We start from the raw sequence: 114,228 nt of genomic DNA on the forward strand, positions 1-114,228 counted from the left end.
CCGGCGCCTCCGCCAGCAGCGGATCCACCCGGTACTGGTCGCGGCACCGCTGCCAGGACAGCGCGATCTCCGGCCGCACGCCGCGGATGTCGTCCTCGCCCCGCACGAAGCGCTCCCACGCCCCGTAGACCGTGTTCGCGCTCGGGATGCGGGAGATCGGGTCGAGCCGGTGCACTTCTGCCATCCAAGACCGCCTCTGGTCTCGCCGAGCCGACCGGACATCACCGGATGCCGCGCTGGCGGATTTGCCGCCGCAACGAAGAAAGCTAAGCCGATCGGTCCTGCGAGTGCCAGCGCCCCGGGACGACCGCGGGCGAAGATCCCACGAGCGGTGCCCTTCCCGTCACGAACGGGAGGGGACCCGGCACCAGCGGTCCGCAGCGCGCACCTTCCGGTCGTCAGCGCCGCGCAGGAAGGGGCCCGCAGCTGGCATCCTCCGCGGTGGCTGACGTGCTCCGGGCACCTCGGCGGGGAATTCGCGAGGTGCTGGAGCTGGGCGCGCCCGCGCCCCGCGAACGGCCGCCGGCCTCCGGCGCTCGTGGCGGGTCGGCCGAACCGGACCAGGCCGGAGTCGGCGGACTTCGGCCCGCGAAAGAGGAGGTCGCGGGCGTGCGGCACACCGAACTGAGCAGAACCGCCCTGCAACTCGTCGCACCGCGCAGGGGGATCCTCGCGGCGGCCGAGAGCGGCGCGCGTCTGAACGAGCGATTGGCGGCCGAGGGGATTCCGGCGGACGAGGAGCGCCGGCGGGTGTTCCGGGAGCTGGTCTTGACCACGCCCGGACTCGGCCGGTGGATCAGCGGCGCGATCCTCCACGAGGAGACCTTCCGCCAAGCCGGGCGGGACGGTGCGGGGCTGGTCGCCGCCGCGGTGCGCAACGGCGTCGTCCCGGGGATCAGGGCCGACACCGGCGCCGAGCCCCTGGCCGGTTCCGACGGCGAGCTGGTCACCGGCGGGTTGGACGGGTTGCGCGACCGGCTCGCCGAGCACGTCGCGCTGGGAGCGCGGTTCGCCGAGTGGCGGGCGGTGTTCCGCATCGGCGCGGGTCGTCCGAGCGCCGGCTGCCTGTCGGCCAACGCGCACGCGCTCGCCCGGTGCGCCGCGCTCTTCCAGGAGGCCGGGGTGGTGCCGCTGGTCGAGGTGGAGGTGCTGCCGGAGGGCGAGCACGGCATCGAGCGCTGCGCGGAGGTCACCTCCGAGTGCCTGCGCGCGGTGTTCGACGCGCTGCGCGATCAGGCGGTGGACCTGCGCGGCATCGTGCTGGCGCCGAACGCGGTGGTGCCCGGTAGCGCGTGCCCGGAGCGGGCGGGGGTCGACGCGATCGCCGACGCGACGCTGGCCTGCTTGCGCGGCGTGGTGCCCGCGGCGGTGCCCGGGATCGCGTTCCTGCCCGGTGCCCAGGGCGACGAGGCGGCCGCCCTGCACCTGGACGCGATGAACCGCAGGCCGGGTGGTGCCTGGCGACTGACGGTCTGCAGCGGCCGGTCGCTGCTCGCGCCGACGCTGTCGGCCTGGGCGGGGGAGGACTGGAACGTCGGGCGGGCCCAGCGCGTTCTGGCCCGCCGCGCCCGCTGCGAGGCCGCGGCCACCACCGGCGAGCGCGCCCGGGAGGTCGCGGGAGCAACCGCTCGGCGGTGACCGGTGGGCGCCGGGCGAGCGGCGTGGTGCTCCGCCGCGAAGGTCCGCGGCGCCGCGAGGCGGTGCGACCGCGCAGGAGGTCTCCGCTGGTTCTGCTGGGGGACGCTCGTCGGAATTCCGCGGCCGAACGGATGGAAGAAGCGCGATGTCCCGGATTCTGGGAAGTTTCGGTGATCGCCGGATTCGCGCGGCGATCACCGGGGAATCGCACCGTTCGTCGATCATCCACCGCCGTTCGCGCGGCTCCGGGAACCGTTCGTGCTCGGGCCGTTGGAAACGGGGAATTCAGGCGGCATGCTGTGGCTCTGCGAAAAGGATCAGAGCATGCTCTTTTCGGCCACAGAGCGGAGAACGTTCGCACCTCCGGCCGGTGAACCCGATCGGCCGCACGAGGCCGCCATGCCTTGAAGCGGCTCACTCCCTAGGGCTACATTGTGACCGCTGTCACTGATTGTTGGCGCCCGAGTTCCGCCCCTCTCGCACACGACAAGGAGGTCGCGATGACTGGGAGAGTGCCGCCGTTGGAGATCGTCTCGTCCGGATCCGGTGACCGCGGCGGGGGCGACTCTCTGGTGGCGACGCGGACCCAGGTCGCGCGCGCGTGGGAGAGCTTCGCGACGGGCGAGGACATCGAGCACGGCGTCCGCCCGGAGATCCTTGCTTCCTGGTACCGGTGCCGAGATCAGTACGAAGTGGACCCGGCGTTGCACGTCGCGCCGGGTGCACCGGGGTGCAACGACCACCGGCTGGACAACGACGTGATCTTCGCCAGGCTCGGCGGCTTGGGCGCGCTGGCCGGGCGCGAGGTGGAGTTCGACGGCGGCGTCGTCGCGGTGACCGACGGAGCGGGACGAGTCCTGGGTTCCTGGGGCGATCCGAGCGCGCGCAAGCGGGCCGAGATGAGCAACCTCGCCCCCTGGTCGTCCTGGTCAGAGCAGTGCACCGGGACCAACGGGATGGGCACCTCCTTCGAGGTCTCCGGCCCGGTGACGGTGACCGGTCCGGAGCACTGGTGCGAGGGCTTCCACCAATGGGCCTGCGCAGGCATCTCGATCCGGGACGTGGTCACCGGTGCGCCGGTGGCGTCGATCAACATCTCGCGGTGGAACGCGCCGATGTCCGAGCGCGTGCCGGAGTGGCTCGCGCAGGCCGCCGCGAGCGTCGAGCAGGAGATCTACCGCCGGGCGCTGTCCGAGGCCAAGAGCGTGCTCGCCGACTTCAACGGCGAGGCGTCCCGGGACGGCGGCGCGGTGATGGCCATCGACCGAGGTGGCAACGTGGTCGCGGCCAACCACGCGGCGGCGACGCTGCTCCGGCTGGCCGAGGACAGCCCCGTGGTCGGCGGCGTGGTCGAACCGGCGAACCGCTGGCAGCCGGACATCCCCGAGTTCGCCGAGGTCGTGCGCTGGGCGACCAACCGGGCGCTGGAGCGGCCGCAGTGGACCGGCCATGCCCGGTTGGCGGTGTGCCCCGGGGAGGACCCGATCCCGGTCACGCTGCGGCCGGTCGTGGCGGCCAACCACGTCGTGGGCATGTTCTGCGCCTTCGGTCAGCAGGAGGGCGAGCCCTACGAGAGCTCGGCGCCGTCCGCGGCGGTCTCGCTGCCGCGCCGGGTGATCGGCATCCGCAACGACCGGCTGGTGCTGCTGGCTCCCTCGGAGATCCGCTACGCCGAGGCCGATCGCAACATCGTGTGGTTGGGCACCGACCGCGGTCGGATCCAGGCCGCCACCCGCGGTCTGGACAACGTCGAGGAGCTGCTGACCCCGCACGGATTCCGCCGGGTGCACCGCCGCTTCGTGGCCAACCTCCGCCGGGTGGCCGAGCTGGAGCGCGGGGTGAAGGGCGAGCTGGTGCTGATCACCGACCCGCGCTCGCACGAGCTCGTGCCGGTCTCCCGCAGGCACGCGCCGGAGATCCGCCGCTTGCTCGGCGTGTGATCCCGCTCGTGGCGGCACGCCCGCCGCTGGTCCTCGCTCGTCGGCCGGTCGTGCGTCGCCGGTGCCGGATGCTCGCCGGCGGCCGGGGCTCGCGCTGACGCGACGCGCTTCCCCGCGACACCGACGAGGTGCCGCGCGACGGCGAGATCGAACCGGTCGGACGGCGAGCCCGCGCGGCGCGAAGGGGGCTCGCCGTTCGTCCGACGCATCCTCCCGTTCGTGCCGGATTGGGCTCCATCAGTGTTCAACTCGTTGTCCCTCCGCGCCCGGGCGGTGGATGGTGCTCGCAGTACGCCGGTTCTGGAAGCGTTTCGTCGGAGGGACTTTCGGATGATCGAGTCGCGTGCCGTGGTGGCACCTGGTCGCGGTAAACCGGTGGAGGTGGTGACGATCAACGTGCCCGAACCCGGGCCCGGGGAGGTCCTGGTGCGGGTGCGCGCGTGCGGCGTCTGCCACACCGACCTGCACTACCGCGAGGGCGGGATCAACGACGAGTTCCCGTTCCTGCTCGGGCACGAGGCCGCCGGGGTCGTGGAGGCGACCGGAGCCGGTGTGACCGAGGTCGGCGAGGGCGACTTCGTGGTGCTCAACTGGCGAGCGGTCTGCGGCGAGTGCCGCGCCTGCCGGCGCGGGCGCCCGTGGTACTGCTTCGACACCAACAACGCCGAGCAGTCCATGCAGCTGTCCGACGGCACGCCGCTGTCGCCCGCGCTGGGGATCGGCGCGTTCACCGAGCGCACGCTGGTGCACGCTGGCCAGTGCACGCGGGTGGACCCCGCGGCGCGGCCCGCCGTGGTCTCGCTGCTGGGATGCGGTGTGATGGCCGGGGTGGGCGCCGCGGTGAACACCGGCGGGGTCTCCCGGGGGGACTCGGTCGCCGTGATCGGCTGCGGCGGTGTCGGCGACGGCGCGATCGCCGGGGCGCGGCTGGCGGGCGCCTCCCGGATCATCGCGGTGGACACCGACCCGAAGAAGCTGGCGTGGGCCGAGCAGTTCGGCGCGACGCACGCGGTCAACGCCGCCGAGGCCGACCCCGTCGCCGAGATCAGGTCGCTGACCGGCGGGAACGGTGCCGATGTCGTGATCGACGCGGTCGGCCGCCCGGAGACCTACCAGCAGGCCTTCTACGCCCGCGACCTCGCCGGGACCGTCGTGCTGGTCGGGGTTCCGACCGCCGAGATGGAGCTCCGGCTGCCGCTGCTCGACGTGTTCGGCCGCGGTGGTGCGCTCAAGTCGTCCTGGTACGGCGACTGCTTGCCCAGCCGGGACTTCCCGATGCTCACCGACCTCCACCAGCAGGGGCGGTTGCCGCTGGAGAAGTTCGTCACCGAGGAGATCGCCCTCGACGACGTGGAGGAGGCCTTCACCAAGATGGAGCGCGGCGAGGTGCTGCGTTCGGTGGTGGTGTTCTGATGGGCATCCGCGTGGACCGCGCGATCACCTCGGGCACCTTCTCGCTGGACGGGCAGACCTTCGAGGTGGACAACAACGCGTGGGTGGTCGGGGACGACGACGAGTGCGCGGTCGTCGACGCGCCGCACGACGTCGCCGCGATCCGGGAGGTGATCGGCGGGCGCCGTGTGGTGGCGGTGCTGGCAACCCACGCGCACGACGACCACGTGCGGGTCGCGCCGGAGCTGACCGAGGCCACCGCCGCGCCGCTGCTGCTGCACCCCGACGACCTGGTGCTGTGGCGGCAGACCCACGGCAGCCGCGAGCCCGACGGGCACCTGGCGGACGGCCAGCGGATCGCGGTCGCCGGTGCGGAGCTGCACGTGCTGCACACGCCGGGGCACGCGCCGGGCGCGGTGTGCTTCGACGTTCCGGAGCTGGACGCGGTCTTCACCGGCGACACGCTGTTCGCCGGCGGCCCCGGAGCGACCGGTCGGTCCTATTCGGACTTCGACGTCATCATCGCCTCGATCCGGGACAAGCTGTTCGCCCTGCCCGGTTCGCGCGTGGTGCACCCCGGTCACGGGGACACGACGACCATCGGAGCCGAGCGGCCGCACCTCGAAGAGTGGATCAGCAGGGGACACTAGGAGCTGCTCGGCGAAGGGCGTGCGCGGCGGTGCGAGCTCCGCGCTCCCGCACCTGGACCAGCGGCTGCCGCCGCATTCCTGAACGAGGCCTAGCCGGGTGGCCCCGAGGGGCGCCGGTGGGAGGGAGCGGGCGATGGTACGGGCCACTCATCGCGTGCGCGTCTGCAGCCTGCAGGAGCTCCCGCCCGGGACCGCGCACGAGCTGCGCACCGCCTCCCCGTCGGTCGTGGTCTTCAACGTCGACGGCACCGTGCACGCCGTCGAGGACGTCCGGGCCGGCGATGCGCGGTGCCCACCGGAGGTCGAGCCGGCGCGCAGCTACGAGGTCGAGGTCATCGCGGGCGAGGTCATCGTGCACATCGAAACATCAGGTGGCGCAGGCGAGTTCGGTTGAGCACCGGTGCGCGCGGGTGCGGTACCGGTCCGGGATCGGTCGGTGCGGGCATGTGGTCGTGCGCGCGAGCTCCGAGGCGATCGGCGAGCCCGGCGGGCAACCCCCGCGCGCGGGCGCGCTCGAAAGCCGCCGCGCGCTCCGGGAAGGACTTCCGGAAGGCGTCGAACTCCGCCCGCCACACCGCGTGCTCGGCGCGACCGATGTGCCTGAGCGCCTCGCAGAGCTCGCGGACCTGCTCGGGCACGCTCGGCAGGTGATGCCGATCGCCGTCCTCGTCGGCAGCGGCGCGCACCGCGACGAAGCTGGGTTGCGGGGCGTCCGCGGCCCGGCTGAGCGCCCGGTCGATCGCGTCGACGTCGGTGCCGTCGGGCACCGCGAGGACGTGCCAGCCGCGGTCGGCGAACCGGGCCAGCTGCTCAGCGCCGTCGAGGCCCGTGCCGTCGTCGGCCCAGAGCACGGTCAACCGCCCCAGGCCGAGCCGCGCGGCGAGCGCGGCCGATCGGCTGCCGGACTCCTCCGGCTGGCAGGCGCCCAGGATCGCGTAGGTGCGGTGGTCGGTGACCTCCGGGCACCTCGCTCGGGTCATCCGCTCGGCCAGCGCCATCCCCACAGCGGTGGCCAGGCCGCGACCCGGCTCCGACGGGTGCCCCCGCTCCCGCGGTGCCGGTGCGCGGTGGGCGGTCGAGCTGAGGTCGTAGCCGAACAGGTGCAGCAGCCCGCGGAGCAGCGCCGGGCCGTGCTCGGCCGAGAGCACGAAGCGGTCGCGGTCGGCCCAGCCCGGATCGGCCGGGTCGTGGCGCAGGTGGCGGCTCCACAGCGCCCACGCCATCGGTGCCGCCCCCAGCGGGCTGCCTGGCGCTCCGCTCGCGCTCGACCGCACCGCGTCGGCGGCCAGGAAGCGCAGCGCCGCGACGGCCAGCTGGTCGGCGTCCACCGACGGCAGGGCTCGCCTCAGGACCTGGGTCATGGATCAACTCCCATCGCACCGCGCGTCGGGCGGCAGTTCGCTCGCACCCATCGGACCGCGCAGCGCGCGCGACGCACTCACCCGCCGGGGTGGGACCGCGGGTGAGGTTCGCGCTCGGTCCCCCGGCCGCGCGGTCCCGGACCTGGAACGGCGGCTCGCGCGGCGTCCTGCGACGACGCCTTAGGCTGGGTGCATGACGGCGCCGGAACCCCAGCGACTCGTGCTCGTCGACGACCACGAGATGGTGCTGCACGGGCTCGACGCGATGCTCGCGCACTTCCCGGACGAGGTCGTGATCGTCGGTCAGGTGACCACCGCTTCGGCGGCGCTGGCCGCGGTGGCCGAGCGCGAACCCGACGTGGTGCTCTGCGACGTGCGCATCGGCAAGGAGAGCGGGTTGGACCTGTGCAGGCAGATCACCGCCCAGCACCCGGGCACCAAGGTGGTCCTGCTGACCGTCTACGACGACGAGCACTACCTCTACCAGGCGCTGCGCGTGGGCGCGGCCGGGTACGTCCTCAAGCGCATCGGCGGCCAGGAGCTGGTCGAGCACCTGCGCCGGGTGCGCGAGGGCGAGACCGTGGTGGATCCGGCGCTGGCCGGGCGCGTGGCGCTGTCGGCCGCGCAGCTGAGCTCCGGGGAGTTCTGGTCCGGCGCGCACCTCGGTCTGACCCAGCGCGAGTCGGAGGTGCTCGAGCTGATCGTGTCCGGCCACTCCAACCGGGCCGTCGCGAGCAAGCTCGTGGTCAGCGAGGACACCGTCAAGACCCACATCCGCGGGCTCTACCGCAAGCTCGGCGTGGCCGACCGCAGCGGCGCGATCGCCGTCGCGCTGCGCGAGGGGCTGTTCCGGTGAGCTCGTTCGCCGGAACGATCCCCAGCGCCGCAGAGCTCGCCGAGGCGCTGCGCGCCGACGGTGCGCTGATCCACGCCGTCGACGGCCAGGACCTGCGCGTCGTCGACATCTGGCCCGAGCACCCCGCGGCGGGCGAGCTGAGGCTGCAGGTCGGCTTCGGCGTCACCGGTCTGGTCGCGCGCACCGGCAAACCCGTTCTGCTGGAATCGGATTCGCCGCGCAACGAGCTGCACCGGCGGCTGCTGGGCCTCGAACCGCGGCAGACGGTGGCCCGCATGTGCGTGCCGCTGCGCGGGCTGGACGACAGCTCGGTGGTCGGCGTCCTGGCGGTGCACCGCGGCACCGAGCGCCCCTTCGGGCGGGACGACCTGCGGGCCGCGGAGTCCTGCGCCACCGCGCTCGGACTCCGGCTGCACGCCGAGGACCTGTGGCGGGCGGTCAACCGGCACCGAACGGAGCGCGACCGGCTGGTGAAGCAGGCGATTTCGGCGCAGGAGGCCGAGCGCCGCCGCATCGCCTTCGACCTGCACGACGGCGTGACCACGGCGCTGGCGTCGATGTCGTTCCACCTCTCGGCGGCCGAGCTGACCGTCGCCGAGCTGGCGAGCGCGGGTGCCGACGCCGAGCCGGAGCTGCAGCGCGCCCGCGCCGAACTGGTCAGCGCCAGGGAGCTGGCCGACGTGGCCTACAACCAGACGAGAGCGGCCATCTCCGGGCTGCACAGCCTGGTGCTCGACGACCTCGGGCTGGTCGCGGCCATCGAGTCGCTGGTCCAGATGGCCGGGCGCGAAGGCGGGCCGAGCACCGAGCTGGTGGTCGATCCCGAAGCGGGGACCGAGGGCGTCCCCGACCACGCGGCCGCCGCGCTCTACCGGATCGCTCAGGAAGCCCTGGCGAACGCGGTCAAGCACGCCGACGCGGGACGCATCGTGCTCTCGCTGCGCCGCGTCGGCGACTCGCTGGTGCTCGGCTGCACCGACGACGGCAAGGGCTTCGCCCCCGCCGAGCGCCGCGCGGACCCCGAGAAGTCCCAGCACCTCGGACTGAGCTCGATGGCCGAGCGCTGCGCCCTGGTCGAAGCCTCCCTCCGGGTCGAATCCGCGCCCGGACGCGGGACGACGATCCTGGTCGAACTCCCGCTGTGACCGAACCTCCCCGGTGACGCCGAGCTCGGCTCGTTCGGCGCGAGATCGGGTCGATGGTCCCTGGTACGCGCCCTCCGCGGTGGCGGATCGTGGTTGGTGAGGGTGGTGGGCGGAGATGTCGGACGTGCGGGTGAGCGCGCAGGAGATGCGCGAGGTGTGCGGTTTGGCCGATCGAGCGCCGTCGTTGTTCAACTCCCAGCCGTGGCAGTGGCGCGGTGGCGGGGACTTCCTGGAGCTGCTGCTGGATCGTTCGCTGGAGCTGCCCGAAACAGACCCGGACAAGCGAGAACTGGTCATCAGCAACGGCGTCGCGCTGCAGCACGCGCTGCTCGCGCTGCGCGCGCGGGGCTGGCTGGTGAACGTCCTGCGACTGCCCGACGCGAGCGAGCCCGAACTGCTGGCGCGCATCGAGGTGCTGGGCCGCGGCGATCCGGCTCCCGGGGACGGGGCGCTCGTGCGCGCGGCGCGCCGGCGCGAGGTCGACCGCCGCGAGTACGCCCCGGTGCCCGTGCCCCCGAGCGTGCTCGCCGAACTGGCCTCGGCAGGTGCTGCGGCTCAGGTCTCGGTGATCACCGGGGACCAGCGGCGCGCCGTGGCGCAGGCCTTCGCCCGAGCGGCGCGAGTCCACGCGGCCTCCGACCGCTACCGCGCCGAGCTGGCCAGCTGGACCGGGATGGCCTCCTGGTCGGCGGACGGTGCTCCGGAGACCGGCGTGCCCTGGCGCGCGCGGGAGCACGACGACCTCGTGGTGCGGGACTTCGGCTGGGCCGAGGCCGCCGGCGTGGACCCGGCGTCGAACGGCGCGGCGGGTTGCCTGCTGCTGATCAGCACCGGTGCCGACGACCGGGATGCGCACCTGCGCGCGGGAGAGGCGCTCGGCGCGCTGCTGTGCCGGGCCGAGCTGGCCGGGCTGGCCAGCTGCCCGCTCAGCGAGGCGCTGGAGGTCCGGGGCACCCGAGCGCTCGTGCGGCGGGAGGCCTTGGCGGACGCGGGCCATCCGCAGATGATGGTGCGCGTGGGCTGGCCGCGGCCGGCCGACGGATCGCCGAGGCACCGGACCTGACGCGCGTTTCGGCCGCGGCACCCACCGGGGGTACCGCGGCCGAAACGCGCGTCAGGTCACGCAGGACCGGCGACGGCGTGATGCCGCGAGGCGATCTCCGGAACCCGTTCGCGGATGAGCAGACCGCTCAGCGCCAGGCCCCACAGCGCGGTCAACCCGAGCGGGACGTAGGCGGTCAGCGCGCTGCCCGGAGCCCAGATGCCGCTGCCGCTGAGCACGGTGATCGCGGCGAGCACGTCCACGGCGGCCACGAGCGCGGAGAGCCATCCGGCCCACTGCGGCAGGACCGAGGTGCGGGCGATCGCGATGGCGCTGGCGGCCAGCGGGAGCGCGACCGCGATGCCGCCGATCGTGGCCATCACGTGCAGCGCGGTGTAGGGAGCCGCGATCATGTCGAGCAACGCCGGGTTGGCGGCCGCGGCGTAGGTCAGCCCTCCGATGATCGAGGCGCCGAGGAACCCGAGCGCACCGGTGATGGTGAAACCGGCGAGCACCACGGCCGGGGCGTCGCTGTTTGGCTGGGCCTGCCGGAACGCGGTGGCCAGCGTGGCGCCGAACCAGACGAACATGGCCAGCGCCGCCGTGCCCAGCAGGGCGGCGGTGATGATCAAGCCGCGCGATTCGACCAGGTACAGCGCGATCGCGTCCGAGGACGCGGTGACCCTCGGGGCGCCGGTCAGCAGGATCCCCGCTGCGATGGCGAGGACGAGCGAGGCGAGACCGGCGAAGCCGCCCCAGCGCATCTCGTGACCTTCGGTCATGACTTCTCCCTGGTGAGCGAATTGCTTCCTGGAATCACCGTGCGCCGCCGGCGGTCGCGCGCACACGGTCGAAAGTCCTCAACACCCGGAACGCTGCCAGGGTCGCCCGATCGGGTGGAGCACAAAGACCTGGTTCCCGGTGGCGCGGGCGGTGCACCGCGCGGGGGCCTGAACTCGAGGCCCGCTGGGTAGCCCGTGCGCGGAGCTGTCGCACGACCCGGCCGAATGGAGCTACCGGATGCCCGACGGACCCGGAACGACCCCGGCGAACCTCATGGCGGGCGAAGGGCCGGACATCGCCCAGAGCCACAGCGCCGTGCTCGTGTTCTTCGGGGAGCGCGCCTACAAGTTCAAGAAGCCGGTCGACCTCGGGTTCCTGGACTTCAGCACCGTGGAGTCGCGCGAGCGGGCGTGCCGGCGCGAGCTGGAGCTGAACCGCAGGCTGGCACCCGACGTCTACCTCGACCTCGCGCAGGTGCTCGACGGCGACGGGCGGGTCTGCGACTGGCTGGTCGTGATGAAGCGGATGCCCGCCGGGCGCAGGTTGTCCGAGCTGGTCCGCCGCGGCGAGGAGGTCACGGCCGACCTCCGGCGGCTGGCGCGCGTGCTCGCGTCCTTCCACAGCGAGGCTCGTCGCGGCCCGGACGTCGACGCCACCGCTGGGCTGAGCGCGCTGCGCAAGCGGTGGTTCGACAACTTCAGCGGCATCGAGCCCTTCGCGGGCAACGTGATCGACCGCGGATCGCTGCGGGAGGTCGCGGAACTGGTGCAGGACTACGTCGACGGGCGGGCGCCGCTGTTCGCCGACCGGATCGATCGCGGCTGCGCCGTGGACGGGCACGGCGATCTGCGGGCCGAGGACATCTTCTGCCTGCCCGACGGTCCTCGGGTGCTCGACTGCCTGGAGTTCGACGACGCGCTGCGCTTCGTGGACGTCCTCGACGACGCGGCGTTCCTGGTGATGGACCTGGAGCGGCTCGGATCGCCGGCTCTGGCCGCGGAGTTCTCGCGCGCCTACCGCGAGTTCTCCGCGACACCGGTGGTGAGGACCCTGGAGCACCACTACATCGCCTACCGCGCCTTCGTGCGCGCGAAGGTCGCCTGCGTGCGGCGCGCCCAGGGAGTGGAGCGCGCCGCGGGCGAAGCCCAACAGCTCCTGGGCATCTCGCTGGAGCACCTGCGCGCCGGCTTGCCGAACCTGGTGCTCGTCGGCGGGCTGCCGGGCACCGGGAAGACGACGATCGCCGGGTCCCTGGCCGATCGCCTCGGTGCGGTCCTGCTGCGCACCGACGTGATCCGCGGGGAGCTGCCGGAGCTGGCCGGACTGCCGGGCGACAGCGGCTACGGCCGCGGCCGCTACGACCCGGAGAAGGTGCACCAGACCTACCGGGTGATGCTCGACCGGGCGCGAACGCTGCTCGGGCTGGGCGAGCACGTGGTGCTCGACGCGAGCTGGAGCAGCGCGGCCGAACGCCGAGCCGCGCGCGACCTCGCCGGCGCCACCTGCTCGCGAACGGTCGAACTGCGCTGCGCGGCGCCGCCGGAGATCACCGAACCCCGCATCACCACCCGCGCCGACGCCTCCGAGGCGACGCCGGAGATCGCCGCCCGGATGCGCGCGGACTTCGCGCCGTGGCCGGAGGCCACCGAGATCGACACCGCGGGGCATCCCGAATCGGCCGAGCAGGCGGCGTGGGAGGCGCTGTCCGGAGCCACCGGCACGCGTTGAACTCCGCTGGGACGCGCGCGGCGACGGCGGTTTCGCACGAACTCCCGCGGACGCGCTCGGCCCGCAACGTCCTCCACGCCCCGACCGCCGTCCCGCCGACGCGGAGGACGTCCCGAACGCCGAGGTCGCCCTCCCGAGCTCGCCCTCCCGCCCGATGCGACTCCCGCAACCGGACTCACAGAGGCACCAGCAACGAACACCCCGATCGGTTGAACCTCAGAAAACCCTCGAATTCCGCCCTCGAAGTTCAAGGGTTTTCAGCCGGCGGAATTCCCTCGAACTTGGTCCGGTCGCAGTCCTCGGGGGTGTCCGGTGCGGAGGTCAGGGGAGTCGTCCTACCGCGCCGTAGCCGTTGGCGGGTTGCTCGGTGTTGGGGGTGGGCCAGTGGTTGATCGGGGTGAGGCCCGGTTCGACCAGGTCGTAGCCGTCGAGGAGAGCGGCGATCTGGGCGTGGTCGCGGATGTTCAGGGGAGTGGGCGTGGTGCTGTAGATCTGCCTGCCGCGCCGGACCTCGTCCTCGGTCATGGTGGTCGTGGCCGCGTGCGACAGGGCCGCGTAGCTGCCCGGTGCGCAGGTCCCGCGGTAGGCGGCGAGGATTCCCGCCGGATCGTCGGAGTCGGGGACGAAGTGCAGGATGGCCACCGCCAGCACCGCCACCGGCCTGGTGAAGTCGAGCAGGTCGGCAACGCCGGGAGCGGTCAGGACCTCCTGCGGGTCGCGGATGTCCGCGCGGGTGACGCTGACCCGGGACTCGTGAACGAGCATCGCGCGGGCGTGCGAGACGGCCACGCTCTCGTTGTCGACGTAGGCGACCTTGGCGCGAGGGTTGTGCCGGTGGGCGATCTCGTGGACGTTGCCGACCGTGGGGATGCCCGACCCCAGGTCGAGGAACTGATCGATGCCCGCTTCGGACAGGTACGTCACGACTCGGCCGAGGAAGGCGCGGTTCGCCCTGGCGAACGCGCCGATCTGCGGGGTGACCGCCAGCGCCCGCTCGGCGGCCTCGCGGTCCACCGCGAAGTTCGCCGCTCCGCCGAGGAAGTAGTCGTACATCCGCGCCACGTTGGGTGCGTCCGTGTCCGCGTCCGGTCCGATCGTGCGCGCGTCGTCCTGTTCCTGGTGCATGCGAACCTCCCGAGCTCGGCCGCGGGAGAGGGTAACCGCAGCGCGCTCGAAAGATCGAGAGCTCGGCGAGGGATTCCGGGTGCCGCGCGCCCTCGCGCTGCGGCGGTCAGGGCGCGGGCAGCGCCAGCATCCGGTCGTCGCCCGGTTCCGGATCGCCGCGGCCGTCGGTGTTGCTGGTCAGGATGCGCAGCTCGCCGTCCGGTGCGATCGCGACGTCGCGCAGGCGGCCGAACCGATCGGTGAGCAGTTCGCGCGAACGCGTCGGGTCGGTCAGCGGCACCACGCGCAGCCGCTCGCCGCGCAGGTTCGCGATGTAGATCGAGGTGCCGTCGATCGCGATGCCGCTAGGGCTCGCCTGCGAGGGAGTCCACTGCTGGACGGGGTCGACGAGCCCGTCTCGCCCGGCGATGCCCTCGGCCATCGGCCAGCCGTAGTTGGCGCCCGGTTCGATGACGTTGAGCTCGTCCCAGGCGTCCGCGCCGAACTCGGAGGAGTACAGCGTTCCGTCGGGAGCCCAGGCGAGCCCTTGCGGGTTCCGGTGCCCGTAGCTGTAGACCAGCGATCCGGGGAACGGGTTGTCCGCGGGGACGCCGCCCTCGGGAGTCATGCGCAGGATCTTGCCCCCGAGGCTGCGCAGGTCCTGCGCGTTGGAGCTGGTCCCGGCATCGCCCGCGGTCGCGTAGAGCATCCCGTCGGGCCCGAAGGCGATGCGCCCGCCGTCGTGGTAGCTGGCCGCCGGAATCCCGTCCAGCACTGTCTCGGCGGCTCCGAGCCGCAACGAGCCCGGTTCGCCGATCAGCGGGTAGCGGTGGATTCGGTTGGTCTCGGCGCCCGTCGAGTAGGCGTAGAGGAACCCGTCGCGCAGCGCCAGCCCGAGCAAGCCGCTCTCCCCGACGGCCTCCACCCCGGCCACCGAACCGATCTCCCGCGCCCGGCCGGCCGCGATCTCCACGATCCGCCCGGTGTCCCGCTCGCTGATGATCGGGGTCGTCCCGGCGAACACCACCGACCACGGCGTCTCCAGCTGGTCGACCACCGTCCGGACCCCGTCGACGTCGGCCGCTCGCGACCCGGATTCCGGGGCGGCGGTGCAGGACAGCAGCATCAACCCGGCGAGCACCCCGGCGATCCGGATCACCGCGCGCGACCGCACCATGCCTCGCCCCCAACCCGGGAACCGCCCCGTTGCCGGCGCCCCGATGCGACGCCCGACCTCACCGTAGAACACCGTCGGGTCCGGTGGGGCCCGCAGAACCGGGCGCGAGTCAGCACCGGTGGAATTCCCAGACCTCGGCGGACGCGCGCAGAGCGGGCAGGAGGCTGCGCCAGGCCGGCGAGAAGTCGAGTTCGACGGCGGCGACGCGCTGGGGCACCGAACACCCCGCGGCGCGGAGCCGGCCGGCGCCCAGGATCGCGGCGGCGGTGCTCCGCACCCGGTCGGCGTTGGCGTGGGCGAGCACGGTGCGGAGGCCGTCCAGGCCGTCGGACCCGCCGCTGTCGTGGAGGTGGAGCTCGGCGGCCGGGACGTCCCCGAGCAGCGCCGACGGGCGCTGGGGAGGGTTGACCGCGAGCAGGTCGGCGCGCGGTTGTCCCGGTTCGGACCAGTCGGCTTCGCGGAGGTCCAGGCGGTCGGCGGCTTCGGCGCCGAGGATCCCGAGCACGTTGCGCCGGGTGTCGGCGAGAGCGGCCGGGTCGTGGTCCTGCGCGATGACCCGCTCGGCACCGGAGCGGAGCGCGGCGATGGTGACCAGGCCCGCTCCGCAGCCCGCATCGAGCACGACCTGGTCGCGGCAGTCGGTCGCGGCGGTGGCCAGGAGCGCCGAGAACGCCGAGGGGCGGTGCACGCCGGGGCTGGTGCGCAGCTCGGCGCCGAGCGCGGTCCAGTCGTCGATCGTTCGCACGCGCCCCATCCTGCCCGGCCGGTGTGCACGAATTGGCGAGCGGTCGTGCGCGGATTGGTGAGGCGCCCAGCGGGCGGCGGGGTTGTACTTGGCCGAACTCGGGCAGTTCCGGAGGTACCAATGCCGATCACCACCCGCACTTCCATCATCCGCAACTCGCCGGGGCGCTACGAGACCGTCGAGGTGGAGCTCGACGATCCGCGCCGGGGCGAGGTGACCGTCAAGCTGGCCGCGTCCGGCCTGTGCCACTCCGACGACCACGTCGCCACCGGTGACGTCCCGGTCGGGGTCTACCCGTACGCCGGCGGGCACGAAGGGGCCGGTGTCGTGACCGCCGTCGGTCCCGACACGCCAGGCTACGAGGTCGGTGACCACGTGGTGTTCTCGTTCCTGCCGGCGTGCGGCAAGTGCGAGTTCTGCGCGCGGGGCCTGTCGAACCTGTGCGACCTGGGCGCTTCGCTGCTCACCGGGGCGCGCGCCGACGACCCGTCGAGCTTCCGGATGCACCTCGACGGTCAGCCGGTCGGCCAGCAGTGCGGCATCTCGACCTTCAGCGAGCACACCACCGCCTCGGTGGATTCCGTGGTGAAGATCGACAAGAGCATCCCGCTGCGCTCGGCAGCGCTCGTGGGCTGCGGTGTGCCCACCGGCTGGGGATCGGCCGTCCGGTCGGCCGACATCCAGCCCGGCGACGTCGCGATCGTGATGGGCATCGGCGGCATCGGGGTGAACGCGCTGCAGGGCGCGGCTCACGCCGGCGCGAAGACGATCATCGCCGTCGACCCCGTCGCGGACAAGGAGACCTGGGCCAAGCAGTTCGGCGCCACGCACTTCTGCACCACCGTCGACGAAGCCGCCGAGCACGCGCGGTCGATCACCAACGGGCAGGGCGCCGACGCCACGATCGTCACCACCGGCGTGCTGCGCGGCGAGCAGATCGGCGAGGCGCTCGCCTCGATCCGCAAGGCCGGAACGGTCGTGGTCATCGGGCTCGGCGACATCACCGCGGTCGGCGCGCCGATCGCGCTCGGCGACCTGACGCTGATGCAGAAGCGCCTGCAGGGCTCGCTGTTCGGCGAGTCCAACCCGCGCCGCGACATCCCGAACCTGCTGCGCATGTACCAGGCGGGCCAGCTCAAGCTGGACGAGCTGGTCACCCGCACCTACACGCTCGACCAGGTCGCCGAGGCCTACGACGACATGCACGCGGGCCGCAACCTGCGCGGCGTCATCGTGTTCGACTGATCGGGAGGATCCCTTCGTGCGCACCGACATGCACATCAACGGCAAGTGGACCGGTGGCAGCGGGAGCACCTTCGCCACCAGGAACCCGGCCACCGGCGAGGTCATCGCCGAGCTCCCCGAGGCGACCCCCGCCGACGTCGAGGCGGCCGTGGAAGCGGCCGCGGCGGCTTTCGAGGCTCCGGAATGGGCCGGGATGCTGCCCGCGCAGCGCGCCAAGGTGCTGCTCCGGGGCGCCGACCTGCTGGAGCAGCGGGCCGACGAGTTCGCCCGCTTGGAGACCACCGACCAGGGGCAGCCGCTGGCGATCAGCGCCGGGTTCTCGGTCCCCAACGCCGTCGAGCACCTGCGCTACTACGCGGGTTGGGCCACCAAGATCACCGGCACCACCGCGCCGCTGTCGGTTCCCGACGTCGACCACCGCACCCGGCGCGAACCGCTGGGCGTCTGCGGGTTGATCACGCCGTGGAACTTCCCGCTGATGATCCTGGTCTGGAAGCTCGCCCCGGCGCTGGCCGCCGGCAACACCGCGGTGATCAAGCCCGCCGAGCAGACGCCGCTGACCACGCTGCTGCTGGCGGAGGTGCTCGACGAGGCCGGCGTCCCGCCGGGCGTGGTCAACGTCGTCACCGGCGGGCCCGAGGCGGGGCAGGCGCTGGTGCGCCACCCGAAGGTCGCCAAGATCTCGTTCACCGGTTCCACCGCCGTCGGTCGCGAGATCGCCGCCGAGGCAGGCCGGGCGCTCAAGAAGGTGTCGCTGGAGCTGGGCGGCAAGGCACCGAGCATCATCGCCGCCGACGCCGACATCGACGCGGTCGTCGAGGGCAACCTGATGAGCGGTCTGCTCAACTCCGGGCAGGTGTGCGCCGCGGCGACCCGGTTCTACGTGGACAGCTCGCGGGCCGACGAGTTCGCCGAGAAGATGGCGGGCGCGGCCGGTTCGATGAAGCTCGGGCCCGGTCTCGACGAATCCACCCAGCTGGGACCGGTGGCCTCGCTGGAGCAGTTGGAGCAGATCGACCGCTACGTCGACATCGGCCGCTCCGAGGGCGCGCATCTGCTCACCGGCGGCGGCCGGGCCGACGGGGAGCTGGCCAACGGCTACTTCTACCGGCCCACGGTCTTCGGCGGGGTCGCGCAGGACATGCGCATCGCCCGCGAGGAGATCTTCGGACCGGTGCTGTCGGTGCTGCCCTACGACGATCCCGAGGAGCTGGCACCGCGCGCCAACGACACCGAGTACGGGTTGGCCGCCTACGTCTGGAGCCGCGACATCGGCACCGCGAACCGGCTCGCGCACCAGGTCAAGGCGGGCACCGTGTGGATCAACATGCCGCCGCTGCTGGACGCGGGTGCGCCGTGGGGCGGGATGAAGGCCTCCGGAGCGGGTCGCGAGATGGGCTGGGAGGCCGTCGAGGCCTTCACCGAGGTGAAGAGCATCTGGACCAGCTTGTCCTGACCCGGGCGGTCGGCCGGAGGTCGCGCGCGGCAGGTGCGCGACCTCCGGCCGAGGACTACCGCGGCCTGCGGATCTCGGCGGCGGTGAGCCCGAACTCCGACTTCAGCGCCCTGCTGAGGTGGGTGGCGTCCAGCACGCCCCAGCGCGCCGCGATGGCGGCGGCGGTGCGGTCGGCCAGCGCGGGGTCGGCCAGGTCGCGCCGGATCCGCTCGAGGCGCTGGCGGCGGATCCACGCCGACAGCGTCATCGAGCGCCCGGCGAAGAGCTTGTGCAGGTAGCGCACGGACACCCCGTGAGCGCGCGCGACCGACTCGACGGTGAGGTCCGGGTCGTCGAGCCGGGCCAGGCAGTGCGCCAGCACGCGATCGCCGAAGTCCTCGCCGTCGTCCGGGCCCAGCTCGGCGAGCTCGGAGATCACCACCGACACCAGGGCGTCGGTGAGGTGCTTGCCCGCGTCCCCGGCGAAGCCGTCGGTGCCCTCGCCGAGCAGGTCGGTCAGCGTGCGGAAGAAACCGCCCACCACCCGCTGCACGCCGCGCGAGGTCGGCACCGCCACGGCGGTGCGCGAGGCGAGGGCGTCGGCGTGCCCGCCCAGCCGCCCCTTGGGCACGCCCACCACCGTCACGTCGTAGGGGTCGGTGAAGGTCAGCTGGTAGGGCCGGTCGGTGTCGTAGTTGACCAGGTCGCCGGGACCGAGCACGCAGCGGCGGTCGTCCTGCTCGACCTCCGCGCGCCCCGAGGTGAGCACGGTGACCTTGACCAGCTCGCGGTCGCCGGAGGTGATCAGCCGCGCGGGTCGCCGCACCTGGCAGGGCGCGCAGCGGATCCGGGTGACCACCACGTCGCCCGCGGTCGCGGCGCGCAGCGAGCTGCGGAACGGGCCCGGTCGCAGCGGGCGCACCCGCAGCGGCGCGAAGACCTCCGAGGCCGACGCCTCGAACGCCTCGATGTCCTCGTCCAAGCCGACCGACGTCATCGTCCGTCCCTCGCACCGACCGATCGTTCGGGAAAGCGACCTTACGTGGCGGTTCGCGCCCGCGGCAAGGCTCCGACCGGGTCGACGGCCGGGTGATCCGGGCGGTGGTCTTCTCCGCGCTCTGCGAGCACTGGGTGCTGTTCGGCGCGGCGATGGTCGCCGTGCTCGTCGTGCTCGCCCTGCAGGGCGCCTTGTGGAAGAAGTCGCAGAGCGAGAACGGCGCCAGCCGAGCGTTCGCCTGTCAACGCGTCGGCGGCCTCCGCTCACGGGGCCGGCTCCGCCCCCATGGACCGCGACAGGCGGGCCGTCGCGTCGGCGACCAGGGCCTTGGCCCGGTCCAGATCCGCGGCCTGGAGGCGGAAGGCCGGGGCCGAGATGTTGACCGCGGCGATGACCTCCCCGCGGAAGTCGCGCACCGGCGCGGCGACCGCGACCAGCCCCGGCTCGGACTCCTCGGCCGCCACCCCGCAGCCCGCCGCCCGCTCGGCGCGCAACCTGCGCAAGGCCTCCGCGGCGGTGCGCGGCGCCAGCTCGGTGCCCTGCCCCGGCTGCGCGGCGAGCAGCGCCTCGGCCTCCTCGTCCGGCATGCCCATCAGCAGCGCGCGCCCGCTGGCGGTGCAGTGCAGCGGTGACGGGCGCCCGATCCACTCGTTGGCCTGCAGCGCCCGGCCGGGGCGCTCGGCCAGCACCGTCACGGCCGCCCCGCCGCTGAGCACGGTCAGGTAGGCGGCCTCGCCCAGCGCGCGCACCAGGTCGCGCAGCACCGGGGAGGCCTGCTGCAGCAACCGGCTGTCGCTGGCGCCCCCGGCCAGCGCGAACAGCTGCCAACCGAGCCGGTACTCCATCGTGTCCGGGTCGCGCTCCACGAAACCGCCTTCGGACAGCACCTTCAACGTGCGGGAGACCTGCGTCTTCTCCTTGCCGAGAGCCTCGGCGACCGACTGCACGCGCAGCGGTCCGGAACCCAGCGCGCGCAGCACGTCCATCGCCCGCTGGACGCTGCTCAGGTTGTCGGCGGTCACATCCACGTCCCTTCCGTGCGTATGGCGCAACTAAGATTGCCACATCCGCACCTGCTTTCTACGGTCGAGTTCCATGTGTGGAATCGCCGCAGTTCACGACCCTTCCGGCCGACTCGATCCGACGCCCGTCGGGATGCTCGACGCGCTGACCCACCGCGGGCCCGACGAGCGCGACCACCGCCGCGTCGGCGCCTGCGCCTGGCTGGGGCACACCCGGCTGTCGATCGTGGACCTCGACGGCGGGGGTCAGCCGCTGGGCGGCCCCGACGGCTGGACGCTGGTGTGCAACGGCGAGATCTACAACCACGCCGAGCTGCGCGCCGAGCTGGGCGAGCACGAGTTCGGCACCCGCTCGGACAGCGAGGCCGCGCTGGTGCTGCTGCGCCGACGCGGCCCGGCGGCGCTGGGCGGGCTGCGCGGGATGTGGGCGCTGTGCGCGGCCGCGCCCGACGGCGGATTCCTGGCCGCCCGCGACCCACTGGGGATCAAGCCGCTCTACTGGGCCGAGGTCGGGGGAGCGCGGTACTTCGCCTCGGAGCTGCGCGCCCTCCCGGTCGCCGTGCAGGCCGCCGCGGAGGCCTTCCCGCCGGGCTGCTGCTGGACGCCGGAGCGCGGGCTGGTCCGCTTCGCCGAGGCGGTCCCGGTGCGCACCGAGAGCCCGGACTGGTCGCAGCTGCCCGGAGAGGTCGCCGAGAAGGCCACCAGGGAGGTGCTGATCGACTCGGTGCGCGGGCACCTGATGTCCGATGTGGAGGTCGGCGTGTTCCTCTCCGGTGGACTGGACTCCAGCATCGTGGCCGCCATCGCCGCGGCCGAGCGCGCCGAGGACGGCGGGCGGCTGCGCACCTTCGCGGTCGGCACGGAGGGCTCGCCGGACCTGATCGCCGCCCGCGCCGCCGCTCGGCACCTGGGCACCGAGCACCACGAGATGGTCTTCGACGCCGAGCAGGCGCTGGCCGCGGTGGACGAGGTCGTGGCCTCGGTGGAGTCCTTCGACGCCAGCCTGATCCGCAGCGCGATCCCGAACTGGTTCCTCGCGCGCCTGGCCTCCGAGCACGTCAAGGTCGTGCTCACCGGCGAGGGCGCCGACGAGCTGTTCGCGGGGTACGGCCACTACCACGGGTCGAGCGCCGGGGACCTGGACGCCGAACTGCGCCGCGCGCTCGGCGACCTGCACGGGCTCAACCTGCAGCGCTGCGACCGGGTGACGATGGCGCACGGCCTGGAGGCGCGCGTGCCCTTCCTCGACGCCGAGGTCATCGCGCACGCGATGAGCCTGCCCGCGGGGTGCAAGGAGCTCGACGACGGGTTCGAGAAGGCGCACCTGCGGCGCGCGTTCGCCGGTTGGTTGCCGGAAGAGCTGCTGTGGCGCCGGAAGCTGCAGTTCGGCACCGGAAGCGGTGCGCAGGAGACGCTCGCGCCGAAGCTGGAATCCCTCGCCACCGCAGCGGAACTGGACGCCGCCGACGCGCCGGTGCGCACCCGCGAGGAGCTGGCCTACTACCGAGCCTTCCGCCGCGCGCTTCCGCGGGTCCGCCCGGAGGCGGTGCTGACCCGCTTCGCCACCGCCTGACGCGGAGCGGTCCCGCGCCCGGCGCGCGGGACCGCTCGTCGGCGCGCGAGCGCTCGTGGCGACACGGCCATCGCGCGTGCCGGTGCGCGGGCCGTTCGCACCGTAGGATTCGGTGCCGTGGAGGCAGGTGGCGAGACCGGGGTAGCCGCGGAGCATCCGCCGCGGTCCTGGGCGAAAGCGGTCGAGGACGTCACCGACGGCCTGGGGCTCCGGCGGTTGTGGGCGCATCTGGGCTGGCAGGACGTCCGGAGGCGCTACCGGCGATCGTTCCTCGGGCCGCTGTGGATCACCATCGGCATGGCCATCACCGCGGCCGGGCTCGGCCTGATGTACTCGACGATCTTCGGCGAGGACCCCGCCGAGTACGTGCCCTACATGGCCGTCGGCTTCATGATCTGGTACTTCGTCCAGGGCTCGGTGCAGTACGGCGCCGAGGTGTTCATCCGCAACGAGGGCATGATCAAGCAGATGCCCGCCCCGGTCACGGTGCACGTGCTGCGCACGGTGTGGCGGGAGTTCCTGCTGTTCCTGCACAACCTGGTCGTCTACCTGGGGCTGCTGGTGATCTTCCGGCCGCCGGTGGACTGGACGGTCTTGCTGGCGCTCCCGGCGATCCTGCTGCTGGTGCTCAACGCGGGCTGGGTCGTGCTGCTGCTGGGGGTGGCCAGCACCCGCTTCCGCGACATCCCGCCGGTGGTCGGCAGCGTCATGCAGCTGCTGTTCTTCCTCTCGCCGATCGTCTGGCCGGTCAGCGTGCTGGAGGAGAACGCCGGCTCGCAGGCGTGGCTCGCCCAGCTCAACCCCGTCTACCACTTCATCGAGATCGCGCGGGCGCCGATGCTCGGGACGACGCAGCACTGGCACCACTGGGTGGTCGTGGGTGCGCTGACCGTCGGTGGCTGGGTGCTCGCGCTGGTGATCCTGCGCAACTACCGCGCCCGCGTGCCGTACTGGGTGTGACGATCCGCGGTTCCGCCGAAGCCGCGTCCGCTCGCCGGGGAGCGGTTCGGGGAAGAACTGCGGAACTCGCAGGCGCGATAGAGGTCATCTATCGGGTCCCTTAAAAATTCATCTAGCCAAATTCCCGCGAATGGTTTGCCCGGGCGGCGCGGAACTGAGAGCCTTCTCGGAAGTACAACGAAAGGCGCCTGACACCCGGACGCGGGATGTGCACATCGCTCGCGGCGCGGACTCGAACACGCCGCGCCGAGCTTGATTCAACGGCGCAGGAAAAACCGTCAAGACGACGCATCGACAGACGCCGACGCCCAGGTGGGCGTTCTGCGAGGAGGTTCATCACGCCTGTCGAAGCCGTCGCTCCCAACGGCGGGAGTGGCGATGCATTTCGCTCAAGCCGAAGTTCTCCGACCTGGTGATTCAGGGTTACAAAATGAAAACATCGCAAAACAAGAGCACGGCGAACCATACCGTTTTCGCGGTATCGATCGCCGTTTCGGCACTGGTCGTCCTGTGGGGGGCGATCGATCCGAACGGTTTCGGATCCGTAACCACGCAGCTGTTCAACGCCGTGGTGTCCGATATGAGCTGGTTCTTCCTGCTCACCGCGAACATCTTCCTCGTGTTCGTGATCTACCTCGGTGCGAGCCGCTACGGCCGCATCAAGCTCGGCAAGGACCGGGACCGACCGGAATTCGGCCGGATGTCCTGGTTCGCCATGATGTTCCAGGCCGGAATGGGGCCGGCGATCATCTTCTGGGGCCTGGCCGAACCGCTGTCGCACTACGTCGACGTGCCCTTCGGCATGGCCCCGCCCGGCACCGACGAGGCCGCCGGTATCTCGATCCAGTACTCCTTCTTCCACTGGGCCCTGCACCCCTGGGCGATCTACGCGGTCGCCGGGCTGGCCGTGGCCTACTTCACCCACCGCAAGAACGAGAAGGGCCTGCTCAGCGCCATCTTCCGGCCGCTGATCGGGGACAAGGTCGACGGCCCGCTGGGCAAGGCGATCGACGTCCTCGCGGTGCTGGCCGTCGTGTTCGGCATCGCCGTCGCGCTCGGGCAGGCGGGCCTGCAGATGACCGCGGGTCTCGGCGAGACCTTCGGGTTGCCCACCGGGATCGTGGTGCAGCTGATCGTGCTCGCGCTGACCACCGCGGCGTTCATGGGCTCGGCGACCACCCGCATCGAGCACGGCATCAAGTGGCTGTCGAACATCAGCATGCTGATCGCCCCGATCCTGCTGATCTTCTACTTCGTCGTCGGACCGAGCATCACGCAGATCAACGCGTTCACCGAGGGGGTGGGCGACTACCTGAGCAACATCCTGCCGATGAGCTTCCGGCTGGACGCCTTCAGCCCGGACAACGGCTGGATGGGCAGCTGGACGGTCTTCTACTGGTCGTGGTGGATCGCCTGGGCCCCGTACGTGGGGCTGTTCATGGCGCGCATCTCGCGCGGCCGCACGATTCGCGAGTTCGTCGCCGCCACCGTGCTGGTGCCCAGCGTGGTCAGCATGATCTGGATCGCGGTCTTCGGCGGTGCCGCGCTGCAGCTGGCCCGCAGCGGGCTGGCCGGGGACATCGCGCAGACGGTCAAGGAGAGCCCCGCTGCCGGGATGTTCGTGTTCATCCAGGAGTACCCGCTGCCGCTGCTGATGTCGGTGATCACGCTGATCGTGCTGTGGGTGTTCTTCGTCGCCGGCGCCGACGCCGGAACGGTCGTGCTCGGCGAGCTGTCCACCGGCGGCCGGCCGAACCCCAAGACCTGGGTGCGGCTGCTGTGGGGCCTGCTGCTGGCCGGCGTCGCGGCCGTGCTGCTGGTCTCCGGCGGCCTCGGCGGGCTGCAGAAGGCCTCGGTGCTGACCGGGACACCGTTCGCGATCATCCTGGTCGGCATCTGCTGGGCCTTCTACAAGACCCTCCGCGAGGAGCACGGCCCGGCCGCCCAGGAGCGGCTCGCCGACTCCTCCGGCACCGCGCCGGACGCGGTGCCGGACGGGGTTCGGCAGGACGTCGCGGTCGCGGCGTCGGAGACCCGCACCGAGGGGGCGTGACGCGCTAGCGGCTCAGCCGCGATCCGCGTTCGGCCCGGGCTCCGCATCGCTGAGCACCGCGACGAGGAAATCGGAGTCCGGGCCGAACGGGCGCAGGTCCCAGGTCCCCAGCGCGTGGTCGACCTCCAGCCCGGCGGCCGCGGCATCGGAGAAGAACTCGTCCGGCGCGTACCCGCGATCGATGCCGAAGCCCACCGCGATCCGGCCGCGCGGAGCCAGGTGCTCGCGGAATCGCCGCAGCACCGCGCCGCGGGTGCTCGGCGCGGCGAAGGGCATCACGTTGCCGGCGCACACGATCACGTCGAACCGCGCGGTGACCCCGCGCGCGGCGAGGTCGAGCTCGGAGAGATCGCCGACCAGCCAGCGCGGGCCCGGGTGGTCCTCCTCGGCCGCGCCGATCAGCACCGGGTCGACGTCCACGCCCACGACCTCGTGGCCGGCGGCGGCGAGCGCCGCACCCACCCGGCCGGGCCCGCAGCCCGCGTCGAGCACGCGCGCGCCGCGCGGCGCCATCGCGTCGACCAACCGCGCCTCACCGGCGAGGTCGTTGCCGTCGCGAGCCAACCCGCGCATCCGCTCGACGTACCAGGTCGAATGCCCGGGATCCGCGGCCACCTTCTGCATCCAGATGCTCTGCTCGCCCATCCCGCCATTGTCCCGGCGCGGTCGACACCTCCCGCCCTCGCCCCGCGCGAGGCGAAACGGCGGTCGGTTCACCGGTTTTGCTGACGGCCGGTGAGGGTTCGCGCACGGTCCGTTCCCAATGGTGGAGGATTCCGGGCGAACCGGACATGCTGGGGAATCGGTAGTGCCGTGGTGCCGAGCGCAGCGCTCTACGGCCGGGACACGGAGCTGGCGTTCAGCCGGGAGATCCTGCCCCGGCCCCGAGATCGACGTTCGCCGCAGAGCGGATCGTTCTCACAGGTCCGCGAGGTGTGCCGGCAAGAGCGCGCTGCTCGACGGTATGACCGAGCGCTCCCGGAGGCCCACGTCTCGCCGAAGCCGAACCCGGACGGCCACCAGCAGTTCCAGGCGGATTCGCGAAGCCGTTCCCGCGGCCGGCCGCGCACGACCTGGCCGACGCCACCGGTCGCCTGCGCAACGGCTGGCCGATCACGCAGTACGACGCGATGATGGCCCTCGCCGCGGGCATCGACAACGCCGCGGGCGGCGACCAGGCCGCGCGCCCCGCAGGCGCTCTGGAGGTCCGGGGTCAGGATCGGGCCGGGGATTCCTGCACCTTCGACGGCGGGACCGGTGATCCCCCGGGATCGGACGATCCGCATCGTCGAGATCAACGATCAGCCCGCTGCGCGGTCGCCGCGCGCGTCCCCGGCGGCACGGCGGTCGCCCGGGGCCGGCGCTGACGGGGGTTCGGGAGGTGGCGGGCCGTCCCGCCACCTCCCGAACCGCTGGTCAGGGCGCCTGGACGAGACCGGCGCCGACGTCGGTGGAGGGCAGCGGCAGTCGGCGGGCCGACTGGGTCAGGCGCGCCCACAGCCCCCACGCGCGCTCGGCGTGCTGCTGGGCGTGCAGCGCGGCGATGCCCGCCACGTGCGGTGTGGCCATGCTGGTGCCGCTGAGCTTGCGGTAGCGCTCGGCGCCCGGCCAGCTGGAGTAGACGTCCACGCCCGGGCCGACCACGTCGACCTGGCCGATCTCGTCGACCGTGCCGGAGGAGAAGTCGGCGATCCGCAGCTGCGGGTCGACGGCCCCGACGGCCATCACCGAAGGGCAGTTCGCCGGGTGGCCCACCGGTGCGATCACGCCGGTCGAGCGCTGGCTCTCGTTGCCCGCCGCGGCGATGATCAGCGTGCCGCGCTGCATCGCGCGCCGGGCGATGCGCTCGAAGGCCTCCGAGTAGGGCTGGCCGGGCTGGGTGGGCGAGCCCAGCGACATCGACACGACCCCGCAGCCGTTGGAGATGGCCCACTCGATGCCGGAGAGGATGCCGCCGTCGGAGCCGGACCCGTCGTCGCCGAGCACCTTGCCCGCGTAGATGCTGGCCTCCGAGGCGACGCCGTAACCCGGGCCGGACTGCGGGTTGCGCGGCCCGCAGGCGGTGCCGATCACGTGCGTGCCGTGACCGTGCCCGTCCTGGACGTCCTGGCCCTCGACGAAGGATCCGGTGACGATGTCGCGCCCGGCGAAGTCCGGGTGCTGCATGTCCAGCCCGGTGTCGAGCACCGCGACCCGCACCCCGCGCCCGGTGGGCTGCGCGTTGCCGGAACGCACCGCCTGGATCCCCCAGGTGAACTCGCCCTCGGCGGGCGGAGCGGGTTCGGTGATGGCGAAAACCCGCCGTTCGGACTCGATCCCGGCGATCGGGCCGGTCTCGCCCGCGGCGCGTTGCAGGTTGGCCACCTGGTCGTCGTCGGCGCTGATCAGCGCGACGCCCAGCTGGTTGAGCACGATGCCACCCGCGCTGCTGAACAGCTCGCCCGGACCCGCACCGGCCGCGTCGGCGGTGTTGGCGCAGCGGATTCCGGTTAAGCGGTTGAGCTCGCGGGTGCCGACGACGGTCGAGTCGTCTTCGAGGAGCACCAGGTAACGCCCGGTGCCGCCAGTTTCGCTCGTGGTCATCTCACTCCTCGTGGGGTTGGGCCCTCGGGAACCGACGTGGCGAAGGCTCGCCTCATCCGTAACCAACGAAGATCCCCGAAGACAACGAACACCGCCCCCCTTAACTCTTTCGTGTGAGTGACGCGGCGACCAATCACCGGAAGACGCCGAGCGTCCGCACGCCGAGAACCGGCCCCTGGGGGCCACCGGGCCGGGTTCGAACGTCGTTGTGGCGGTGGGATTCCACGGAAGCGGACGACGTCGGTGAAGCGGAGCGGGACCGTCGCCGCGCTCGTCGCGGTTGCCGGATTGGCGGGTGGCCCGGCTGCCGGGAGGGAGACGCGGACCGCCGAGCCCTTCCCGCAGCGGCCGGACCTGTCGTCGACGATCCCAGCGGCGGGCCCCGTTCGCCGCGGTGCGCGGCGGGTGAGACGACCGAGCCCAGCCCGAGGTGCTCCCGCGATCCGGTTTCCCTTTCCTGACGGGAGCGCGTCAGCTCTCGCCCGCGGGAGCTCTCGACCTCCGGGGCGGTGCTGCGCGCGCGACGGGTCGGCGAGGTGCTGCTGCAAGCGGACGTGGCGGAACTCGTAGACCGCACCCGCCCGGCGCAGGACCCCGCGCTGGTAGAAGTCGTCGAGGAAGGCCATCACCGCCCACGGCCGTCCGCTCGGCGACAGGCAGGCCCGGTGAGCAGCCACTGGCCCCACGCGGTGAACGTCAGGACGTAGCACCGGCGAGCACGGCCAGCACCGGCCCTCTGCCACGTCGTGACGGACGCAGGCCACCTCGACCCCCGAGGCTCCCGGCGAACCGCTCGGTAACCGCGCCGTCCAGCCGGGACGAGCAACCACTTCCTTGTGGCTGAAGCCAGCCGCGCCCGATCCTCGACCGAGCTGGGTGCGAGGCTCTGACCTGCGAACACGCTGCCCGGAAGGGGGGTGTGATCAGCTTGAAACCGGTGTTGTAAGCTATTCTCACAACGCCCCGCGAGGGGCGGGCCGGGACGTGGCGCAGCTTGGTAGCGCACTTGACTGGGGGTCAAGGGGTCGTGGGTTCGAATCCCGCCGTCCCGACTGGCAAGAGGGTTTCCGCAGGTCAGCACCAGCGGAAGCCCTCTTTTTCTCGGTCCGTTGCCCGGAGTCAAGCACGCCGCTTATGGACACCTTGACTGCGGAGTTTCGGAATGGCCCTTTTTTGACCTTGGCGAGCTCGCCGAGGGCCTGTCGACGGAGTGCGCCGCGTACCTGCGGGACCGGGATCGCAGGCTGCGTTCGGTGAACCATCCCGAGACCACCCGCTACAACTACGTGCTTCGCCGTGGGCCAGCTGGGCCGCTACCTCGCAGAGCACGCCCCGGACCCGGACGTCGACGACGCCGCGTAGGACCTGACGGAGGTCACCCGCGATCACATCGAGCCGTTTCGGGCGCGGATCGCCTCGCGCACCGATGGCAAGGGCGCGGTCACCACCTTCGACTACAACGACCGCGGCGAACTCATCACCACCCACTCGCCGGATCCGCGGGGTGTGGAGCGCTACACCTACGACGAGCTCTCCCGGCAGGTCACGGTCACCGACGGCAACGGCACCACCATCGGCTACGAATACGACTGGCTCGACCGGCTGGTGCAATCACCGACATCACCAGCGGCAACCGCGACATCCGGCAGACCACCACCTACGACCGCAACGGCAACGCCACCGCCACCGACAGCCCCACCGCGCGGGTCGACTACACCTACACCCCGCGCGGGCAGGTCACCTCATCGCGCACCACCACCGGCGACGTGCTCGAGATCGTGGGGTACGGCTACGACCCGGCCGGCAACATCACCCGGATCGAGCAGCCCTGCTCCACCACCCGCTACACCTACGACGCCGCCTACCGGTGCATCACCCTGACCCTGCCCGGTGGGGATGAGGTTTCCTTCGACTACGACGAGGACAACCGCCGCACCGACGCCCACTTCCCCGGCGGATTCCACCAACACTGGCAATATGACGCGGCCGGCCGCGTTACCGCGGTGGAGGCCCGCAACGCCAGCGGGGACCTGCTCGATCGGTCGACCTACCGCTACACCACCAACGACGGCGCCGACACCACCCAGATCCAGGAGATCACCGGCTGGTTCAGCCCCCAGCCGCTCAACGCGTCCGCGACCTGCGACTACGACAGCCTCGGACAACTCACCCGGATCGGGCAATACCACTACACCTTCGACGCCGCGACCAACCTGATCACCAGCCCGGACGGCACCTTCAGGCGTGGATCGAGGTCCATGCGCAGACGCGGGGCTGTTCACCTCGCCGCGATGCCGTGCTCTCGATGCTGATCGGGCAGCGGCAGAGCAAGCGATGCTGATGCTTAGCGTAGTCAGATGGATTTCCCGTGTCCCTGGACACCTTCTGGCTGGGCTGGTGATAGTGAACAACGTCCGGTGATCCCGGCTCACGACACGTACGGCGTCGACCGATCCAACGTTCCACGGCGGAACTGGCGACACGACGGAGGCGGGCGTGGCCGAAGTCCATGATTTCGAGCAGGCCGACGGTAAGCTGCGGCGCGATTTGTCCGTTCAACAACTACTTTTCATCTCGATCGGGTCCATCATCGGCTCAGGTTGGCTGTTCGCGGTGCTCTCGGCGGGAGCGGTCGCCGGACCCGCTGTGATCGTGTCCTGGGTGCTCGCGGCGGTCCTCGTGTCGTTCATGGCCCTCAACTACGCCGAGACCGGTTCGATGTTGCCGCGCAGCGGCGGGATTGCCCGCTACTGCTACCTGACCCACGGTGGATACCTGGGTTTCCTGTTGAGCTGGTCCATGTTGCTGGGCGGGGTCACGACGGTGGCGATCGAGGCGCTGGCCGTGGTGCAGTACTCGTCCGGCTACGTCGCTGACTGGACGGGGCTCGAACTGACCGCTCAGGGCGAGGACAGTTCCGGGCTGACCGCGCTGGGTCGGGTGGTCGCCGTGGGGGCCATGCTGGTGTTCTTCGTGGTCAACATCGCCGGCATCCGCTTCTTCGCGCGCTTCAACCAGTGGGTGAGCTGGTGGAAGCTGATCATCCCGGTGCTGACCTTCCTACTGCTGTTCGTCACGTTCGACGGCGCGAACTTCACGTCCTACGGCGGATTCGCCCCGCAGGGGTGGGGCGCGATGTTCAACGCCATCGCCGTTTCCGGCATCGTGTTCGCCTTCCAGGGCTTCCGGGAGGGCGTCAACTTCGGTGGCGAGTCCCGGAACCCGCAGCGTGACATCTTCATCGCCACGGTGGGCTCCGTAGCGATCTGCGCCGTCATCTACGTGCTGTTGCAGGTCGCTTTCGTTGGGGCGCTCGACTGGGTCGCCGCCGGTGTGAGTCCGGGGAACTGGAGCGCCTTGGAGGGCAGCGCCTGGGCGAACCAGCCGCTGTACGCGGCGCTGGAATCCTCCGGGGCGGCCCTGCTCGGTGCGTTCGGCGTGTTCCTGCTCATCGATGCGGTGATCTCGCCTGCTGGTACGGGTTGGATCTACCTGGGTGACACCGCGCGGACGTTCTACGGGATGGCCTTGCACGGAAGCCTGCCGAGCGTATTCGCGCGCGTCGGGGAGCGATCACGGGTGCCGTGGCTGGGCATGGTCGCGTGCCTGGTGGTCGGGTGCGCCTTCTTCCTCCCCTTCCCGGGGTGGTACAAGCTGATCGGCTTCACGAGTTCGACGGCCGTCGTCACGTATCTCGCGGCGGCGCCGCAGTTGCAGGTCATGCGCCGGGCAGCGCCGAACGCACCTCGTCCGTTCTTCCTGAGGGGTGCGGGCGTGGTTTCACCGCTGGGGTTCCTGGCCGCCAGCATGATCCTGTACTGGTCCGGCTACGAGGTGCTGCAGGGTGTGGTGGCGTCGGTGTTCGTCGCGCTGCCGCTGTATGCGCTGTACCAGGGGCCGCGCCACGGTCGGGTGCCGTCCCACGTCAGCACCTGGCTCGGCGCCGGTTTCCTGTTCGTGTGGGTGGCGACGCAGGTAGCGGGACCGCTGGGTTTCGACACCATGCCGTTTCCGATCTTCTGGACGCTGTCGGCGGTTGAGGTCGTCGCGTTCACGTGGGCGTTGCGGAGGTCGTGCACCACAGAGGGGCGGCGAGAGGTGGACGCGGCGCACTGGGCGATCGCGCTGACTATGGCCCTCTACCTGCTGTCCTTCTATGGCGCCTACGGTGTGGCGGACCACCCGGTGCTCCCGTTCCCGTGGGACAGCGTGGTCGCGGCGGTTCTCGGGCTGGCCGCCTACTACTGGGCCGTCGGCAGCGGCTACGTGACGCAGCAACTGCGCGCGAGCATTCCCGTCGAAGTTCCGGAGTCAGCAACACCGAGCCAGCTCAGGGAGAACAGCCATGGTTGATGTCATCGTCGTCGGCGCAGGCGTCGTTGGTTCGAGCATCGCGTTTCATCTGGCGGAGGAGGGCACCAGCGTGCTGCAGCTGGACCCCACCGGTGGGTTCGGCGGCCAGACTCCTCGGTCCGGCGCGATCGTTCGCAGTCATCACGCCAACCTCGTCGAAGCCGACCTGGCGTGGGAGAGTCTGACCTCCTACTACGAAACCTGGGACCAGCGCGTCGGCGGTAGCTGCGGGTTCACGCACACAGGGTTCGCGTACCTGGCCGACGACGGCGACGAGCGCGCCGTCCGCGCCAACGTCGCCAAGCTTCGCGAGCAGGGCATCGACAACGAACTGCTGAGCCCGGATCAGCTGCGCGAGCGGGAACCGTCGGTGACGAGCGAGGGCATCAGCGCGGTCGCCTACGACCGGCGCGGTGGCTACGCCGATCCGACCGCCACAACGCTCAGCCTCCAACAGGCCGCGCGTCGGCACGGTGCCCGTGTCGAGCGTCGGCGCGTGCTGGCGCTGACCGAACGCGACGGCGCGATCGCGGGTGTCCGCACCGATCAGGGCGCCGTGGACGCAGCGGTGGTGGTGCTTGCGGTGGGCGCCTGGTCGCCCGAGTTGACCGCGACGGTCGGGCTTGAGCTGCCTGTTCATCCGGCCCGGATTCAGGTGATGTTGTTCGAACGTCCCTATGACCTGCCCACTCACCTGACCATGACCGATGTGGCCCACGATGTGTATCTGCGTCCTACCGCGGAGCGCTGCACCCTGGTCGGTCGACACGCACCGGAACGCGAGTGGCTGTCCGAGCCCGACGGGTTCCGCGGTGAACCCGATGCGTCGTTCGTCGCCGAAGGCCGTGCACGCCTCGGCCGGCGGATTCCGGCGTTGGCGCACGCTCCGTACCGGCTGGGACGCGCGTGTGCCCTCGACCTCACGCCGGACGGACGTCCCATCCTCGGACCGAGCGATTGTGACGGGCTCTACTTGGCTACCGGGTGGAGCGGCGGGGGATTCGCCAAGGCTCCCGCGGTCGGTGCCGAACTCGCACGCTGGATCACCACCGGTGCACCAGCTCGCAAGGAGCTGACGGCGTTCACGCTGGACCGCTTCACCACCGGCAACCTCATCACGGCCGAACACGAGTACGGTGCGACCGGCCCGCACTAGCTTGCCCAGGGCGAATGCGGGGTCACGGGTGTTCGCCGACCCGGTACACCGCCGTGATCGTGCCGCTCACGCGGCCAGCCGGGACAGGTGCAGGTCGATCAGGCTCGGATCCCGGGTTGTCGTCGCGCCAGGAATGCACCCAGTTTCCCGAGGTCCCGGCGTCGATCTCCAGCTCCCGAGCCACCTCGGCCACCGGACGGCAGGTAGAAGCCACCAGCTGCACCGCCTCGGCCTTGAACTGCGGACTGAACTTGCGACGTTGGATCTGCAGGTCACCTGACCCCGGGAGTGGTGTGATTGCTGTTGGTGCCCCCCCGGTGCGATTCGAACGCACACTAGAGGTGTTTCGGGTGCGTTTGGTGCCTGGGGCATCCCGTATTGGGTGATCGTGGTGGCTCGTCGAGGGTTCGCTGGCCGATGATGCGGTTCCAGTACGGCTTATACACCCGCCGGGTTCCGGGCGAGACTGCCGCGGAGACCTCAGGGATGTATTCGACGACGTCGACGCCGCGGGTCGTTGAGAGGGGTGGTTAAGTAGACCGTCAGGTGTGAGGCCGATATGCGTTCCAGCACGAGTCGAGCCGCTTCGACCTCGGGTATGTAGCGCCAGTCCTACCGCCATCAGCTCTGTCCAGGTCGCACGCTTGCGTACCGGGCGGGCTCGTGCTCGACGACCGACACATCCAGGTGTACCTCGTGGGCAAGGACGCGATTGCTGATCTGCTCGCGAAGTTGAAGGCGCGACTCATCCGCGACAGCAGGACCACCATGACCGTGGTCCTCGTGGTGCTGAGCGTCGTGCTCATCGGCAAAGGCCTCGGCGGGCTGCTCTAGTGCCAGCTCACGCCGCGAGCCCGCTTTTTGCTGGTGAGGGAGGAGAGGGCGGGCAGCTCGCGTTACCCGCCTGTAGAAGTCGATCTCGGCGCTGGAGCGGCTCTTGTCGAACGAACACGAGTGCGATCACCGAGAGCACGAGGGATCCGGACGTGCCGAGGGTCCTTCGAGCGCGCTCGAACATCTGTGCGTTTCTCGTTCGGCGCGACGGGCCGACCTTGATCGCGAGGACGCCGGCGCTGATCGTGGCGGACATCGGGCCGACCACGGGGTGCTGGGAGTTGCTGAAGACCGCATCCCGCGTTGCGCCCCCGGGCGGTAGGTGAGATCCCTAGGTCAGGCTCTAACGTTTTCCCATGGACCTGCGTCAGTTGGAGTACTTCCTCGCGGTTGTCGACCATGGAGGGATCAATCGTGCCGCGGCGGCGTTGAGGGTCGCGCAGCCGTCGTTGTCGCAGGCGGTTCGCCGGCTCGAGAAGCAGCTGGGGACGGAGTTGTTCCACCGCGTGGGCCGAGGGTTGGTCTTGGCTCCCGCGGGGGAGGCTTTGATCGGGCCCGCGCGGACGATCCTCCGGGAAGCGGAGTCGGCTGAGAACGCCGTGCGCAGCATCGGGGAGGGGAGCAGCGGGCGCATCGACGTCGCCGCGCTCTCCGACATGTCCACGGATCCGCTGTCGGTGTGGGTGGCGAGATTCCGCGCGCGGCACCACAACGTGCGGTTCCGGATCGAGGAGCGCGATGAGGCGAGCGAGGTGGTCGACGTCGTTCGTTCCGGGGCGTGCGAGCTGGGTTTCCTGCCCACGCCCATCGTCAGCGAGTTGGACAGCGAGGAACTGGGCAGCCAGCGGTTCGTCCTGGTTTGCCCGCCCGGCACCGATGACCTCTGGCAGAATCCCACGCCGGTGGGGGCGCTCGCCTACGTGCCGCTGGTCATGAGCGGAAAGGGGACCGCCACCCGTGACCACATCGAGCTGACGCTCCGAAACCACGGGGTCGAGCCCCGTGTGGCGCTGGAGGTCCCCCAGCGCGGCGCCGTGGGGCCCATGGTGCTTTCCGGCGGCGGTGCGGCGATCATCCCGCTCCGAATCGCGCTCGATCTTCGGCATCGCGGCGGTGCGGTCCGCGAGCTCTCGCCCGCGTTCTCGCGCCGCTTCGGCGTGGTGTTCCGGCCCGGCAGGATGACCGCGCCGACCGCTCAATTCCTCGGCTATTCACGACGATCTCTGCAGGGGTGGCAGGACCTGCTCGAGGGCCACATCGCCGAGGGGCATTCGGTGATCGAGGCGGCGTCACTGGCGAGCACCGAGGCGGACCGGCGGTTGCGGGACCGCAACCGCCGCAGCGCCGATGTTCGCCCCAACGTATAGGCGATCCCACCCGAAGCGGGCGGAAATTGGTCTTTGAATTCATCGGTCGATGGCCTCTTCAATGAATGTGCGCCACCTCATGGTGGTCAGCCAGAACCATTCGAGGAGGAGCTATGGCCGGGCAGGTCCACTACTCAGTCGAAGGCACCACAGCGACGGTGACGCTCGACAACCCCGGTCGGCGCAATGCCGTGTCCGCCGCGATCTTCGAGCAGCTCGAGACCGCTTTGGCTACGATCTCCCGCTCACCGGAGGTCAGGGTGGTGATCCTGTCCGGCGAGGGGAAGGACTTCAGCGTGGGCGCCGATCTCGGCGCCCCTTCCGAGGCCCGCACCCTGCGCGGTGATTCGGTCGCCGGGGACACCACTCGGTTGCGGCAGGCCGGCGCCATGCTTCTCCAGTTCCACGAGATGCCCCAGGTCACCATCGCTTCGATCGACGGGGCGTGTGCCGGGGCGGGCCTGTCGCTGGCCGCAGCAGCGGATTTCCGCATCGCCTCCGACCGCGCGGTGTTCAGCACCGCCTTCCTCAACGCCGGGCTCTCGGGCGACCTCGGCGGAATTTGGCTGATCACCAACATGCTCGGCGCTGCCCGCGCCCGGGAGCTGTTCCTCACCCCTGGAAAGCTCACCGCGGCCGACGCCCACCGGCTCGGGCTGGTGCATTCCACCGCTCCCGCTGAGTCCCTCCACGACGAGGCGCGCGCACTCGCACGACGAATCGCCCGCTCAGCGCCGCTGGCCCTGAGGGCGATGAAGCAGAACCTGCTTCGAGCCCCCGTCACACCGCTCGGCGACTACCTGCTCGCCGAAGCTGACCGGATGGTGCAGTGCTTCCACTCCGACGATGCCCGCGAGGCGGCCACCGCCTTCCTCGAGAAGCGCGAGCCCGTCTTCGCAGGCCGTTGAGATCCGACCCGCACGCCCGGACCATCGGAGCCCTTCCATGTCTCACACCCCCAACGCCCTGGACGAGGCGGTCGCACCGGCGAGCGCGCACCGCGTCCCTGGGCGCGCCTGGCTGATCGCAGCCCTCCTGTTCGTCTTCATGTTGCTCAACTTCGCCGACAAGGCAGTCCTCGGGTTCGCCGGCGTGCCCATCCAGGAGGACCTGGGCATCACGCCGCAGCGGTTCGGACTCCTCCAGAGCGCCTTCTTCTGGCTCTTCGCGGTGGGTGCCGTCGTCCTCGGCGCCCTGTCCTCGCGGATCGGTCTGCGCTGGCTGCTGGCCTGCCTGATGCTGGTCTGGGTCCTCACCATGGTTCCGCTGCTCGGACCGCTGAGCTTCGGGCTCCTGCTGGCCTGCAGGATCGTCCTCGGGTTCGCGGAAGGACCGGCCTTCGCCCTGGCCACTCACGCCGTGCACTCCTGGTTCCCACCGGAGAAGCGGGCGCTCCCCGGTGCTGTGGTCACGGCCGGCGCGTCGGTCGGGCCGTTGCTGGCCGCACCCGTGCTGACCTGGGTCATCGTCACGTGGTCCTGGCACGCCGCGTTCGGCGTGCTCGCCGCAGCCGGCGTCGTCTGGACCATTGCTTGGGCGGTGCTCGGCAAGGAGGCGCCCGCCTCGTCAGCTGCGAATGCGTCCTCGCTCCAGAACGCACGAGTCGTCGAGGCTCCGTACCGGCTGCTGCTCACCACGGGCACTGTCGTGGGGATCGCTCTGCTGACGTTCTTCTCGTACTGGTCGACGACGCTGAAGATCGCCTGGTTGCCGGTGTACCTGTCGGACGGTTTGGGATACGACACCATCACGACGGGCAGGTTGGTGATGCTCCCGTACGCCGTTGCGGCTGTGGCCGCGATCGGATCCGGGTTGCTGTCCAACCGGCTCACCTCGCGGGGAGTACCGCGACGGATCTCCCGGGGACTGCTCGCCGGCGGTTTGGTCGCCGTCTCGGGCCTGTCGATGTTCGCGTTCACCGCGCTGCCCGCGGGAATGACGCAGATGCTGTTCATCACGCTGGCCTTCTCCTGCAATTCGGCGGCCTACGCCGTGGCGTTCACCGCCGTGGCCGATGTCGTCCACCCGCGCAAGCGCGGGCCCGTGATGGGCGTCCTCGTCGCGTTCTACAGCCTGGCCGGGGTCCTCGCGCCCCTGGTGCTCGGGCACTTCGTCGGCAGCGCTGCGGACGAGATCACCGGCTACGGTCACGGCTTCGCCCTCACCGGCATCCTCATGGCCGTCGGCGGAGCGGCCGCCACGCTCCTGGTCCGACCTGATCGGGACGTGGCCCGGCTGGCTGCGCGAGTGGAAGGGGATGCCCGATGAGCAAGCCCTTGGACGGTGTCCGGGTGGTCGACTTCGGACAGTTCATCGCCGCACCCGCGGCGACGCAGACCCTCGTGGACCTCGGTGCCGACGTCGTCAAGGTCGAGCCGGTGGACGGGGAGTCCTCAAGACTGATCGGTCTCTACGGCGAGGCGATCCTCCGGACCTACAACCGCGGGAAGCGCTGCATCGCGCTGAACCTCAAGGACGATCGAGGGCAGCGCATCGCGCAAGAGCTGGTCGCGCGAGCGGACATCGTCGTGCAGAACCTGCGGCCCGGCGTGATGGAGTCGTTCGGCCTCGGCGCGGAAGCCGTCCGCGCGGCGCACCCGCACCTCATCTACGCCACCGTGAGCGGGTTCGGCCTGCGGGGCCCGTCGAAGTACCGGCCCGGTCTGGACATCGCGGCACAGGCGGAGAGCGGCATCATGTGGGTGACGGGCGAGGCCGACGGGGAGCCGCAGCGCGTGGGATTCCCCGTGGTGGACGCCGCGGCGGCGCTCGTGTTCGCCCAGGCCATCCTCGGTGCCTACGTTCGGCGCCTGCGCACCGGTGAGGGCGATACCGTGGAGACCTCGCTGCTCGAGGTAGCGGTGCACTTGCAGGGCCCCAACTGGGGCGACTACCTGCTCACCGGGCAGGAACCCGTGCGCAAGGGCAACGGGCAGCCCACCGTGGCCCCCGCTGCGGACGTGATGCCCACCCGGGACGGCGCGATCGTCGTGTCGGCTTACTCGGTCGTGCACTTCGACCGTCTGTGCCGCCTGCTCGACCGGTCCGAACTCACCGGTGACCCGCGCTTCGAGACCAACGAGGCGCGGGTCGCCAACCGGGCGGCGCTGCTGACCGAGTTGCGCGCGTCCTTCGCGACGATGACCACTGACGAGGCCATGCAACTGCTGACGCCGAACGGTGTGGTCGCCGGTCGCGTCAGCTCCTACGGCGAGGTCCGCAAGAACCCCGACGTCGAGGCCGCCGGGATCTTCCTGGAAGCCACCGGCCCGGCGGGCGCTTCCTACACCACCCTCGGCTCGCCCTGGAAACTCGGCAGCATCTCCCGGGTCTCGACCACCCGCGCCCCAGACTTGGGACAGCACACGGTATCCCTGCTGACCGAGCTGGGCTACTCCTCCGGCGCGATCGACGGCTTCGCCTCCTCAGGGGTCGTTCGCGTCGCCAACTGATCACACCGCTCAGTCCCAGCAGCAGGCGAATCACCGCCGTGCTCCTCATCGCACATCAGCGAGGAACCACATGAAGCGTGACCTGTTCGAATCCGACCACGACGCCTTCCGCGACACCGTGCGCCAGTTCATCGCCAAGGAGGTGGTGCCGAACCTCCCCGACTGGGAGGCGGCGGGACGCGTCCCGCGAGAGCTTTTCGCCAAGACCGCTGGGATCGGGATCAACGGCCTCCAGGTCCCGGAGGAGTACGGCGGAGGAGGGATCGAGAGCTTCCTGTTCAACGCCATCGTCATCGAGGAGATCGGCTACGCCGCGGCCACCCTCGGCGGTCTTCAGGTCCACCTGAGCACCGTCCTGCCCTACTTCTTCGAGTACGCCGACGACGAGCAGAAGAGCCGTTGGTTCCCAGGATTCGCCGACGGCAGCCTCGTCTCGTCCGTCGCGATGACCGAGCCCGGCACCGGTTCGGACCTGGCAGGCATGGCCACCACAGCTGTCCGGGACGGCGACGACTGGGTCCTCAACGGTGCGAAGACCTTCATCACCGGGGGGATCAACGCCGACCTCGTCATCGTGGTCGCCCGGACCTCGAACGACGTGAACAACCGTCGCGACGGTCTCTCCTTGCTCGTGGTCGAGGAGGGCATGGAGGGCTTCACCCGGGGGAGGAACCTCGACAAGCTCGGTCTCAAGGCCCAGGACACGGCTGAGCTGTCCTTCGACGAGGTCCGCGTCCCGGCCGAGAACCTGCTGGGGAAGGAGGGCGACGGCTTTTCGATGCTGCTCAACAACCTTCCCCAGGAGCGGCTCACGATCGCGGTGACGGCGCAGGCCACCGCTGCCGCGGCACTGGAGCTCGCCACCGATTACGTCAAGGACCGCAAGGTCTTCGGGAAGTCGGTGGCCGAGTTCCAGAACACCAAGTTCGTGCTGGCCGAGTGCGCGACCGAGCTCGAGGCCTCCCAGGCGCTCGTCGACCGCGCTCTTGCCGAGCTCGACGCCGGGACCCTGAGCGCAGCCGACGCGGCGAAGGTGAAGCTGTTCAGCACCGAGATGCAGGCGAGGGTGATCGACCGCTGCCTCCAGCTGCACGGCGGCTACGGCTTCATGCGCGAGTACCCCATCGCGCGTCTCTACGCCGACGCGCGTGTCACCCGGATCTTCGGCGGCACCAGCGAGGTCATGAAGAGCGTTGTGTCGAAGTCGCTCGGGCTCTGACCCCTGCCCGGTGGAGCCAGACCATCGGGTATCTCCGCGCGAGATCGAGGTGACGCGCGCGAGGACCGACGGCCTCGTCCGAGTGGCGCGCACCAGTCGGTTCGGCAAACCCGAGCCTCCTCTTCCGCAATCCCAGACGATCCATGAGGGACAGATCTATGCGTGACGCAGTGGTCGTAGAAGCAGTTCGCACCCCGGTGGGGCGACGCAAGGGCACTCTCCAGGACATCCATCCGGTGGACTTGTCGGCCATCGTGCTCGAGGCGTTGGTACACCGGACCGGCCTCGACGTCTCCGTCGTCGACGACGTCATGTGGGGCTGCGTCGGCCAAGTCGGGGAACAGGCTGCCAACATCGGGCGGAGCGCCGTGCTCGCCGCCGGGTGGCCCGAACGGATCCCGGGCACGACCATCGACCGACAGTGCGGCTCGAGCCAGCAGGCGATCCACTTCGCCGCTGCCTCGGTCATCGCAGGTCACGCCGACGTGGTGGTGGCAGGAGGAGTCGAGTCGATGACCAGGGTGCCGATGGGTTCGGCGAGGAACGCCGGCCCCGGACTCCCGTTCGGTCCCCGGGTGGCCCGTCGATACGACGACTTCGAATTCAACCAGGGCACGGGTGCGGAGATCCTGGCGCAGCGCTACGACCTCAGCCGCACCCGGCTGGACGAGTACAGCCTCGAATCGCACCACCGCGCCGCGCAGGCCACCGACGACGGCCGGTTCGCCAACGAGGTCACGCCGGTCGAGCTGGCCGATGGCACGACGTTCGCCTTCGACGAAGGGGTCCGGCGCGAATCGACGCTCGAGGCCCTCAGCGGCCTCAAGCCCGCCTTCGACGAGAACGGGCGGATCACTGCGGGCAACGCCTCCCAGATCTCCGACGGTGCGGCGGCCTTGCTCGTCACCACCAGCGAGCGCGCCGGCGAGCTCGGCCTGACCCCGGTTGCCCGGGTCCTCACCGCCACCGTCGTCGGTGACGACCCGATCACGATGCTCGCCGGCCCGATCCCCGCGACCGCCAAGGCGCTCAAGCTGGCCGGTCTCGACCTCGACGACATCGGTGCCTTCGAGGTCAACGAGGCTTTCGCGAGCGTGGTCGAAGCCTGGCTCACCGAGACCGGAGCCTCGCGCGAGCGGGTCAACCCCAACGGCGGAGCGATCGCGCTCGGCCACCCGCTCGGCGGATCGGGGGCCCGGCTGGCGACGACATTGCTGCACCACCTCGAAGCCGAGGGCTTGCGCTACGGGCTGCAGACCATGTGCGAGGCCGGAGGCATGGCCAACGCCACCGTGTTCGAGAACCTCAGGGCCGGCCGATGAATGAGGCCGATCGACGACGCGGCCACACCCGCGATTCCCCGACCGCCGTGGGGAACGCTGTGAGTCCGAAGGACGGGCAACGATTTCGACGACGTCCGGACAGAGCGGTCGAACTCGTGAAGCGCCCTGATGTTCCGCTCGCCCTCCCAACCGACCACCCTCGAAAGGAGCTCCCGTTGAGCCTGCCCCCGATCCTGCGCGACCGACTGCGACTGCCCGTCGTGGCCTCGCCGATGTTCCTCGTCTCAGGGCCGGAACTGGTGATCGCCCAATCGACATCGGGCATCATCGGTTCGTTCCCGACGCTCAACGCCCGCCCGCAAGCCGAGCTGCGGGCGTGGCTCACGAAGATCACCGAGATGCTCGCCAAGCACGACGCCGAGCATCCGGAAACGCCGTCCGCCCCCTACGCGGCGAATCTCATCGTGCACCGGACGAACGACCGGCTCGAGGAGGACTTGGCCACGGTGGTGGAGTTCCAGGTCCCGGTGGTGATCACATCGCTGGGCGCTCGCCCCGACGTCAATGAAGCGGTCCACTCCTACGGCGGGATCGTGCTGCACGACGTGATCGACAACCGGTTCGCGCGAAAGGCGATCGAGAAGGGCGCCGACGGGCTCATCGCCGTCGCCGCCGGTGCCGGCGGTCATGCGGGTGCGCAATCGCCGTTCGCGTTGACCCAGGAGATCCGCGCCTGGTTCGACGGACCGCTCCTGCTGTCCGGTGCCATCGCGCACGGACGCTCGGTCCTCGCCGCCCGGGCCGCTGGCGCGGACCTCGCCTACGTCGGATCCGCATTCATCGCCACCCACGAGGCCGACGCCGACGCGCGGTACAAGCAGATGGTCGTCGATTCAACGGCCTCGGACATCGTCGGGTCGGACCTGTTCACGGGCGTCTACGGCAACTACCTGCGCGGCAGCATCGAATCCACCGGGCTCGACCCGGACAACCTCGCCGATGTGGAGCGCAAGTCGGTGAGTTGGGCCGGCGGGACCGGCAAGGCGAAGGCGTGGCGCGACGTCTGGGGATCGGGACACGGCATCGGTTCTGTCGATTCCGTGCGGCCGGCCGCGGAGGTCGTCGACCGGCTCGCCCAGGAGTACTCCGACGCGCGGGCGAACCTGCTCCGCGACCAGTTGAATCGCTGAGGACCGTTGGCGGAGAGCGCTCAGCCCGCGCGAGTTCGCCCCGCGTCCTCCCAGGCGCCCGGCCCGCCCCCATCCATGAAGAATTGAAAGAGGTTCAACGCATGACCACCCACTACTCCGTCGAGGACGCGGTCGCGATCATTCGATTCGACAATCCTCCCGTCAACGGCTTGTCGCACGCCATTCGGGCGGATGTCCGACGTGGCCTGCGCACCGCCTTCGAGGACGCGAACGTCAGGGCCGTCGTCCTGGCTGGAGGGGGTGGGTCCTTCTCCGCAGGGGCGGACATCTCGGAGTTCGGTACCCCGAACTCGGGGATGGAGCCGTCGCTGAGCACGCTCATCGCGGAGATGGAGAACGCTGTCAAGCCGGTGATCGCGGCAATTGAAGGAACCTGCTTCGGGGGAGGTCTGGAACTCGCCCTCGGCGCTCACTACCGCGTTGCCACTCCGACGAGCAGGCTCGGCCTGCCGGAGGTCACCTTGGGCTTGGTTCCGGGAGCCGGGGGTACTCAGCGGCTTCCGCGAGCGCTGGACCTCGCCACCGCTGCGGAGATGATCAGCAGCGGCACGCCGCGCACGGCCGAGGTCCTGGCGTCCCTCACCGGACAACGCTTGATCGACCGGCTCGTGGACCACGATGTCGTCCCGGCGGCTGCGCGGTTCGCGGCCGAGGTGGCGGCGGTTCGGCCGGTGCCGTTGATCCGCGACTTCCCGGTCCCAGACGGCGGCTCGGACGTCCTGGCCGAGGCGCGGCAGCGCGCACAGCGTCGCAGCAGGGGATTCCACGCACCGCTCGCAGCACTCGACCTCGTCGAGAAGGCGACCACCTCGTCCTTCGAGGACGGTTTGGCGGCGGAGCGGCAGACCTTTCTCGAACTGGTCCGGGCCGACGAATCACATGCCCTTCGCCACGTCTTCTTCGCCGAACGTCTGGCGCGCAAGATTCCCGGTGTCGATGGGGACACGCCGACCCGGCCGGTGGACCAGGTGGCGGTCATCGGTGCCGGCACGATGGGTGGGGGGATCGCGATGAACTTCCTGGACGCCGGGATTCCGGTCACGGTGCTGGAAACCTCGCAGGCGGCCCTCGATCGGGGACTTGCCACCATCCGGCGCAATTACCAGGCCCAGGTGGACAAGGGGAAGCTGACCTCGGCCACCGCGGAGAACCGGATGGGCGTGCTGGCCACGACGCTCGACTACCGCGACGTCGCGCAGTGCGACTTGGTCGTCGAGGCGGTCTTCGAAGACATGGACGTCAAGCGTTCCGTGTTCACGCGGCTGGACGAAGTGACGAAGACGGGAGCGATCCTGGCGTCGAACACCTCGACCCTGGATCTCGACGCCATCGCGGGACTGACGAGTCGTCCGCACGATGTCGTGGGAATGCACTTCTTCAGTCCGGCCAACGTCATGAAGCTGCTGGAGGTCGTGCGCGGGAGGAAGACCGCGGACGACGTCTTGATGACCGCGATGGAGGTCGGCCGGCGAATCGGCAAGACCGGCGTGGTCTCCGGCGTCTGCGACGGCTTCATCGGGAACCGAATGCTCGCCAAGTACCGCGCGGCGGCGAGTCGGCTGTTGCAGGAGGGCGCTACTCCCGCGCAGATCGACGCCGCGATCGAGGACTTCGGCTTCGCGATGGGGCCCTTCCGCATGGCTGACCTGGCTGGGAACGACATCGGCTGGGCGGTGCGCAAGCGCCGCTACGCGGAGGACCCCGACTTCCCCCGGGACGAGATCGCCGATGCTCTGTGCGAGATGGGTCGGTTCGGGCAGAAGACCGGCAGCGGTTGGTACGACTACCAACCTGGCAGCCGAGAACCGCAGCCCAGCCCCGTGGTCGATGCGCTGGTGGCGGCCCACAGCGAACGGCAGAATGCGTCGTCAGCGGAGTTCTCGCGCGACGAGATCGTGCGGAGACTGATCTTCTCCCTCGTCGATGAAGGTGCTCGGATTCTGGACGAAGACATCGCCGTTCGTGCCTCGGACATCGACGTGGTGTACGTGTCGGGCTACGGCTTTCCCCGGCACCGTGGTGGGCCCATGTTCTACGCCGACACCTTCGGGCTGGACAGGGTGGTCGAAGCGTTGCGCGAATTCACCGACGGAGCCCGGGAACCTGCTCGGCTGTTGCAGGAACTGGCCTCTGCGGGCAAGACGTTCAACGGGCGCTGAAGATCGCGCGGCTCGTGGTGGGACGAGCGCTTGCGCGACCTGTAGAGCTGAGGTGCTGGACATCTGTGCCGGCTGGGGTAGACCCCGATTTCGGTGATCTCCAGGAAACTCCGGGACGGAATCCTTTGAGGACTTTCCTGCGCCGCGTGCGGGAGTGCGGTTTGCTCCGCGGTGGGCGGGGGGCGGTTGACCGGTTCATGTCGGCCGGTCGACGAGCGTTGCCGAGTCGTGGCGGACTGCGTGACGCGGCTGCGAGCCGAAGTGCGGTCCTGCGCGGCCGGAAACCCGACAGGGAAACGAAGGTGAGGATCAAATCGAATGAACGTTGTCGTGCTGGTGAAGCAAGTTCCGGATACAAGTTCGGAGCGGAGGCTTTCGGGTGAGCACGTGCTGGATCGCGAGTCTGCGGATGCTGTGCTGGATGAGATCGACGAGAGGGCCGTGGAAGAGGCGCTGTTGATCAAGGAGTCCCAGGGCGGCGAAGTCACCCTCGTGTGCATGGGGCCGGATTCGGCGACGGATGCGATCCGCAAGGGCCTGTCGATGGGCGCGGACAAGGCCGTTCACCTCTCCGACGAGGCGTTGCGCGGATCGGACGCAGTGCAGACCGCGAAGGCGCTGGCCAAGGTCGTCGGCACGGTCGGTGCGGTTGATCTGGTCATCGCGGGTAACGAGGCGACGGATGGACGGATCGGTGCGGTGCCGGCGATGTTGGCCGAGGCGCTCGGGTGGGCGCAGCTGACCTATGCCCGCAAGGTGACCGCCGACGGTTCGGCGATCTCGGTCGAACGGGAAACGGATGCGGGCATCGTCGGGGTCGAGGCTGAACTCCCGGCCGTGATCTCGGTGACGGAGAAGATCAACGAACCCCGGTACCCCTCCTTCAAGGGCATCATGGCCGCGAAGAAGAAGCCGATCAGCCTGCTGACGCTGGCGGACGTGGGGATCGATGCGATCGAGGTCGGTTTGGGCAACGCCGCCTCGGCGGTGGTGTCTTCGGCGCCCAAGCCCCCGAAGGCCGCTGGCGTGAAGGTCACCGACCGGGGCGACGGTGGCTCCGCGGTCGCTCGGTTCCTGGTCGAGGAAAAGCTGCTCTGAAGATCGTTCGCGCTGCGAGGAGAATGCGTCATGTCTGAAGTCCTGGTCCTCGTCGATCACGAGGATGGCGAGATCAAGAAGGTTGCGTCGGAACTGCTGACGGCAGCCCGCCGGATCGGTGAGCCGTCAGCGGTGGTGGTCGGCGAGCCCGGCACCGCGGACAAGATCATCGGAGATCTGGCGTCGGCCGGAGCTGCGAAGGTGTATGCGGCGGAGTCGGAGGAGGCGTCGCGGTTCCTGGTGACGCCGCAGGTGGATGTGCTGGCCGACCTGGTGGGACGCATCAGCGCGGTGGCGGTGCTCGTGCCGGCGTCGGTGGACGGAAAGGAGATCGGCGGGCGGCTGGCTGTGCGGCTGGGTTCCGGCCTGCTGTCCGGGGTCGTCGACCTCGACGGTGATTGCGTCGGTTCGCACTCGTTGTTCGGCGGTACCTACGACGCCAAGGCGAAGGTCATAAGGGGCACCCCGGTGATCACGGTGCTGCCCGGTGCGATCGAGGCCGAAGCCGCGGACGGTGCCGCCGCCGAGGTGGCCGTCGAGGTTCCCGTCCAGGACGTGGCCAAAGCCGCCCGGATCACCTCTCGCCAGCCCGTCGAGGCCGGGGACCGTCCGGAGCTGATCGAGGCGAGCACCGTGGTTTCCGGCGGTCGCGGCGTGGGTTCCGCGGATTCGTTCGAGATCGTCGAGAAGCTCGCAGATTCGTTGGGTGCCGCTGTGGGAGCCTCCCGCGCGGCGGTGGACTCCGGTTTCTACCCGCACCAGTTCCAGGTCGGCCAGACCGGTAAGACGGTCTCGCCGCAGCTGTACGTCGCGCTGGGCATCTCGGGTGCGATTCAGCACCGGGCGGGCATGCAGACGTCCAAGACGATCGTCGCGGTGAACAAGGACCCGGAGGCGCCGATCTTCGAGATCGCCGACTACGGCGTCGTGGGTGACCTGTTCGAGGTCGCCCCGCAGCTCACCGCGGAGATCACCGAGCGCTCGGGCTGAGTGAGCGCGCGACCCGTCGCAGTGGCGGATGCGGCTGGTCTGCTGATCACAGTGCAGGACAGGACGTGGGTACTGCGGCGGTGCTTCGCCTTCCTGTCCGCCTTGGTCCGACCGTGGCGGCGACCGCCGCCACGGTCGGGTGCAGACGGCAGAGAAGGTCCTCGGCTCCGCCGGTGGCGCTGCCGTGCAGGACGTCGCGAACCTGGGGGTGAACAGTTCTACGGCGTCGTGCGCCGCGGTCGTTGAGCCCGGCGACTCGGATCGGGGGAGCCGCGGCGAAACCGTCCCGGTCGCGCCCTCGACGAGGTCTTTTCCGACCGCCGTGTGACGACGGATTGCTGCTCACACGCTGGTGATCAAGCAGTACCCGAATTCATCGGGAGGTGCACGTCGTCGTACGCGGCGTCGGCCGCGTCGATCAGGCTCGCCCCCCGGGTCTGGGCTTCGGCGATGGCCGCGTACCAGGTGTCGAGGGTGGCTTTGCAGTGGCGGACCAACTCCTGGGCTGCCGGGCTCAGCGCATCGCGCCGGTGCGCGACGCCGAAGGGCACCGACACCAGTGGATCGGTTTCGATCACGACGGCACCGAGCCGTCGTGCCTGGACGGCCATCCGCAGGGGGAGGAATGCGTGCACCCCGCCGCCGAGAACGAGGGTGAGCTGAGCGTGGCGGTTGGGCATGCTCGCGATCAGCCGCGGTTCGACCCCCACGTCCCGCAGGGCGGTCGCGACGCGGTCGTTCTCGCGCTGGGCGAGCGAGCAGATCGTCAGCGGCAGGTCGCTGAGGGCGTCGAGCGGTAGCGTCCCGCTCGGTGGTGCCGGCGAACCCGGCGGCATGACCAACAGCAGCCGCTGCACCCCGAGCTCGACGAATTCGAGGCTCTTGGTGGGGACGGGCCGGGTGGTGAATCCGAGCTCGTAGTGTCCGGTGACCACTTCGCCGCACAGGTCCCGGACGCCGGCCACCTCGGAGATGTCCAGCCGCACGTCCGGGTACCGGGAGCGGAAAGACGTGATCCAGGAGGCGACCGCATCGCTGGACATCTCCGGCATCGTGGCGATGGAGACCGAGCCTGCCTCGAGGTCTCGGACCGCGCTCAGCGCGTCGCGGGCGGCGACGACGTCGTCGAGGATCGCGCGCGCCTTCGGAACCAGCAGCGTTCCCGCCGGGGTCAGGGCGAGACTGCGCCGCGCGACCCGCTGGAACAGCTCCACGCCGAGCTCGCGTTCGAGCGCCTGGATCGCTTGGGACAGCGCCGGTTGGGAGACGTAGAGGTGCTGGGCGGCGCGGTTGAGCCCCTCGTGCTCGACCACGGCCAGGAAGTACTCGATCTGGCGCAGTTCCATCGTCCCTCCTCCGATCGCGCGGACCAGCCCTAACGTACGCGGTAGCTGTCGGGAAGCACTCCGTCCGCCGCGACGGACCGGGTCATCGCGCGGCCGAGGTTCCGCTCGTGGATGGCGGAGGCGCCCTCGTAGATGCGCAGCGCGCGGACGTCGCGCCACATCCGGGGTACCGGGTGCGGTCCGACGATGCCCTTCCCGCCGAGCAGCTGCACGCATTGGTCGGCGACCCGGCCGACCATTTCCGAGCAGTACAGCTTGGCCGCCGAGATCCGGTGCCGGGGAATGTTCCCTGCGTCGAACGCGCGTGCTGCGTCGAGGGTGAGCGCGCGCCCGGCTTCCATCTCGGAGTAGCACCGGCCCAGCTGGGCCTGCACGACGCCGAGCTCGGAGAGCGGTGCGCCGAACTGGTGCCTCTCCTGGACGTGTCGAGTGGCCTCCTCGAGCATCCGGGTCGCCTGGCCGACGCAGGTGGCGGCGACGTGGAGGCGGGCGTGGTTGATCCCGCGCATCGCGGCCGCGATGCCGGTGCCCGGCACCCCGCCGAGCAACCGGTTCTGGGCGACGACCACGGAGTCCAGGTCGATCTCGCCGACAGGGCCTTCGGCGTGACCGTTCATGAGGTCGGGAATCCGGGTCGACACGCCGGGCGCGGTCCGGTCCACGAGGAACGCGGACACCTCGGCGTCGTCGGTGCGGGCGAAGACGAGCAGCGTGTCCGCCCAGTGCGCATTGGTGATGTAGCGCTTCGACCCGTCGAGGACCCACCCGTCGCCGGTGCGCCGGGCAGTGGTCTGCACGTTGGTGGCGTCCGAGCCGGCTTCAGGCTCGGACAGCGCGAACGACGTGACCTGCCGGCCGGCCGCCATGTCGGGCAGCATCTCGCGGCGCTGCTCCTCCGTGCCGTGATCGAGGATCGCCTGCGAGCAGAGCCCGATCACGGTCGAGAAGCGGGAGCGGTAGACGCACGACGCCCTGGTGAACTCCAACGTCAGCAGCACCTGCTGTTCCATCGTCCAGCCGAGCCCGCCGTACCCGGGTGGGATCGAGATGCCGAACAGTCCCAACTCGGCCATGCGCCGCACGAGCCGCTCCGGAACCTCACCTGCGGCGACCATTTCAGGCTCGGAAGGGATCAGCTCGTGCTCGGTGAACTCGGCGATCGTGCGCAAGTAGTCCTCGAAGTCGGGTGCGTTGCGGCTCATCGTGTCTCCCTCTCTCGTGGTTGCTCCGGCTTGCCGACGACGCCGTCGTCCGCGAGCCGGTTGATCTCGTCTTCGCCGCGCCCGAGTTCGCGCAGCACGTCGCGGGTGTGCTCGCCCAGCCGGGGTGCGGCCGATGTCCGGCCGCGTGCGGTCGTGTCGATCCGGAAGGGTGCGGCCGGAGCGTCGAGGCCGAGCTCGTCCAGCTCGACGACCAGACCCGATGCCGAGAGGTCCGCGTCCTTCACGAGCTCGTCGAACGACCGCACCGAGCCGCACACGATCCCCCGTGCGGTGAGGAGCGCGATGGCTTCGGCACGGGTGAGGTGGCCGAGCGCCGAGCTCAAGACCTCCCTGAGCGTCGAACGGTTCGAGACCCTCGACTCGTTGTCCGCGAAGCGCGGGTCGGACGCGAGTTCGGGTCTGCCGAGCGCCGAGCACAGAGCTGCCCACTTGGTGGCGGTGTAGGCGGAGACCACGACGGCGCCGTCGACGGTCTGCACGAGATCCGCGGCGGGTGCCACCGCGGGCTGGCCGTTTCCCGTCCGCCGGGGCGCTTCGCCGGTGATCCGGTAGCTCGTCCATTGCGTGGCCTGAGCCGCCACCACCGCTTCCATCAGGGAGGTCTCGACGAGCGCGCCGTTGCCGGTTCGTCCTCGGCGGACCAGCGCGGCGAGCACCCCGGTCGCGAGGGCGTTCGCGGCGAGCACGTCGGCGATGGTGAAGCCGACGCGCTGCGGTTCACCGTCCGCGTCGCCGGTGGTGTGCATGACCCCGAACTCGGCCTGGGCCGCGATGTCCAGGCCCGCTCGTCCCGCTGAGGGGCCACGGGTGCCGAATCCGGTGACGAACCCGTAGACCAGGTGCGGGTGGCGCGAGCGAGCCTGCTCCGGCCCGATGCCGAGGCGTTCGGCCGAGCCGTGCCGGAAGTTGTGCAGCAGCACGTCCGATCCTGAGCACAGGTCGTCGACGATCCGGAGGCCCTCAGGTCGACGCAGGTCGACTGCGATGCTGCGCTTGCCGCGGTTGTTCGCGTGCAGCATCGCCTCACCGAAAGAACCGACGGAGCGCGCTTGGTCTCCGGTGAGGCTCTCGACCTTGATCACCTCGGCGCCCAAGTCGGCCAGCTGCTGTCCGGCCCCGGGAGCGGCGATGTACTGGCCCAGGTCCACGACCCGGATCCCGGTCAGCGGTGCCTCCATCACGACGTCCTCCTCATCGAGGTCTCGGCCTCCAGCGCCTGGCGGGCGGCCTCCGGGTTCAGCAGGCGTGCGCCGACCGCGGCGCACGCGCAGATGGCGATGCCGACGACGAGGAACCCGTTCGCGTAGCCCGCGGAGGGCGTCGGTCCGGCTTGGACGATGAGCCCCAGCGCGTAGGGGGCGATGATTCCCGCGATGCTGTAGAACCCGATCACGCACCCGAAGAACGCGGCGCGCTGGCGTTGCGGGAGGAAGTCGGACGCTCCTGCGAAGGCGACCGAGAAGGCGACGCTGTTGATGGAGAAGGTGCCGATCACCAGGGCCAGCTGGAGCGTTCCCGGCCCGACCAACGCGAAGGCGATCATGCTCAGTCCCGCGAAAACGATGAGGGCGCCGCTGAAGTAGCCGCGAGAGGCCCGTGAGCTCCAGCCCCGAGCGAGGAGCCGCCCTGACAGATAACCGCTGGACAGGAGGACGACGATTGCGGTCGCGTAGGGCAAGGTGACCAGCCATCCGACGGTGGTCGGCGAGTACCCGAGACCTTCGCCGAGGAACGCGGGCAACCAGGAGACCTTCAGCGAAGTGATGAGGTAGCCCGCGAACGACATGAGGCTCAGTCCCCAGAAGCTGGGCAGCCGCAGCAACCGCAGGAACGGCACGTCGATGTGGCCGTTCGGGTCCGCTTCGACCTCCTCGGCCACCGGGCGCCTGCGCAGCGGCTGGCGCTCGACGTAGCAGAGCCATACGACCAGCCATAGGATGCCGACCGCGATCAGCACGAGGAACGCGGCGTGCCAGGAATGCGAGACGATCACCCAGGTCAACGCCGGCGCGGAGATCAGCGGGCCGACCGAGGAACCCGCGTTCACGATCGATCCGGCGAACGCGCGCTTCTCCTTCGGGAACCGGTCGGCGACGACGCTCTGGCACAACGCGTGCGCCGGCCCCTCGAAGAAGCCCAGCACGACCCGCGACACCAGCAGCGCCCCCGAACGTCGTGGGCACTGCGAGCGGCAGCATGCTCGCCACCCAGGTGAACATCAGGATGGCTGCGGCCCACTTCGCGGAGATCCAGCGCATGGCTGCCGACAACCCCACCGCGCCGACGGCGAACAACCAGAAGAACGCGCTGCCGATCAGACCGAAGTCGCCGGCGCTCAGTCCGAGGTCGTGGCGAATCTGCTGCGAGGCCAATCCCACCGCGGCCTTGTCCGCGAAGTTCAGGGTGAAGAAGGCGAAGAGCAGGATGACGACGCCCCATGCCTTGCGATCCCGATGGGGGAGCGGCGGTGACGCCACCGGTGTCCCGATCTCGGCTGATGCCATGTGAGCCTCCGTCGTGGCCGTGACGTCGTTGACAGGCGCCGCGCTGCGATAACTTCACCGGTGATCGGCGGGGTCGACAAGGCCGGATCTCGAGTCAGGCTTATAGCCAGAGCCGATAGTCCCCACACGGCATGGCCAGGCCACCGCCGCAGCGGCGGCTGGACGTGTGCCGGCGAGCCCCGGCTCGCTCAGCCACACCGCCGCCCGACGGCCCGCGCACGCACCGTCGCCGGCACGTCCCCGAGACGTCGCGGTTGCCGAAACGTCGTCGCCCACGCGGGCAAGCGCGCGGGACGGGTTACCTTCAAACAAGCGGCCGATCGGAGTGGCCGTCACGCCGGCCCAGCTGCGCGGTGGCCCGTACCCGGCAACGCCCGCGGTGTCGCACACCTCTGCCAGGACGGCGGCGATCGACCGCTTCCTGCGGCCGGTCAGCTACCAGGACTACCCGGACGCGCTGCTTCCGGCCGCACTGCGCGACGCGAACTCGCTCGGGTTGCCGCGCACGGTGGACGATGTGGGGAATCGGAACGTCGCCGAAGCAGACTGAGGGATGCCCGTCGGCCATCCGGTCGGTCGGATGCGCGGGATGATTTCGCTCCTCGCTGACGTCGAGCGGCACGAGCCGAGGACCAACGATCTTCGGCTCAAGGGAGTGCAGGAGGCCAGCGGGTAATGCTGGGGGATTGCGGGCAAAGAATGACCCGAGGGTGCGACTGGGACGTGTTGACCAGTCTTATGAAGAAGTCGAGCTGGCTGGGCGGGTGGGTGGATTTATGGAATGCAGGGAATGGGGAATTGGCGCGGACGTGGGGTCCTAGGCCTGGCCGCTCCGTTGGCGTACGTAGTTGCTGGGCTTGCGTTTATGTCGCTGCGTATTTTCGTCATGGGGTCGCCACTGGGTGAAACCGTGGCTTTGGGTGTTGTTGCCGCGGCGATTGTATCGTTCGGAGTCTGGTCTACGTGGTGGCGGATGGCGTGGACTGTTGGGATGACGGATTCAAGTCTCGTCCTGTCGGGCCCGGCCAATAGATGGTCTTTTCAGTTGGATTCAATCGATGCAGTTGGGCGATCGCGGCTATCGTTTTTCAGCTGTTTGTTCGAGGGCCTGATGTGCGGTCTACCTTTCCCTGTTTCTCCCTGGGGTGCTGGATGTTATTCGGGAGGTTCGGAGGAGGCGCCCAGATGTGCCCGTGAAGGCGCCACCTCCTTTTGGTCTCGATTGACTCTATTTGAGGGGCTCTGTGGCTGCGAAGGGCCGTCCCTTCGTCGATGTCTCCGAGGGTGCCGTGAAACAGGGGCTCCTGATGGTGGGGTAGCCGCGCCGAGGGAGGAGGGGGTCCGTCCGGACGCGGGCGGCGGGCCAGCGCGTCGTGGATGCAACCGCTGCGTTCCACGGCCTCCAGGACCACGCTGCTCATCTCCGGGCGCGCTCGTCGGGTGCCGTTGACGGCGTGGGACACCGTGACCGCTGAAATGCCGGCCGTTCGAGCGGCATCGGCCGTGGTGATCGCGGGCGTCGCCTCCTCGGATGGCGTGGTGCGTTGGTGAACCGCGAAATCTCGCACCGTGTTAAGCGCTTGCGCAAGCGCTTAACAACGAGGTACTTTTCCCGGCAACCTCGACGGGGTGAGCGGCAGCACAGTGATGCCCATCGCCCTCCGCAACTGCCGAGCGGGCGCCACGGCGGCGCCGCCGGGGAAGGTGAACAGACGACGATGTCTGAACGTCTCAAGGCGCTAGCGGATGAGAACGATCCGCTCGATGTCGAGCTCGCCGGGCCTGACGCGAGCCGACGCGGTGGTGGGAACCGCCAGGACCCCCGTGATCTTCGTCGCCCCAGTGCATGCCCGATTTCGCCTCCGCGCCTCGTCTTCGGCGAGCGCGGTGCGGGGCTTGCGCGCACAACGGGTCGCAGCGCGACGACGTGAGCGGCCTCGTTGACGGGCTCGCCCTTTCCGCACGTCGAGAAGTCCGTGCGCTCTCGGGGGTGAGCCCCTCGGGGCCGGTTCGAACGCAGATTCTGCGGGGGTGAAGACATGGCAAAGCTGAACGCGTCGAACTTGCTCGAGATCGGCGAGAGGGTTCCCATCCCGGCGTACGACCGTGCGCAGGTGCGCGGGGGCATCGTCCACTTCGGGGTCGGCGGGTTTCACCGCGCGCACCAGGCGATGTACCTCGACGCGCTGATGAACGAGGGCAAGGCCCTCGACTGGGGCATCACCGGGGTGGGCCTGCTGCCCAACGACCGGCGCATGCGCACGGCGATGGAGACCCAGGACTGCCTGTACACGCTGACGGTCAAGCATCCCGACGGGACCTTCGAGCCGCGCGTGATCGGGTCGATCATCGACTACCTGTACGCGCCGGACGATCCGGAGGCCGTGCTGGCACGGCTGGCCGATCCCGCCACGAAGATCGTGTCGCTGACGGTCACCGAGGGCGGTTACCACGCGAACCAGGTCACAGGTGCTTTCGACGAGAGCGACCCGGCGATTCAGCGCGACCTCCGGCCGGAAGCGGGCCCCGAGACCACCTTCGGCTACATCGTCGAGGCACTGGCCCGCCGGCGTGCCGCTCGCATCGAGCCGTTCGCAGTGATGTCCTGCGACAACATCCAGGCCAACGGCGACATGGCGCGCCGGATGATCGGCGCCTTCGCCGCCCTGCGCGATCCCGAGCTGGGAGCCTGGATCGAGGAACGGGTGAGCTTCCCGAACTCGATGGTCGACCGGATCACGCCGGCCACAACGGATTCCGACCGATCTCTGGTGACCGAACGCTTCGCGATCGACGACGACTGGCCGGTGGTGTGCGAGCCGTTCACCCAGTGGGTGCTCGGGGACCACTTCCCGTCCGGAAGGCCCCCGGTGGACCAGGTGGGCGTACAGGTCGTCGAGGACGTCGAGCCCTACGAGCTGATGAAGCTGCGGTTGCTCAACGCATCCCACCAGGCGTTGTGCTACCTGGGCCACCTCGCCGGTTATCGGTACGCGCACGAGGTGTGCGGCGACCCGCTGTTCGTCCGCTTCCTCCTCGGCTACATGGACGACGAGGCCACGCCCACCCTGGAACCCGTCCCCGGCATCGACCTCGACCGGTACAAGCACCAGCTGATCGAGCGGTTCGCGAACCCGGAGATCAGCGACCCGCTGGCCAGGCTGTGCGCCGACAGCTCGGATCGCATTCCCAAGTGGCTGGTGGCGGTCGTGCGCGAGCAGCTGGCCAACGGGGGAGCGTTCCGCCGCTCGGCGCTGGTCATCGCGAGCTGGGCCCGCTACGCCGAGGGAATCGACGAGTCGGGCGAACCGATCGAGGTGGTCGATCGGCGGCGCGAGCAGGTGATGGCCCGCGCGCGGCGGCAGCGCGACGAACCGCTGGCCTTCCTCCAGGACCCGGACCTGTTCGGCGAGCTGGCCGAGGACGAGTCGTTCACCTCCGCCTACCTGGAGGCGCTGGAGTCGCTGCACACGCGTGGTGCTCGGGCGACTCTCGAGATGTGGGAGGCGGTGTGAGGCGGTTTCGCAGCGCACCAGCGGCCTCGACGGCCAACGGCGGCAGCCCGATGAACGAGATCTCCATTCCCTCACGGAAGTGCGGACCATCATGAGAAAGCCACTCAAGGCCTACGTCGGCGTTTACCTGGCGGCCTGCCTCGCGCTTTCGGGATGCGCTGGGGCCGACGAGCTGAGGACCTCGGCGGCCAAGACCGTGACCATCGCGATGGTTTCGAACCCGCAGATGGAAGATGCGATCAAGCTCGCGCCCCGGTTCGAGGCCGAGCACCCCGGCATCGACTTGAGGTTCGTGTCCTTGTCGGAGAACGAGGCGCGAGCCAAGATCACGGCATCGACGGCGACCCGCAGCAGCCAGTTCGACGTGGTGATGATCAGCAACTACGAGACGGCGCAGTGGGCCAAGAACGGGTGGTTGCGCAACCTGTCGCCGGATGCGGCCCGCACTCCCGGCTACGACGCGCAGGACTTCGTCCCGAGTCTGCGCGAGGCGCTGTCGTACCGGGGCGACATGTACTCGATGCCGTTCTACGGCGAGTCGTCCTTCTTGATGTACCGCAAGGACCTGTTCGCGCGAGCTGGCATCACCATGCCCGAGAATCCGACGTGGGAGCAGGTTGCGTCGTACGCGCAGAAGTTGCACGACCCGGCGAAACAGGTCGGTATCTGCCTGCGCGGCAAGCCCGGGTGGGGTGAGCAGCTCGCGCCGCTGAACACCATGATCAACACCTTCGGTGGTCGGTGGTACGACGAGGACTGGAATCCCCAGGTCACGAGTCCTGAGTTCACCAAGGCCGTGAGCTTCTACACCGACCTCGTGCGCAAGTACGGCGAACCTGGCCCCGCTACCGCCGGGTTCTCCGAGTGCGCGACCCAGTTCTCGCAGGGCAAGGCGGCGATGTGGTACGACGCCACGTCGGCGGTTTCGACCGTGGAGAGCCCGGAGGACAGCAGCGTGGCCGGGAAGGTCGGCTACGTGGCGGCGCCGGAGGGCAAGGGCACGCCCAACTGGCTCTACAGCTGGTCGCTCGGCATTCCCACGACCAGCGACCGCCCGGCCGAAGCGTGGGAGTTCATCTCCTGGATGACCAGCAAGGAGTACATCGAGCTGGTCGGCAACGAGATCGGGTGGTCGCGGGTTCCTCCGGCCAGCAGGCTGTCGACCTACCGGATCCCGGAGTACCGAAGGGTCAGCTCGGCCTACGGGCCTCAGACCTTGGAAGCGATGAACCGGGCCGATCCCACCCACCCGACGGTGCAGCCGGTCCCCTACACCGGCGGGCAGTTCTTGGCGATCCCCGAGTGGCAGGACCTGGGGACGCGGGCGAGCCAGCAGATCAGTTCGGTGATCGCGGGCAAGCAGAGCGTGAGCGAGGCGCTGGAGCAGGTGCAGCAGTACGCCGAGGCGGTCGGCAAGACTTACCAGGAGCAGCGATGAGCAAGCATTCGACGCTTTCACGCGCCGAGCGGTGGCGGCGCCGAGGGCCGCTGCTTCCGGCGTTGATCTTCACGATTCTGGTGACCCAGATCCCGTTTCTGGTCACGGTGTACTTCTCGACGCAGTCGTGGAACCTGGTTCGACCGGGTTCGCAGGAGTTCGTCGGCCTCGAGAACTACGTCTACGTCTTCAACGACAGCCAGTTCCGCGAGGTCGTCCTCAACACGGTGATCATGATCGGCGGGACGGTCCTGATCTCGGCCGCGCTCGGGCTGGGGCTGGCGCTGCTGCTGAATCGGACCTTCCGCGGTCGCGGCGTCGTGCGCACGCTCATCATCACGCCGTTCCTGGTCACCCCGGTGGCCGGAGCGCTGCTGTGGAAGACCTCGATGTTCGACCCGCAGTTCGGGATCGTCAACTTCCTGCTGCGGCCGTTCGGCGCCGGCGGAATCGAGTGGGTGAGCCAGTTCCCGCTGGCGGCGGTGATGGTCGAGCTGATCTGGCAGTGGACGCCGTTCATGATGCTGCTGATCCTGGCCGGCTTGCAGAGCATGCCGGGCGACATCCTCGAAGCTGGCGGCGTCGACGGTGCCGGCCCGGTAGCGCTGTTCCGCGAACTCACCCTGCCGCACCTTCGGCGCTTCATCGAGCTGGGTGTCGTGCTCGGCGCGATCTACCTGATCAACACCTTCGACGCGGTCTACATGATGACCTCGGGCGGGCCGGGCGTGGAGAGCGCGAACGTGCCCTTCTACATCTACCAACGGGCATTCCTCGGCTTCGACATCGGCCAGGCCGCGGCAATGGGCGTGGTGACGGTCGCCGCCACCATCGTGGTCGCCACGGTCGCCCTGCGCCTGATCTTCAAGAGCTTCTCCGGTGCGAAGGAGGCAGCCTGATGACCACCACCGCTCCTGTCCAGCCAACACTTCCCGAGCGTTCCGCCGAGGACATGGCCGCGCTGCGCCGGAACGCCCGTCGCAAGAAGCGCGGCAAGGGTGCGGGCTGGTCGCTCCTCGCCTGGATCACCGTCCTCGCGTTCTTCTTCCCGGTGCTGTGGATGGTGCTGACCGCGTTCAAGCACGAGCGGGAGGCCTCGACAGACCCGCCGACGTTGCTCTTCTCGCCGACGCTCGAACAGTTCCAGGCCGTCATCGGCAGCGGAATGGGCATGACGTTGTTGAACTCCGTGTTCGCCACGGTCGTCTCGACAGCCTTCGTGCTCCTGCTCGGGGTCCCGGCCGCGTTCGCGCTGTCGTTGCGACCGGTGAAGAAGACCCAGGACGTGCTGTTCTTCTTCATCAGCACCAAGATGCTGCCGATCGTGGCCGTGATCATCCCGCTGTACGTCATAGTCAACGAGATCGGCCTGCTCGACCACATCTGGGTGCTGGTCATCCTCTACACCGCGATGAACCTGCCGATCGCCGTCTGGATGATGCGCTCGTTCTTCCTGGAAGTCCCTCCCGAGCTGCTGGAAGCGGCGAGCATGGACGGTGCGGGCCTGTGGACGGCCGTCCGCCAGGTGATCCTTCCGCTGATCTCGCCGGGTATCGCCGCGACGGCGTTGATCTGCATGATCTTCTCCTGGAACGAGTTCTTCTTCGCGGTCAACCTCACCGCGGTGCGCGCGCAGACGGGCCCGGTATCGCTGGTCGGGTTCATCACCGGTGAGGGCCTGTACTGGGCTCGGCTGTCCGCGGCCTCGACGCTGGCCGCGCTTCCCGTGGTCATCGCCGGTTGGATCGCGCAGAACAAGCTGGTGCGAGGACTGTCCTTCGGCGCGATCAAATAACCCCGCACCCACCACGCGTTCCTGATCTACTGGAGGAGCCAACGATGGCTGAGATCGTCTACGAGTCGGCAACATGCCTCTACGAGGGCGCGGATGCGCCCGCCGTCGACCGGCTCTCGCTTCAGATCGACGACGGCGAGTTCGTCGTCCTCGTCGGACCGTCCGGATCCGGTAAGAGCACGGCTCTGCGCATGCTCGCCGGACTCGAGGACATCGACGAGGGCACGATCACCATCAACGGCGAGAACATGGTTGGCGTGCCGTCCAAGGACCGCGACATCGCGATGGTGTTCCAGAACTACGCGCTCTACCCGAGCATGACCGTGGCCGAGAACATGGGCTTCGCGCTCAAGATGCGCGGCATGCCGGCACCAGAACGACGTCGCCACGTCGAAGAAGCAGCCGAACTTCTCGACCTCACCGAATTCCTGGACCGCAAGCCCGCCAAGCTCTCCGGTGGCCAACGGCAACGCGTTGCCATGGGGCGAGCGATCGTCCGCGAGCCCCAGGTGTTCTGCATGGACGAGCCGCTGTCCAACCTCGACGCGAAACTGCGCGTCCAGACCCGCACGCAGATCGCCGCGCTGCAACGACGACTGGGCACCACCACCGTCTACGTCACCCACGATCAGGTCGAAGCCATGACCATGGGCGACCGGGTCGCGGTGCTCAAAGGCGGCAAGCTCCAGCAGTTCGCCACGCCCGCCGAGCTCTACGACCACCCGGTCAACGCCTTCGTCGCCGGCTTCATCGGATCACCCGCGATGAACCTGATGTCCGCACCCATCACCATTGACGGCGTCCAAATCGGGGACAGCACGCTGGCCCTGGAACGTGGTCAACTGAGCGCGCTGCGCGAACTGGGACTCGACTCGGTGACGGTCGGTCTGCGACCGGAGCAGCTCGAGGTCGCCCCGGCCGGCGAGGGCGTTGACGTGCGCATCGAGCTGGTCGAGGACCTCGGCAGCGAATCCTTCGTGCACGCACGCCTTCCCGGCAACGGTACGGGCGGCGCCGAGTTCGTGGTCCGGTCCCGCACGCGCGCCCCCGGGCGGATGGGTGAGTCGATCAGCCTGCGGCACACCCAGGGCGGCGTGCACCTGTTCCACCCCGAGACCGGTGGCCGCATCAGCGACACCACCTCGTCGCAACAGGTGAAGGCAGGCGCGTGAGCGGAACCGAGCAGGCCAGCCGGCGCACCGTGCCGATCGCCGAACTGATCGCGCGGGCCCGGGGCATCGCCGCGTCCGGCCGCCGCTGCTTCCTGGGCATCGCCGGTGCGCCGGGCTCGGGAGAAGGGAACGGTCGCGGGCGAGGTGGCCGATGCCTTGGGCCCGGTTCCCGCCCTGGTTCCCATGGACGGGTTCCCCCTCGCCGAATCGGAGTTGCGCCGGCGCGGCAACGCGATCGCAAGGGCGCTCCGGACACGTTCGACGCCGCCGGGTACGTCGCGCTGCTGCGCGGGCTTCGGAAGCCGACGCAGGAAACCGTCCACGCCACGAGGTCTCACCATGAGGGAGCCGATCTCGTCGTTCGTCGCGCAGGCGCAGCCCGCGCACGCGCGCGTTCGTGGAACCCGCGCGGCGCGAGATCGCCGCGATCGTCCGGTCAACCGGTCGGCGCCGGCGCCACGTGCGTGCTGCCGAACACGAGGTTGAGCCGCACCGGAAGGTCGGTGAGGCCGGCGGCGTCGAGCGCGCGTCGCAGGGAAGCCACATCGGGGCCCCGGGGGCGGAGCGGCCGCGATCACCTGGATGGCCCCTCGTTCGAAGGTGATCCCGGCGACTTGGACCGTTCGGGCGGAAGCCCACCGCTGGACGGCCGGCTGGGCTGCGGCGACGATGCGTTCTTGCTGGAAGACCTGGTAGCTCCCGATCCCTAGCGGCACGCTGACCAGCACGACGAACCCCGCGATGACGGCATAGGTGCGCACTCCCAGCCTGCCCACCGGGTGGGCCGAGGCCTGCGCGGCCGGCTGGACCCCGTAGGCCAGGAGCACCACGGCCCCGGTCGCGATGATCGCCGCGACGTTCGTGGCGAACAGCAGAAGAGCCCCCGAGGCTTGATCGAAGGCGCCGGATTCGACCGTGAGGCCGGCGACGGACAGCGGTGGCACCAACGAGATCGCGATCGCCACTCCCGGCAGGGTGTCGGAGACGTCCGCGCGCACGAGCGCGAACGCGCCCACGGTGCCGGTCGCCAACGCAGCGACCAGGTCGATCAGCCCGGGGCTGACTCGACCGGCGACCTGGGAGTTGGTGTCGGCGACGATCGGACCCGGGATGAGCGTGCCGAGGACGAACCCGATGGCCACGACGACCGCGGCACCGCCGATGACGGTCGCCACGCTGCGGACGAGGTGGGGGCGGGAGGCGAGAACCGCGGCGTACGCGGTGCCGAGGATCGGTGTCATCAGGGGAGCGACGATCATGGCACCGATCACGGTGGCCACGGAATCGGCCACCACTCCCGCTCCCGAAATGATCGCGGACAACACCAGCAGGACCCAGAACGCAGATCGCTGCGCGCGATCGGTCAGGAACAACCTGCCGGACATCCGCTCGATGTCCGCCCTGGAAAAACCGAGGTACGGGATGTCGTCGCCGTCCGGGAAGCCTGCTTGCCCGTCCGGGTTCCGACGACGTGGTGGCACCATGCTGCATCCTCGCGGTCGGGCTGCGCGGGCCCGTCGATCGTCTCGACCGAGGTCGCGTTCCGGGCCGAAGCTCTGCGCAAGTAGAACCGCCGGGCGACCGCGCCGCACCCCAGCCGCCACGAACGGGTGAACGGTGTGCGGTGAAATGCCTGGTCGATCGTCTGGTGGTGGTGCGTTCGAAGTGCGGTACCGGCAGGTGTCCCTACGCTGTGAGCTGACGATCGCTCTCCAGCAACGACCGGAACGGAGGCCCTCCATGGCCACGATGACCGTCTGGAAGTTCGACACCGCGGCCGGGGCCGAGGACGCCTCGAAGGCGCTGCAGGAACTGCAGAAGGAACAGCTGATCACGCTCTACGACGCCGCGACGGTGTCCTGGCCGGAGTCGGCATCGAAGCCGAAGACGCGGCAGTTGCACCACCTCACCTCCGGAGGTGCGCTCGGCGGCGGCTTCTGGGGCCTGCTGTTCGGGATGATCTTCTTCGTGCCGATCCTCGGTGCCGCCCTGGGCGCGGCGGCAGGAGCGGCGGCCGGGGCACTCAGCGACGTCGGCATCGACGACGACTTCATCCGCAAGACCCAGGACGCAGTCGTTCCGGGCACGTCCGCGCTGTTCCTGCTGACCGCCGATGCGGTGCTGGATCGCATCAAGGAGCGGTTCGAGGGCGACCGCTTCGAGCTGATCCACACGAACCTCTCCCACGAGCAGGAAAAAGCACTGCGCGAGGTGTTCGAGGACCACGAAGCCGCCTGAGGTCGGCGCCGAGCGGAAGTCCGGTGCTCACCAGGTCGCGGCGTGCGAGGCGGGCCCCGCGGCCTGGAGGGCGCGCAGGTCCGCAGGACGGCGGTGATGATGATCGACTCGTCGGGTGAGGGGAGGGGCGGTCCTCTCCCGCTGACGCGCCATGCGCAGATCGCCTGCGTGTACCTGGCGGTGGGCGTCCTCGCGGTTCTCGCGTACGCGGTGCGCGACATGCTCGTCCTGGTGTTCCTGGGGTTGTTCTTCGCGCTCGGCCTCGAACCGGCGGTCTCCTGGCTGCAGCGGCATCGGGTGCGGCGAGGCCTGGCGATCGCGGGAGTCGTCGCGGTGGTCCTGGTCGTCACCGGGGCGGCGGTGCTGTTCGCGCTGGTCCCGGCGGTCGGCCAGCTCGGTCATTTCGTGGCACGCATCCCGACGCTGCTCGCGGGGGTCGGCGCGAATCTCGGCGATCCCGGCGACCTGCGCGCGCACCTGCACGAACCCGCTGTGCAGGAGAAGCTCAGGGCGACCGCGAGCAAGGCGGCGACCGTTGTTCTGCAGGCGCTGACCGCGGGGTTCGCCGCGCTGGGCGCGGTTTTCGGCGGTGTGTTCGCCGTCTGCACCGCCGGGGCGCTGATGGTCTACTTCTCGCTGGCGATGCCGCGCATCCACGCCGCGGTCGACCGATCGGAGACGACGGGTGCGGGCCGCGCCGAGGCGCTGCGCGCAGCGATGAGCAGGGTGGGCGGGTACGTCACCGGTCAAGCGGTGGTCTCGTTGTGCGCCGGTGCTGTGTCCTACGTGTTCTTCCTGGTCGCCGGTGTGTCCTACCCCGCGCTGCTCGCCGTCGCGGTCGCGCTGCTGGACACCATCCCGCAGATCGGGGCCACGCTCGCCTCGCTGGTGGGCACGCTGGTCGCGCTGAGCGAGAGCCTGTCCCTGGCCGTGATCACGTTGGGGTTCTTCATCGTCTACCAGGCCGTCGAGAACTACCTGATCACACCACGGGTGTTCGCCAAGGCGGTCGAACTCAGCCCGCTCGGGGCGTTCGTCGCGATCCTCCTCGGAGGTGCGCTCGCCGGAGTGCTCGGTGCCATGCTCGCCCTTCCCGTGACCGCCGCGCTGAAGGTCCTCTACCGCCACGCGAGGACCGAAGCGGCCCGCCGACCGGCCTCCTGACGACGACACGGAGCCATCGCGCGCCGACCAGGGGCGTTGGTGATCCGAACTGCGAAACGACCACCGCCGGGCGATGCTGGTCCGAACAACACCGCGACGGAGAGGATCGGGGAAGGATGTCCAGCCCGGGTACGGAGGAGCAGGGCGCGTCCAGCGGCGCAGGGCGGTCCGAGCGGACAGCACCGGAACAAGGGCGGCAGTGGGCGGTCTCGCGTGCCGCATCGCCCGCCGGGTCGTCGGGTTGGTTGGCCTTCGGCGGTTGGATGCTCGTCCTCGTCGGTGCGTTCAACGTCATCTCCGGTCTCACGTCGCTGTTTCGCCCCGACTACTACGTGGTGGTGGCGGGTGAACTGCTGGTGTTCGACTTCACCGCGTGGGGCTGGATCTGGCTCGCCCTCGGTGCGGTTCAAGTCGTGGCCGGTGCGGGCTGCCTCGGTGGGCAGCGGTGGGCGCGGGTCGCCGGTATCGGGTTGGCCGGGTTGGCGGCGATCGGGCACTTGGCGTTCCTCGCGGCTTTCCCGCTCTGGGGGCTCATCTCGATCGCGCTGTGCGTGCTGGTGATGTACGCGCTCGTGGTTCCGGACGAGAACTCCCTCGGCTGAACCCGCGGGAGAGCCCACGTCGTCAGCGGCCGGTGAACCGGTGTGGCGAGAGCCGACGAACGGAGGCGTGATGAGTGGTCCTGCGGAAGCGAGATATCGGGACGCCAGCGGAAGGCGCCTGTGGTCCGGTGGTCTGGCGACGGCGGTGGTGGCAGCGCTCACGGCCGTGGTCGGGATCCTCGTGATTCGAAGGCTGTTCGGGATCCAGGTGCTTGCGCCGAAGGAGGCCGGGGCGTGGGGTGATGCCAGCACCGCCGGTTACGCCCTGGCCTCGGCGGGCCTCGCGATCCTGGCCACGGCGCTGGTCCAGGTTCTGCTGCGCACGACCCCGCGCGCGATCTCGTTCTTCCAGTGGATCATGGTGCTGCTCGTCGTGATCGCCGTCGTGCTCCCGCTGAGCCTGGGCGCGAGCCTGGACACCCGGATCGCCACCGCGGTGCTAAACCTGGTGATCGGGTGGACGATCACCGCGATGATCTCCGGAATCGCGAGTCCGCGACACCGAGCCTGGTGAACGACCCGGTACTGGCCATCCGGGGTCTGCGTCGCCGCCGATGAGACCTCACCGGCACCGAGATCCCGAGCTCGGAGCGCGATGGTTCTCCCGTCGATGCCCGGGTGCCGCGATCTCGACCTGCCCTGATATCCGCAGGTCACGGCCAGAATGAGTGGGTTCGAATCCCACCGTCCCGGCTGGCAAGAGGGTTTCCGCAGGTCGCCGGCGGAAGCCCTCTTCGTCCGTTCTCGGTCCGCGGTCCGGAGTCGAGCACGCCGCTCGTGGACACCTTGGCTGCGGAGTTCCGGAACGGCCGGTTTCGATCTCGGGAAGCGCGGGACTCCGCGAAAGGTGATCCGCGGTCACGACCTTGAGCTGACCCAGTGATCGAGGGAGGAGTCACCCCACAGCTGCTGGAGGTCGGCACCACGCGCTGACGTCTCTTTTGGTGATCGGCAGCGTGGTTGTGACGGCACGTCCGTGCAACCCCGTGCTCGACGACATCGAACCTGGGAAGGTCGGGTGGGCGCTGGCCGCGATCGAGCTGTCGACGTTGGGACGCCGCGCGTTGAACGTCCACCCGCGCCGCGGTGGCGGGGGCGAACGAGTCGTGACCCCCGCTGATCTTCCGTCGGCAGCTAGTCGCTCTGCGGGGACCTCCGGAGGACGAAGGGAAGCAGGTCCACGCATCGCAGGTACTTGGCCCGCAGGTCTTCTTCGCTGTCGGCGCCGAGGTAGACGGCGAACAGCTCGTAGCTGTAGGGGTCTTGGGCGCGGAGCTCGGACAGTCGCTTGCCCTCCTGGGCGACCAGGTCGACGAAGGCGTCCGGGAACTCCTCGCGCACGCGCGCGAGCTCGGCGTCCCCCGGTGCGGACTTCACGTGGGCGTCCTCGAAGGTGCGGTGGAACCACTTCCCGGCGACGCGGTGCCGGCCGGACCGGTAGGGCATGGTCGGTTGCTCACCGGTGGCCAGCTGCACCATCGCCTGGTGGTTCGGGGTCCCGTCGACGAGCTCGAACAGCGGGGCGTGCGACTGGGACAGGCGCGGGTTGACCTCCAGGATGTTGAGCGCCTCGGTCTCGGGGTCCCGGAAGAACTCGATGTTGAACATCGTGTGGTCCAGCCCGAGGCGTTCGGCCACGGCGCAACTGATGTCGACGATCCTCGGCCGGAGCTCCTCGTCCACGCCCGAGGGGTACTGGTACCGCTGGAAGCTGGAGGAATCCGGGTAGCACAGCGAGTCGACGATGCCGTAGACGTGCGCCCGGCCGCCGTGGCAGTAGCCCTCAGCGGTGATCTGGTCGCCGTGCACCGCTTCCTCGGCCAGGCAGGCCACCCCGCCGATGTCCGCGATCTCGGGCGGCAGTTCCAGCGTGGACAGCAGGAAGTCGAACGCCTCGCCGACTTCCGCGATTCCCCGGTGGACCTGTTCGGCGGCCGAGCGCAGCTCGGAGGAGTCGTGCACCTTCAAGGCCAGCTCGGACGAGTAGGCCTTGACGGGCTTGAGCCACATCGGGAAGTTCAGGCCGGGTGGTGGTTCGGGGCGGTCCAGGTCGACGATGCCGAAGCTGGGGTGCGCGTCGGTGACCTCGCGCTGCACCAGGCGGCTCCAGTACTTGTGCTCGCTCTTGACCACCGACTCCAGGCTCGGACCGGGCAGGCCGTTGCGCGTGCACAGGATCGGAACCATCGAGCTGACCGGGAAGTCCCAGTAACCCACGATCGCGTCCACGGGTTCCCGGAACTCGTCGATGCGCTGCTGCGCCACCTCCAGCAGCCGCGGCAGGTCGACGTCGCCGAACATCAACCGGTCCTTGTCCAGCAGCGCGTGGAACCGGTAGCCGGACAGGTGCGGTTGTTCCCGCAGCAGGTCGAGGTTGCGCTCGTCGAGCCCGAGCGCGAAGACGTTCTTCGGCCGCTCGGGCGCGATGTCCGGATCGTCGGTCGCGCTCATGAGCTCTCACCACCGGGTTTCGGTACACATCGGAACGACCGGGCCGCGGTGCGCGCGTCCCGGTTCGGGCGCAGCGCTGGTGGAGACCGACGATGGCGCCGCGCGCGCTCTTCGGAATTCCGCAGCCCGCCGCGCAGGTCCTGCAGCGGGCGCAGTCGAGTTCGCGCCGTGCTCGTGGCCACCGGGATCCGCCATCGACCGGCTCCTCCTCGCTGCGCTCGCGCTCCGCCACCGAGTAACCCCGGGAAGGCGGTGCGAAACCGCGCGGCGGCCCGCCCGCTGCGGCGGTGGAGGATCACCTCGCGGCTCGGCCGCCGAGCAGCCCGCGACGCTCCTGCTCGCCGAGTCCGCCCCACACCCCGTAGGGTTCGCGAGTCCGCAGCGCGTGCTCGCGGCACTGCGCGATCACCGGACACCGGCGGCACACGCGCTTCGCGCGGCGTTCCCGCTCGACGCGCTTCCCGCCGCGCTCGTTCTCCGGGTGGAAGAAGTGGGCGGTGCGGAGATCGCGACAGGCCGCCCGCAGTTGCCACGCCCATTCCTCGCTGTTCGGCTTGGGGAGTCGGGCGGTGGTGGTCACGCTCACCTCCGTTCGGGCTCATCAACGGGCCGTCCCGTGAAGTACCCGAGCGGGTGGGTGCGCACACCTGGCTCGGACCGGAGGGCGCGAAGCGGTGTCAGTTGGGGGTGCCGTCGGCTTCCGCGGGGAGACGCCAGTTCATCAGCACCGTGGTGCCGTTCTCGTCGGAGTTCACCACGGCGTCGTCCGCGAGCCGGCGGATCAGCGGCAGACCGCGTTGACGATGCCGCTCGCCTTCGCGCTCGGGGACCCAGGACCCGTGGTCGGTGATGGTCACCTGGACGCGATCGGCGTGCCGCACGGCTTCCACGTCGAGCAGACCGGACGCCCCGCCGTAGGCGTGCTCGACGGCGTTGGCCATGGCCTCGTAGCTGGCGAGCGCCAGCGATTCGGCAACTCCCTCGTGCAGGCCGGTGGCTCGTGCCCACGCGGTCAGTTCGTCGCGCAGCACCGGCAAGCTGCCCGCCGAGGCGGGCACGCCGCTGCGCTGCAGGTGGGCGACGCTTCCCGGGGGATGTCCGTCAGGCCCTCCTGAACGAGCGAATGCCATAGAACTTCCCATCGACTCCGGCTGCACTCCTTGGGGTTGTCCGGAATGCCGGATCACAAACCCGGGGCGGCCGCCAGCGCCTCCTCCCGGTCGGGGAACACCTCGATCTCCTGGTCCAGGCCCATCAGCTGGATGGGGCGCAGCGTGGCCGGGTTGTCCGCCACCACCCGGAACCGGACGTTCGACGCCGTCGCGTCGCGGTCGGTGCGCACCAGCGCGGCCAGCCCCGCGGACGACAGGAACGTCACGCCGGTGATGTCGAGGACGAGGATCTCGGGACCGTCGGCGACCGCCTGGTCGAGCACCGCCTCGAGCTGCGGTGAGTTGACCAGTTCGACCTCGCCGGTCGCCGTGACGAACAGCGTGCGGCCCGACCACTCGGCCAGCGCGCTGAACGGCGCGTGGGTTTCGTTGATGTCGGAAGCCATGCCCCCATGGTGGGCTCCAGCCCGTGTCCTGGCAAAGATGCGGCGCGCCCGGGGTGGTTATGCTGGCGAACATGCATCCTTCCGCGGAGTCTTCCGCCGAGGAGCGTTTGCGGCGCATCGGACTGGTCACGGACTCCTCGTTGACCCAACTCGACGTCAACCACCTGCTGCGGGAGGCGCTGGCGAGGGTGCGCGACGTGCTCGGCGTCGACATGGCCATAGTCCTGCTGCTCGACTCCGGCGGTGACGAGCTGATCGCCACGGCCGCGGTGGGAATCGACGACCACGTCCAGCAGGGCGTGCGGGTGCCGGTCGGACACGGGCTGGTCGGCGCCGTGCTGGCCGAGGGGCGAGCTCTCGTCTCCGACCCCGTCGACGACTACGAGCTGCTCAGCAGCGTGCTGCAGGACGTCGTGCACGGCGAGGGGATCTGCTCGTTGGCTGGAGCTCCCATGGTGTCCAACGGGGAGACCACGGGCGTCCTCTGCGTCGGGGCGCGCAAGCCCCGCAGCTTCGCCGACCTCGACGCGCACCTGGTGCAGCTCGCCGCCGACCGCGTGGCCCCGGTGTCGCAGGCGGGCTCGTCGCGCGCCGAGCGGATCGCGGCCACGGTGCTGCAGCACAGCCTGCTGCCGGGCACGCTGCCCTCGATCCCCGGCGTGTCGATCGACGGCCGCTACGTCGCGGGCGCCGACCACGGCATCGGGGGCGACTGGTACGACGTGTTCGAGCTGCCGTCGGGGCGGATCGGCATCGTGATGGCCGACGTGGTCGGGCACGGCCTGCTGGCGGCGGTCGTGATGGGACGCTTGCGCAGCGCCCTGCGCGCCTACGCCATCGACGAGGACGACCCCGCCCAGGTGCTGCACAAGCTCGACCGGGAGGTCACGCACTTCGAGCCCGACGCGATGGCCACCGTCGCCTACAGCGTCTACGACCCGCGCACCGCGCGGCTGCGGATCTCCCTGGCCGGGCACCTCCCGCCCGTGCTGGCGCGAGCGGGAGGGGTCGGTGAGCTGGTCGAAGCGCCCGTGGACCCACCGGTCGGGGTGCAGGTGTCGGTGCGGCGGCGCAACGCGGTCGCGATCGACCTCGTCGCGGGGGCGACGATCTGCTTCTACACCGATGGGCTCATCGAGCGCCGGCACCAGCGCATCGACGTCGGACTCGCCGCGCTGTGCGAGGCGGTCACGTCCGCGCCCGCGCACGAGGTGTGCACCGCGGTGATGAACAAGCTGGTCACCTTCACATCCTCCAGCGACGACGTCGCGCTCCTGGCGCTGAGCCGCTGCTGAGCCTCCGAGCTCAACTGCCGAGCGCGACCTGCTCGCGCACTTCCTCCTGGCTCTCGTAGGTCCGGTCCGGGACGATGAGCACGGCGCGGACCACCTCGGCGTCGACGTCGCTGCGCTCGGCCGCGGCCACCAGCCCGCTCTTGCTGATCGGGTACTCGACGTCCTGCAGGAAGGGCCGCACGTGGTCGGGATCGGGTGGACGGGTCATCGCGGTCACCTCCTCCGCGCGAGCGTTCGAAGCCGTCCCAGGTCGGTTTCCCACCGGCGGCGCCTCCTAATCGAGCGCGCTCGCGCCGCGTTCGGGCCCGCACGGGGCGCCGCTGCGCCCAGCACCGCGTGCCCGGCGAAACGCAGCCGCACCCGGCTGCGTCGCGCCGCGGAACGCGCGTGCGCGCTCGACGACGCACGACTTCCTCGAGCCGAGCCGGGCGGGCGCTCAGGCGAGCACTCCGAGCGCGAGGTAGGTGAAGAAGCCGGCCACCAGCAGCACCAGGACGCCCAGCGCCGCCAACCACACCCACTTCGTCGCGTGCCGCCCGGCCCGCTGCTCGGCGGACAGACCGCCGGTGGCCTGAGCGGACTCCGGCGGGGTCTCACCGGGCGGGACGGAGCCTCCCGATTGCAGTCCGGGCGTGCGATCGGGGTCCGGGTCGGGTTCGGAAGGTTGCTGTGCCGACATGCCCGACGGATAACCGGCTGGCGAGCGGACAAACCCGTCAGCAGCTCGGCGCTGAGCTCCGCGTGCCGCGAGCGGGAACGATTGGAGCGGGGTGCGCGGCGGCTTGAGCAGGTGGATTTCAGCGAGCTCCGCTCCGCACGTCCGATGCCGCCCGGCGCTCCGCACCGGCACCGGTGGGCGATCAGCCGGGCAGGGTGCGTGACTGCCGGGTAGGACGGGTAGACCCGGGGATGGTGACCCGGGTGTTCCTCGACGTGCTCGGGTCGTACCGCTCGATTCGTCCGGGAGGGCTGCGAGTGCACACGGTTGAGGAGTTCCCGCGCGAGATCGTTGAGGACGAGATCTGGATCCCGATGTCCGACGGAGCGCGGCTCTCGGCGAGGATCTGGAAACCGGTGGATTCCGACGCGCACCCCGTTCCCGCCGTGCTGGAGTACATCCCGTACCGCCACCGCGACATCACCGCCGTGCGCGATTCGATCCACCACCCCTACCTGGCGGGGCACGGCTACGCCTGCGTGCGCGTGGACCTGCGCGGCAGCGGCAACTCCGACGGCGTGCTCACCGACGAGTACCTGGAGCAGGAGCTGCACGACGGGGAGGAGGCGCTGGCGTGGTCGGCCGCGCAGCCGTGGTGCACCGGTCGCACCGGCATGGTGGGCATCTCCTGGGGCGGCTTCAACGCCCTGCAGATCGCCGCGCGCCGCCCGCCGAGCCTTTCCGCGATCGCCGCGCTGTGCTGCGCCGACGACCGCTACGCCGACGACGTGCACTACATGGGCGGCTGCCTGCTCAGCGACAACCTGTCCTGGGCGAGCGTGATGTTCGCCGACACCTCCTGCCCGCCGGATCCCGAGGTGGTGGGGGAGCGCTGGATGCGGATGTGGCGCGAACGCCTCGAGGGCAGCGGGCTGTGGCTGGACGCCTGGCTGCGCCACCAGCGCCGCGACGACTACTGGCGGCACGGCTCCGTCTGCGAGGACTTCGGCGACATTGCCTGCCCGGTGCTCGCGGTCAGCGGGTGGGCCGACGGCTACTCCAACGCCGTCTTCCGGCTCATGCAGCACCTCGACGTGCCGCGGCGCGGCTTGATCGGGCCCTGGTCGCACAAGTACCCGCACATCGGGGAGCCCGGGCCCGCGATCGGCTTCCTGCAGGAGCTCGTGCGCTGGTGGGACCGCTGGCTCAAGGACGTCGACAACGCGGTGATGGAGGCACCGCGGCTGTGCACCTGGATGCAGGAGAGCATGCCGCCCTCCACCAGCTACGAGGAACGCCCCGGGCGTTGGGTCGGGGAGCCGTCGTGGCCCTCGCCGAACGTGCGGAGGCAGCGCTACCCGCTCGGGCACTACCGGATCGAACGCCCGGGCGAGCAGGCGCCCCGCGAGACCCCGCTGACCGTGTCCTCGCCGCTGTCGGTGGGCCAGTACGGCGGCAAGTGGTGCTCCTACAACGCGCCACCCGACCTCCCGTACGACCAGCGCGAGGAGGACGGCGGCTCGCTGGTGTTCGACTCCGACCCGCTTCCCGAGCGCTGCGAGATCCTCGGCGGGCCGCTGGTGGAGCTGTCCGTCGAGGTGGACCGGCCGGTGGCGATGCTGGCCGCCCGGCTCTCCGACGTGAGCCCCGACGGTCAGGCCACCCGCGTGACCTACGGGTTGCTCAACCTCACCCACCGCGACGGGCACGAGGAGCCGAAGCCGTTGGAACCCGGGGTACGGCACCGAGTGCAGCTGCGGATGAACGGGGTCGCGCAGGCCTTCCCCCCAGGTCATCGGATCAGGCTGGCCCTGTCCACCTCCTACTGGCCGCTGGCCTGGCCCCCGCCCGAACCGGTGCGGATCACCGTCCACCCCGGCGAGAGCGAGATCGAGCTGCCGGTGCGCCCGCCGGAGTCCGAGGAGCTGCCGGCCGACCTGTTCGGCGAGCCCGAAGGCGCACCGGAGATCAGCACCCACCAGGTCGAGCCGGGCGAGCAGCGCTGGCGGGTCAGCCGCGACCTCGTCGAGTACGGCGCCGCCCTGGAGGTCGTGAAGGACCTCGGCGTGCTGCACTTCGACGCCATCGACCTGGATCTCGAGCGGAGGGCCGAGGAGACCTACAGCTGGGTCGCGGACGACTTCGGCTCGGTGCGCGGTCACATCGAGTGGACGATGCGGTTCAGCCGCGGCGAGTGGACGGTCAGCACCACCACCCGGACGACGCTGAGCTCGACGGCGACGGAATTCCTGCTGCACGCCGAGCTCGACGCCTACGTCGACGACCGCCGGGTGTTCTGCCGCGACTGGGATCGACGGATCCCGCGCGATCACGTCTGAGCGACCGCTGGGTTCACCGGTCTGCTGCGGGCGCCCCATTTCGACGCCGCGGCGCGCGCCCCGGAGACGTGATCCGAGCGGAGCCTCGGGGAGGATTCCCGGCAGGAGGGCGGGTCACTGCCCGCCCTTCTGCACGTAGGACCGGACGAAGGCCTCGGGGGAGTCTTCCAGGACGTCGTCGATCTCCGCGAGCACCTCCTCGGTCGCGTCGTCGAGCTCTTCGCGGCGCTCCCTGCCCTGGACCTCGGGTTCGGCTTCCTCGGGCTGCTCGGAGTTCGCCGGGTTCCGGCGGGTGTGGTCCTGCTGCATCGCTACCTCCGGTCGTCGGTCGCGAGGTGCTCGGATCGTGGACTTCCCCGGAGGAGCGCCGGTTAATCCCGCTGCCGGTCGGGAACCGCGCCGCTCGGCAGCGGGACGTGCACGTTTACCTGCGCGCGGCCGGGGTATTCGACGGAGAGCGGCAGCTGCCCGCCGAACCGACATCGCTGCGGGGATTCCCCCTGGAAGCATCCCGATGGCAGGTCAATCGTCGACGTCCTGATGAGTCACCAGCGCGGGGCGACACGGGTTCGACGACTGCGAGGAGAGGTAGCTGTCCAACGATAGCGCCGAGAGCTCCCTGTCGAACCGCGCCGGTTGATCTCGCGGGACGCGAGCAGGCACGGTGCAAGGCCCGGATGTGGAGGCCACTTGCCACGCGGAGCGAACCACCGAGCGGCGACCGCACCGGTGTGGTTCCTCTCGTCCGCCGAGCGCGGCAACCCGTGCACCGACCTCACCGCGTGGACCGGCGGGAACGCCGTCCGGACGCTGATCGACGGCGAGGAGTGCTTCCACCGCATCGCCGCCGAGCTGTCCGATGTGGGCGAGGGCGACCAGGTCTACTTCGCCGCTTGGGCAGGTGATCCCACGGAACGGCTGACCGCGCGGGGTTCGGCCATCGGTGAGCTGATGCGCGCTGCCCTGGACGCCGGTGCGTCCGTGCGCGGTCTCTTCTGGGCACCGCTGCCGGGAGGGAAGCCGGACTACGTGCGGGAGAACGAGGAGTTCGCCGACTTGCTGCGTCGGCGCGGTGGCGTCGCGCTGTTCGACAGGCGGGTGCGGCTGCTGGGCTCGCACCACCAGAAGTTCGTCGTGATCCGACGTCCGAACCGCCCGGCCGCGGACGTCGCGTTCCTCGGCGGCATCGATCCGTGCCCGAGCCGCCGCGACGACGACGCGCACCGCGGTGATCCCCAGGTGCAGGATTCGATCGCGGCGGCCTTCGGGGACCGTCCGCCGTGGCACGACGTGCAGATCGCGGTGCGCGGTCCAGCGGTCGCCGAGGTGGAGGTGTGCTTCCGCGAGCGCTGGCAGGACGTCCGCGCGGCACCGCTCGACTCGATTCGCAGGTCGGCCGAGCGCGAGGAACTGCCCGCTCAGCTGCCCGCGCCGCCGCGCTGCGGCGGGCACGCGGTGCAGCTGCTGCGCACCTACCCGCGCAAGGTGCCTGCGTACCGCTTCGCTCCGCGCGGGGAGCGCAGCATCGCGCGCGGCTACGCGAAGGCGCTCGCCAACGCGCGGGACCACGTCTACGTCGAGGACCAGTTCCTCTGGTCGCCCGTGGTGGCCGAGACCTTCGCCGAGGCGCTGCGCAGTGCTCCGGAGCTGAGGTTGGTCGCGATCCTGCCGCACCAGCCCGACAAGGACGATCCCCTGCAGCTCGCGGTGAACGCCGTGGCCCAGCGCAGGGCGCTGGATCTGCTGGAGGAAGCCGGCGGCGAGCGGGTGGACTTCTTCGAACTCGTCAACCACGAGCACGTGCCGATCTACGTGCACTCCAAGCTCTGCCTCGTCGACGACACCTGGGCCACGGCGGGGTCGGCCAACCTCAACCGCCGTTCCTGGACCTACGACTCCGAGCTCGCGGCGGCCGTGGCGGACGAGCAGGACAGCGGCGAATCACCCACCTTCGCCCGGGAGTTCCGACTGCGCCTCTGGCGCGAGCACCTGCAGCGGGCCGAAGGCGACGAAGCGGACCTGCTCGACGCGAGGAAGGGCATCGGGGTCCTGCGCAGGTCGGCCGCCGACCTCGAGGCCTGGTACGCATCGGGCCGGATCGCACCGCGGCCGCCCGGACACCTGCGCCTGCACCACCGGCCCGCCGCGAACCGGGCGACCCGAGCGTGGGTCAGGCCGCTCGCGAGGACGATCGTGGATCCGGACGGGCGTCCCCGGAAGCTCCGCAGGAACGACGACTGGTGATGGCACCACCAGGCCGCACGACGGCGAAACCGCGGCGACGGGAGGAGCGCTCCTCCTCGACCGGCAGGCGCGGATCAGTCGGGCTTCTCCTCGGAACGCGGTGCTTCCGGCCAGGCCTTCGGGTCGTCGTCGGCCGGAGGTTCGGCGTCCAATTCCTCCTCGGCGCGCGTGGGGTGATCGCCCTGGAGGTGGCTCTCCATCTCCTTCTCCAGGGCGTCGTCCTGCATCGGTCCGTGCTTGTCGCTACCACGCTGTCCCACGGCAGGTTCTCCTTTCCTCCCGCGCCCGAAGGCGCTGCGCACCTCTCGGGTACCCGGTGAACCGCCCGACGACTGCGGACCGGGCGTCGAAATGCCCGGAAGTCGATCTCACGTTCCCGATCGGTCGACGTTCCTCAACCCGCCGATCGCGGTCGCCGACCCGTCCCGATGCCTCGAGTTCGGACACCGGTCTCGAGCCCGGTAGGTCGCGGGTGCGGCCGTCCCGCTTGTTCGCTGCGCATCGTTCCGCACCGCCGGCACCACCTGGGCCGGTCCTCGCCCACGGGGCATTTCCTCGCGGACGCGGTGTTAAACGACGAGCTGATCCGATCGGCCCCACGCCCGGGCGGTCACTGCGAGCTGCCGAAGGAGGTGCGACGGGCGATCGTGCGGGCCAGCAGGACGTCGAGCCCGCCGATCAGCAGGTAGGCGAGAACGGTCCCGAACGCGGTCAGCGGCCACGCCAGGAACCAGCTGATCTGGGACAAGCCGTAGGCCGCCATCAGCGCGGCGACGATGGACAGGATGTCGATGCCGCCGGTGAACGTCGCCACCTGCCCGCTCTCCGGCAACCGGCCGTGCGGGAAGCGGGCCACGAACACCGAACCCACCAGGAGGAACGCGAACGCGGCCCCGAAGGCGAACGAGATCGTCTCCAGCGCGCTGGCCGCTCCCCGCGATCCCGTCACCAGCCCGTACGCCGCCGTGATGGAGATCGAGAAGCCGTAGGCGGTTGCGTTGTTGCGCAGCGCCGTGCGCACGCCGCGTCCGAAGACCTCCCAATCTCCGCGCTCGGCGCGCTCGTCCGAAGGTTGCTGGTCTCCCGGTTGCTCGGCGGGCTCGCCGGCGTCCTGCTCGTCTCCGCGCTGCGGTCGGTCGCCTTCCTCCTCGGACATGAGCGAAGCGCATCACAGGCGCTCGACCGACGCCACTCGTGCGGGTGCCGCACGAGGAGGTTCGGCCCGCACGGGACCAGGGGATCAGGAGGACCGGATGCGTGGCAGCACGTGCTGCTGCCACGCCTGGAAGAAGCTGTCCTGATCGGGGCCGATCTGCTGGACGTAGACCTCGTCGTAGCCGCAGTCTGCGAAGCGCTCGATCATGTCGAGCGGTCGCTCGATCTCGGGCCCGCACGGTACCGCCCGTTCGACGGCTTCCCGGCTGACCAGCGAGGAGGCCTGTTCGAACTGGTGGGGTGTGCACAGCACCTGCGCCAGCTGGCCGGGAAGCTGCTCGTGGGCCCAGCGCTGGTGCGCGGTGCCGAGCGCCTCGTCGGCGGTATCGGCCCAGCAGACCTTGAAGCCCGCCTGCGCGGGTCCGCGGCCACCGCCGTTGTCGCGGAAGGTGCGCACGAGGTCGTGGTCGGCGAGGGTGCTGGCGAAACCGTCGCCGATCCGGCCGGCCAGCTGCGCCGCGCGTCGTCCGAAGGCCGACACGTAGATCGGTACCGGCTCCGGGGGCACCGTGTACAGGCGCGCGTTCTCGACGGTGAAGTGGTTGCCGCGGTGCGTGACCTGCCGGCCCGTGAGCAGTTCTCGAATCACTTCGACGGCTTCTTCGAGCATGTCGAGCCGGACGTCGGCAGGGGGCCACCGATCGCCGAAGACGTGCTCGTTGAGGGCTTCGCCGCTTCCCACTCCGAGCGCGAACCGTTGTTCGCACTGCAGGGCCGCCGTCGCCGCTGCCTGCGCCACGATGGCGGGGTGGATCCGGAGTATCGGGCAGGTGACGGCCGTTGTGATGGGCAGCGTCGTCACCTGCGACAGCGCGCCGATCACCGACCACACGAAGGGGCTGTTTCCCTGGTCGTCGTTCCAGGGGTGGAAGTGGTCGGAGATCCACAGCCGTTCGAACCCGGCCTGCTCGGCCATCTCGGCCTGCCGCACCAGCTCGTGCGGGCCGAACTCCTCGCAAGAAAGGAAGTACCCGATCGTGACCATGCCGTAGGTTTCCCGCTGCGGCCTGCGGGCAATCGTAGTGTCGAGGCGTCGGTCGGTCCTCGGTCCGGTCCTGGTGGCCGGCTGATGGGGCGCGGTTCTCGCGCGGTCGGGAAGCCGCGCGGGCTCTGCGGTGAACGTCCAGGACGAGCACGCAGCGTTGTGGAGGTGAGCGATGACCGCCGCGCGAGACATCGCGCACGTGGGCGCGGAGTGCGTTCGCACGGGTCGGGGCGCGGCCCGCGACGTTCCGCCTGCGCGGGCCGGACAGCTGCTCGAGGTCTCGTCCGTCGATTGACGGTTCCGGTGACTGCGCGGCCGGCGGATCCGGCGCCGCCGTTGCGCAGCGCGGCTCCAGGTTCGACGCGCGAGCGTTCGTCGGTGGTGCGACGGGAGACAACTCGGGCGTGGCCGCGCGCGTGATCAGCGCTGCGGTGCGCACGAACAGCGGTGGCGGGCGTTCGAACGACGATGAAACGCAGGAGGTGCTCTCGTGGCGGAACTCGTGACTGATCGGGCGTTGGCCCATCCGCGAAACGCATCCGCACGTGCGGGTGAGAGTGACGGCGGTTCGCCGACCGCGTGGGAACGGGCCGATGACCGGCCCCGGTTCGTCCGGCTCCCGGGTGGTCTCGAAGCCCGGACGGTGGTCGGCGAGGCCCTGAACGCCGAGGTGCACGAGTTCTCGCCCGGTGACCGGGGCTGCGAGTGAGCACCTCCGGTGCCCCGATCAGATCCGTGCGGGCGAGCGCGTACCGGGTGCCGACCGAGGTCGCGGAGGCCGATGGCACCTTGGCCTGGTCGGCCACGACGATCGTGGTGGTGCAGGCCGAGGTCGGCGATGTGCTGGGGCTGGGGTGGACCTACGCCGACGGCGCGTGCGCGGCACTCGTGCACGACGTGCTCGCACCCGTCGTGGAAGGCGGTGACGGGCTGGACGTTCCGGCCGCATGGTTGGCGATGCAGCGCGCGATCCGCAACCTCGGTCGGCCGGGGTTGGTCTCGTGCGCGATGTCGGCGGTGGAGATCGCGCTGTGGGACGCCGCCGCGCGGTTGCTCGGGCTGCCGCTGTGCCGGCTCCTCGGGCGAGTGCGCGAGTCCGTTCCCGTGTACGGCAGCGGCGGGTTCACCAGCTACGACGACCAGCAGTTGGGCGAGCAGCTGCAGCGGTGGGTTTTCGATCAGGAGCTCGCCGCGGTGAAGATCAAGATCGGTGCCGGGTGGGGGAGCCGGGCCGATCGCGACCTCGAACGGGTCGACCTCGCCCGCGAGATGATCGGTTCCCGAGCGGAGCTCTACGTCGACGCCAACGGCGCCTACGGGACGGGGCAGGCGGTCCGGATCGGTCGTCGGCTCGACGAGCGCGAGGTGCTGTGGTTCGAGGAGCCCGTCTCCAGCGATGACCTCAGCGGGCTGCGACGGGTGCGGGAGGCGGTCGGCGCCGATGTCGCCGCCGGGGAGTACGGCTACCACCTGCCCTATTTCGCAGCGATGCTCGAAGCCGAGGCGGTCGACTGCCTGCAGGCCGACGTGACGCGGTGCGGGGGATTCGGGGAGTGGTTGCGGGCCGCTGCCGTCGCGGCGGCCCGCAACCGCGAGATGTCGAGCCATTGCGCGCAGAACCTCGCCGCGCACGTGGCGATGGCCACCGCCAACGTCCGGCACCTGGAGGGGTTCCACGACCACGACCGCATCGAGCGGATGTTCTTCGACGGCACCCTCGACCCCGCGGGTGGTGAGGTGCGGGTCGATATGTCCGGAACGGGGCACGGCATGACCTTCAAGGAGGTCGATGCCGAACGCTTCCGGGTGAGCTGAGCCGGGAGGGGAGGCGGAACTCGGTGACGCGAGTCGTGGTGGTGGCCGGTGCGAGCGGCGGTGTGGGCCGCGCGGTCGCCGACGCCTACGGGAAGCGCGGGGCGAAGGTGGCGCTCGTGGCTCGCGGGAGCGCGGGACTGGAGGCCGCCGCGCGAGATGTGCGCAGCGGTGGTGGAACACCGCTGGTAGTGCCCGCCGATGTCGGCGACCACGGGCAGGTCCAGGCGGCGGCCGCCCGTGCTGAAGCCGAGCTCGGACCGATCGACGTCTGGGTCAACGCCGTGCTGGGGACCGTGCTGGCGCCGTTCGCGGAGATCGGCCCGGAGGAGTACCGGCGTGTCACCGAGGTGACCTACCTCGGCTGCGTGCACGGCACGATGGCCGCGCTGCGCTTCATGCGGCCGCGAGAACGCGGCGTGATCGTGCAGGTCGGTTCGGCCCTGGCCTACCGGGGCGTTCCGCTGCAGACGGCCTACTGCGGAGCCAAGCACGCGATCCAGGGCTTCCACGAATCGCTGCGCTGCGAACTGCTGCACGAGGGCAGCGGCGTCCAGGTCACCATGGTCCAGCTGCCCGCGGTCAACACGCCGCAGTTCTCCTGGGTGCGCTCCCGCTTGCCGCGTCACCCGCAGCCGATGCCGCCGATCTACCAACCGGAGGTCGCCGCCGACGCCGTGCTGCACGCCGCCGATCAGCCGCAGCGCCGCGAGCACTGGGTCGGTGGCAGCACGGTGGCCACGTTGATCGCCAACGCGGTGGCTCCTGGGCTGCTGGACCGCTACCTCGCCCGCACCGGCCACGCCGCGCAGCAGACCGATCGCGTCGCCGACCCCGATCGCGCGGACAACCTGTGGCGGCCGGTGGACGGGGCCGACGGGCGCGACCACGGTGCGCACGGCGTCTTCGACGCACGCGCGCACGAGCGGAGTCACCAGCTCTGGGCGTCGCACCACCACGGCGCGATCGCCGCCGCGCTGGCCGGGGCCGCCGCGGTGGGGGTGGGGTTGCTGCGGCGCCGGCGATGCGCACCGCGGTGCGGGAGCCATCGGTGAGCGGAGCGCACGAGTTCATGCCCCAGCCCCTGGCGGAGCACGCCGTGCTCGCCGACGGCTATCGGGGTGGGGTGTGCGGTCCGCGCGGCGACATCGTGTGGATGTGCGCGCCGCTGTGGCACGACGACGCGGTCTTCTCGACGCTGCTCGGTGGGGCAGGTGCCTACACCGTCGAGCCCGTCGAACCGTTCGTCCGGGGCGGGTACTACGAACCCCGCTCCCTGATCTGGCGGCACGGGTGGGTGACCACGTCGACGATCGTCGAGTGCCGGGAAGCCCTGGCCCGCCCCGCCCGCCGGAACGAAGTCGTGCTGCTCCGCCGGATCGAGGCCGTCGAGAGAGAAGCCCGGTTGCGCGTCGAGCTCGACGTTCGCGCCGGGTACGGGCAGCAGCCCGCTCAAGACCTCGCGCGCTGCGAGGGCGGCCGGTGGACCGGTCGCTGCGGTCGGCTCCGGATGCTCTGGTCGGGGGCGCGGGACGCCTCCGCGGACGACACCGGTGCGCTGCGAGCGGAGGTGACCGGGCCCGCGGGCGAGCACCGCGACTTCGCCCTCCAGCTCACCACCGAGCCGGTCGACCCCGCGCTCGCCTGGCAGCGGACCGCCTCGACGTGGGAGCGCGAAATCCCCCGGTTCGACCACGTCGTCGCACCCGGGGACGCGCAGCACGCCCACGCGGTGCTGCGCGGGATGACTATGCCGGGACGAGGCATGGCCGCGGCCGCGACGATGGCGCTGCCCGAGCGGGCCGAAAGGGGCCGCACGACGACTACCGCTACGCGTGGATACGCGACCAGTGCTACGCCGGGATCTCGGCGGCATCCGCCGGGGATGACTCGCTGCTGGACGACGACGCGGTGAGGTTCATGACCGAACGCGTGCTGGCGGACGGCGAAGGCGCCTTCCCGCTGTGCGGCTTCTTCATGTCCCTCGCCGAACACCACACGGGGAACGAGATCGCCGCACTGCGCTGGTTCGAGCGCAACAGAGCCGCCTGCGGCCCACCCGGGCTGTTCTGCGAGGAGTTCGACGTCGGGCAACGGCAGCTCCGGGGCAACCTCCCGCGAGCGTTTCGTCCACGCCCTCCTGCTCGAGACCGCCGTGCGCCCTGCACCAGACCGGTGAGCGGTGAGCACGAACAGCTCTCGGGAACGTCGGACCTGGGCTCGTGGTGCACGTGCTCAACCAGAACGATCAGCAGGCCGGGTCGGGGCCGTCCTCACCGCTGGCCACCCGGCCGTCGAGCATCCGCCAGGACCTCCGCGAGGTGCACGGCCGTGCGGTCGCTGCCGTGGGCGATCTGCTCGCGGCAGCTGAAACCTCTGCCACCACCGTCGTCCCGGGGTTCGCACGGCGCACGGCCGGGAGCAGCGCGTGCTCGGCGCAGGCCATCGACACGTCGTAGTGCCCGCGCTCGAAGCCGAAGTCCCCGGCCAGTCCGCAACAGCCCGAATCGAGGACATCCGCGTCCACACCCGCCTCGTGCAGCACCCTCTCGTCCGCTGCGAATCCCAGCACCGCGTGCTGGTGGCGGTGCGTCTGCACGATGGCGTCGATCTCTCGTCGCGGCGGACGCCAGTCCTCGCGGGCGTGGTGGGTCAGGGCCTCGGCCAGGGTCAGGAACTGGCCGAGCAGCCGTTCGGCGTCCTCGTCGTGGGGGAGGAGCTCGCGAACGTCCGAGCGGAACACCGCCAGCCAGGAGGGTTCCACACCGACCACAGGGGTGCCCGCCTCGATCCACGGCCGCAGCACGCGGAACGTCCGGCGCAGCATTCGCCGGGCCGACTGGAGCTGGCCGGTCGAGATCAGGGTCAGCCCGCAGCACACCGAGCGATCCGGGACGGCCACCCGGAAACCGGCTCTCTCCAGCACCTCGACCGCGGAGCGCGCGATCCTCGGTTCGAAGTGATTGGTGAACGTGTCCGGCCACAGCACCACGGCATCGTGGTCACCGGGCCGGGGCTCGGGACGCGGCCTCCTGCGCCACTGCTGCTGGAAACTCCTGGGAGCGAACCGCGGCGCCGCCCTCTCGGGGGTGATGCCGGCGATGCGCTTGCTCGCCTCGGCGACTCCGGGAGCGTGCAAGGTCGCGTTGACCAGGCGCGGCGCCAACCTCGCACCCCGCGCCAGGACCGGAAGCCAGCCGAGCGAGTAGTGCGTGATCGGGCGCGGCCGGTTTCGGTAGTGCTGCGCGAGGAACTCGGCCTTGTACATCGCCATGTCCACCCCGGTCGGGCAGTCCGACTTGCAGCCCTTGCAGGCAAGGCACAGGTCCAGCGAGTCCCGGACCTCCTTCGACCGCCAGCCGCCGCGATCGGGGTGTCCGCGTGGCCCTGCATCATCTCGAACAGCAGCCGGGCCCGGCCGCGCGTCGAGTGCTCCTCCTCACCGGTCGCCCGGTACGACGGGCACATCACGCCTCCCGTCGTGCTGCGGCAGTTGCCGATGCCCACGCACCGCATGACCCCTGGTGAAAGCTCCCGCCGTCATCGGGAAAGCCCAAGTGCGTACTCGGATGTTCCGGACGGTAGCCCGACCCCAGCCGCAGGTTCGCGTCCGCGCGGTAGGGCGCGACGACCTTGCCCGGGTTCATCCGGTTGTCCGGGTCGAAGATGTTCTTGACCTCGCCGAAGGCCTGCACGATCTCCTCGCCGAACATGTGCACCAGCAGCTCGCCGCGCCCCTGACCGTCACCGTGCTCGCCGGACAACGACCCGCCGTAGGAGGTGACGAGCTCGGCGGAGCGGTGCAGGAACCGGTGGAACGTCGCCACACCGGGGCCGCTCTTGAGCCGGAACGGGATGCGGACGTGCACGCACCCGTGCCCGAAGTGCCCGTACAGCGCGGGGCGCTCGTAGCCGAACTCGGCGAACAGCGCCAGCAGGTCCCGCAGGTAGTCGCCCAACCGCTCCGGCGGAACGGCGGAGTCCTCCCAGCCCGACCAGCACTCCGGCATGTCCGGCGGATTGGCCGTCGCCCCCAACCCCGCCTCGCGCGCCTTGAGCAGCCGGTGCTCGCGCTCCGGATCGTCCGACACGGCCACGTCCGGGTCCTGCGAGGACTTGCCCAGGCCGTTCAGCAGCCGGTGCACCTGCTCGTCGGCCTCCGCGACGGTGTCCCCGCCGAACTGCACGAACAGCCAGCTGGCGCCGTCCGGTAGCAGCGCCACCGAGTCCAGGTACAAGCGCTCCTCGCGCAGGAAGTGCACGAGCTCGCCGCCGAGGGCCTCCAACTGCAGCGGTGCGCAGTGCTTCAACAGCCGGTGGACGTCGTCGGCCGCGGCCGCGACGTCGTCGTAGCCGAGCACGACCAGCGCCTTGCGCGCCACGGTCGGGACGAGATCGAGTTCGGCGTGCAGCACGCTGACCAGCGTTCCCTCGCTGCCCACGAGCAGCTCGGCGAGGTTGATGCCTCCCTCGTCCTCTCCGGTGCGACGCAGCAGCGCGTCGAGGTTGTACCCCGACACGCGGCGCGGGATGTCGGGGAAGCGCTGCTGGATCCGCTCTCGGTATCGGTCTCGGACCTCGCGCAGTCGCCGGTAGATCTCGCCCTCGCGGCCGCCCTGGGCGATCACGTCGCGCAGCTGCTCCTCGGTCACCGGGCCCACCCAGCAGCGCAACCCGTCGTAGGTGAGGATCTCCAGACCGCGCACGTTGTCCGCGGTCTTGCCGTAGCGCTGGGCACTGGCGCCGCACGAGTTGTTGCCGATCATCCCGCCGAGCGCGCAGTGGCTGTGCGTCGAGGGGTGCGGACCGAACATCAGGTCGTGCTCGGCGAGCCTGCCGTTGAGCGCGTCGAGCACGATCCCCGGCTCGACCACGCACGTCCTCCGCCGGGGGTCGACGGAAACGAGCTCGTGGCAGTACTTGGTCCAGTCGATGATCACGGCGGTGTTCGTGGCCTGCCCGGCCAGGCTCGTGCCCCCGCCCCTCGACAGCAGTGGTGCCCCGTGCTCGTGGCAGACCCGCACCGCTTCCGCTCCGGCGTCGACGGTGTGCGGTGCGACGACGCCGATGGGGACTTGGCGGTAGTTCGACGCGTCGGTGGCGTAGGCACCGCGAGTGCCCGCGTCGAAGCGCACCTCTCCGTCCACGGTCACGAGCAGGTCGCGCTGCAACGCCTCGACGTCCACCCCGGCCGCGCCGGGCGGGCCCGCCGTCGTCATGTCACCTCCCGCGCTCGAGCGCCCGCGACACCGCCGCACCGCACTGGGCAGGGGCGGCGTCAGCCTCCTTCGGCGCCAGTGCGTGCCCGAGCTCCAGGAGCCAGCCGCCCCGCACCATCCCGCAGGTCGCGCCGTCGACGATCACCGGCAACCGAGCCGATAGCGGTGCGCAGCACTCGGGACCGGCCGGAATTGGGCACGGCGGTTCGCTCGCCAGGCCGTGGCGATGTCGAATTGGCCGACCACGACAGCGGCCCTGGGCTCTGTCGTCCCGCAGTGCGCGGGGAGACTTCGGAGCCGCTGCTCTCCGCGCCGCTTCCTGGAGCTGCGCTCACCTCTTGCTCCGACCCGGGAGGAACTCCTGAGCCTTGGCCTTGGTGCCCGCCTTGACCACGGACCAGGCGTCGGGGTCGCCCTTGAGCAGGGCGCTGGCAGTGCTCTCCATCTGCTCCCAGTTCGCCTCGGGCGGGATCGGCGGCACCGCCGGGTCGGTGACGAACTCCACCAGGCACGGACGATCGGCCTCCAGCGCCTGCCGCCACGCACCGGTGATGTCGCTGGGATCATCCACCTTGATCCCCCGCAACCCGAGGCTCTCGGCGTAGCCGGCGTAGGGGAAGGTCGGCAGCTGTTGCGAAGGCAGGAACTGCGGTGCGCCGCCCATCGCGCGCATCTCCCAGGTGACCTGGTTGAGGTCGCCGTTGTTGAGCACCCCGACCACCACGCGCGGGTCGTCCCACTCCGACCAGTAGTGCGCCATCGTGATCAGCTCGTTGATGCCGTTCATCTGCATCGCCCCGTCGCCGACCAGGGCGAACACCGGCCGATCCGGATGCGCGAACTTCGCACCCGTGGCGTAGGGCATCCCCGGCCCCATCGTGGCCAGAGTGCCCGACAGCGACCCGCGCATCTTCCCGCGGATCCGCAGGTGCCTGCCGTACCAGTTCGCCGCCGAACCCGCGTCGGTGGTCAGGATCGCGTTGTCCGGCAGCATCGGCGACAGCTCGTGGAACACCCGCTCCGGGTTGATCGGATCGGCCTCGACACCGGCGCGACGCTCCATCACGTCCCACCAACCGCGCACGGTCTCCTCGACCTTCTCCCGCCAGCGGCGGTCCTCCTTGCGACGCAGCAGCGGTAAGAGCTGCTGCAGGGTCGCCCTCGCGTCGCCCAGCAAGTTCACCTCGAACGGGTAGCGCATCCCGATCAGCGTCGGGTCGATGTCGATCTGCACCGCACGAGCCTGGTCGAATCCCGGCAGGAACTGGCTGTACGGGAAGCTCGCACCCACCATCAACAGCGTGTCGCAGTCGCGCATGAGCTCCCACGACGGCCGCGTGCCCATCAGCCCGGACACGCCGGTCACGTACGGCAGGTCGTCGGACAGCACGTCCTTGCCCAGCAACGCCTTAGCCACCCCGGCCCCGAGCACGTCGGCGACCTCGGTGACCTCCTCGGCCGCGTCGCGGGCGCCCTGGCCGACCATCATCGCCACCCGCTCCCCGGAGTTGAGGATCTCCGCGGCGTGCTCCAGGGCGTCCCGATCCGGCGTGACCGTCGACCCCGAGATCCCCAGGCTGGAGGGCACCATCTTGAACGCGTGCGTCGGTGGCGCGTACTCGGTCTCCTGCACGTCGCCGGGGATGATCAGAGCGGTGATCGTGCGTTTGGCCATCGCGGTGCGCATCGCCCGATCGAGCGCGTTCGGCAGCTGCTGGGGTGTCGAGACGAACTGGACGTACTCGCTGGCCACGTCCTTGTACAGCGAGTTCAGGTCGATCTCCTGCTGGTAAGCCCCACCCAGCGAAGTGCTGCCCTGCTGGCCGACGATGGCGACCACCGGAACGTGGTCCAACTTGGCGTCGTAGAGCCCGTTGAGCAGGTGCACCGCTCCGGGACCGCCGGTGGCGATGCACACTCCGACCCGGCCCGAGAACTTCGCGTAGCCGACGGCCTCGAACGCGGCCAGCTCCTCGTGCCGGGCTTGGATGAACCGGGGCTCGTTACCCGCTCGCTGCCAGGCGGCGAGGATCCCGTTGATGCCGTCGCCCGCGTAGGAGAACACCTCGTCCACACCCCACTCGCGCAAACGCCGCAGCACGAAATCCGACACCAACTCGGCCATGACGACACTCCAGTCCGTTCCGTCGTGCGCTTGTACGTCCCTGGCGAGCACGCGACCCGCGGCCGCTCCTGCCGACCGCCGTACCCAACGCCGCCGCGCGGCTAAACGCGACCCGCGGCGCGCACCCCGGGCATCTCCACGCCCGATCCAGCGCGAGCGCCACCACGTCGTCGTGATCGAGGCCCGACGGGAACCGACTCGTGTCGCAACCCCGACGGCACGGCCATCGCGATGAACAACGCACCGCCGACCGCAGCGCGGAGCCAGGGCACGGTCCCAAGCGCGGTCCGCTCATTTCGCGGCACTCAGCAGGACTGGAAGGGGCGCCGGTACGACAAGGGGCCACGCCACCGGAGGAGCGCACCGAACGGCCGCCTAGGCATCGAAGTCGGAACCAGCTCCGGCGACCTGGTAGACGCCACCCGTGCCCAACCTTGCCGAGAAGGGCACGGATCTCCTGCTCGCGATGGGCTCCTACCGCTGGCACCAAGGCATGGAGGTCGTCTCGCGGATGAGGTTGGGGGAGCAGGTGCGCCACATGGGGGTGGACGAGGCTCGCGTCTGCGCAGCGACCGAGGTCGTCGGTTCCGATCCCGCCGTGCGCCGGGGCCGCTGGGCGCGCATCGGCTCGCGCACGGCCGCGGCCGCCGTTGCCACGAGCACGACGGTTGGTCTCAGCGGCCAGAGCTGGGCGGTGCGAGCACGCCGCTGCGCTTGAGCGTGCAGAGCACCATCGACGTTTCCACGTGCTGGACCCGCTTCGCCCACGGAGCGCGGCTGACGAAGTCGTCGAGCGCTTTCGGCGTCGGCAGCGTCGCGTTGATCAGGAACTGCCAGTCGCCGCAGAGCCGGCTGGCGTAGCGCACGTAGGGCGACTCCCGCAGACCCTCGGCGGCGTCATCGACGTCTGCCGGTGAGGTCCGCACCCACAGCATCGCCTCGATCGGCAACCCGACCTGCGCCGGCTCGACCACCGCGCGGATGAGCACGCGGCCGTCGCGGCGCAGGCGGTCGAGGTGGCGGCGAACCGTGGCCTCGGACAACCCCGTCAGCCGAGCCAGTTCCTCGTAGGTGCGGCGCGCGTCCTCGGCGAGCGCGGCCACCAGGAGCTTGTCCTGCTTGGGCAGGTCCTCGGTGTCGCCGAAGTGGCGCTGCCGGGGCAGCGGAGCCGACTCCTCCAGAGCAGCGCGCTCGTCGTCGGTGATCAAGCCGGGATGCCACTCGTGGGCGGTCCGGATGTAGCGCAGGACCGGTTGGGTGAAGCTCTCCACCATCCCAGGTGTCGCGGGCAGTTCGTCCATCACCAGCGAGGCCAGGTGTTCGCTCGGGCAGCTGATCTCGGCGATGCAGTCGGTCGATCCGGTGAGCACGTGGGTGAACATGGCGTCGTCGCGGCGGGCGAGAGCGCCTCCGGCGAGCCTGGCCTGGCCCGGCGCGCAGCGCAGACCGACGATCACTCCCTCGGCGCGCAGCGTCAGCCCGGTGATCCGCACCAGGCCGGACCTGATCAGCTGCGTGCCGCGCCGGGTCACGGTGCGCTCCTGCTCGCCCAGCACATGCGCGATGCGGTGCCAGGACGCGCGGCCGTCCACCTGCAGAGCCCCGACGATGCGGCGATCGAGCTCGTCGAACCGCACCGCCACCTGCCGAGCCAATTCTGCTCCCATTCGCCAACCGTATGACTGATTCCGTCACATCTCCACAGGCCGTTGCCGACATCTGTCGTGGTGTCGCAGCATCCTTTCCCGTCCTGTCCGCACCACGAGGGGATGCGAATGAGCAGCGGCATCACCATCTCCGGGAGTCAGCGACCTGAAGCACCGCGCAGATGGCGCACCCGGCTGCGCTACCTCGGCCCCGGGATCGTGCTGGCCGCCGCCGGCATCGGTGCCGGGGACATGGTCACGAGCCTGTCCGGCGCGGCCGAGCACGGGATGGGGCTGTTGTGGGTCGTCGTCGTGGGTGTCGTGGTGAAGTTCGCGATCACCGAGGCCGTTGGACGTCTGCACCTGGCGACCGGGCGCACGCCAATGGCCAGCATCCGCTCCGCGGGCCGCTGGCTGCCGTGGGTGTTCCTCGTCTTCCTCGCGGTCATCGGCCTCGTGTACGGCGCCGCGCTCAGCTCCGTGGCGGCGCTGGCCGCCAAGGCGCTGATTCCCGGGCTGCCGGTCACCCCGCTGGCGATCGGGCTCGCGCTGGCCTCCGGTGCGCTCGTGCTGGTCGGGCGCTACGGCGCCTTCGAACGGGTCATGATGGGGTTCACGCTGCTGATGTTCGTGGGCGTGATCGCCGCGGCCGTCGCCATGCTCGGGGCGATGGACAACCCCGGCGACGTGCTCGCGACGCTGCGTCCCTCGATGCCCGCCGGCTCGATCATGACCGTGCTCGCGCTGATCGGTGGTGTCGGCGGATCCGCGGGAATCGCCGCGTACGGGTACTGGGTGCGGGAGAAGGGCTGGCGGGAGTCGGGATGGCTGCCCGTGATGCGTGCGGATTCCGCGATCAGCTACCTGATGATCGTCGTGTTCGTGGCCGGGTTGAGCGTGCTGGGCACCGGGCTGCTCTACGGAACCGGGCAGAGCATCGCGGGCACGGAAGGGCTCGCGGCGCTCGCCGATCCCCTCGGGGCCATGCTGGGCACCGTGCCTCGGCTGATGTTCCTGGTCAGCTTCTTCTTCGTCGTGGTCAGCTCGATCGTCGGCGGTTTCAACGGTCTGGGGTTCCTGATGGCCGACTGCGTTCGCGTGATCAGGGGCATTCCCGAAGCCGAGGCGGACCGGCACATGGCGATCACGTCGACCCCCTTTCGCGTCGTCATCGGGTACTTCATGGCGGCCTCCGCGGTGATCGTGTTCACCGGCAAGCCCGTGGGGCTGGTTCTGCTGTACGCCCTGTTCGGGTCGCTGATCCTGCCCATCTTGTCGGGCGCGCTGCTGTACCTGCTCAACAAGCGTTCGATCGACAGCGCCTACCGGAATTCGCTCGCCTCGAACATCGGCCTTTCCAGCGCCCTCGTGCTGTTCGCCGTCCTGGGCGTGGCGCAGATCGCCGAGATGTTCTGAGGACTGGTTCCAGAACGGTGCTGCTCGGATCGCCGTCGAGCAGCCCGCCACGGCGCTGGAGCACCGGATGTCGCCTGCTGCGGCTGCGACCGGCTGCGCTCGTTTCCGAGATGACCTGCGAGGAAGGAAACCGCGTGCACTTCGACAACGCCCTCGATCTCACCGGCGCGATCCGGCGCAAGGAGGTCTCCTGCCGCGAGGTGCTGGCAGCCCACCTGGAGCGGATCGAGCGCCTGAACCCGACCATCAACGCCATCGTCACGCTCACCGCCGAGCGGGCGCTCGAGCAGGCCGCCGCGGCCGACGATCGGCTCGCCAACGGCGGGGAGGTCGGTCCCCTGCACGGCTTGCCGATCGCGCACAAGGATCTCGCCTCGACGGCCGGAATCCGGACCACCTACGGCTCGCCGATCTTCGCCGACAACGTGCCCGACCGCGACGACCTGATCATCGACAGGCTTCGCGCTGCTGGTGCGATCACGGTGGGCAAGACGAACGTCCCCGAGCTCGGACTCGGCTCGCACACCTTCAACCCGGTCTTCGGCGCGACCCGGAACCCGTTCGACACCGCGAGGAGCGCGGGTGGAAGCAGCGGTGGCGCCGCGGCGGCGCTGGCGACCGGGATGGTTCCCGTCGCCGACGGCAGCGACACCGGTGGCTCGTTGCGGAACCCGGCCTCGTTCTGCAACGTCGTCGGCCTCCGGCCGTCTCCCGGGCGGGTGCCGTCCTGGCCCGACGCGGCGCCGTGGGGTCAGCTGTCGGTCAAGGGCCCGATGGCGAGAACTGTCGCGGATGTGGCGCTGCTGCTGTCCGTGGTCGCCGGCCCGGACGTGCGGAACCCCATCGCGCTGGAAACCCCGGGCGCGTCGTTCCGGCCGCCGCTCGACGGCGATCTGCGCGGCCTGCGCATCGCCTGGACGCCCGACTTCGCCGGCAGCGTTCCCGTCGATCGCGAGGTCGTCGAGGCGCTCGCGCCGACTCTGAAGGTCTTCGCAGACCTCGGTGCCACGGTCGATCAAGCGTGCCCGGACCTGTCCGGAGCCGACGAGGTGTTCCGGGTGCAGCGCGCTTGGCAGATGGAGCTGACGTACGGAGCGCTGCTGGATGAACATCGCGGGTCGCTGAAGGCCGACGCGGTCTGGAACATCGAAGAGGGTCGCAAGCTCACCGGCCCCGACATCGGTCGTGCCACGAAGCTGCACGCGGCGCTCTACCAGCGCGTCCGGCAGTTCTTCGAGAGGTTCGACGTGCTTCTCGCGCCGGTCAGCCAAGTCGTTCCGTTCGACGTGGAGCTCGATTATCCGAGCGAGGTCGCCGGGGTACCGATGCGGACGTACTTGGACTGGATGGCAGCTTGCTACCTGGTCTCGGCGACCGGGTGCCCCGCGCTGTCCGTTCCCGCCGCGTTCACCCCGGACGGCCTGCCCGTCGGACTGCAGGTCGTCGGTCCGCACCGGCAGGACCGGCAGGTCCTGTCCGTGGCGCACGCGTTCGAGCAGGCCACCGGTGTTGGACAGCGGCGTCCGACGTTCTAGTCAACCCTGTTGGGGCCGGATTCGCCCATGTTCCCGCCCAAAGCCGCACACCCGACGTGGAGGAGATCGCTGTGCCCCTGAACGACTTCGACCGCTACCCCTTGCTGTTCGGCCCGTCGCCGGTGCACCGCTTGGAGCGGCTGACCGCTCGACTGGGAGGACCGGAGATCTGGGCCAAGCGCGAGGACTGCAACTCCGGTATCGCCTTCGGCGGCAACAAGACCCGCAAGCTCGAATACCTGGTGGCCGATGCGCTCGCCCAGGGCTGCGACACGCTCGTGTCCATCGGCGGCGTCCAGTCCAACCACACCCGGCAGGTCGCGGCCACCGCGGCACGTGTCGGCCTCAAGTGCGTGCTGGTGCAGGAAAGCTGGGTGGACTGGCCCGACGCCGTCTACGACAAGGTCGGCAACATCCTGCTCTCCCGCCTCAGCGGGGCGGATGTCCGGCTGGTCGAGTCGGGATTCGGCATCGGTTTCAAGGAGAGCTGGCGCCAGGCCATCGCCGAGATCGAGGAGTCCGGCGGGAAGCCCTACGCGATCCCCGCCGGTGCCTCCGACCACCACCTCGGTGGGCTGGGATTCGCGAACTGGGCGTTCGAGGTCGCCGAGCAGGAACGGCAACTGGGAACCTTCTTCGACACGATCGTCGTCTGCTCGGTCACCGGCAGCACCCAGGCAGGCATGGTCGCCGGGTTCGCCGCGGTGCACGAGCGCGATGGGGGAGCGCGTCGGATCATCGGAATCGACGCCTCGGCCAAACCCGAGGAGACGCGCGACCAGATCGCGCGGATCGCGCGGAACACGGTCGACCTGATCGGACTTCGCCACGACCTCACCGAGGATGAAATCGTTCTCGATGACCGGTACCACGCCGGCACCTACGGAATCCCCGATCAGACCACCCTGGACGCCATGCGGCTGGCGGCCCGGACGGAAGGGATGATCACGGACCCGGTGTACGAGGGGAAATCGATGGCCGGCCTCATCGATCTCGTCGCCCGCGGCGAGATCGGCGAGGACTCCAAGGTGCTCTACGCCCACCTCGGCGGCCAGCCGGCCCTCAACGGCTACAGCTCGCTGTTCCGCTGAGAGCCGACTCCCACGGATCGGAACGAAGCGCGAGAGCGATGTCGCTGCGCGGGCGTGCGCGTCCGCGCTTGCGAAGCGATCGGGCCCGGTCTCGTTTGGTGCTCACCTGGTCAGCCACGTGGTGAAACGCTTGAAACCGAGCGGTTCCAAGCCGGGGGTGCTGTCGATGAGCCGCGGGACGTCGTCCTCCTCCTGCAGCATGCCCTCGACGATCCGGGCGTGAGCGTCCTCGTCGACGAACTCCGCGTAGTTGACCACGTGGGTGCCATCGGTGCTGATGTGGAAGTGGTTCGAGATCATCCCGGCGGGTGGCATCACGTCGGTCCGCCGGGCGAAACCCGGTTCCTCGTCGAGCAGCGTGTCCACGAAGCGCGCTGCGGTTTCCCGGCTGTCCGAGCGGAACCGGACGGCCACGATGCAGCCGGGTCGGCCTCGTCGGTCGAGCACGAGGCTTCGGTGGAGCCGGTGCTCGAACGTTCCGCGGTGCTCGATGTGCGGGACGGCTTCGTCGATCCGGCGGCGCCGCGCCGGTTGGCCGGTCCGCAGGTCTTCCTGGTACGCCGCCTCGTCCGTCCACTGCGCGTAGTGCAGCACGGTGCGCTCGTCCGTGCTCAGCAGGAGGTTCTGGGACAGCAGCCCGCGCGGCCGTTCCTCGTCCGTCCATGCCGCCACCGCGGCCTGGGCGGACGCGCGCTGGCCTTCCGGTGAACCGGTCGACCACTCGCCGATGACCGCGAGTTCGGCATCCGGGCGGGTGATGTCGGGCGAGGTGTGCATTTCGGCGTCTCCGCTCGATCGTCGGTTCATTCGAAATCAGCGGCGTGGTCGGCGACCCACTCCCGGAAGGTGCGCGCCGGTCGTCCGGTGAGGTCCGCAACGGTCGAGGTGATCGGGCCCGGGTGCTCGATCAGCTGGGCGTAGCCGTTCAGCGCGGCCTCGGCGATCTCAGGCGGCGATCCGGGGAACATCTTGGCGCCGGCTTCGGCCGGCGGGATCTCCACCCAGCGCAGCTGCCGTCCCAGCACCTCGCCGATCGTTCGCACCTGCGCCGCCTGGGTGAGTCGCTCGGGCCCGGTGAGCACGTGCGTCGTGCTCCCATGTCCGGTGCTGGTCAGCACGTGCGCGGCGACGGCGGCGACGTCGCGTTCGTGGATCGGCGTCATCGGCGCCTCGCCGTGCGCCCCGCGCACGGCGTCGGCGGTGCGGATCTCGGGAGCCCAGGAAAGCGCGTTGCTCGCGAACCCGTACGGGCGCAGGAACGTCCACTCGAGCGCGGACTCCTGGATCCGGTGCTCGATCGCGGCGTGGAACGCGGCGATCGGCCCGTTCTGCTCGAGCGCGTCGTCGCGCACCGCTGCGGAGGACACGAAGACGATCCGGCTGGCGTGCTGCTCGATCGCCTCGATGACCGCGGCGTTTTCCGGCACCGTGGCGAACGGCCAGATCAGCAGCACCGCGTCCACGGATTCGAGGGCGGCGCGCAAGCTCGACAGGTCGATCAGGTCGCCGCGCACCACCTCGACCTCGTCGGGCAGCGAGACCGGCTTCCGGGTCATCGCGCGGACTACAGCGCCGGATGCGCGCAGCAGGTCGACGGCGTGCCCGCCGACGTTGCCGGTCGCGCCGATCACCAGGATCTTGTTGCGGTGCATGGGAGCTTCGCTTCCTCGCGGATTCGGGGCGGCTCGCTGCCGCAGCGAGAAATCTACAATACCCGTTGTAGTTAGTGCAACAGTCGTTGTACTTCGTCGTTCGTCGGAAGCACGTGAGGCGGACGGGAGCCCCTCGGCGGTCACCTCGGCGAACTCAGCAGGGGAACCTTCCTGCCAGTTCTCCGACGGCACGAGGCCGGGGCGTGCGTTCTGCGGTCACCGACTCGGGCCACGACCGCGTGCTGCTGCAGGCCCGCTCGGCGCTCCTGCCGCTCCTCGGCGATCCCGTCGGATCACGGCCCAGCGAGTCAGGAAGATGGCGGTCCGGCGGTTGGGGAACACCGCCGCTCGCTCCTTGGGGTGCCGTCGGACCTGTCGCTTCGCCCGCGGCGCACGTCCGTGGTGCCATGGGGGCGGGAGCGGAGAGGAGAGCGATCATGTCCGCAGAAAGGCGAACGAGTGCCGCCGCCTCGGTGTCGGTCCGCCCGTTGGCCGAGCCGGACCTGGATCGGGCCGACGAGATCTTCAGGCTCGCCTTCGGCACCTTCCTCGGTGCCCCTGAGCCGGAGACGTTCTTCGGGACCGCCGACCTTGTCCGCACCCGCTGGGCGGCAGATCCACGCGCTGCCTTCGCAGCGACCGTCGAGGGCGAGGTCGTCGGGTCGACCTTCGCCACCAACTGGGGCAGCGTCGGGTTCTTCGGCCCGCTGACCGTACGTCCGGATCTGTGGGACCAGGGCATCGGCAGACGCCTCATGGAACCGGTCATGGACTGCTTCGACACCTGGCAGAACCGCCACCTCGGCCTGTTCACGTTCTCGCACAGTCCCAAGCACCTCGAGCTCTACCGCCGGTACGGTTTCTGGCCCCGATTCCTCACAGCCATCATGAAGAAGCAGGTCGCCGTCAACGCCGCAGCGCCCGGCCGGGTGCTGTACGGCGAGCTGACCGCCGCTGAGCGGCCCGACGCGCTGAGCCGCAGTCGCGCACTGACGGGGGCCGTGTACGAGGGCCTGAGCTTGGAGCGCGAGATCATGGCCACGCAGGCCCAGGGGCTCGGGGACACCATCCTCCTCGAGGGTGCCGACTCGGACCTCGACGGTCTGGCCGTCTGCCACTGCGGAGCGGGATCCGAGGCCGGTGAGGACGTGTGCTTCGTCAAATTCGGCGCCGTACGCCCTGGCCCGGACGCCGCGGAACGGTTCGAACGACTGCTGAGCGCGTGCGAGCAGCTGGCCACCGAGAAGGGGCTCGGGCAACTGGACGCCGGCATGAACCTGGCCCGCCAGGACGCCTACCAGCGCATGGTCGACCGCGGTTTCCGCACCTGGCTGCAAGGCGTGGCCATGCACAAGCCCAACGAACCTGGATACAGCCACCCAGACGCCTACGTGATCGACGACTGGCGCTGAGCCCCCACCACACTCGACTTCGGGGAAAGGCCCAACGTCATCGGGAGCGAACTGACACCAGGACTCCACACTGTACTTGTCGTTGACCGCCCGTCACCGTTCCTGCTGGCCACCTCGGCACACCGCAGGGATCACGAGACGTCAGCCCCTGAAGGTCAGCGGACGACCCGGGCAGGCGGCTGTGTGCGTAGTCGAGTCGCCTCGCGCGGGTCTTTCCGAAACCACCCGGACGCCGCCAGGTCTGCTGCGGACAAAGGGGGCACAGTGCGACGAGAACGGTATGCGACCTGCGGAAACGCGCTGGAGTGATTTGCCGGTAATCCCGGCATAGGGCGTTGAGCACCGTCGGTGCAGACGCGCACTCCTGCGGCCGCGCCACCCCGGGTGCTGCGCAGTCCGAGGTCGGGTTCCCGTCCTCGTGGCCGTTGACGCAGCGCAGGGCATCGAACACGATGAACTGCCCGAAACGCTCAGGCACCCGAATTCGGACTGCTCACCTGCTCATGGGGTGATGAGATGAGTGTCCCGTCGCTGGCGCAGCTCGCGGAGCATCGCGGCCGCGCCATCTTGAACGATACTGGCGATGCGGGGGAGACGGTCGAGGCCTGCACCGGCACGCTGCGCCCTCATTCCCTCACCGTGAAGGCCGGGGGATCGCGTCTCGCCACCAGGTTGGTGCACGTCCGGCTGCAGGACACCTCGGTCAACCGGCTCCGCTACGGTACCGATGTCACGGTCAGTTCCGGCAACGGCGCACTCGACGACTACCTGCTCACGCTGCCGCTGTCAGGCCACGGCACGTTCCGCTACGGCAACGACATCGCCACCGCTTCGCCCGACCGCGGCGTCATCATCGGCCCCCACCGGGAGTTCGCGTTCGACTTCGACCCGACCTGGGACCAACTGGTCATACGGCTCGACCGCCATCGAGTCGAGTCGGCCGCGTCGGCGTTGACCGGCGAAGTCGGCCTCGTCGACTTCGACATCGCGCTCGCGCCGGGCGTGGCGACGCTCGACGGCCTGCTGGAATCGGCCATGAGCCTGGTCGGCACCGAGATCGCCGACCACCGTCCGCAACTGGTGTGGCAGTTCGAGCAGCTGATTCTCGAAACGCTGCTCATGACCCAGCCGAACAACCGGGCATCCTCGATCGACACCGGGCGGTGCCAGCCGAACTCGCCGCGCGTGCGCCGGGCAATGGAGTTCATGCTGGACCGGCTGGGCGAACCGGTGACCGTCACGGCCATCGCCGAGGCATGCGACACGAGCGTCCGAACCCTGCAGCAGGCGTTCCGACGCGAGGTCGGTTCCTCCCCGCTGCAATGGCTCCGAGAGCAACGTCTGGAACGCGCGCATGCGCTGCTGACCGCAGGACCACCCGGCTTGACGGTCACCGACGTGGCCTACCGATGCGGCTTCTTCCACCTCGGCGAGTTCGGCAGCGCTTTTCGTCGCCGCTACGGCACCACGCCCAGGAAACTCCTGACGACACGACGCTGACCTGCGGTCTCGATCCGGTTCCCGACCTGCGGTGCGGGCGCCTGCGCGATTCCGAGCACGACTCGGCGCCCATCCGATATTCGTGTGCCTCGCATCACGTCAGGGTGGAGTCATGCAGATCGCACTCCTCCAACTCGCCAGCCCGGACGAGGAGTCCGTCGAGGACCGGATCGCCCGCGTGACCGGCCTGCTCGACGTCGAGCACGATCTCCACGACACGGACTTGCTCGTACTTCCGGAGATGTGGACCGCCGGGTACTTCTCGTTCGAGGAGTACGCCTCCCGCGCCGAGCCCCTCGAAGGACCCACGCTGGCGACCGCCCGGGCGTGGGCGCGTGACTTCGACCTGTTCGTGCACCTCGGAAGCTTCGTGGAGGCCGGAGCCGACGGACGGTTGCACAACACCTCCGCCGTCGTCGCACCGGACGGGGCCGTCGTCGCGACCTATCGCAAGGTGCACCTGTTCGGCTACGGGTCGCGGGAGTCGGAGCTGCTCACCGCCGGCGATCAGCTCGGCGTGGGCCACGTCGCCGAGTCCACCACGGGCATCATCACGTGCTACGACCTGCGATTCCCCGAGCTGTTCCGCGGTCTCGTGGACGAAGGGGCCGAACAGCTGATCGTGTGCGCGGCTTGGCCGGCGGCCAGGCTGGAGCACTGGCGGTTGTTCACCTCAGTCCGCGCCGTCGAACAGCAGGCCACCTTGATCGCATGCAACGCCGTCGGCGAACAGAACGGCGTCGCGCTCGGTGGTCACAGCCGAGTGGTGGCGCCGACCGGCGAAGTTCTCGTCGAAGCAGGTGCGCAGGAAGGCTTCACCTACGCCGATGTCGATTCCGCCCTTCCGCGGAAGACGCGCGCCGAATTCTCCGCGCTCGCCGACCGGCGCTGGCCGGTCCCCGCTTCGTAGCGCCACACCAGCCGGTTCCCGGCAGGGAACCGCTTCCTCTTCTCGCACCTCAACGCGCACCCCAAACGCTCAAAGGAGAGTCATGGCCCGTGCAGGAACCACGATCCGGCTTCGCACCGCTGATGGCCAGCCGGTCCACGTGGCACCCAGCCGGCTCGTCGTCGCCGGATACACCGGACGAGATCAGGACGCGGTCCGACACCACATCGAGGAACTGGCAGCCATCGGCGTCCCCGAGCCGGACAGCATCCCGGCCTTCTACGAGCTGGACACCGACCTGCTGACCGTGGGCGAGGACGTCGAGGTCACCGGGGAGCAGACCTCGGGCGAAGTCGAGCCCGTCCTCATCCGCAGCGACGGGCGCTACTACCTGACGGTCGGCAGCGACCACACCGACCGGGCCCTGGAGCGCCACGACATCAAGGCTTCCAAGGGCGCGTGCCCGAAACCGCTGGCCGACACCGTCATCGACCTGGGTGCGCAGCCCGCGTCTCTTCCCTGGGACGAGATCACGGCCACCTGCTGGCTGGACGACGAGCTCTACCAGAACGGCACCCTCGCCCAGCTGCTGCCCATCACCCAGGTCCTCGCCACATGGGAATCGCAGGGCGCCAGCGGCGTTCCGCTGGTCCTCTTCGGAGGGACGATGCCGCTCCTCGACGGCGGCTTCCGGTTCGGCCGGAAATGGCGAATGCGCCTAGAGATCCCCGGACGGCCTGCCGCCGAATTCACCTACACCACTTCTGTGAGGAAGAGCTGATGCGCACCAGCACGGACTACCTGGGTTCGCTCGATGACGGTCGCCGCGTCGTCGTCGACGGCGAGCCGGTCAAGAACGTCGTCGAGCACCCGGCCTTCGCACCGATCGCCCGCACGATCGGACGCCTCTTCGATCTGGCGGCCGATCCCGCCAACAACATGCAGGCCGAGGACCCGGCCACCGGACGGGCCGTCAATCGCCTCTTCCTCCCACCGCGTGGCGCAGGGGAGTTGGCGGCCTACCGGGAGGCAGCTCAGGTCTGGGCCACCGAGACCCACGGTTTCGTGGGACGGTCTCCCGACCACGTCGGTGCCTTCCTGGCCGCTTTCTCCAGCCACCCGGAGGCGTTCGCCGACGACCGGGGGCCCGGCAAGAACCTGGCCGACAACGTCCGCGCCTTCCATCGCCGGGTGGTCGACAACGACCTCTACGTCTCCTACGCGATCATCCCCCCGCAGGTCTCCCGCGCCACCACGGCCCATGCCTGGGAAGGGGACTTCATCCAGGTCGGCGTGAAGGAAGAACGGCCCGACGGCATCGTGGTGCAGGGAGCGCAGATGCTCGCCACAGGAGGTGCCGTGGCAGACGAGATCCTGGTCTCCTGCATCAAGCCCCTCCAGGTCGAGGACGAGGACTTCGCGGTCACCTTCACCGTTCCGGTCGGCACCGAGGGCCTGACGCTGTACTGCCGGCGCCCCTATGCCCCCGGGGCCAGCAGCGAGTACGACTACCCGCTCACCTCCCGCTACGACGAAACCGACGCGCTCCTGGTGTTCGACGAGGTCTTCATCCCCTGGGAGGACGTCTTCGTCTACAAGGACGTGCCCGGCCTCCGCCAGCAGTTCTTCGGCACCGGAGCCCACGTTCTCGGGAACTGGCAGGCCCAGATCCGGTTCGCCACCAAGCTTCGCTTCATGGCCGGGCTGGCCCACAAGGTCGCCGAGGTCAACGGCGTCGACAAGTTCCCCGGAGTGGTGGAGAAGCTGGGCGAGCTGGCCAGCCTGGCGTCCATCGTGGAGTCGGGTGTGCTCGCTGCGGAGCACACCGCCGCCAGCGACGACCAGGGACTGTTCCGTCCGGGCGCCCGCGCGCTGTACGGGGCCATGGGGCTGCAGTCCGAGATCCACCCGCGCGTGATCGGGATCCTGCGCGACCTCGCAGGCGGTGGTGTCCTGCAGCTGCCCGCGAGCGTCGCGGAGCTGCGGAACGAGGGGACCCGAGAGCACATGGACCGCTACGTCAGCAGCCCCGGCACACCGGCCGAGGAGCGGATCAAGCTGTTCAAGCTGGTCTGGGACGCCATCGGTTCGGAGTTCGCCGGTCGGCACCAGCAGTACGAGCTCTTCTACGCCGGCGCGCCCTTCGTCGTGAAGGGCTACGCCTACCGCAACTACGGCTACGACCAGCCGCTCGCCGAGGTCGACGACTTCCTCGCGAGCTACAGCACCACCGGCACGGAGGCAGCACGATGAGCAAACCCGCGATCGAGTTCACCGACATCACTGACGTCGAGTACACCCTGTGCCCCGGCGACGACCCGCTGATCAAGGAACGGGTCCTCGCCACCGACCCGGCGACCGGTATCGCCACCCGAATCCTGCGCTACGAGCCGGGCGCTGACTCGACTCCGATGGGGGTGCAGAAGCACGAGTTCTGGGAAGAGGTCTACATCATCGAGGGGTCGTTCACCGACCTGACGCTGGGCCAGACCTTCTACGCCGGCCAGTTCGCCTGCCGCCCGCCGGGCATGCCTCATGGTCCGTGGCGCTCCGAGGAAGGCGTGACCACCTACGAGGTCCGGTACCCGGCGCCGGCGGAGCGGTGAGACGAGCACCATGACTCAGCGACTGGTCGACCCCGCCACGATGCGCCAGACGATGGGGCGCTTCGCCACCGGTGTCGCGGTCATCACCACCGAATCCGACGGCGTTCCGCACGGCATGACCATGAACTCGTTGACCTCCGTGTCGCTGGATCCGCCTCTGCTGCTGGTGTGCTTCAACCACGGCGCGCGCAGCGCCGCGGCGGTCACCGCCTCGGGACGCTTCGTCGTCAACCTCCTCTCGCAGCGGCAACAACCGATCGCACTGCGGTTCGCACGACGCGGCGAGGACCACTTCAGCGGCCTGGGCCTGGAGTACGGCGACCACGGCGTCCCGGTGGTGCCGAACGCCCTGGCCCACCTCGACTGCGCGGTCGACCAGACCGTCGAGGCCGGCGATCACACGGTGGTCTTCGGCAAGGTCACCGACGTGTGCACCCGGGATGGCGACCCGCTCGGCTTCTACCAAGGTCGCTTCAGCGACATCACGCCCCACGGCGCCGAACCCGAGCACTGGTTCTTCTGATCGCCGTCGCCCCGAGCCGGTGGTCTCCCGGCTCGGGGCCACCCCGGCACCCCTACTCGCGACGACGTTCTCGCGTGTTCGGATCCTCACGGCGTTCCACGCCGCTGGTCACCGCACCGACGTCACTGGGCCGGACGCGTCGGTGCCCTCCGAATCAGCCGACCTGCACCCGCGCGATGCGGTCTGACGAATGGATCACGCATGTCCCAGAGCATCGAAGACCACGAGATCGGCGGCTCCGGCGAGTCGGACCGGCTCATCGAGCCCGGCCCGGGTTATCGCGCCGGGCTGCGGGCCCTCCCGCGGTCCCTCGACTTCTCGACGATCGGTGCCGGCGTCGTCGCGGCGGTCTTCGGCTGCACCGGCCCCGCGCTGATCGTCGTCAACGGCGCCAACGACGCCGGACTCACCACCGCGCAAACGGTGTCCTGGGTCAGCACCGTCTACTTGGTCGGCGGGTTCATCTCGCTGATCATGGCGCTGTACTACAAGCAGCCCATCGTCGGTGCCTGGAGCATTCCCGCTGCGGCGCTGGTGGTCTCCAGTTTGGCCGACCACTCGCTCCCGGAGATGGTCGGCGCCTACTTCACCGCGAGCGTCCTGGTGCTGCTCCTCGGCCTCTCCGGGTTCGTCCGCACCCTGGTGCGTTGGCTCCCCATGCCGATCTTGATGGCCATGATCGGCGGTGTCCTGTTCAAGTACGCGCTCAACATCATCGGTGCCGCCGAAACCCGACCCCTGCTCGTCGGTGCTGCCGTCGTCGGGTTCCTGCTGCTGAGCCGCTTCGTCAAGGCGGTCCCCGGGGTGATCGGTGCCCTGGTCTTCGGCATCGTCGCGGCCGTTCTCACCGACTCGTTCGCATCGGCCCAGGTCGGCGCCGAGCTCGCCCTGCCGACGTGGGTCGGCGTCGAGTTCGACCCGCTGACCATGTTGGGCGTGGGAATCCCGCTCGCACTGGTGATCCAGGCGGAGAACATCCAATCGATGGGCGTCCTCATCGCGGAGAAGTACAGCCCTCCGGTCAACAACATCACCGTGGTCAGCGGCGCTGCCAGCCTCCTCGTCTCCGGGTTCGGCGGTCACAACGCCAGCATCGCCGGTCCGATGACCGCCATCTGCGGCTCCGATCAAGCCGGTTCCGACCACGACCGGCGCTATGCCGCAGCTGTCGTCAACGGGATCATCTTCGTCACGTTCGGCTTGTTCGCCAGCATCGCCGTGGGGCTGGTCAGCGCGCTCCCGAGCGAACTCATCTCCACCGTCGCCGGACTGGCGATGTTCGGCGTCCTCATCATCGCCTTCCGGGGAGCGTTCTCCCAGGGACGCTACAAGCTCGGCGCCCTGGTCGCCCTCGTCGTCGCCATGGGCGACGTCACCATCTTCGGCATCTCCAGCCCCTTCTGGGCACTCCTCGCCGGAGTGGGCGTCTCCCTCATCCTGGAGTTCGGCGACTTCAAGACCCGCTCGCACAACTGAGCAGTCGAACACGGGTGCGGAGCTCAGCGGCCCGCTCGGGAAGCCGAAGCGGGCCGCCTCGGCCAAGGACCGGTTCATCAGTCATGTTGTCCTGGGCGGTTTCGCATTGGTTGATCCGCCATGAGGTCGAGGCGGTGCCAGGCGTCCTCGCACTCGGCCAGGGCGGCGCGGACCCCCTCGGTGTCCGCGGCGGCGATTTCGGCGGCGATGGCGTGGGCGGTGGTCAGTGCCGCTGCCATCGACGGGAAGAGCGAGGCCCCTTCGCTGGGGACGATCACGACGTGGTCGCCGGCCGACGCCAGCGGCGTGGAGCGCTGGTCGGTGATGACGCAGATGGTGACGCCGCGGTCTTTTGCGAGCTGCGTGGCGGCCAGGATCTCGCGCGGGAGACGCCAGACGTTCACGACCAGGAGGCAGTCTCCTGGCTGGAGCTTGAGGATCTGATTTACGCGGATCGTTCCACCGGTGCCGTCGCAGGTGATGTCGACACCCATGAAACTGGCCATGTGGGCGAGAACGATTCCGGGCGCGAGGAAGCTGCCGGAAGCGATGATCAAGGTTCGTCCCGATCGGCGAATCGTGTCGGCAACCGTGCGGACGGTGTCGACGTCGACCGTCCGGGCAGCGAGGGCGATGTTGTCGGCGTCCTGCTGGAACGCCGACTGCACCGGGTCGCCCGCGGAATCCGCGTGTTCGGTGAGCACTTCGCTCGCTCCGAGGCTCCCCAGGTAGCGGTTGCGGAGCTCGAGCTGGAGATGCGACCAACCGCTGAACCCCAGCCCCTGAGCCGTTCGCGTGACCGTCGAGATGTTCACGCCTGCCCGGTCGGCGAGGTCGCGCGCGGTGGCGTACGACGCGAATCGGGGTTGTGAGTTGAGCACCCGGACCACCCGCGACGCCTGTGTTCCCAGCGGGTTCTGGCGAACGAACTCATCGATCCAGGTCTCAACGGACATCTGCGGTTCTCCCGTGCGGTTCCAGGGGCGAAAGACCCCAGCATGACGCAACCGATCTGTGCGCAACAAGCATTGCGTATGAATCATCATGCACCTTACTGTTGCGTCGATCGTGTGGTGCCCACCACACGCGCTCGACAGCGGGAGTGCTAGATGACCAGGTTGTTGCTCACCGATGCGCATGTCCTAGACCCCGAGGTGGGGAGGCTTTCCGGCCTCTCATGGATCGAGGTGACCGACGGCCGGATCGCGGAGGTCGGCACCGGGCGGCCCCCTTCGGCGCCCGACGATGTGCCTGTCCTGCCGCTCGCCGGGGCCACGGTGTTGCCCGGCCTGATCGATGCTCACGTGCACGCGATGTTGACCTCGGCAGACGCGCACGCGGTGGCGGGTTGGCATGCCTCCTACAGGACCGCACGTGCCACCTCGGCCCTGGCCGCGATGCTCGGGCGTGGGTTCACCACCGTGCGCGACACCGGCGGAGCCGACCACGGTCTGGCGCTGGCGGTGGAGGAGGGGGTGATCACCGGCCCCCGGATCGTTTACGGCGGCAGCGCGATCAGCCAGACGGGTGGGCACGGCGACTTTCGAACCCGCGACGAGGACTCCGTCCCCTGCTGCCAGTCCAAGGTCGGGGGCCGGATCGCCGACGGCGTCAGCGAGGTGCGGCGCGCTGCCCGCGACGAGCTGCGCAAGGGCGCGAGCCACATCAAGATCATGCTCTCGGGCGGGGTGGCCTCTCCCACCGACGAGGTGAGCGCCGTGCAGTACTCCGAGGAGGAGATCCGGGCTTTCGTGGAGGAGGCGACGAACACCAACCGATACGTCACCGGGCACGCCTACCACGCACGGGCGATCGACCGGGGCTTGAGGAACGGCGTGCGGTGCATCGAGCACGGAAACCTTCTGGACGACTCCAGCGTCGAACTGTTCCTGGAGCACGACGCGTGGTTGGTGCCGACCCTGATCACCTACGACCGACTCGCCGCTGAAGGGCCGGAGTACGGCCTGCCGGCGAACTCCCATCGCAAGGTGTACGAGGTGCTCGACGCCGGTCTCACCGCGTTGGAGAAGGCACATCGAGCCGGGGTCAACCTGGCCTACGGCACCGATCTGCTCGGTGGGATGGGCGTCTACCAACTTCACGAGTTCCGGGTGCGCGGTCAGGTGCAGCCCGCCGCCGACGTGATCCGTGCAGCGACCGTCCACGCCGCCCGTCTGCTCGGCCTGGAGGGCGACGTCGGCGTGGTCGCCCCGGGCGCCCGCGCGGACCTGCTCGTCGTCGACGGGAACCCGCTGGAAGACCTGGAAGTGCTGGTCAACGCGGAGGAACGTCACCGCTGCGTCGTCCAGGGCGGTCGGATCGTCGCGGACCGACGCCGCTGATCTCGAACCGGAACCACGCTCAGCGACATCGATTCCCCGGGTCGGTTCGGCCCGGGAACTTGGAGGGGCAGTGCAGACCGTTCACCTGGTCGTTCTCGTCGTCTACCTCGCCGTGATGCTCCTGATCGGCGCCTACTTCTCGCGATCGAGCCGGGTCAGCACCGGCGACGACTTCATCTTCGCCGGACGCGCGCTCCCGCGGCCGGTGCTCGTCGGGACGCTGCTGGCCACCTGGGTCGGATCCGGGACGATCGTCGGCGGGGCGAACTTCGCCTATAACTACGGGCCGCTCGCGTCGATGCTGTTCTCGGCCGGTACCCCTGTCGGCATCGTGGTTCTCTACTTCGCCGCCGCGAAGATCCGCGCGCTGTCGAAGTACACCGTGCCGGAACTCCTGGAAGCCCGGTACGGGATCGGAGTGCGGATGCTGGGCGCGGTGGTCATCCTGCTCGCCTACGTCGGAATCACGGCCTACCAGTTCATCGGCGGTGGGCACATCATCAGCCTGCTCACGCCACTGTCGCAGGCGCAGGCCACCCTGCTGGTGGCAGGCGTCGTCACCTTCCTCGCCGTTGGTGGTGGACTGCTCAGCGTGGCGTGGACCGACGCGGCCTCGGCGCTTCTGATCGTGGTGTCCTTGCTGGTCAGCGTTCCCATCGTGATCTCCCAGATCGGCTCTCCGGTCGACTACTGGAACCAGCTCTCGGCATCGTCGCAATCGCTGACCGGCGGTCTTTCCACGATGCAGCTGCTCGGATACTTCCTGCCGCTGCTCCTGCTGATCCTGGCGGACCAGAACCTCTACCAGCGGTTAACCGCGGCCCGCGACCAGGGCACCGCGCGGAGCTCGACCACCGGTTTCTTCATCGGTGCGTTCGTCGTCATGATCCCGGTCGGGATCCTGGCCTCGGCCGCCTCGATCCTGCTGCCGAACCTGGAGTCAGGGGACACCGCGGTGCTGTCCCTCGCCTCCGAGGGCCTCGTCCCGACCGTGATCGGCGGGATGGTCCTGGCCGGAGCCCTGGCCTTCATCATCACCACCGGCACGTCCTTCATGCTCTCCGTCGCCGGCAACGTGGTCTACGACTTCTACGTCCGGCACGCATCCCGAGAGGTCTCGGAGAAGGCGCGCCTGAAGCTCCACCGACTGGCCGTCATCGGCATCGCGTTGCTGGCCTACCTGCTGGGAAAGTTCTTCCCGAGCGTGCTGGAACTGCAGATGCACTCGTACACGATCTACGGTGTTGCCATCACGCCGGCGGTACTGGCCGTGCTCTTCTGGCAGCGAGTGACCAAGGTCGGGGCGTTGGCGAGCATGGTCGTCGGGACGAGCGCAGTGCTGATCTGGGAGTTCGCGCTGAACAAGCCGAACGACTGGAACTCGGTGCTCATCGCGCTGCCGCTCTCGGTGCTCGCACTCGTGGCCGGGAGCCTCGCGAGCAAGCCGCTCGAAACCGAGCAGGTGCAGGTCGACGAAGCGGGAGAGCGCTGAACAGCGGTCTAGCGGCGGGTTGCGTAGCAGCAGCCCGGGCCGCTCGGCGCCTGCACGGGGTGGCCCGGCCTCGCTGATGACAACCTCGTCCATGGGTTCCGGTGATGTGAGGCGAGCATGTCTTCGAGGCAGTCGGCCGATATGGGGCTGCGCCGTCAGAACGGCGCAGTCCGAACCGCGGCCCCTTCACCGCCGACTGCCCACCGAGCGCCGGGTGCCGTCGAAGCGCTCGGCATACGTGGCAGACGAGGTCGTCGTCGAGCCGGCTGGCGCGCAGGTGCGGAACAGGCCTCTTCGAGGTGCACGACATCGACCTGGACGGCATCTGGTATGTCCGATCCCGATGGCAGGCCGCCCGCCTCGCCAAACCACTGTCCATATGGGACGACGGCGGCGCGTCGATCACAGCAACGCTGGTCGACCACCATCCGACCGCGCCAGCCTTCGGGCGTCGCTTCGACACCCCGACGGGTCCGTCGTGGTCTCCGGCGACACGACCGTCAGCAGAATCTGCTCGATCTCGCAGATGCCTGCGGCGGCCGAGGTGATCGGTGATTTCGAGCAGGTCATCGGCGTGCGCGCGCATGTGCGGGACTTCCGTTCGCGCGGGCCGAACTCCTCGTAGGAGGAGCGTCCGATGCTGGCCACGTCGCGAGGTTCTCTGCTACCGGCGTGGGCGAGCTGGACTCGCTGGTGGTCGTGCCTGCGAGGTGTTGTGGCCCGTGCGGTCGGGTAACCCGCGGAGTGCGGGCCCGTTGTTGAGCGCACGCGACATCTTGGAGGAAGAGCGATGACTGCCGCGCGAGACATCATGCATGTCGGGGCCGAGTGCGTCCGCACCGATCAGAGTGCGGCTGATGCCGGTCGCATCATGGCCGAGAAGAAGGTCGGTGCACTCCCGATCTGCGGTCCCGACGACAAGATCAAGGGCGTGGTCACCGACCGCGACGTGGTCGTCAAGGTGGTGGCGCAGGGCCGCGATCCGAGCACGTTCCCGGCTGGCGACCTGAACCAGGCCGAGGCCGTGACCATCGGGGCCGACGACAGCATCGAGGAGGTGCTGTCGACCATGATCCATCACCAGGTGCGCCGCTTGCCCGTGATCGACGGGAGGGCGCTGGTCGGCATGATCGCCTTGGCCGACGTCGTACGCAACGTTCCTGCCGAACAGGCCGGGAAGTTGACCGAGGCCCTGTCGATCGACTGACGAACTCCTCCGCCGAGTCGGGGAGGAGGCGCTCTGGTCCACCGCAGATCGGCCGGTCGATGATCCCCTCGTCGCGGGAACGATCTGGGTTCGATCACGTTCTCGGCCCCGATCGGCATCACCATCGACGTCGGGCTTCCGCAGCACCGGACGTCGCGGAAGCCCACGGCGCAGGGTGCCCTGTCACAACTCGCCGGTCCGACGCGTCAAGGGTGTGTAACGCCAGCCGACGGCAAGGGAGCACACCACCATGGAACCTCGCCTGAACCCCTTCACCAGCCCGGTCCTGGGCAAGGTCTTCAAGCACATCATCGCCGCGGCGAAGGAGCTCGAGGACTCGGCCTTGCCGGCGTCGACGCAGGAGCTGGTGAACCTCCGCGCCAGCAAGATCAACGGCTGCGGTTTCTGCACCGACATGCACTTCAAGGACGCCCTGCAGATCGGGGAATCAGCGGAGCGCCTCAACCTGGTCGCGTCCTGGCGGGAGGCGACCGTGTTCACCGAGGCAGAGCGCGCGGCGCTGGAGCTGACCGAGGAGGCCACGCGCATCGCCGACGCGGCCGGTGGCGTTCCGGACGAGGTTTGGGCGAACGCCGCCGAGCACTACGACGAGGACCAGCTCGCCGCGCTGGTGGGCGCCATCACCCTCATCAACGCGTTCAACCGCGGGAACGTCGTGCTCCAGATGCCCGCCGGCGATTACCAGCCCGGTCAGTTCGGGTGATCGGAAGTGCCGTCCGAGGCCTCGGTCCCGAGGTCTCGGACGGCACGTGATCGCAGGACTGCTGCGCGAGGACCGCTTCCGCGAAGATCATCTCGCGTGGGTCTCGCCGACCCGTCGCGCGGGAATTCGCGCGCTGCTCAGACGACGAGCGCAGCCGCTGCGCGGCGGCCGGCTCGTCGGCATTTCCACTCACCACCCGGGGCGGACGACACGGAGTCGTCCGCGATCCGTCATGCGCGGTTCATCGGCGCTACGTGGCCCGATCGGCGGCCTGCTGACTAGCGTCGACTGGCCGCCGCATCGAACCGCGAGCGGCCTCGACCCCCGACGGTGAAGGTGATCATGACCGCGCAGAACCCGTCCACGACCGGTACCGAATCCACCACCGCGCGGTCCGGGCTCGCGCGCCGCGACGCGATCAAGCTCGGTGCCGCGGCCGCGCTCGCGACGACCGGTGCCGTCGTCGCGCCCCAGTCGGCGGTGGCGCAGCAGCAGCGGAACGCACCGCTGAAGTTCCGCCCGGACGGGACCTACAAGATCGTCCAGTTCAACGACACCCAGGACGACGAGCAGACCGACCGCCGCACGGTCGAGCTGATGGAGAAGGTCCTGGACTCCGAGCAGCCCGACTTCGTCGTGATGAACGGCGACAACATCGCCGGCGGCTGCGAGTCCGGGCTCGAGATGAAGCAAGCGATGAACAACGTGGTGCGGCCGATGGAGGACAGGAAGATCCCCTGGGCGATCACCTTCGGCAACCACGACGAGGACTCGACGCCGCAGGGCGGGATGGACGAGGCCGACCAGCTCGACTTCTACCGGTCCTACCCGTGCAACCGGAACCAGCCGAGCCCGGACGCCGTCACCGGCACCGCGAACAACAGCCTGCTGATCCAGGGCTCGCGGACCTCGGACCCGAAGTTCAACCTGTTCCTGATCGACAGCGGGCGTTACGCGCCCGAGGAGATCGCCGGTCAGAACATCGAGGGCTATCCCGGCTGGGACTGGATCCGGATGAACCAGATCGAGTGGTACGCCCAGACCTCGAGGGAGGTCGAACGCGAAGCCGGACGGCTGGTGCCGGCGCTGCTGTTCATCCACATCCCGCTGTGGGAGTACCGGTTCATGTGGTGGGGCAGCGTCGACGGCCGCACCGCCGCCGACCACGCCCGCGGGGTGGACCGGCACGGCATCGTCGGCGAGCGGAACGAGGACGAGTGCCCGGGCCCGTTCAACAGCGGGATGTTCTCGGCGATCCTCGACCGCGGAGACGTCAAGGGCGTCTTCTGCGGGCACGACCACGTGAACACCTACTCGGGTGACTACTACGGGGTGCTGCTCGGCTACGCGGGCAACGCCGGGTTCGGCACCTACGGCCTGCCCGGCGCCGAGCGGAACCGGTTGCGCGGCGCGCGGGTGTTCGAGCTGGACGAGAACACCGAGAACGTCCTGGTCGACACCCGGATGGTGTGGGCGAAGGACTTCGGCATCGATCTCACCGCCGACGACCAGCCGATGGAGCCGTTCCCGCTGCCGCCGCACCAGCGCTGACGAGCCGCACCGAGGCCGGTGGTGGACCTCCTGCGGCGTCGGCGGAGAGGCGCGGCAGCCGGGCAGTCAACCGCAGGAGGTCACTCGGAACTCGGCTCCCCTTCGGTGGTTCGCCCCGGTTCCGGACCCGTCACGCGGGCGGCGACCACGTGCCCGATGAACAGGTCGTAGACGATCGCACCGACCACGCCCCCGACCAGCGGGCCCACGATGGGGATCCAGAAGTAGAAGCTGAACCATTCATACGTCCCGGGCAGGGCTATATCCCCCCATCCGGTGAAATACGCCCAAAGGCGAGGGCCGAAATCGCGCGCCGGGTTGATGGCGTAGCCGGCGTTGGGGCCGAAGGTCAAACCGACCGTGGTGACCACCATGCCGATCAGGAACGGACCGAGGTTGGCCGTCGGAGCTGTGTTCCGCGAATCGATGAGCGCGCAGATGAGCATCACCAGAACTGCTGTTCCCACGATTTGATCCAGCAGCGGACCCCACCACGATCCGCCGAAGTACTCCGCGGGGAACGTCGCGAAGATCGCGAACGTGTCCAGGGATTGGGCTCGACCCACGCCGGCCTGGGCGTTGAACGCGTCGATGGCCCAGCTGTACACGGAGTACACCAGGGCGGCGGCGACGAAGGCGCCCGCGACCTGGGCGATCATGTACGGCACGACCTTCAGCCACGAGAATCCCCTGCGCACGGCGAACGCGAGCGTCACAGCCGGGTTGATGTGCGCACCGCTGACGCCGCCTGCGACGTAGACGCCGAAGACCACCCCGAATCCCCAGCCGAACACGATGATGAGCCAATTCGCCGCGCCGAAGGCGTCCGCTTGCCGTCCCGAGCCGGGCAGCCCGGCGACGGCGACCGCGACCGAGGCGCAGCCCAGCAGGATCAGCACGAACGTGCCGAGGAACTCGGCGAGCATTTCTCCCCCGAGCCCTTGGCGATAACCTTGCCGGCGTTGTGGTTGCTCAGCCATCGAAGCTCCCCTCCCAACCATTTCCTTGCCCAGCCGCCGCGTTATTGCGATCGGCAAAGGACACCGTAGGCCTCATGAGGGGATGCCGCGCGAAAAGCGAGAAGTGAATCTGTTGCACTTGTTCTGGATGATGCGGTCCGCTGGTCATCCGAAATAGGGAAGCGCACCTGCTCTCGGTGCGACTCGGGGAAAGATGCGCCTCAATTGGACGGCATCGAGAAGGACGATTGCTGACGAGACACCAGTTCGAGGCGGTGCGATGACGAACACCCTTGCGATGCTCCTCGGCGGCATCGGCGGGACGCTGCTGCGAATGCTCGTCCAACGAGTTCGCCCGGATGACGACGGCGTGCTGCGGTGGGACGAGCTCGTGGTCAGCCTGGCCGGGGCGTTCCTGCTCGGCGCGTTGACCGGTGCGGCCCTCGCGGCTTCGGGCCCCGGCGAGGAGACCCGCGCGGGGTTGGGCATCGGTGCGGGCAGCGCGCTGTTCACGTACTGCGCGTTCAGCCCGCACGCGGTTCGGCTGATCTCCGGAACCGATGGTCGGCGCTCGGTGATCGCAGCGGTCGTGCACGCGTTCAGCGCTTTCGGCGCCGCGATCCCGGGAGTCCTGGCAGCGATGTGGCTCGTGGGGTAGCCGATATTGCACGAGGCCCGCCGCTACGAGTTGAGCGGGCCGAGTGGATTCGCAGGGCAGATCGAGCGGTGCTGCCTCCCGCCCGGGCGGCTGCGGGGGACGGGGCACATCCCCCGCAGCCGGCTGGCGACCGGCTGGCTCAGCGCAGGAACGCGCCGACCACGCCGGAATCGACCGGGACGTGCAGCCCGGTGGTGTGGGTCAGGTCGCCACCGGTGATCGCGAAGACCGCTGCCGCGACGTGTTCGGGCGTCACCTCACGCTTGAGCAGGGTGCGCTGCGCGTAGAACGCGCCGAGCTCCTCCTCCTCGACGCCGTAGACCGCGGCCCGCTGCGCGCCCCAGCCTCCGGCGAAGATGCCCGATCCGCGCACGACGCCGTCGGGGTTGACGCCGTTGACGCGGATGCCGTGCTCGCCGAGCTCCGCGGCGAGCAGGCGGACCTGGTGGGACTGGTCGGCCTTGGTCGCCCCGTAGGCGACGTTGTTGGGGCCGGCGAACACCGAGTTCTTCGACGAGATGTAGACGATGTCGCCGCCCACGGCCTGCTCGACCATGGCCTTCGCCGTGGCCTGCGAGACCAGGAACGAGCCCTTGGCCATCACGTCGTGCTGGAGGTCCCAGTCCTTCTCGGTGGTTTCCAGGAGCGGCTTGGAGATCGACAGGCCAGCGTTGTTGACCACCAGGTCGATCCCGCCGAAGGCCAGGACGGTGGTGCCCACCGCGGAGCGGACCGCGGCGCCGTCGGTGACGTTCGCGGTGATGGCGATCGCCTTGTCGCTGCCGCCGATGCCCGCGGCGGTCTCCTCGGCGGCGCCGACATCGAGGTCGGCGACCGCCACGCACGCTCCCTCGGCGGCGAGCCGCTCGGCGATGGCCTTGCCGATGCCCGAACCCGCTCCGGTCACCAGCGCGATGCGGCCCGCCAGGGGCTTGGGCGGTGGCATCCGCTGCAGCTTGGCCTCCTCCAGGGCCCAGTACTCGATGCGGAACTTCTCGCTCTCGGGGATCGGCTCGTAGGTCGACAGCGCTTCGGCCCCGCGCATCACGTTGATCGCGTTGAGGTAGAACTCGCCGGCGACCCGCGCGGTCTGCTTGTCCTTGCCGAAGGAGAACATCCCGACACCGGGCACCAGCACGATCGCCGGGTCGGCGCCGCGCATCGCGGGGCTGTCGGCGGTGGCGTGCCGCTCGTAGTAGGCGCGGTAGTCCTCGCGGTACCCGGCGTGCAGCTCCCGGATCCTCGCGACGACGTCGTCCAGCGGGGCCGTGGCGGGCAGGTCGACCACGAGCGGGCGCACCTTGGTGCGCAGGAAGTGATCCGGGCACGACGTGCCCAGCGCGGCCAGCGGGACGAGCTTGTCCCGGGACAGGAACTCGAGCACCGCGTCGCTGTCGTCGTAGTGGCCGACCTGCCGCTGATCGGTCGAGGCCAGGCCGCGGATGATCGGTGCCAGCTCGGCGGCGCGGGCGTGCCGCTGCGCTTCGGGCAGGGGCTCGAAGCCGGGCACGACCGCGCCGAAGGGCTCCGTCCTGCCGTGCTCGGCGATGTGCGCGGCCGCGGTGTCGATGATCCACCGCGAGTTCTTCTCGGCTTCGTCGGAGGTCTCGCCCCAGGCGGTGATGCCGTGACCGCCCAGGACGCAGCCGCGGGCCTGCGGGTTGGCCGCCTTGATCTCGGCGATGTCCAGCCCGAGCTGGAAGCCGGGGCGCCGCCAGGGGACCCAGACGACCTGGTCGCCGAAGATGGTCTCGGTGAGCCGCTCGCCGTCGGCGGCGGTGGCGATGGCGATGCCGCTGTCGGGGTGCAGGTGGTCGACGTGCGCGGCGTCGACCAGGCCGTGCATCGCGGTGTCGATCGACGGTGCCGCGCCGCCCTTGCCGTGCAGGCAGTAGTCGAACGCGGCGACCATCTCGTCCTCGCGGTCGACGCCGGGGTAGACGTCGACCAGCGAGCGCATCCGATCGAGCCGGAGCACCGCCAGCCCGCTCTCGGAGAGCGTGCCGAGATCGCCCCCGGAGCCCTTGACCCAGAGCAGCTCCACCTCCTGGCCGGTGACCGGGTCGGTCGCCGCGCCCTTGGCGGAGGTGTTGCCGCCTGCGTAGTTGGTGGTCGTGGGGTCGGCACCCAGCCGGTGCGACCGCGCCAGCAGATCGGCGATCACGGATTGCTCGGACACTCGAGTACTCCTCGTCGGTCGGGAATTCGTCGGGAAGAGCGGATTTCTCAGGACGGGTCAGATGCGCGGGCGCGGTTGAGCTCGCGGACCCTCGCGAAGTGCTCGCGCCGGAGCGCGTAGCGCTCGTGCAGCTCGGGATCGGGCGCGAACTCGTGCTCGATGTCGGCGGCGAACCGCTTGAGATCGGGGAGGTCGTGGACTCCCACGGCCAGTCCGGCCAGGTACGAGGCGCCCTGCGCGGCGCCGTGCCCGACTCGCGGCCGCTGCACGGGCACGCCGAGCACGTCGGACTTGATCTGCAACCACGCCGCGGAAGCGGACCCGCCACCGGTGCTCAGCAAGCGGGCAACGGCGAACCCGCGTGCGCGCAGCTCGGCGACGTCGTCGGCCAACGCCATCGCGTTGCCCTCCAGAACGCTGAGCATGAGCTCGACGCCGTCGGTGTTGAGGTCGAGGCCGTCGACGATTCCGCGGGCTGCGGCGTTCCACGTGGGGGTGCGCTCGCCGGCGAAGCTGGGCACCGTGGTCAGCCGCGACGGCCGCTGCCGGGCCAGCAGCTCGGCCGAATCGCGCAGGTCCTGGCCGGCGAGCCGGTTCACCCAGTCCACCGTGGCACCGGCGGTCACCTGCGCCGTGATCAGCAGGTCCAACCCGGGGACGCAGTGCCGCTCGTGGATGAAGCCGGGCACGCGCGTGCCGGAGGGGACGGCCAGCATGGTGGCGCTGGAGAAGCCGGTCATCTCCACCAGCGGCCCGCCGGCCTCGAGAACTCCCGCTTCCAAGGCCGATCCGACCGAATCGACGCCGCCGGCGACCACGGGAGTGCCTTCGGGGATGCCCGTTTCGGCCGCGGCCCGGGAGGTCACGGCGCCGACGACGTCGGTCGTCGCGACGATCTGCGGCAGCAGCTCTATCCCCAGGCCGCGTCCCAGCAGCCGCTCGTCGAACGCGCCCGCCGCCTCGTCGAATCCCTGCATGAGCGACGCGGAGGAGTCGTCGAGCGCGGCGCGGCCGGTCAGCAGCCCGGCGACGTAGCCGTTGGCCGAGACGACGTGGCGGGCGCGGGCGGCGACGCTCGGCCGGTTGCGCAGCAGCCACGGCAGCTTGGCGGTGCCGAAGAACGGATCCGGGCCGTTGCGGTGCCCGGGTGCGGTCCGCTCGATCTCCGCGGCCTCGGCACCGGCCCTGCGGTCCAGCCAGGTCAACGCCGGTCCGACGGAGCAACCTCGCTCGTCGACCGGGACCAGGGTCGGCGACTGGCTGGTCGCGGCCACCGCGAGCACCCGGTCCTCGGCGACCACCGCCGCGGTGGCCGACGTGATCGCGCTCCACCAGCTGCCCGGGTCCTGCTCGGCTCCGCTGCCCGCGACGTCGACCCGGGTGTCGTAGCGCGCGGTCTCCGAGCGGACGAGCTGGCCGTCGAGGCCGGTGGCCACCACCTTGACGCCGCTGGTCCCGACGTCGATGCCCAGCACGATCGAGGACGTCATGACGTCACCGCCCGCGGCCGAACCGGGTGCAGCGCGGGTTCGCCGCCGAGGTAGCGGCGCAGCTCCTCGGCCATGCCGCCGGCGGCTCGGCGGGCCGTCTCCCTGCTCGCGCCCGCCACGTGCGGCGCGAGCACCACGTTGGCGCCCTCGTCGGCGAGCTGCAGCAGGCGCAGGGACATGTCGACAGGCTCGGTCGGGAACACGTCGACCGCCACTCCGCCGAGCTGTCCGGTGGCCAGCGCCTCGGCTGCGGCGGCGTAGTCCACGAGTCCGCCGCGCGCGGCGTTGACCAGGATGGCGCCGGGACGCATCAGCGCGATCCGCTTGGCGTTGACGACCTGCTCGGTCTCCGGGGTCAACCGAGCGTGCACCGAGAGCACGTCGCTGGTGGAGAACAGCTCGTCCAGGTCGGCGCACCGGCGGGCTTCCGG

General features: G+C 70.0%; 99 protein-coding genes, 1 tRNA gene and 2 pseudogenes (1 of these 102 only partly in view). 64 read left to right on the plus strand and 38 right to left on the minus strand.

The window, feature by feature from the left end:
• A pseudogene (locus tag ACFQRI_RS20660) lies at window positions 1-184 on the minus strand (DNA-binding protein); the annotation flags it as partial.
• 257 nt (window positions 185-441) lie between these two features.
• Here ACFQRI_RS20660 and ACFQRI_RS20665 point away from each other — a divergent pair.
• The 5 genes from ACFQRI_RS20665 to ACFQRI_RS20685 all read left to right on the plus strand — a co-directional run bounded on the left by ACFQRI_RS20665 (window position 442) and on the right by ACFQRI_RS20685 (window position 6,014).
• On the plus strand, window positions 442-1,638 hold the full coding sequence (locus tag ACFQRI_RS20665; RefSeq protein ID WP_380671113.1) for a class I fructose-bisphosphate aldolase: 1,197 nt from the start codon (window positions 442-444) through the stop codon (window positions 1,636-1,638).
• Between the two features lie 500 nt (window positions 1,639-2,138).
• Entirely contained in the window at window positions 2,139-3,578 is a 1,440-nt protein-coding gene (locus ACFQRI_RS20670) for a DNA-binding protein (RefSeq protein ID WP_380671115.1), read from the plus strand.
• Between the two features lie 330 nt (window positions 3,579-3,908).
• Window positions 3,909-4,991, plus strand: coding sequence for an S-(hydroxymethyl)mycothiol dehydrogenase (locus ACFQRI_RS20675; protein ID WP_380671117.1), 1,083 nt, complete (start codon window positions 3,909-3,911; stop codon window positions 4,989-4,991).
• On the plus strand, window positions 4,991-5,620 hold the full coding sequence (locus ACFQRI_RS20680; protein WP_380671119.1) for an MBL fold metallo-hydrolase: 630 nt from the start codon (window positions 4,991-4,993) through the stop codon (window positions 5,618-5,620). Before ACFQRI_RS20675 ends, ACFQRI_RS20680 begins: the two co-directional genes overlap by 1 nt.
• A 154-nt stretch (window positions 5,621-5,774) precedes the next feature.
• Window positions 5,775-6,014 (plus strand): Rieske (2Fe-2S) protein, encoded by a 240-nt coding sequence (locus ACFQRI_RS20685; RefSeq protein WP_380671121.1) that lies wholly within the window; start codon window positions 5,775-5,777, stop codon window positions 6,012-6,014.
• On the opposite strand, the gene ACFQRI_RS20690 is transcribed toward ACFQRI_RS20685, so the two are convergent.
• Window positions 5,968-6,981, minus strand: a complete 1,014-nt coding sequence (locus ACFQRI_RS20690) for a transketolase family protein (protein ID WP_380671123.1) — start codon at window positions 6,979-6,981, stop codon at window positions 5,968-5,970. The genes ACFQRI_RS20685 and ACFQRI_RS20690 overlap by 47 nt on opposite strands.
• 193 nt (window positions 6,982-7,174) lie before the next feature.
• On the opposite strand from ACFQRI_RS20690, the gene ACFQRI_RS20695 reads away from it, so the two are divergent.
• The 3 genes from ACFQRI_RS20695 (at window position 7,175) to ACFQRI_RS20705 (ending at window position 10,045) form a co-directional block, all read left to right on the plus strand.
• Window positions 7,175-7,837 (plus strand): response regulator, encoded by a 663-nt coding sequence (locus tag ACFQRI_RS20695; protein ID WP_380671125.1) that lies wholly within the window; start codon window positions 7,175-7,177, stop codon window positions 7,835-7,837.
• Window positions 7,834-8,982 carry a GAF domain-containing sensor histidine kinase gene (locus ACFQRI_RS20700; RefSeq protein WP_380671127.1) on the plus strand — a complete coding sequence of 383 codons (1,149 nt, stop codon included), beginning with the start codon at window positions 7,834-7,836 and terminating at the stop codon, window positions 8,980-8,982. The genes ACFQRI_RS20695 and ACFQRI_RS20700 overlap by 4 nt, the downstream gene beginning before the upstream one ends.
• Window positions 8,983-9,097: 115 nt before the next feature.
• On the plus strand, window positions 9,098-10,045 hold the full coding sequence (locus ACFQRI_RS20705; RefSeq protein WP_380671129.1) for an Acg family FMN-binding oxidoreductase: 948 nt from the start codon (window positions 9,098-9,100) through the stop codon (window positions 10,043-10,045).
• Between the two features lie 56 nt (window positions 10,046-10,101).
• Here the strand turns inward: ACFQRI_RS20705 and ACFQRI_RS20710 are convergent, their stop codons facing one another.
• Window positions 10,102-10,806, minus strand: coding sequence for a hypothetical protein (locus ACFQRI_RS20710; protein ID WP_380671131.1), 705 nt, complete (start codon window positions 10,804-10,806; stop codon window positions 10,102-10,104).
• A 238-nt stretch (window positions 10,807-11,044) separates the two neighbouring features.
• On the opposite strand from ACFQRI_RS20710, the gene ACFQRI_RS20715 reads away from it, so the two are divergent.
• Window positions 11,045-12,535, plus strand: coding sequence for a bifunctional aminoglycoside phosphotransferase/ATP-binding protein (locus ACFQRI_RS20715; protein ID WP_380671133.1), 1,491 nt, complete (start codon window positions 11,045-11,047; stop codon window positions 12,533-12,535).
• Between the two features lie 321 nt (window positions 12,536-12,856).
• On the opposite strand, the gene ACFQRI_RS20720 is transcribed toward ACFQRI_RS20715, so the two are convergent.
• The 3 genes from ACFQRI_RS20720 to ACFQRI_RS20730 form a co-directional block, all read right to left on the minus strand.
• Entirely contained in the window at window positions 12,857-13,660 is an 804-nt protein-coding gene (locus tag ACFQRI_RS20720) for an SAM-dependent methyltransferase (RefSeq protein WP_380671135.1), read from the minus strand.
• A gap of 106 nt (window positions 13,661-13,766) precedes the next feature.
• Window positions 13,767-14,816, minus strand: a complete 1,050-nt coding sequence (locus ACFQRI_RS20725; protein ID WP_380671137.1) for a PQQ-dependent sugar dehydrogenase — start codon at window positions 14,814-14,816, stop codon at window positions 13,767-13,769.
• Between the two features lie 109 nt (window positions 14,817-14,925).
• Window positions 14,926-15,561, minus strand: coding sequence for a 50S ribosomal protein L11 methyltransferase (locus ACFQRI_RS20730; RefSeq protein WP_380671139.1), 636 nt, complete (start codon window positions 15,559-15,561; stop codon window positions 14,926-14,928).
• Window positions 15,562-15,681: 120 nt separating this feature from the next.
• On the opposite strand from ACFQRI_RS20730, the gene ACFQRI_RS20735 reads away from it, so the two are divergent.
• Together ACFQRI_RS20735 and ACFQRI_RS20740 are read left to right on the plus strand one after the other, a co-directional pair.
• A complete protein-coding gene (locus tag ACFQRI_RS20735) occupies window positions 15,682-16,806 on the plus strand; it encodes an NDMA-dependent alcohol dehydrogenase (protein ID WP_380671141.1) in 1,125 nt (374 codons plus the stop codon).
• Between the two features lie 16 nt (window positions 16,807-16,822).
• Window positions 16,823-18,262 carry an aldehyde dehydrogenase family protein gene (locus tag ACFQRI_RS20740; RefSeq protein ID WP_380671143.1) on the plus strand — a complete coding sequence of 480 codons (1,440 nt, stop codon included), beginning with the start codon at window positions 16,823-16,825 and terminating at the stop codon, window positions 18,260-18,262.
• Window positions 18,263-18,317: 55 nt separating this feature from the next.
• Here the strand turns inward: ACFQRI_RS20740 and ACFQRI_RS20745 are convergent, their stop codons facing one another.
• Together ACFQRI_RS20745 and ACFQRI_RS20750 are read right to left on the minus strand one after the other, a co-directional pair.
• Complete coding sequence (locus ACFQRI_RS20745) at window positions 18,318-19,238, minus strand: AraC-like ligand-binding domain-containing protein (RefSeq protein ID WP_380671145.1); 921 nt, start codon at window positions 19,236-19,238, stop codon at window positions 18,318-18,320.
• A 263-nt stretch (window positions 19,239-19,501) separates the two neighbouring features.
• Window positions 19,502-20,260 (minus strand): IclR family transcriptional regulator, encoded by a 759-nt coding sequence (locus ACFQRI_RS20750; protein ID WP_380671147.1) that lies wholly within the window; start codon window positions 20,258-20,260, stop codon window positions 19,502-19,504.
• Window positions 20,261-20,333: 73 nt separating this feature from the next.
• Here ACFQRI_RS20750 and asnB point away from each other — a divergent pair, with 73 nt between their 5' ends.
• The 3 genes from asnB to ACFQRI_RS20765 all read left to right on the plus strand — a co-directional run bounded on the left by asnB (window position 20,334) and on the right by ACFQRI_RS20765 (window position 24,846).
• Window positions 20,334-21,833, plus strand: coding sequence for an asparagine synthase (glutamine-hydrolyzing) (asnB, locus tag ACFQRI_RS20755; RefSeq protein WP_380671149.1), 1,500 nt, complete (start codon window positions 20,334-20,336; stop codon window positions 21,831-21,833).
• A 117-nt stretch (window positions 21,834-21,950) separates the two neighbouring features.
• On the plus strand, window positions 21,951-22,793 hold the full coding sequence (gene wzm / locus ACFQRI_RS20760) for a galactan export ABC transporter permease subunit Wzm/RfbD (protein WP_380671151.1): 843 nt from the start codon (window positions 21,951-21,953) through the stop codon (window positions 22,791-22,793).
• Between the two features lie 430 nt (window positions 22,794-23,223).
• Window positions 23,224-24,846: a BCCT family transporter gene (locus ACFQRI_RS20765; protein ID WP_380671153.1), complete on the plus strand. Its 1,623-nt coding sequence runs from the start codon at window positions 23,224-23,226 to the stop codon at window positions 24,844-24,846.
• A 12-nt stretch (window positions 24,847-24,858) separates the two neighbouring features.
• On the opposite strand, the gene ACFQRI_RS20770 is transcribed toward ACFQRI_RS20765, so the two are convergent.
• Together ACFQRI_RS20770 and ACFQRI_RS20775 are read right to left on the minus strand one after the other, a co-directional pair.
• Complete coding sequence (locus ACFQRI_RS20770) at window positions 24,859-25,491, minus strand: class I SAM-dependent methyltransferase (RefSeq protein WP_380671155.1); 633 nt, start codon at window positions 25,489-25,491, stop codon at window positions 24,859-24,861.
• A 771-nt stretch (window positions 25,492-26,262) separates the two neighbouring features.
• On the minus strand, window positions 26,263-27,429 hold the full coding sequence (locus ACFQRI_RS20775) for a S8 family serine peptidase (RefSeq protein WP_380671157.1): 1,167 nt from the start codon (window positions 27,427-27,429) through the stop codon (window positions 26,263-26,265).
• 978 nt (window positions 27,430-28,407) lie between these two features.
• On the opposite strand from ACFQRI_RS20775, the gene ACFQRI_RS20780 reads away from it, so the two are divergent.
• From ACFQRI_RS20780 to ACFQRI_RS20800, 4 genes are all read left to right on the plus strand, one after another.
• Window positions 28,408-28,481 (plus strand) — tRNA-Pro (locus tag ACFQRI_RS20780).
• 234 nt (window positions 28,482-28,715) lie between these two features.
• A complete protein-coding gene (locus ACFQRI_RS27130) occupies window positions 28,716-29,741 on the plus strand; it encodes a hypothetical protein (RefSeq protein WP_465269730.1) in 1,026 nt (341 codons plus the stop codon).
• A 184-nt stretch (window positions 29,742-29,925) separates the two neighbouring features.
• Complete coding sequence (locus ACFQRI_RS20795; RefSeq protein WP_380671161.1) at window positions 29,926-31,782, plus strand: APC family permease; 1,857 nt, start codon at window positions 29,926-29,928, stop codon at window positions 31,780-31,782.
• Entirely contained in the window at window positions 31,775-32,938 is a 1,164-nt protein-coding gene (locus tag ACFQRI_RS20800) for an NAD(P)/FAD-dependent oxidoreductase (protein ID WP_380671163.1), read from the plus strand. The genes ACFQRI_RS20795 and ACFQRI_RS20800 overlap by 8 nt, the downstream gene beginning before the upstream one ends.
• Before the next feature lie 22 nt (window positions 32,939-32,960).
• On the opposite strand, the gene ACFQRI_RS20805 is transcribed toward ACFQRI_RS20800, so the two are convergent.
• Complete coding sequence (locus ACFQRI_RS20805) at window positions 32,961-33,560, minus strand: transposase (protein ID WP_380671165.1); 600 nt, start codon at window positions 33,558-33,560, stop codon at window positions 32,961-32,963.
• Window positions 33,561-33,634: 74 nt separating this feature from the next.
• Here ACFQRI_RS20805 and ACFQRI_RS20810 point away from each other — a divergent pair, with 74 nt between their 5' ends.
• From ACFQRI_RS20810 to ACFQRI_RS20860, 11 genes are all read left to right on the plus strand, one after another.
• A complete protein-coding gene (locus ACFQRI_RS20810; protein ID WP_380671167.1) occupies window positions 33,635-33,772 on the plus strand; it encodes a hypothetical protein in 138 nt (45 codons plus the stop codon).
• 356 nt (window positions 33,773-34,128) lie between these two features.
• Window positions 34,129-35,139 (plus strand): LysR family transcriptional regulator, encoded by a 1,011-nt coding sequence (locus tag ACFQRI_RS20815; RefSeq protein WP_380671169.1) that lies wholly within the window; start codon window positions 34,129-34,131, stop codon window positions 35,137-35,139.
• 113 nt (window positions 35,140-35,252) lie between these two features.
• Complete coding sequence (locus tag ACFQRI_RS20820) at window positions 35,253-36,047, plus strand: enoyl-CoA hydratase-related protein (RefSeq protein ID WP_380671171.1); 795 nt, start codon at window positions 35,253-35,255, stop codon at window positions 36,045-36,047.
• Between the two features lie 37 nt (window positions 36,048-36,084).
• A complete protein-coding gene (locus tag ACFQRI_RS20825; RefSeq protein WP_380671173.1) occupies window positions 36,085-37,407 on the plus strand; it encodes an MFS transporter in 1,323 nt (440 codons plus the stop codon).
• Window positions 37,404-38,591 (plus strand): CaiB/BaiF CoA transferase family protein, encoded by a 1,188-nt coding sequence (locus ACFQRI_RS20830; protein WP_380671175.1) that lies wholly within the window; start codon window positions 37,404-37,406, stop codon window positions 38,589-38,591. Before ACFQRI_RS20825 ends, ACFQRI_RS20830 begins: the two co-directional genes overlap by 4 nt.
• Window positions 38,592-38,661: 70 nt before the next feature.
• Entirely contained in the window at window positions 38,662-39,810 is a 1,149-nt protein-coding gene (locus ACFQRI_RS20835) for an acyl-CoA dehydrogenase family protein (RefSeq protein ID WP_380671177.1), read from the plus strand.
• Window positions 39,811-39,968: 158 nt separating this feature from the next.
• Window positions 39,969-41,132, plus strand: coding sequence for a thiolase family protein (locus ACFQRI_RS20840; protein WP_380671179.1), 1,164 nt, complete (start codon window positions 39,969-39,971; stop codon window positions 41,130-41,132).
• 221 nt (window positions 41,133-41,353) lie between these two features.
• Window positions 41,354-42,283, plus strand: coding sequence for an NAD(P)H-dependent flavin oxidoreductase (locus ACFQRI_RS20845; RefSeq protein WP_380671181.1), 930 nt, complete (start codon window positions 41,354-41,356; stop codon window positions 42,281-42,283).
• A gap of 101 nt (window positions 42,284-42,384) precedes the next feature.
• Window positions 42,385-44,463 (plus strand): 3-hydroxyacyl-CoA dehydrogenase NAD-binding domain-containing protein, encoded by a 2,079-nt coding sequence (locus ACFQRI_RS20850; RefSeq protein WP_380671183.1) that lies wholly within the window; start codon window positions 42,385-42,387, stop codon window positions 44,461-44,463.
• 318 nt (window positions 44,464-44,781) lie between these two features.
• Entirely contained in the window at window positions 44,782-45,561 is a 780-nt protein-coding gene (locus ACFQRI_RS20855) for an electron transfer flavoprotein subunit beta/FixA family protein (RefSeq protein ID WP_380671185.1), read from the plus strand.
• A gap of 30 nt (window positions 45,562-45,591) precedes the next feature.
• Window positions 45,592-46,551, plus strand: coding sequence for an electron transfer flavoprotein subunit alpha/FixB family protein (locus ACFQRI_RS20860; RefSeq protein WP_380671187.1), 960 nt, complete (start codon window positions 45,592-45,594; stop codon window positions 46,549-46,551).
• A gap of 356 nt (window positions 46,552-46,907) precedes the next feature.
• Here ACFQRI_RS20860 and ACFQRI_RS20865 read toward each other — a convergent pair whose 3' ends face one another.
• The 4 genes from ACFQRI_RS20865 to ACFQRI_RS20880 are packed head-to-tail and all read right to left on the minus strand — an operon-like array spanning window position 46,908 to window position 51,275.
• Entirely contained in the window at window positions 46,908-47,897 is a 990-nt protein-coding gene (locus ACFQRI_RS20865; protein ID WP_380671189.1) for a LysR family transcriptional regulator, read from the minus strand.
• A gap of 29 nt (window positions 47,898-47,926) precedes the next feature.
• Window positions 47,927-49,099 carry an acyl-CoA dehydrogenase family protein gene (locus ACFQRI_RS20870; protein ID WP_380671191.1) on the minus strand — a complete coding sequence of 391 codons (1,173 nt, stop codon included), beginning with the start codon at window positions 49,097-49,099 and terminating at the stop codon, window positions 47,927-47,929.
• Window positions 49,096-50,298, minus strand: coding sequence for a CaiB/BaiF CoA transferase family protein (locus ACFQRI_RS20875; protein ID WP_380671469.1), 1,203 nt, complete (start codon window positions 50,296-50,298; stop codon window positions 49,096-49,098). Before ACFQRI_RS20875 ends, ACFQRI_RS20870 begins: the two co-directional genes overlap by 4 nt.
• Window positions 50,298-51,275, minus strand: coding sequence for an MFS transporter (locus tag ACFQRI_RS20880; RefSeq protein WP_380671193.1), 978 nt, complete (start codon window positions 51,273-51,275; stop codon window positions 50,298-50,300). The genes ACFQRI_RS20875 and ACFQRI_RS20880 overlap by 1 nt, the downstream gene beginning before the upstream one ends.
• A 41-nt stretch (window positions 51,276-51,316) precedes the next feature.
• On the opposite strand from ACFQRI_RS20880, the gene ACFQRI_RS20885 reads away from it, so the two are divergent.
• The 7 genes from ACFQRI_RS20885 (at window position 51,317) to ACFQRI_RS20915 (ending at window position 59,544) form a co-directional block, all read left to right on the plus strand.
• The gene (locus ACFQRI_RS20885) at window positions 51,317-51,628 is read left to right on the plus strand and encodes a hypothetical protein (protein WP_380671195.1); all 312 of its coding nucleotides are present in this window, start codon (window positions 51,317-51,319) and stop codon (window positions 51,626-51,628) included.
• 321 nt (window positions 51,629-51,949) lie between these two features.
• On the plus strand, window positions 51,950-52,174 hold the full coding sequence (locus ACFQRI_RS20890) for a hypothetical protein (RefSeq protein WP_380671197.1): 225 nt from the start codon (window positions 51,950-51,952) through the stop codon (window positions 52,172-52,174).
• A gap of 1,489 nt (window positions 52,175-53,663) precedes the next feature.
• Entirely contained in the window at window positions 53,664-55,139 is a 1,476-nt protein-coding gene (locus ACFQRI_RS20895; RefSeq protein WP_380671199.1) for a mannitol dehydrogenase family protein, read from the plus strand.
• 91 nt (window positions 55,140-55,230) lie between these two features.
• Window positions 55,231-56,577: an ABC transporter substrate-binding protein gene (locus ACFQRI_RS20900; protein ID WP_380671201.1), complete on the plus strand. Its 1,347-nt coding sequence runs from the start codon at window positions 55,231-55,233 to the stop codon at window positions 56,575-56,577.
• Complete coding sequence (locus ACFQRI_RS20905) at window positions 56,574-57,476, plus strand: carbohydrate ABC transporter permease (RefSeq protein WP_380671203.1); 903 nt, start codon at window positions 56,574-56,576, stop codon at window positions 57,474-57,476. The genes ACFQRI_RS20900 and ACFQRI_RS20905 overlap by 4 nt, the downstream gene beginning before the upstream one ends.
• Before the next feature lie 53 nt (window positions 57,477-57,529).
• On the plus strand, window positions 57,530-58,372 hold the full coding sequence (locus ACFQRI_RS20910) for a carbohydrate ABC transporter permease (protein ID WP_380671471.1): 843 nt from the start codon (window positions 57,530-57,532) through the stop codon (window positions 58,370-58,372).
• Between the two features lie 44 nt (window positions 58,373-58,416).
• Complete coding sequence (locus tag ACFQRI_RS20915; protein WP_380671205.1) at window positions 58,417-59,544, plus strand: ABC transporter ATP-binding protein; 1,128 nt, start codon at window positions 58,417-58,419, stop codon at window positions 59,542-59,544.
• Between the two features lie 902 nt (window positions 59,545-60,446).
• On the opposite strand, the pseudogene ACFQRI_RS20920 reads toward ACFQRI_RS20915, so the two are convergent.
• A pseudogene (locus ACFQRI_RS20920) lies at window positions 60,447-61,286 on the minus strand (DUF389 domain-containing protein); the annotation flags it as partial.
• Here ACFQRI_RS20920 and ACFQRI_RS20925 point away from each other — a divergent pair.
• The 4 genes from ACFQRI_RS20925 (at window position 61,285) to ACFQRI_RS20940 (ending at window position 64,062) form a co-directional block, all read left to right on the plus strand.
• On the plus strand, window positions 61,285-61,782 hold the full coding sequence (locus tag ACFQRI_RS20925; protein ID WP_380671207.1) for a DUF1269 domain-containing protein: 498 nt from the start codon (window positions 61,285-61,287) through the stop codon (window positions 61,780-61,782). The pseudogene ACFQRI_RS20920 and the gene ACFQRI_RS20925 sit on opposite strands and share 2 nt — an antisense overlap.
• Window positions 61,783-61,824: 42 nt before the next feature.
• The gene (locus tag ACFQRI_RS20930; RefSeq protein ID WP_380671209.1) at window positions 61,825-62,946 is read left to right on the plus strand and encodes an AI-2E family transporter; all 1,122 of its coding nucleotides are present in this window, start codon (window positions 61,825-61,827) and stop codon (window positions 62,944-62,946) included.
• Between the two features lie 116 nt (window positions 62,947-63,062).
• The gene (locus tag ACFQRI_RS20935; RefSeq protein WP_465269729.1) at window positions 63,063-63,548 is read left to right on the plus strand and encodes a DUF7144 family membrane protein; all 486 of its coding nucleotides are present in this window, start codon (window positions 63,063-63,065) and stop codon (window positions 63,546-63,548) included.
• Between the two features lie 70 nt (window positions 63,549-63,618).
• A complete protein-coding gene (locus ACFQRI_RS20940) occupies window positions 63,619-64,062 on the plus strand; it encodes a DUF6069 family protein (protein ID WP_380671213.1) in 444 nt (147 codons plus the stop codon).
• 620 nt (window positions 64,063-64,682) lie between these two features.
• On the opposite strand, the gene ACFQRI_RS20945 is transcribed toward ACFQRI_RS20940, so the two are convergent.
• The 4 genes from ACFQRI_RS20945 to ACFQRI_RS20960 all read right to left on the minus strand — a co-directional run bounded on the left by ACFQRI_RS20945 (window position 64,683) and on the right by ACFQRI_RS20960 (window position 67,557).
• Window positions 64,683-65,999, minus strand: coding sequence for an ATP-grasp domain-containing protein (locus tag ACFQRI_RS20945; protein ID WP_380671215.1), 1,317 nt, complete (start codon window positions 65,997-65,999; stop codon window positions 64,683-64,685).
• Window positions 66,000-66,294: 295 nt separating this feature from the next.
• Window positions 66,295-66,579, minus strand: coding sequence for a WhiB family transcriptional regulator (locus tag ACFQRI_RS20950; protein ID WP_380671217.1), 285 nt, complete (start codon window positions 66,577-66,579; stop codon window positions 66,295-66,297).
• A 97-nt stretch (window positions 66,580-66,676) separates the two neighbouring features.
• Window positions 66,677-67,129 (minus strand): ATP-binding protein, encoded by a 453-nt coding sequence (locus tag ACFQRI_RS20955; RefSeq protein ID WP_380671219.1) that lies wholly within the window; start codon window positions 67,127-67,129, stop codon window positions 66,677-66,679.
• Window positions 67,130-67,182: 53 nt separating this feature from the next.
• The gene (locus ACFQRI_RS20960; protein ID WP_380671221.1) at window positions 67,183-67,557 is read right to left on the minus strand and encodes an STAS domain-containing protein; all 375 of its coding nucleotides are present in this window, start codon (window positions 67,555-67,557) and stop codon (window positions 67,183-67,185) included.
• Between the two features lie 71 nt (window positions 67,558-67,628).
• Between ACFQRI_RS20960 and ACFQRI_RS20965 the strand changes: the two genes are divergently transcribed.
• Window positions 67,629-68,852 carry a PP2C family protein-serine/threonine phosphatase gene (locus ACFQRI_RS20965; RefSeq protein ID WP_380671223.1) on the plus strand — a complete coding sequence of 408 codons (1,224 nt, stop codon included), beginning with the start codon at window positions 67,629-67,631 and terminating at the stop codon, window positions 68,850-68,852.
• A 10-nt stretch (window positions 68,853-68,862) separates the two neighbouring features.
• On the opposite strand, the gene ACFQRI_RS20970 is transcribed toward ACFQRI_RS20965, so the two are convergent.
• Window positions 68,863-69,060, minus strand: a complete 198-nt coding sequence (locus ACFQRI_RS20970) for a DUF2795 domain-containing protein (protein ID WP_380671225.1) — start codon at window positions 69,058-69,060, stop codon at window positions 68,863-68,865.
• Window positions 69,061-69,288: 228 nt separating this feature from the next.
• The gene (locus ACFQRI_RS20975) at window positions 69,289-69,531 is read right to left on the minus strand and encodes a DUF6480 family protein (RefSeq protein WP_380671227.1); all 243 of its coding nucleotides are present in this window, start codon (window positions 69,529-69,531) and stop codon (window positions 69,289-69,291) included.
• Between the two features lie 353 nt (window positions 69,532-69,884).
• Between ACFQRI_RS20975 and ACFQRI_RS20980 the strand changes: the two genes are divergently transcribed.
• Window positions 69,885-71,849 (plus strand): CocE/NonD family hydrolase, encoded by a 1,965-nt coding sequence (locus tag ACFQRI_RS20980; RefSeq protein WP_380671473.1) that lies wholly within the window; start codon window positions 69,885-69,887, stop codon window positions 71,847-71,849.
• A 114-nt stretch (window positions 71,850-71,963) separates the two neighbouring features.
• On the opposite strand, the gene ACFQRI_RS20985 is transcribed toward ACFQRI_RS20980, so the two are convergent.
• Window positions 71,964-72,158 carry a ubiquitin-like protein Pup gene (locus ACFQRI_RS20985; protein WP_380671229.1) on the minus strand — a complete coding sequence of 65 codons (195 nt, stop codon included), beginning with the start codon at window positions 72,156-72,158 and terminating at the stop codon, window positions 71,964-71,966.
• Window positions 72,159-72,539: 381 nt separating this feature from the next.
• Between ACFQRI_RS20985 and ACFQRI_RS20990 the strand changes: the two genes are divergently transcribed.
• Window positions 72,540-74,093, plus strand: a complete 1,554-nt coding sequence (locus tag ACFQRI_RS20990; protein ID WP_380671231.1) for a phospholipase D family protein — start codon at window positions 72,540-72,542, stop codon at window positions 74,091-74,093.
• A 74-nt stretch (window positions 74,094-74,167) separates the two neighbouring features.
• Here the strand turns inward: ACFQRI_RS20990 and ACFQRI_RS20995 are convergent, their stop codons facing one another.
• From ACFQRI_RS20995 to ACFQRI_RS21005, 3 genes are all read right to left on the minus strand, one after another.
• Window positions 74,168-74,353: a hypothetical protein gene (locus ACFQRI_RS20995; RefSeq protein WP_380671233.1), complete on the minus strand. Its 186-nt coding sequence runs from the start codon at window positions 74,351-74,353 to the stop codon at window positions 74,168-74,170.
• Window positions 74,354-74,703: 350 nt separating this feature from the next.
• Window positions 74,704-75,249, minus strand: a complete 546-nt coding sequence (locus ACFQRI_RS21000) for a hypothetical protein (RefSeq protein WP_380671235.1) — start codon at window positions 75,247-75,249, stop codon at window positions 74,704-74,706.
• A gap of 84 nt (window positions 75,250-75,333) precedes the next feature.
• Window positions 75,334-76,293, minus strand: coding sequence for a TIGR03557 family F420-dependent LLM class oxidoreductase (locus ACFQRI_RS21005; RefSeq protein ID WP_380671237.1), 960 nt, complete (start codon window positions 76,291-76,293; stop codon window positions 75,334-75,336).
• Window positions 76,294-77,028: 735 nt separating this feature from the next.
• Between ACFQRI_RS21005 and ACFQRI_RS21010 the strand changes: the two genes are divergently transcribed.
• From ACFQRI_RS21010 to ACFQRI_RS21020, 3 genes are read left to right on the plus strand one after another with little or no spacing between them, the layout of a single operon-like run.
• Window positions 77,029-78,108, plus strand: a complete 1,080-nt coding sequence (locus tag ACFQRI_RS21010) for an enolase C-terminal domain-like protein (RefSeq protein ID WP_380671239.1) — start codon at window positions 77,029-77,031, stop codon at window positions 78,106-78,108.
• A 23-nt stretch (window positions 78,109-78,131) separates the two neighbouring features.
• A complete protein-coding gene (locus tag ACFQRI_RS21015; RefSeq protein WP_380671241.1) occupies window positions 78,132-79,160 on the plus strand; it encodes an SDR family oxidoreductase in 1,029 nt (342 codons plus the stop codon).
• On the plus strand, window positions 79,157-80,020 hold the full coding sequence (locus tag ACFQRI_RS21020) for a trehalase-like domain-containing protein (RefSeq protein ID WP_380671243.1): 864 nt from the start codon (window positions 79,157-79,159) through the stop codon (window positions 80,018-80,020). Before ACFQRI_RS21015 ends, ACFQRI_RS21020 begins: the two co-directional genes overlap by 4 nt.
• Before the next feature lie 333 nt (window positions 80,021-80,353).
• Here the strand turns inward: ACFQRI_RS21020 and ACFQRI_RS21025 are convergent, their stop codons facing one another.
• The 3 genes from ACFQRI_RS21025 to ACFQRI_RS21035 form a co-directional block, all read right to left on the minus strand.
• Window positions 80,354-81,379 (minus strand): heterodisulfide reductase-related iron-sulfur binding cluster, encoded by a 1,026-nt coding sequence (locus tag ACFQRI_RS21025; RefSeq protein WP_380671245.1) that lies wholly within the window; start codon window positions 81,377-81,379, stop codon window positions 80,354-80,356.
• Between the two features lie 193 nt (window positions 81,380-81,572).
• Window positions 81,573-83,324, minus strand: a complete 1,752-nt coding sequence (locus tag ACFQRI_RS21030; protein ID WP_380671247.1) for an FAD-binding oxidoreductase — start codon at window positions 83,322-83,324, stop codon at window positions 81,573-81,575.
• A gap of 331 nt (window positions 83,325-83,655) precedes the next feature.
• Window positions 83,656-85,449 carry a thiamine pyrophosphate-requiring protein gene (locus tag ACFQRI_RS21035; protein ID WP_380671249.1) on the minus strand — a complete coding sequence of 598 codons (1,794 nt, stop codon included), beginning with the start codon at window positions 85,447-85,449 and terminating at the stop codon, window positions 83,656-83,658.
• A gap of 424 nt (window positions 85,450-85,873) precedes the next feature.
• On the opposite strand from ACFQRI_RS21035, the gene ACFQRI_RS21040 reads away from it, so the two are divergent.
• Entirely contained in the window at window positions 85,874-86,167 is a 294-nt protein-coding gene (locus ACFQRI_RS21040; protein WP_380671251.1) for a hypothetical protein, read from the plus strand.
• On the opposite strand, the gene ACFQRI_RS21045 is transcribed toward ACFQRI_RS21040, so the two are convergent.
• Window positions 86,124-87,116 carry an Lrp/AsnC family transcriptional regulator gene (locus ACFQRI_RS21045; protein ID WP_380671253.1) on the minus strand — a complete coding sequence of 331 codons (993 nt, stop codon included), beginning with the start codon at window positions 87,114-87,116 and terminating at the stop codon, window positions 86,124-86,126. The genes ACFQRI_RS21040 and ACFQRI_RS21045 overlap by 44 nt on opposite strands.
• A 108-nt stretch (window positions 87,117-87,224) precedes the next feature.
• Between ACFQRI_RS21045 and ACFQRI_RS21050 the strand changes: the two genes are divergently transcribed.
• The 3 genes from ACFQRI_RS21050 (at window position 87,225) to ACFQRI_RS21060 (ending at window position 91,137) form a co-directional block, all read left to right on the plus strand.
• Window positions 87,225-88,511: an Nramp family divalent metal transporter gene (locus ACFQRI_RS21050; protein ID WP_380671255.1), complete on the plus strand. Its 1,287-nt coding sequence runs from the start codon at window positions 87,225-87,227 to the stop codon at window positions 88,509-88,511.
• Window positions 88,512-88,621: 110 nt separating this feature from the next.
• Entirely contained in the window at window positions 88,622-90,046 is a 1,425-nt protein-coding gene (locus ACFQRI_RS21055) for an amidase (RefSeq protein ID WP_380671257.1), read from the plus strand.
• Window positions 90,047-90,117: 71 nt separating this feature from the next.
• Complete coding sequence (locus ACFQRI_RS21060; RefSeq protein WP_380671259.1) at window positions 90,118-91,137, plus strand: 1-aminocyclopropane-1-carboxylate deaminase; 1,020 nt, start codon at window positions 90,118-90,120, stop codon at window positions 91,135-91,137.
• A gap of 102 nt (window positions 91,138-91,239) precedes the next feature.
• Here the strand turns inward: ACFQRI_RS21060 and ACFQRI_RS21065 are convergent, their stop codons facing one another.
• Window positions 91,240-91,914 (minus strand): antibiotic biosynthesis monooxygenase, encoded by a 675-nt coding sequence (locus ACFQRI_RS21065; protein WP_380671261.1) that lies wholly within the window; start codon window positions 91,912-91,914, stop codon window positions 91,240-91,242.
• 26 nt (window positions 91,915-91,940) lie between these two features.
• The gene (locus tag ACFQRI_RS21070; protein WP_380671263.1) at window positions 91,941-92,789 is read right to left on the minus strand and encodes an SDR family oxidoreductase; all 849 of its coding nucleotides are present in this window, start codon (window positions 92,787-92,789) and stop codon (window positions 91,941-91,943) included.
• 488 nt (window positions 92,790-93,277) lie between these two features.
• Here ACFQRI_RS21070 and ACFQRI_RS21075 point away from each other — a divergent pair, with 488 nt between their 5' ends.
• The 8 genes from ACFQRI_RS21075 to ACFQRI_RS21110 all read left to right on the plus strand — a co-directional run bounded on the left by ACFQRI_RS21075 (window position 93,278) and on the right by ACFQRI_RS21110 (window position 101,195).
• Window positions 93,278-94,201: a GNAT family N-acetyltransferase gene (locus ACFQRI_RS21075; protein ID WP_380671265.1), complete on the plus strand. Its 924-nt coding sequence runs from the start codon at window positions 93,278-93,280 to the stop codon at window positions 94,199-94,201.
• A 516-nt stretch (window positions 94,202-94,717) separates the two neighbouring features.
• Entirely contained in the window at window positions 94,718-95,701 is a 984-nt protein-coding gene (locus tag ACFQRI_RS21080; protein ID WP_380671267.1) for an AraC family transcriptional regulator, read from the plus strand.
• 112 nt (window positions 95,702-95,813) lie between these two features.
• A complete protein-coding gene (locus ACFQRI_RS21085) occupies window positions 95,814-96,611 on the plus strand; it encodes a carbon-nitrogen family hydrolase (protein ID WP_380671269.1) in 798 nt (265 codons plus the stop codon).
• 82 nt (window positions 96,612-96,693) lie between these two features.
• Entirely contained in the window at window positions 96,694-97,371 is a 678-nt protein-coding gene (locus ACFQRI_RS21090) for a DUF2848 family protein (protein ID WP_380671271.1), read from the plus strand.
• Window positions 97,371-98,843 carry a 4-hydroxyphenylacetate 3-hydroxylase family protein gene (locus ACFQRI_RS21095; protein ID WP_380671273.1) on the plus strand — a complete coding sequence of 491 codons (1,473 nt, stop codon included), beginning with the start codon at window positions 97,371-97,373 and terminating at the stop codon, window positions 98,841-98,843. The genes ACFQRI_RS21090 and ACFQRI_RS21095 overlap by 1 nt, the downstream gene beginning before the upstream one ends.
• On the plus strand, window positions 98,840-99,196 hold the full coding sequence (locus ACFQRI_RS21100; RefSeq protein WP_380671275.1) for a cupin domain-containing protein: 357 nt from the start codon (window positions 98,840-98,842) through the stop codon (window positions 99,194-99,196). Before ACFQRI_RS21095 ends, ACFQRI_RS21100 begins: the two co-directional genes overlap by 4 nt.
• 10 nt (window positions 99,197-99,206) lie before the next feature.
• Window positions 99,207-99,719, plus strand: coding sequence for a flavin reductase family protein (locus ACFQRI_RS21105; RefSeq protein ID WP_380671277.1), 513 nt, complete (start codon window positions 99,207-99,209; stop codon window positions 99,717-99,719).
• A gap of 201 nt (window positions 99,720-99,920) precedes the next feature.
• Window positions 99,921-101,195 (plus strand): benzoate/H(+) symporter BenE family transporter, encoded by a 1,275-nt coding sequence (locus tag ACFQRI_RS21110; protein WP_380671279.1) that lies wholly within the window; start codon window positions 99,921-99,923, stop codon window positions 101,193-101,195.
• 77 nt (window positions 101,196-101,272) lie between these two features.
• Here the strand turns inward: ACFQRI_RS21110 and ACFQRI_RS21115 are convergent, their stop codons facing one another.
• Window positions 101,273-102,151, minus strand: a complete 879-nt coding sequence (locus tag ACFQRI_RS21115) for a MurR/RpiR family transcriptional regulator (RefSeq protein ID WP_380671281.1) — start codon at window positions 102,149-102,151, stop codon at window positions 101,273-101,275.
• A gap of 153 nt (window positions 102,152-102,304) precedes the next feature.
• On the opposite strand from ACFQRI_RS21115, the gene ACFQRI_RS21120 reads away from it, so the two are divergent.
• Both ACFQRI_RS21120 and ACFQRI_RS21125 read left to right on the plus strand, forming a co-directional pair.
• Complete coding sequence (locus ACFQRI_RS21120) at window positions 102,305-103,537, plus strand: metal-dependent hydrolase family protein (protein WP_380671283.1); 1,233 nt, start codon at window positions 102,305-102,307, stop codon at window positions 103,535-103,537.
• Window positions 103,538-103,607: 70 nt separating this feature from the next.
• Complete coding sequence (locus ACFQRI_RS21125) at window positions 103,608-105,029, plus strand: sodium:solute symporter family protein (protein WP_380671285.1); 1,422 nt, start codon at window positions 103,608-103,610, stop codon at window positions 105,027-105,029.
• Window positions 105,030-105,431: 402 nt separating this feature from the next.
• Here the strand turns inward: ACFQRI_RS21125 and ACFQRI_RS21130 are convergent, their stop codons facing one another.
• Window positions 105,432-105,677, minus strand: a complete 246-nt coding sequence (locus tag ACFQRI_RS21130; protein ID WP_380671287.1) for a hypothetical protein — start codon at window positions 105,675-105,677, stop codon at window positions 105,432-105,434.
• A 142-nt stretch (window positions 105,678-105,819) separates the two neighbouring features.
• Between ACFQRI_RS21130 and ACFQRI_RS21135 the strand changes: the two genes are divergently transcribed.
• From ACFQRI_RS21135 to ACFQRI_RS21145, 3 genes are all read left to right on the plus strand, one after another.
• Complete coding sequence (locus tag ACFQRI_RS21135; protein WP_380671289.1) at window positions 105,820-106,236, plus strand: CBS domain-containing protein; 417 nt, start codon at window positions 105,820-105,822, stop codon at window positions 106,234-106,236.
• A 250-nt stretch (window positions 106,237-106,486) separates the two neighbouring features.
• Window positions 106,487-106,960 carry a carboxymuconolactone decarboxylase family protein gene (locus ACFQRI_RS21140; protein WP_380671291.1) on the plus strand — a complete coding sequence of 158 codons (474 nt, stop codon included), beginning with the start codon at window positions 106,487-106,489 and terminating at the stop codon, window positions 106,958-106,960.
• A 342-nt stretch (window positions 106,961-107,302) separates the two neighbouring features.
• On the plus strand, window positions 107,303-108,511 hold the full coding sequence (locus tag ACFQRI_RS21145; protein WP_380671293.1) for a metallophosphoesterase family protein: 1,209 nt from the start codon (window positions 107,303-107,305) through the stop codon (window positions 108,509-108,511).
• Window positions 108,512-108,591: 80 nt separating this feature from the next.
• Here ACFQRI_RS21145 and ACFQRI_RS21150 read toward each other — a convergent pair whose 3' ends face one another.
• Window positions 108,592-109,491, minus strand: coding sequence for an MIP/aquaporin family protein (locus ACFQRI_RS21150; protein ID WP_380671475.1), 900 nt, complete (start codon window positions 109,489-109,491; stop codon window positions 108,592-108,594).
• Between the two features lie 259 nt (window positions 109,492-109,750).
• Between ACFQRI_RS21150 and ACFQRI_RS21155 the strand changes: the two genes are divergently transcribed.
• Complete coding sequence (locus tag ACFQRI_RS21155) at window positions 109,751-110,128, plus strand: CrcB family protein (RefSeq protein ID WP_380671295.1); 378 nt, start codon at window positions 109,751-109,753, stop codon at window positions 110,126-110,128.
• A 139-nt stretch (window positions 110,129-110,267) separates the two neighbouring features.
• Here ACFQRI_RS21155 and ACFQRI_RS21160 read toward each other — a convergent pair whose 3' ends face one another.
• The 3 genes in view from ACFQRI_RS21160 to ACFQRI_RS21170 are tightly spaced (at most 47 nt apart) and all read right to left on the minus strand, a layout consistent with a single transcriptional unit that may run on beyond the window.
• Window positions 110,268-112,307 carry a bifunctional aldolase/short-chain dehydrogenase gene (locus tag ACFQRI_RS21160; RefSeq protein ID WP_380671297.1) on the minus strand — a complete coding sequence of 680 codons (2,040 nt, stop codon included), beginning with the start codon at window positions 112,305-112,307 and terminating at the stop codon, window positions 110,268-110,270.
• Window positions 112,308-112,354: 47 nt separating this feature from the next.
• The gene (locus ACFQRI_RS21165) at window positions 112,355-113,797 is read right to left on the minus strand and encodes a xylulokinase (protein ID WP_380671299.1); all 1,443 of its coding nucleotides are present in this window, start codon (window positions 113,795-113,797) and stop codon (window positions 112,355-112,357) included.
• Window positions 113,794-114,228, minus strand: partial view of an NAD(P)-dependent oxidoreductase gene (locus tag ACFQRI_RS21170; RefSeq protein ID WP_380671301.1) — the 3' portion only. Its footprint extends 627 nt past the window's final position; the window shows 435 of its 1,062 coding nt (coding positions 628-1,062); its start codon lies beyond the right edge, outside the window; it ends in the stop codon at window positions 113,794-113,796. The genes ACFQRI_RS21165 and ACFQRI_RS21170 overlap by 4 nt, the downstream gene beginning before the upstream one ends.

This window comes from Saccharopolyspora griseoalba, from assembly GCF_042665275.1.
Classification (GTDB): domain Bacteria; phylum Actinomycetota; class Actinomycetes; order Mycobacteriales; family Pseudonocardiaceae; genus Saccharopolyspora; species Saccharopolyspora griseoalba.

Coding starts and splice junctions, on each gene's coding strand:
- ACFQRI_RS20670 (WP_380671115.1), top strand. CDS start 2,139: ATGACTGGGAGAGTGCCGCCGTTGGAGATCGTCTCGTCCGGATCCGGT.
- ACFQRI_RS20675 (WP_380671117.1), top strand. CDS start 3,909: ATGATCGAGTCGCGTGCCGTGGTGGCACCTGGTCGCGGTAAACCGGTG.
- ACFQRI_RS20680 (WP_380671119.1), top strand. CDS start 4,991: ATGGGCATCCGCGTGGACCGCGCGATCACCTCGGGCACCTTCTCGCTG.
- ACFQRI_RS20690 (WP_380671123.1), bottom strand. CDS start 6,981: ATGACCCAGGTCCTGAGGCGAGCCCTGCCGTCGGTGGACGCCGACCAG.
- ACFQRI_RS20695 (WP_380671125.1), top strand. CDS start 7,175: ATGACGGCGCCGGAACCCCAGCGACTCGTGCTCGTCGACGACCACGAG.
- ACFQRI_RS20705 (WP_380671129.1), top strand. CDS start 9,098: ATGTCGGACGTGCGGGTGAGCGCGCAGGAGATGCGCGAGGTGTGCGGT.
- ACFQRI_RS20710 (WP_380671131.1), bottom strand. CDS start 10,806: ATGACCGAAGGTCACGAGATGCGCTGGGGCGGCTTCGCCGGTCTCGCC.
- ACFQRI_RS20715 (WP_380671133.1), top strand. CDS start 11,045: ATGCCCGACGGACCCGGAACGACCCCGGCGAACCTCATGGCGGGCGAA.
- ACFQRI_RS20720 (WP_380671135.1), bottom strand. CDS start 13,660: ATGCACCAGGAACAGGACGACGCGCGCACGATCGGACCGGACGCGGAC.
- ACFQRI_RS20725 (WP_380671137.1), bottom strand. CDS start 14,816: ATGGTGCGGTCGCGCGCGGTGATCCGGATCGCCGGGGTGCTCGCCGGG.
- ACFQRI_RS20735 (WP_380671141.1), top strand. CDS start 15,682: ATGCCGATCACCACCCGCACTTCCATCATCCGCAACTCGCCGGGGCGC.
- ACFQRI_RS20745 (WP_380671145.1), bottom strand. CDS start 19,238: ATGACGTCGGTCGGCTTGGACGAGGACATCGAGGCGTTCGAGGCGTCG.
- asnB (WP_380671149.1), top strand. CDS start 20,334: ATGTGTGGAATCGCCGCAGTTCACGACCCTTCCGGCCGACTCGATCCG.
- ACFQRI_RS20765 (WP_380671153.1), top strand. CDS start 23,224: ATGAAAACATCGCAAAACAAGAGCACGGCGAACCATACCGTTTTCGCG.
- ACFQRI_RS20770 (WP_380671155.1), bottom strand. CDS start 25,491: ATGGGCGAGCAGAGCATCTGGATGCAGAAGGTGGCCGCGGATCCCGGG.
- ACFQRI_RS20775 (WP_380671157.1), bottom strand. CDS start 27,429: ATGACCACGAGCGAAACTGGCGGCACCGGGCGTTACCTGGTGCTCCTC.
- ACFQRI_RS20800 (WP_380671163.1), top strand. CDS start 31,775: ATGGTTGATGTCATCGTCGTCGGCGCAGGCGTCGTTGGTTCGAGCATC.
- ACFQRI_RS20805 (WP_380671165.1), bottom strand. CDS start 33,560: ATGGCGGTAGGACTGGCGCTACATACCCGAGGTCGAAGCGGCTCGACT.
- ACFQRI_RS20815 (WP_380671169.1), top strand. CDS start 34,129: ATGGACCTGCGTCAGTTGGAGTACTTCCTCGCGGTTGTCGACCATGGA.
- ACFQRI_RS20820 (WP_380671171.1), top strand. CDS start 35,253: ATGGCCGGGCAGGTCCACTACTCAGTCGAAGGCACCACAGCGACGGTG.
- ACFQRI_RS20825 (WP_380671173.1), top strand. CDS start 36,085: ATGTCTCACACCCCCAACGCCCTGGACGAGGCGGTCGCACCGGCGAGC.
- ACFQRI_RS20830 (WP_380671175.1), top strand. CDS start 37,404: ATGAGCAAGCCCTTGGACGGTGTCCGGGTGGTCGACTTCGGACAGTTC.
- ACFQRI_RS20835 (WP_380671177.1), top strand. CDS start 38,662: ATGAAGCGTGACCTGTTCGAATCCGACCACGACGCCTTCCGCGACACC.
- ACFQRI_RS20840 (WP_380671179.1), top strand. CDS start 39,969: ATGCGTGACGCAGTGGTCGTAGAAGCAGTTCGCACCCCGGTGGGGCGA.
- ACFQRI_RS20850 (WP_380671183.1), top strand. CDS start 42,385: ATGACCACCCACTACTCCGTCGAGGACGCGGTCGCGATCATTCGATTC.
- ACFQRI_RS20855 (WP_380671185.1), top strand. CDS start 44,782: ATGAACGTTGTCGTGCTGGTGAAGCAAGTTCCGGATACAAGTTCGGAG.
- ACFQRI_RS20860 (WP_380671187.1), top strand. CDS start 45,592: ATGTCTGAAGTCCTGGTCCTCGTCGATCACGAGGATGGCGAGATCAAG.
- ACFQRI_RS20865 (WP_380671189.1), bottom strand. CDS start 47,897: ATGGAACTGCGCCAGATCGAGTACTTCCTGGCCGTGGTCGAGCACGAG.
- ACFQRI_RS20870 (WP_380671191.1), bottom strand. CDS start 49,099: ATGAGCCGCAACGCACCCGACTTCGAGGACTACTTGCGCACGATCGCC.
- ACFQRI_RS20875 (WP_380671469.1), bottom strand. CDS start 50,298: ATGGAGGCACCGCTGACCGGGATCCGGGTCGTGGACCTGGGCCAGTAC.
- ACFQRI_RS20885 (WP_380671195.1), top strand. CDS start 51,317: ATGCTCGCCACCCAGGTGAACATCAGGATGGCTGCGGCCCACTTCGCG.
- ACFQRI_RS20895 (WP_380671199.1), top strand. CDS start 53,664: ATGGCAAAGCTGAACGCGTCGAACTTGCTCGAGATCGGCGAGAGGGTT.
- ACFQRI_RS20900 (WP_380671201.1), top strand. CDS start 55,231: ATGAGAAAGCCACTCAAGGCCTACGTCGGCGTTTACCTGGCGGCCTGC.
- ACFQRI_RS20905 (WP_380671203.1), top strand. CDS start 56,574: ATGAGCAAGCATTCGACGCTTTCACGCGCCGAGCGGTGGCGGCGCCGA.
- ACFQRI_RS20910 (WP_380671471.1), top strand. CDS start 57,530: ATGGCCGCGCTGCGCCGGAACGCCCGTCGCAAGAAGCGCGGCAAGGGT.
- ACFQRI_RS20915 (WP_380671205.1), top strand. CDS start 58,417: ATGGCTGAGATCGTCTACGAGTCGGCAACATGCCTCTACGAGGGCGCG.
- ACFQRI_RS20925 (WP_380671207.1), top strand. CDS start 61,285: ATGGCCACGATGACCGTCTGGAAGTTCGACACCGCGGCCGGGGCCGAG.
- ACFQRI_RS20935 (WP_465269729.1), top strand. CDS start 63,063: ATGTCCAGCCCGGGTACGGAGGAGCAGGGCGCGTCCAGCGGCGCAGGG.
- ACFQRI_RS20940 (WP_380671213.1), top strand. CDS start 63,619: ATGAGTGGTCCTGCGGAAGCGAGATATCGGGACGCCAGCGGAAGGCGC.
- ACFQRI_RS20945 (WP_380671215.1), bottom strand. CDS start 65,999: ATGAGCGCGACCGACGATCCGGACATCGCGCCCGAGCGGCCGAAGAAC.
- ACFQRI_RS20955 (WP_380671219.1), bottom strand. CDS start 67,129: ATGGCATTCGCTCGTTCAGGAGGGCCTGACGGACATCCCCCGGGAAGC.
- ACFQRI_RS20960 (WP_380671221.1), bottom strand. CDS start 67,557: ATGGCTTCCGACATCAACGAAACCCACGCGCCGTTCAGCGCGCTGGCC.
- ACFQRI_RS20965 (WP_380671223.1), top strand. CDS start 67,629: ATGCATCCTTCCGCGGAGTCTTCCGCCGAGGAGCGTTTGCGGCGCATC.
- ACFQRI_RS20970 (WP_380671225.1), bottom strand. CDS start 69,060: ATGACCCGTCCACCCGATCCCGACCACGTGCGGCCCTTCCTGCAGGAC.
- ACFQRI_RS20975 (WP_380671227.1), bottom strand. CDS start 69,531: ATGTCGGCACAGCAACCTTCCGAACCCGACCCGGACCCCGATCGCACG.
- ACFQRI_RS20980 (WP_380671473.1), top strand. CDS start 69,885: ATGTCCGACGGAGCGCGGCTCTCGGCGAGGATCTGGAAACCGGTGGAT.
- ACFQRI_RS20985 (WP_380671229.1), bottom strand. CDS start 72,158: ATGCAGCAGGACCACACCCGCCGGAACCCGGCGAACTCCGAGCAGCCC.
- ACFQRI_RS21000 (WP_380671235.1), bottom strand. CDS start 75,249: ATGTCCGAGGAGGAAGGCGACCGACCGCAGCGCGGAGACGAGCAGGAC.
- ACFQRI_RS21005 (WP_380671237.1), bottom strand. CDS start 76,293: ATGGTCACGATCGGGTACTTCCTTTCTTGCGAGGAGTTCGGCCCGCAC.
- ACFQRI_RS21025 (WP_380671245.1), bottom strand. CDS start 81,379: ATGGCGATGTACAAGGCCGAGTTCCTCGCGCAGCACTACCGAAACCGG.
- ACFQRI_RS21030 (WP_380671247.1), bottom strand. CDS start 83,324: ATGACGACGGCGGGCCCGCCCGGCGCGGCCGGGGTGGACGTCGAGGCG.
- ACFQRI_RS21035 (WP_380671249.1), bottom strand. CDS start 85,449: ATGGCCGAGTTGGTGTCGGATTTCGTGCTGCGGCGTTTGCGCGAGTGG.
- ACFQRI_RS21045 (WP_380671253.1), bottom strand. CDS start 87,116: ATGGGAGCAGAATTGGCTCGGCAGGTGGCGGTGCGGTTCGACGAGCTC.
- ACFQRI_RS21050 (WP_380671255.1), top strand. CDS start 87,225: ATGAGCAGCGGCATCACCATCTCCGGGAGTCAGCGACCTGAAGCACCG.
- ACFQRI_RS21055 (WP_380671257.1), top strand. CDS start 88,622: ATGACCTGCGAGGAAGGAAACCGCGTGCACTTCGACAACGCCCTCGAT.
- ACFQRI_RS21065 (WP_380671261.1), bottom strand. CDS start 91,914: ATGCACACCTCGCCCGACATCACCCGCCCGGATGCCGAACTCGCGGTC.
- ACFQRI_RS21070 (WP_380671263.1), bottom strand. CDS start 92,789: ATGCACCGCAACAAGATCCTGGTGATCGGCGCGACCGGCAACGTCGGC.
- ACFQRI_RS21080 (WP_380671267.1), top strand. CDS start 94,718: ATGAGTGTCCCGTCGCTGGCGCAGCTCGCGGAGCATCGCGGCCGCGCC.
- ACFQRI_RS21085 (WP_380671269.1), top strand. CDS start 95,814: ATGCAGATCGCACTCCTCCAACTCGCCAGCCCGGACGAGGAGTCCGTC.
- ACFQRI_RS21090 (WP_380671271.1), top strand. CDS start 96,694: ATGGCCCGTGCAGGAACCACGATCCGGCTTCGCACCGCTGATGGCCAG.
- ACFQRI_RS21095 (WP_380671273.1), top strand. CDS start 97,371: ATGCGCACCAGCACGGACTACCTGGGTTCGCTCGATGACGGTCGCCGC.
- ACFQRI_RS21100 (WP_380671275.1), top strand. CDS start 98,840: ATGAGCAAACCCGCGATCGAGTTCACCGACATCACTGACGTCGAGTAC.
- ACFQRI_RS21105 (WP_380671277.1), top strand. CDS start 99,207: ATGACTCAGCGACTGGTCGACCCCGCCACGATGCGCCAGACGATGGGG.
- ACFQRI_RS21110 (WP_380671279.1), top strand. CDS start 99,921: ATGTCCCAGAGCATCGAAGACCACGAGATCGGCGGCTCCGGCGAGTCG.
- ACFQRI_RS21115 (WP_380671281.1), bottom strand. CDS start 102,151: ATGTCCGTTGAGACCTGGATCGATGAGTTCGTTCGCCAGAACCCGCTG.
- ACFQRI_RS21120 (WP_380671283.1), top strand. CDS start 102,305: ATGACCAGGTTGTTGCTCACCGATGCGCATGTCCTAGACCCCGAGGTG.
- ACFQRI_RS21135 (WP_380671289.1), top strand. CDS start 105,820: ATGACTGCCGCGCGAGACATCATGCATGTCGGGGCCGAGTGCGTCCGC.
- ACFQRI_RS21140 (WP_380671291.1), top strand. CDS start 106,487: ATGGAACCTCGCCTGAACCCCTTCACCAGCCCGGTCCTGGGCAAGGTC.
- ACFQRI_RS21145 (WP_380671293.1), top strand. CDS start 107,303: ATGACCGCGCAGAACCCGTCCACGACCGGTACCGAATCCACCACCGCG.
- ACFQRI_RS21150 (WP_380671475.1), bottom strand. CDS start 109,491: ATGGCTGAGCAACCACAACGCCGGCAAGGTTATCGCCAAGGGCTCGGG.
- ACFQRI_RS21155 (WP_380671295.1), top strand. CDS start 109,751: ATGACGAACACCCTTGCGATGCTCCTCGGCGGCATCGGCGGGACGCTG.
- ACFQRI_RS21165 (WP_380671299.1), bottom strand. CDS start 113,797: ATGACGTCCTCGATCGTGCTGGGCATCGACGTCGGGACCAGCGGCGTC.